This is a genomic window from Candidatus Delongbacteria bacterium, from assembly GCA_041675285.1.
Taxonomy (GTDB): domain Bacteria; phylum CAIWAD01; class CAIWAD01; order CAIWAD01; family CAIWAD01; genus CAIWAD01.
Genome location: JBAYTZ010000006.1, coordinates 173015 through 275480, shown reverse-complemented (window position 1 = coordinate 275480; position 102466 = coordinate 173015). Strand labels below are relative to the sequence as shown.

The 102466-nt window shown below is 63.8% G+C and carries 108 protein-coding genes and 1 tRNA gene (1 of these 109 only partly in view); 104 read left to right on the top strand and 5 right to left on the bottom strand.

Annotated features, from left to right (window positions below; all coding sequences use genetic code 11):
* The 12 genes from WC326_08540 to WC326_08485 form a co-directional block, all read left to right on the top strand.
* The coding region (locus WC326_08540) for a GPW/gp25 family protein (GenBank protein ID MFA7331106.1) at positions 1 to 469 on the top strand (469 nt) is incomplete at its 5' end.
* The gene (locus WC326_08535) at positions 466 to 1656 is read left to right on the top strand and encodes a baseplate J/gp47 family protein (GenBank protein ID MFA7331105.1); all 1191 of its coding nucleotides are present in this window, start codon (positions 466 to 468) and stop codon (positions 1654 to 1656) included. The genes WC326_08540 and WC326_08535, both read left to right, overlap by 4 nt.
* Positions 1656 to 2336 carry a hypothetical protein gene (locus WC326_08530; GenBank protein MFA7331104.1) on the top strand — a complete coding sequence of 227 codons (681 nt, stop codon included), beginning with the start codon at positions 1656 to 1658 and terminating at the stop codon, positions 2334 to 2336. Before WC326_08535 ends, WC326_08530 begins: the two co-directional genes overlap by 1 nt.
* 2 nt (positions 2337 to 2338) lie before the next feature.
* Complete coding sequence (locus WC326_08525) at positions 2339 to 4474, top strand: hypothetical protein (protein ID MFA7331103.1); 2136 nt, start codon at positions 2339 to 2341, stop codon at positions 4472 to 4474.
* Positions 4474 to 5091 carry a fibronectin type III domain-containing protein gene (locus tag WC326_08520; GenBank protein MFA7331102.1) on the top strand — a complete coding sequence of 206 codons (618 nt, stop codon included), beginning with the start codon at positions 4474 to 4476 and terminating at the stop codon, positions 5089 to 5091. Before WC326_08525 ends, WC326_08520 begins: the two co-directional genes overlap by 1 nt.
* Positions 5092 to 5099: 8 nt before the next feature.
* Positions 5100 to 7727, top strand: coding sequence for a hypothetical protein (locus WC326_08515; GenBank protein MFA7331101.1), 2628 nt, complete (start codon positions 5100 to 5102; stop codon positions 7725 to 7727).
* A 35-nt stretch (positions 7728 to 7762) separates the two neighbouring features.
* Positions 7763 to 8713 carry a hypothetical protein gene (locus WC326_08510; protein MFA7331100.1) on the top strand — a complete coding sequence of 317 codons (951 nt, stop codon included), beginning with the start codon at positions 7763 to 7765 and terminating at the stop codon, positions 8711 to 8713.
* A gap of 24 nt (positions 8714 to 8737) precedes the next feature.
* On the top strand, positions 8738 to 9175 hold the full coding sequence (locus WC326_08505; GenBank protein MFA7331099.1) for a hypothetical protein: 438 nt from the start codon (positions 8738 to 8740) through the stop codon (positions 9173 to 9175).
* Positions 9172 to 9918: a hypothetical protein gene (locus tag WC326_08500; protein ID MFA7331098.1), complete on the top strand. Its 747-nt coding sequence runs from the start codon at positions 9172 to 9174 to the stop codon at positions 9916 to 9918. The genes WC326_08505 and WC326_08500 overlap by 4 nt, the downstream gene beginning before the upstream one ends.
* A gap of 11 nt (positions 9919 to 9929) precedes the next feature.
* Entirely contained in the window at positions 9930 to 10145 is a 216-nt protein-coding gene (locus WC326_08495) for a DUF350 domain-containing protein (GenBank protein MFA7331097.1), read from the top strand.
* A 62-nt stretch (positions 10146 to 10207) separates the two neighbouring features.
* Positions 10208 to 10741, top strand: a complete 534-nt coding sequence (locus WC326_08490; GenBank protein ID MFA7331096.1) for a transglycosylase SLT domain-containing protein — start codon at positions 10208 to 10210, stop codon at positions 10739 to 10741.
* 403 nt (positions 10742 to 11144) lie between these two features.
* Positions 11145 to 12290, top strand: a complete 1146-nt coding sequence (locus WC326_08485; GenBank protein MFA7331095.1) for a tyrosine-type recombinase/integrase — start codon at positions 11145 to 11147, stop codon at positions 12288 to 12290.
* Positions 12291 to 12490: 200 nt separating this feature from the next.
* Here the strand turns inward: WC326_08485 and WC326_08480 are convergent, their stop codons facing one another.
* Positions 12491 to 15184, bottom strand: a complete 2694-nt coding sequence (locus WC326_08480; GenBank protein ID MFA7331094.1) for a choice-of-anchor D domain-containing protein — start codon at positions 15182 to 15184, stop codon at positions 12491 to 12493.
* 1004 nt (positions 15185 to 16188) lie between these two features.
* Here WC326_08480 and WC326_08475 point away from each other — a divergent pair.
* The 37 genes from WC326_08475 to WC326_08295 all read left to right on the top strand — a co-directional run bounded on the left by WC326_08475 (position 16189) and on the right by WC326_08295 (position 40989).
* Positions 16189 to 16890 carry a sigma-70 family RNA polymerase sigma factor gene (locus tag WC326_08475; protein MFA7331093.1) on the top strand — a complete coding sequence of 234 codons (702 nt, stop codon included), beginning with the start codon at positions 16189 to 16191 and terminating at the stop codon, positions 16888 to 16890.
* A gap of 63 nt (positions 16891 to 16953) precedes the next feature.
* Positions 16954 to 17250, top strand: coding sequence for a hypothetical protein (locus tag WC326_08470; GenBank protein MFA7331092.1), 297 nt, complete (start codon positions 16954 to 16956; stop codon positions 17248 to 17250).
* A 25-nt stretch (positions 17251 to 17275) separates the two neighbouring features.
* A complete protein-coding gene (locus WC326_08465) occupies positions 17276 to 18043 on the top strand; it encodes a hypothetical protein (GenBank protein ID MFA7331091.1) in 768 nt (255 codons plus the stop codon).
* A gap of 85 nt (positions 18044 to 18128) precedes the next feature.
* Positions 18129 to 20147 carry an ATP-dependent DNA helicase gene (locus WC326_08460; GenBank protein ID MFA7331090.1) on the top strand — a complete coding sequence of 673 codons (2019 nt, stop codon included), beginning with the start codon at positions 18129 to 18131 and terminating at the stop codon, positions 20145 to 20147.
* Positions 20144 to 20407: a hypothetical protein gene (locus WC326_08455; protein MFA7331089.1), complete on the top strand. Its 264-nt coding sequence runs from the start codon at positions 20144 to 20146 to the stop codon at positions 20405 to 20407. Before WC326_08460 ends, WC326_08455 begins: the two co-directional genes overlap by 4 nt.
* Entirely contained in the window at positions 20404 to 22458 is a 2055-nt protein-coding gene (locus WC326_08450; GenBank protein MFA7331088.1) for a DEAD/DEAH box helicase, read from the top strand. Before WC326_08455 ends, WC326_08450 begins: the two co-directional genes overlap by 4 nt.
* 10 nt (positions 22459 to 22468) lie before the next feature.
* Positions 22469 to 25351 (top strand): hypothetical protein, encoded by a 2883-nt coding sequence (locus WC326_08445; protein MFA7331087.1) that lies wholly within the window; start codon positions 22469 to 22471, stop codon positions 25349 to 25351.
* An 11-nt stretch (positions 25352 to 25362) separates the two neighbouring features.
* Positions 25363 to 25740, top strand: a complete 378-nt coding sequence (locus WC326_08440) for a hypothetical protein (GenBank protein MFA7331086.1) — start codon at positions 25363 to 25365, stop codon at positions 25738 to 25740.
* Positions 25733 to 27088: a hypothetical protein gene (locus WC326_08435; protein ID MFA7331085.1), complete on the top strand. Its 1356-nt coding sequence runs from the start codon at positions 25733 to 25735 to the stop codon at positions 27086 to 27088. Before WC326_08440 ends, WC326_08435 begins: the two co-directional genes overlap by 8 nt.
* Positions 27078 to 27704: a hypothetical protein gene (locus tag WC326_08430; GenBank protein ID MFA7331084.1), complete on the top strand. Its 627-nt coding sequence runs from the start codon at positions 27078 to 27080 to the stop codon at positions 27702 to 27704. Before WC326_08435 ends, WC326_08430 begins: the two co-directional genes overlap by 11 nt.
* 6 nt (positions 27705 to 27710) lie before the next feature.
* On the top strand, positions 27711 to 28196 hold the full coding sequence (locus WC326_08425; protein MFA7331083.1) for a hypothetical protein: 486 nt from the start codon (positions 27711 to 27713) through the stop codon (positions 28194 to 28196).
* A 142-nt stretch (positions 28197 to 28338) separates the two neighbouring features.
* Positions 28339 to 29496, top strand: a complete 1158-nt coding sequence (locus tag WC326_08420; protein ID MFA7331082.1) for a Fic family protein — start codon at positions 28339 to 28341, stop codon at positions 29494 to 29496.
* 374 nt (positions 29497 to 29870) lie between these two features.
* Positions 29871 to 30275: a DUF4406 domain-containing protein gene (locus WC326_08415; protein MFA7331081.1), complete on the top strand. Its 405-nt coding sequence runs from the start codon at positions 29871 to 29873 to the stop codon at positions 30273 to 30275.
* A complete protein-coding gene (locus WC326_08410) occupies positions 30272 to 30574 on the top strand; it encodes a helix-turn-helix domain-containing protein (GenBank protein ID MFA7331080.1) in 303 nt (100 codons plus the stop codon). The genes WC326_08415 and WC326_08410 overlap by 4 nt, the downstream gene beginning before the upstream one ends.
* A 35-nt stretch (positions 30575 to 30609) precedes the next feature.
* Positions 30610 to 31059, top strand: coding sequence for a hypothetical protein (locus tag WC326_08405; GenBank protein MFA7331079.1), 450 nt, complete (start codon positions 30610 to 30612; stop codon positions 31057 to 31059).
* 32 nt (positions 31060 to 31091) lie between these two features.
* On the top strand, positions 31092 to 31787 hold the full coding sequence (locus WC326_08400; protein ID MFA7331078.1) for a hypothetical protein: 696 nt from the start codon (positions 31092 to 31094) through the stop codon (positions 31785 to 31787).
* 3 nt (positions 31788 to 31790) lie between these two features.
* On the top strand, positions 31791 to 32132 hold the full coding sequence (locus tag WC326_08395) for a hypothetical protein (protein MFA7331077.1): 342 nt from the start codon (positions 31791 to 31793) through the stop codon (positions 32130 to 32132).
* Positions 32123 to 32407: a helix-turn-helix domain-containing protein gene (locus tag WC326_08390; protein ID MFA7331076.1), complete on the top strand. Its 285-nt coding sequence runs from the start codon at positions 32123 to 32125 to the stop codon at positions 32405 to 32407. The genes WC326_08395 and WC326_08390 overlap by 10 nt, the downstream gene beginning before the upstream one ends.
* 2 nt (positions 32408 to 32409) lie before the next feature.
* The gene (locus WC326_08385; GenBank protein ID MFA7331075.1) at positions 32410 to 32694 is read left to right on the top strand and encodes a hypothetical protein; all 285 of its coding nucleotides are present in this window, start codon (positions 32410 to 32412) and stop codon (positions 32692 to 32694) included.
* A complete protein-coding gene (locus WC326_08380; GenBank protein MFA7331074.1) occupies positions 32687 to 33136 on the top strand; it encodes a hypothetical protein in 450 nt (149 codons plus the stop codon). The genes WC326_08385 and WC326_08380 overlap by 8 nt, the downstream gene beginning before the upstream one ends.
* Positions 33133 to 34041, top strand: coding sequence for a DNA cytosine methyltransferase (locus WC326_08375; protein ID MFA7331073.1), 909 nt, complete (start codon positions 33133 to 33135; stop codon positions 34039 to 34041). Before WC326_08380 ends, WC326_08375 begins: the two co-directional genes overlap by 4 nt.
* Positions 34038 to 34187: a hypothetical protein gene (locus tag WC326_08370; protein ID MFA7331072.1), complete on the top strand. Its 150-nt coding sequence runs from the start codon at positions 34038 to 34040 to the stop codon at positions 34185 to 34187. The genes WC326_08375 and WC326_08370 overlap by 4 nt, the downstream gene beginning before the upstream one ends.
* A complete protein-coding gene (locus WC326_08365) occupies positions 34184 to 34531 on the top strand; it encodes a hypothetical protein (GenBank protein ID MFA7331071.1) in 348 nt (115 codons plus the stop codon). The genes WC326_08370 and WC326_08365 overlap by 4 nt, the downstream gene beginning before the upstream one ends.
* The gene (locus tag WC326_08360; protein ID MFA7331070.1) at positions 34528 to 35958 is read left to right on the top strand and encodes a C10 family peptidase; all 1431 of its coding nucleotides are present in this window, start codon (positions 34528 to 34530) and stop codon (positions 35956 to 35958) included. The genes WC326_08365 and WC326_08360 overlap by 4 nt, the downstream gene beginning before the upstream one ends.
* Positions 35955 to 36449: a hypothetical protein gene (locus tag WC326_08355; GenBank protein MFA7331069.1), complete on the top strand. Its 495-nt coding sequence runs from the start codon at positions 35955 to 35957 to the stop codon at positions 36447 to 36449. Before WC326_08360 ends, WC326_08355 begins: the two co-directional genes overlap by 4 nt.
* A gap of 3 nt (positions 36450 to 36452) precedes the next feature.
* Complete coding sequence (locus WC326_08350) at positions 36453 to 36875, top strand: zinc-finger-containing protein (GenBank protein MFA7331068.1); 423 nt, start codon at positions 36453 to 36455, stop codon at positions 36873 to 36875.
* Positions 36872 to 37258, top strand: a complete 387-nt coding sequence (locus WC326_08345) for a hypothetical protein (GenBank protein MFA7331067.1) — start codon at positions 36872 to 36874, stop codon at positions 37256 to 37258. The genes WC326_08350 and WC326_08345 overlap by 4 nt, the downstream gene beginning before the upstream one ends.
* Positions 37255 to 37584 (top strand): hypothetical protein, encoded by a 330-nt coding sequence (locus WC326_08340; GenBank protein ID MFA7331066.1) that lies wholly within the window; start codon positions 37255 to 37257, stop codon positions 37582 to 37584. The genes WC326_08345 and WC326_08340 overlap by 4 nt, the downstream gene beginning before the upstream one ends.
* Entirely contained in the window at positions 37581 to 37766 is a 186-nt protein-coding gene (locus WC326_08335) for a hypothetical protein (protein MFA7331065.1), read from the top strand. Before WC326_08340 ends, WC326_08335 begins: the two co-directional genes overlap by 4 nt.
* Entirely contained in the window at positions 37759 to 38562 is an 804-nt protein-coding gene (locus tag WC326_08330; GenBank protein MFA7331064.1) for a hypothetical protein, read from the top strand. The genes WC326_08335 and WC326_08330 overlap by 8 nt, the downstream gene beginning before the upstream one ends.
* Positions 38555 to 38959, top strand: a complete 405-nt coding sequence (locus tag WC326_08325) for a hypothetical protein (GenBank protein ID MFA7331063.1) — start codon at positions 38555 to 38557, stop codon at positions 38957 to 38959. Before WC326_08330 ends, WC326_08325 begins: the two co-directional genes overlap by 8 nt.
* The gene (locus WC326_08320; protein MFA7331062.1) at positions 38956 to 39162 is read left to right on the top strand and encodes a hypothetical protein; all 207 of its coding nucleotides are present in this window, start codon (positions 38956 to 38958) and stop codon (positions 39160 to 39162) included. The genes WC326_08325 and WC326_08320 overlap by 4 nt, the downstream gene beginning before the upstream one ends.
* On the top strand, positions 39159 to 39368 hold the full coding sequence (locus WC326_08315; GenBank protein MFA7331061.1) for a hypothetical protein: 210 nt from the start codon (positions 39159 to 39161) through the stop codon (positions 39366 to 39368). The genes WC326_08320 and WC326_08315 overlap by 4 nt, the downstream gene beginning before the upstream one ends.
* Entirely contained in the window at positions 39365 to 39733 is a 369-nt protein-coding gene (locus WC326_08310) for a hypothetical protein (GenBank protein ID MFA7331060.1), read from the top strand. Before WC326_08315 ends, WC326_08310 begins: the two co-directional genes overlap by 4 nt.
* A gap of 97 nt (positions 39734 to 39830) precedes the next feature.
* Positions 39831 to 40133 (top strand): hypothetical protein, encoded by a 303-nt coding sequence (locus WC326_08305; protein ID MFA7331059.1) that lies wholly within the window; start codon positions 39831 to 39833, stop codon positions 40131 to 40133.
* Positions 40130 to 40384: a hypothetical protein gene (locus WC326_08300; protein ID MFA7331058.1), complete on the top strand. Its 255-nt coding sequence runs from the start codon at positions 40130 to 40132 to the stop codon at positions 40382 to 40384. Before WC326_08305 ends, WC326_08300 begins: the two co-directional genes overlap by 4 nt.
* The gene (locus WC326_08295; protein MFA7331057.1) at positions 40366 to 40989 is read left to right on the top strand and encodes a 3'-5' exonuclease; all 624 of its coding nucleotides are present in this window, start codon (positions 40366 to 40368) and stop codon (positions 40987 to 40989) included. The genes WC326_08300 and WC326_08295 overlap by 19 nt, the downstream gene beginning before the upstream one ends.
* Here WC326_08295 and WC326_08290 read toward each other — a convergent pair.
* The gene (locus WC326_08290; protein ID MFA7331056.1) at positions 40951 to 44268 is read right to left on the bottom strand and encodes a PAS domain S-box protein; all 3318 of its coding nucleotides are present in this window, start codon (positions 44266 to 44268) and stop codon (positions 40951 to 40953) included. The genes WC326_08295 and WC326_08290 overlap by 39 nt on opposite strands.
* A gap of 453 nt (positions 44269 to 44721) precedes the next feature.
* Between WC326_08290 and WC326_08285 the strand changes: the two genes are divergently transcribed.
* The 17 genes from WC326_08285 to WC326_08205 all read left to right on the top strand — a co-directional run bounded on the left by WC326_08285 (position 44722) and on the right by WC326_08205 (position 58283).
* Positions 44722 to 45159 (top strand): helix-turn-helix domain-containing protein, encoded by a 438-nt coding sequence (locus tag WC326_08285; GenBank protein MFA7331055.1) that lies wholly within the window; start codon positions 44722 to 44724, stop codon positions 45157 to 45159.
* Positions 45160 to 45744: 585 nt separating this feature from the next.
* Entirely contained in the window at positions 45745 to 47112 is a 1368-nt protein-coding gene (locus WC326_08280) for a PD-(D/E)XK nuclease family protein (GenBank protein MFA7331054.1), read from the top strand.
* 173 nt (positions 47113 to 47285) lie between these two features.
* A complete protein-coding gene (locus WC326_08275) occupies positions 47286 to 47996 on the top strand; it encodes a hypothetical protein (protein ID MFA7331053.1) in 711 nt (236 codons plus the stop codon).
* Between the two features lie 879 nt (positions 47997 to 48875).
* Positions 48876 to 49124 carry a hypothetical protein gene (locus WC326_08270; GenBank protein ID MFA7331052.1) on the top strand — a complete coding sequence of 83 codons (249 nt, stop codon included), beginning with the start codon at positions 48876 to 48878 and terminating at the stop codon, positions 49122 to 49124.
* Positions 49125 to 49516: 392 nt separating this feature from the next.
* Positions 49517 to 49825, top strand: coding sequence for a hypothetical protein (locus tag WC326_08265; protein ID MFA7331051.1), 309 nt, complete (start codon positions 49517 to 49519; stop codon positions 49823 to 49825).
* A gap of 70 nt (positions 49826 to 49895) precedes the next feature.
* A complete protein-coding gene (locus WC326_08260) occupies positions 49896 to 50639 on the top strand; it encodes an abortive infection family protein (GenBank protein MFA7331050.1) in 744 nt (247 codons plus the stop codon).
* A 282-nt stretch (positions 50640 to 50921) separates the two neighbouring features.
* Positions 50922 to 51236 (top strand): HNH endonuclease, encoded by a 315-nt coding sequence (locus tag WC326_08255; protein ID MFA7331049.1) that lies wholly within the window; start codon positions 50922 to 50924, stop codon positions 51234 to 51236.
* Positions 51233 to 51556, top strand: coding sequence for a hypothetical protein (locus WC326_08250; GenBank protein ID MFA7331048.1), 324 nt, complete (start codon positions 51233 to 51235; stop codon positions 51554 to 51556). The genes WC326_08255 and WC326_08250 overlap by 4 nt, the downstream gene beginning before the upstream one ends.
* An 88-nt stretch (positions 51557 to 51644) precedes the next feature.
* Positions 51645 to 52868, top strand: coding sequence for a hypothetical protein (locus WC326_08245; GenBank protein ID MFA7331047.1), 1224 nt, complete (start codon positions 51645 to 51647; stop codon positions 52866 to 52868).
* A 375-nt stretch (positions 52869 to 53243) separates the two neighbouring features.
* Positions 53244 to 53426, top strand: coding sequence for a DUF2188 domain-containing protein (locus tag WC326_08240; protein ID MFA7331046.1), 183 nt, complete (start codon positions 53244 to 53246; stop codon positions 53424 to 53426).
* Positions 53427 to 53521: 95 nt separating this feature from the next.
* Positions 53522 to 54034 (top strand): hypothetical protein, encoded by a 513-nt coding sequence (locus tag WC326_08235; GenBank protein ID MFA7331045.1) that lies wholly within the window; start codon positions 53522 to 53524, stop codon positions 54032 to 54034.
* Complete coding sequence (locus tag WC326_08230) at positions 54018 to 54497, top strand: helix-turn-helix transcriptional regulator (protein ID MFA7331044.1); 480 nt, start codon at positions 54018 to 54020, stop codon at positions 54495 to 54497. The genes WC326_08235 and WC326_08230 overlap by 17 nt, the downstream gene beginning before the upstream one ends.
* Complete coding sequence (locus WC326_08225; GenBank protein MFA7331043.1) at positions 54494 to 54910, top strand: hypothetical protein; 417 nt, start codon at positions 54494 to 54496, stop codon at positions 54908 to 54910. The genes WC326_08230 and WC326_08225 overlap by 4 nt, the downstream gene beginning before the upstream one ends.
* A gap of 244 nt (positions 54911 to 55154) precedes the next feature.
* On the top strand, positions 55155 to 55457 hold the full coding sequence (locus tag WC326_08220; protein ID MFA7331042.1) for a hypothetical protein: 303 nt from the start codon (positions 55155 to 55157) through the stop codon (positions 55455 to 55457).
* A 19-nt stretch (positions 55458 to 55476) separates the two neighbouring features.
* Positions 55477 to 55779, top strand: coding sequence for a hypothetical protein (locus tag WC326_08215; protein ID MFA7331041.1), 303 nt, complete (start codon positions 55477 to 55479; stop codon positions 55777 to 55779).
* A 590-nt stretch (positions 55780 to 56369) separates the two neighbouring features.
* Positions 56370 to 57329: a DUF4062 domain-containing protein gene (locus WC326_08210; protein MFA7331040.1), complete on the top strand. Its 960-nt coding sequence runs from the start codon at positions 56370 to 56372 to the stop codon at positions 57327 to 57329.
* A 135-nt stretch (positions 57330 to 57464) separates the two neighbouring features.
* The gene (locus WC326_08205; protein ID MFA7331039.1) at positions 57465 to 58283 is read left to right on the top strand and encodes a DUF2971 domain-containing protein; all 819 of its coding nucleotides are present in this window, start codon (positions 57465 to 57467) and stop codon (positions 58281 to 58283) included.
* 486 nt (positions 58284 to 58769) lie between these two features.
* On the opposite strand, the gene WC326_08200 is transcribed toward WC326_08205, so the two are convergent.
* The gene (locus tag WC326_08200; protein ID MFA7331038.1) at positions 58770 to 59618 is read right to left on the bottom strand and encodes a tyrosine-type recombinase/integrase; all 849 of its coding nucleotides are present in this window, start codon (positions 59616 to 59618) and stop codon (positions 58770 to 58772) included.
* Between the two features lie 118 nt (positions 59619 to 59736).
* Between WC326_08200 and WC326_08195 the strand changes: the two genes are divergently transcribed.
* The 34 genes from WC326_08195 to WC326_08030 all read left to right on the top strand — a co-directional run bounded on the left by WC326_08195 (position 59737) and on the right by WC326_08030 (position 93466).
* A complete protein-coding gene (locus WC326_08195) occupies positions 59737 to 61323 on the top strand; it encodes a hypothetical protein (GenBank protein ID MFA7331037.1) in 1587 nt (528 codons plus the stop codon).
* Positions 61324 to 61332: 9 nt separating this feature from the next.
* A complete protein-coding gene (locus tag WC326_08190; GenBank protein MFA7331036.1) occupies positions 61333 to 62862 on the top strand; it encodes a hypothetical protein in 1530 nt (509 codons plus the stop codon).
* Between the two features lie 395 nt (positions 62863 to 63257).
* Positions 63258 to 67244: a phage minor head protein gene (locus WC326_08185; GenBank protein MFA7331035.1), complete on the top strand. Its 3987-nt coding sequence runs from the start codon at positions 63258 to 63260 to the stop codon at positions 67242 to 67244.
* On the top strand, positions 67244 to 67744 hold the full coding sequence (locus tag WC326_08180) for a hypothetical protein (GenBank protein ID MFA7331034.1): 501 nt from the start codon (positions 67244 to 67246) through the stop codon (positions 67742 to 67744). Before WC326_08185 ends, WC326_08180 begins: the two co-directional genes overlap by 1 nt.
* On the top strand, positions 67741 to 68058 hold the full coding sequence (locus WC326_08175) for a hypothetical protein (GenBank protein MFA7331033.1): 318 nt from the start codon (positions 67741 to 67743) through the stop codon (positions 68056 to 68058). The genes WC326_08180 and WC326_08175 overlap by 4 nt, the downstream gene beginning before the upstream one ends.
* A gap of 80 nt (positions 68059 to 68138) precedes the next feature.
* On the top strand, positions 68139 to 70664 hold the full coding sequence (locus WC326_08170; GenBank protein ID MFA7331032.1) for a DNA adenine methylase: 2526 nt from the start codon (positions 68139 to 68141) through the stop codon (positions 70662 to 70664).
* A gap of 54 nt (positions 70665 to 70718) precedes the next feature.
* Positions 70719 to 71117, top strand: a complete 399-nt coding sequence (locus WC326_08165; GenBank protein MFA7331031.1) for a hypothetical protein — start codon at positions 70719 to 70721, stop codon at positions 71115 to 71117.
* Positions 71118 to 71147: 30 nt separating this feature from the next.
* Positions 71148 to 72011: an HK97-fold major capsid protein gene (locus WC326_08160; GenBank protein MFA7331030.1), complete on the top strand. Its 864-nt coding sequence runs from the start codon at positions 71148 to 71150 to the stop codon at positions 72009 to 72011.
* Positions 72012 to 72075: 64 nt separating this feature from the next.
* Entirely contained in the window at positions 72076 to 72732 is a 657-nt protein-coding gene (locus tag WC326_08155; GenBank protein MFA7331029.1) for a hypothetical protein, read from the top strand.
* Between the two features lie 6 nt (positions 72733 to 72738).
* Positions 72739 to 73188, top strand: a complete 450-nt coding sequence (locus tag WC326_08150; protein ID MFA7331028.1) for a hypothetical protein — start codon at positions 72739 to 72741, stop codon at positions 73186 to 73188.
* Positions 73185 to 73559, top strand: coding sequence for a hypothetical protein (locus WC326_08145; protein MFA7331027.1), 375 nt, complete (start codon positions 73185 to 73187; stop codon positions 73557 to 73559). Before WC326_08150 ends, WC326_08145 begins: the two co-directional genes overlap by 4 nt.
* Positions 73559 to 74053, top strand: coding sequence for an HK97 gp10 family phage protein (locus tag WC326_08140; GenBank protein ID MFA7331026.1), 495 nt, complete (start codon positions 73559 to 73561; stop codon positions 74051 to 74053). The genes WC326_08145 and WC326_08140 overlap by 1 nt, the downstream gene beginning before the upstream one ends.
* Complete coding sequence (locus tag WC326_08135) at positions 74050 to 74601, top strand: hypothetical protein (protein MFA7331025.1); 552 nt, start codon at positions 74050 to 74052, stop codon at positions 74599 to 74601. Before WC326_08140 ends, WC326_08135 begins: the two co-directional genes overlap by 4 nt.
* A 10-nt stretch (positions 74602 to 74611) precedes the next feature.
* Entirely contained in the window at positions 74612 to 74848 is a 237-nt protein-coding gene (locus WC326_08130; protein ID MFA7331024.1) for a hypothetical protein, read from the top strand.
* Positions 74849 to 74857: 9 nt separating this feature from the next.
* Positions 74858 to 76252, top strand: a complete 1395-nt coding sequence (locus WC326_08125) for a DUF2586 family protein (protein MFA7331023.1) — start codon at positions 74858 to 74860, stop codon at positions 76250 to 76252.
* A 30-nt stretch (positions 76253 to 76282) separates the two neighbouring features.
* Positions 76283 to 76747 (top strand): hypothetical protein, encoded by a 465-nt coding sequence (locus WC326_08120; protein ID MFA7331022.1) that lies wholly within the window; start codon positions 76283 to 76285, stop codon positions 76745 to 76747.
* Between the two features lie 97 nt (positions 76748 to 76844).
* The gene (locus tag WC326_08115) at positions 76845 to 77183 is read left to right on the top strand and encodes a hypothetical protein (GenBank protein ID MFA7331021.1); all 339 of its coding nucleotides are present in this window, start codon (positions 76845 to 76847) and stop codon (positions 77181 to 77183) included.
* A 50-nt stretch (positions 77184 to 77233) separates the two neighbouring features.
* Positions 77234 to 77386 carry a hypothetical protein gene (locus WC326_08110; GenBank protein MFA7331020.1) on the top strand — a complete coding sequence of 51 codons (153 nt, stop codon included), beginning with the start codon at positions 77234 to 77236 and terminating at the stop codon, positions 77384 to 77386.
* Positions 77387 to 77398: 12 nt separating this feature from the next.
* Positions 77399 to 79969 (top strand): phage tail tape measure protein, encoded by a 2571-nt coding sequence (locus WC326_08105; GenBank protein ID MFA7331019.1) that lies wholly within the window; start codon positions 77399 to 77401, stop codon positions 79967 to 79969.
* Between the two features lie 157 nt (positions 79970 to 80126).
* Positions 80127 to 80681 carry a hypothetical protein gene (locus WC326_08100; GenBank protein ID MFA7331018.1) on the top strand — a complete coding sequence of 185 codons (555 nt, stop codon included), beginning with the start codon at positions 80127 to 80129 and terminating at the stop codon, positions 80679 to 80681.
* The gene (locus WC326_08095; protein MFA7331017.1) at positions 80681 to 81442 is read left to right on the top strand and encodes a hypothetical protein; all 762 of its coding nucleotides are present in this window, start codon (positions 80681 to 80683) and stop codon (positions 81440 to 81442) included. Before WC326_08100 ends, WC326_08095 begins: the two co-directional genes overlap by 1 nt.
* Positions 81436 to 82002 (top strand): phage baseplate assembly protein V, encoded by a 567-nt coding sequence (locus tag WC326_08090; GenBank protein MFA7331016.1) that lies wholly within the window; start codon positions 81436 to 81438, stop codon positions 82000 to 82002. Before WC326_08095 ends, WC326_08090 begins: the two co-directional genes overlap by 7 nt.
* Before the next feature lie 8 nt (positions 82003 to 82010).
* Positions 82011 to 82259: a hypothetical protein gene (locus WC326_08085; GenBank protein ID MFA7331015.1), complete on the top strand. Its 249-nt coding sequence runs from the start codon at positions 82011 to 82013 to the stop codon at positions 82257 to 82259.
* Positions 82256 to 82684: a GPW/gp25 family protein gene (locus WC326_08080; protein MFA7331014.1), complete on the top strand. Its 429-nt coding sequence runs from the start codon at positions 82256 to 82258 to the stop codon at positions 82682 to 82684. The genes WC326_08085 and WC326_08080 overlap by 4 nt, the downstream gene beginning before the upstream one ends.
* Positions 82681 to 83871: a baseplate J/gp47 family protein gene (locus tag WC326_08075; protein ID MFA7331013.1), complete on the top strand. Its 1191-nt coding sequence runs from the start codon at positions 82681 to 82683 to the stop codon at positions 83869 to 83871. The genes WC326_08080 and WC326_08075 overlap by 4 nt, the downstream gene beginning before the upstream one ends.
* Positions 83871 to 84551 (top strand): hypothetical protein, encoded by a 681-nt coding sequence (locus WC326_08070; GenBank protein MFA7331012.1) that lies wholly within the window; start codon positions 83871 to 83873, stop codon positions 84549 to 84551. Before WC326_08075 ends, WC326_08070 begins: the two co-directional genes overlap by 1 nt.
* Before the next feature lie 2 nt (positions 84552 to 84553).
* Entirely contained in the window at positions 84554 to 86686 is a 2133-nt protein-coding gene (locus tag WC326_08065) for a hypothetical protein (GenBank protein ID MFA7331011.1), read from the top strand.
* Positions 86686 to 87816, top strand: coding sequence for a fibronectin type III domain-containing protein (locus WC326_08060; protein MFA7331010.1), 1131 nt, complete (start codon positions 86686 to 86688; stop codon positions 87814 to 87816). The genes WC326_08065 and WC326_08060 overlap by 1 nt, the downstream gene beginning before the upstream one ends.
* Positions 87817 to 87894: 78 nt before the next feature.
* Positions 87895 to 88269 (top strand): hypothetical protein, encoded by a 375-nt coding sequence (locus WC326_08055; GenBank protein MFA7331009.1) that lies wholly within the window; start codon positions 87895 to 87897, stop codon positions 88267 to 88269.
* Positions 88270 to 88279: 10 nt separating this feature from the next.
* Complete coding sequence (locus WC326_08050) at positions 88280 to 90064, top strand: hypothetical protein (GenBank protein MFA7331008.1); 1785 nt, start codon at positions 88280 to 88282, stop codon at positions 90062 to 90064.
* Positions 90061 to 90810 (top strand): hypothetical protein, encoded by a 750-nt coding sequence (locus WC326_08045; protein ID MFA7331007.1) that lies wholly within the window; start codon positions 90061 to 90063, stop codon positions 90808 to 90810. Before WC326_08050 ends, WC326_08045 begins: the two co-directional genes overlap by 4 nt.
* Positions 90747 to 92657 (top strand): hypothetical protein, encoded by a 1911-nt coding sequence (locus tag WC326_08040; GenBank protein MFA7331006.1) that lies wholly within the window; start codon positions 90747 to 90749, stop codon positions 92655 to 92657. Before WC326_08045 ends, WC326_08040 begins: the two co-directional genes overlap by 64 nt.
* Before the next feature lie 12 nt (positions 92658 to 92669).
* The gene (locus WC326_08035; protein MFA7331005.1) at positions 92670 to 92885 is read left to right on the top strand and encodes a hypothetical protein; all 216 of its coding nucleotides are present in this window, start codon (positions 92670 to 92672) and stop codon (positions 92883 to 92885) included.
* A gap of 14 nt (positions 92886 to 92899) precedes the next feature.
* The gene (locus WC326_08030) at positions 92900 to 93466 is read left to right on the top strand and encodes a transglycosylase SLT domain-containing protein (protein MFA7331004.1); all 567 of its coding nucleotides are present in this window, start codon (positions 92900 to 92902) and stop codon (positions 93464 to 93466) included.
* 154 nt (positions 93467 to 93620) lie between these two features.
* On the opposite strand, the gene WC326_08025 is transcribed toward WC326_08030, so the two are convergent.
* A tRNA-Arg gene (locus tag WC326_08025) sits at positions 93621 to 93694 on the bottom strand.
* A gap of 361 nt (positions 93695 to 94055) precedes the next feature.
* On the opposite strand from WC326_08025, the gene WC326_08020 reads away from it, so the two are divergent.
* Together WC326_08020 and WC326_08015 are read left to right on the top strand one after the other, a co-directional pair.
* Positions 94056 to 95771 (top strand): lamin tail domain-containing protein, encoded by a 1716-nt coding sequence (locus WC326_08020; protein ID MFA7331003.1) that lies wholly within the window; start codon positions 94056 to 94058, stop codon positions 95769 to 95771.
* A gap of 168 nt (positions 95772 to 95939) precedes the next feature.
* The gene (locus tag WC326_08015; protein MFA7331002.1) at positions 95940 to 97646 is read left to right on the top strand and encodes a cation:proton antiporter; all 1707 of its coding nucleotides are present in this window, start codon (positions 95940 to 95942) and stop codon (positions 97644 to 97646) included.
* 105 nt (positions 97647 to 97751) lie between these two features.
* On the opposite strand, the gene WC326_08010 is transcribed toward WC326_08015, so the two are convergent.
* On the bottom strand, positions 97752 to 101501 hold the full coding sequence (locus WC326_08010; GenBank protein MFA7331001.1) for a FlgD immunoglobulin-like domain containing protein: 3750 nt from the start codon (positions 101499 to 101501) through the stop codon (positions 97752 to 97754).
* 333 nt (positions 101502 to 101834) lie between these two features.
* Between WC326_08010 and WC326_08005 the strand changes: the two genes are divergently transcribed.
* Together WC326_08005 and rpmF are read left to right on the top strand one after the other, a co-directional pair.
* Entirely contained in the window at positions 101835 to 102338 is a 504-nt protein-coding gene (locus WC326_08005; GenBank protein ID MFA7331000.1) for a DUF177 domain-containing protein, read from the top strand.
* Between the two features lie 21 nt (positions 102339 to 102359).
* Positions 102360 to 102466: the 5' portion of a 50S ribosomal protein L32 gene (rpmF, locus tag WC326_08000; protein ID MFA7330999.1), read on the top strand. The gene runs 70 nt beyond the window's last position; the window shows 107 of its 177 coding nt (coding positions 1-107); it begins with the start codon at positions 102360 to 102362; its stop codon lies off the right edge, out of view.

Genomic DNA, 102466 nt, shown 5'->3' with positions numbered 1-102466 from the left:
GTGCCCAGACGGGCGCCACGACGGGGCCGGGGGCCATCCTATGAGCACGTTCCTAGCCCGCGACATCGCCTTTGCGGCGGACGGCGACCTCCTGGTGGCGCCAACGGGCGACCTGCAGATCGCGCATGACGAGGACGTGCTGCGTCAGGACATCCTCGACCGCCTGGCCACGCTGCCGGGCGAGCTGCCGGCCCATCCTACCTGGGGCTGCCGCATCAAGAGCCTCCTGGGTGCGCCCGACACGCCCAGGACACGCATGCTGGCCAAGCGCTACCTGCGCGAGGCGCTGGAGGACGAACCGCGCGTCGAGGACGCGAGCATCCTCGTGCAGCAGGTCGGCTTCACGGCCGAGGAGAAGGTCTTCCGCATCCGCTTCTCCCTGGCCGGGCAGGACCGGCTGCAAGAGCTGGTGTGGGGCCTAGGCCTGAAGGGACCCTTCGTGGTCCGCCAGGGGGAGATCCAGGCATGAGATCCTTCGACGAGATTCTGGCCGATCTGCTCTCGGCCGTCCTGGCCAAGACGCCCTTCACCAACCTGAACCCAGGCGCGGCCCTGCGCGGCATCCTGGAAGCCCTGGCCAGCGGCCTGGCCGGTCTTTACCAGCTGGTGCGGACGGTCAGCGGCGCGCTCTTCATCCAGACCGCCACGGGATCCTGGCTCGACCTGAAGGCCCGCGAGGTGGGTGTGCGGCGCCTAGTGGCCAAGCAGGCGCAAATCCGCCTCACCTTCGGCCGCGGCGCGCCGGCCACCCAGGACACGCTGATCCCGGCTGGCACCATCGTGCGGAGCAGGAAGGACGCGGCGGGGAGGAGCACACGCTTCCTGACGGACAATGACGTCTCCCTGCAGACGGGCCAGTCAGCCACCTACGTGACCGCCACGGCCGAGGCCGCGGGCGCGACCGGCAACGTAGGCCCGGCCACGGTCACGCTGATTGTCACGCCCATCTCCGGCATCGAGACGGTCACGAACGTGGACCGGGAGGGCATCCCCTACCTGGCCCAGGAGGGCGCGGACGCCGAGAGTGACCGGGCCTTCCGCGAGCGCGCTATTGGCAAATGGGAGACCCTCGGTGTGGGTGGCACGCGCGGCGCCTACCATGCCTGGGCCCTCTCCGTGCCGGGCGTACAGGCGGCCATGGTGCTGGACGACGCGCCCTACGGGCCCGGCACGGTGGGCGTGGTGGTGCTGGGCACGAACGGCGCACCTACGCCCCAGCTCCTGGACGATGTGAAGGCCTTCATCCGCCCCCGCCAACCCCTGACCGCCCAGCTCGTGGTCTCCAGCGCGACCATCACGCCCGTCGCCCTGGGCCTGACCATCTGGCGCCTGGCCACGGCGGACCAGGCTGCGGTGGACACGGCCATCCGAATCGCCCTGGCGGGCTTTTCGGATGGCTTGCAGCTGGGCGAGGGCCTCATCCGCGCGCGCCTGGTGGCAGCCGTCATGGCCGTGGATGGCGTCTACAACGTGACCGTGGACGCGCCTAACGCGGATGTGCCGGCCACGCCGGCCGAGTTTTTGGACGTGGACGCCCAGACGGCGACCCTCGTCCACCGCGTGAAGGGCCGCATCTACCAGGACCGCGTGCAGGCGCCGGCTGGCGAGGTCGTGCCGATGATTGAACCGATCGACAAGACGGTGTGGGACTTCTGATGGACAGCCGCCTGGGTCCGTACCTGCTGGGCCTCCTGCCCAAGGTGCGCCGGCGCGTGGACGACAGTGTCCTCTCGCGCCTGCTGGATTCCTTCGGTCTCTCCCTGGACGCAGCCAAGGCGGCCATCTACCGGCTGCGCCGGCGCGGCTTCCTGTGGACCCTGGGCGATGGAACGCATCCCTACTACTCGGACCCCGAGCGCACGACCGACCTGGAACGGCACGCGGTGGACCGTGGGACGAGAAGGCTTGCTGGTGAAACGAACGCCCAGTTGGAGGCGCGCCTGGCCATCCTGCCGGCGACGCGCCAGTTCGCCGGCAGCGCCATGGGGATGAAATACCTGGTCGAGGACGTGCTGGGCCACGCCTTGAGCGCCCTGACCGTCTACGCGGATGACCCGGAGGCGCGCATCGTGCGGAACGTGGCGGATCAGGCGGCGCAGGTGGAGGCAGAGCGCAGCCACCTCTTCAGCGCGGCGGACCAGGCGGACCCGGCCAATGTTGGCCTGCGCCAGACGCGCCTCTTCAGCCAGGCCGACCTGGACATGCGCTTCACGTTTTGGATGAGCATCACGCCTGCCGCGGCCCTGGACGACGAAGAGACGCTGCGCGTGACCGAGCTCGTGATGGCCGAGAAACCCGCGCACGCGGCGTGCGTGCTGACCTTCGTGGAGGCTTGATCGTGGACCGCTACCTGTTCTTCTCGGGCGACAAGCCCACGCTGGAGGACGAGAACTTCAGTCGGGACGCCCTCCTGCAGGCCATCCTGGACCGGACGGACGACCTCTTCTCGGAAGGCGTCATTCACGGCTTCGACGTCAGCCAGAATGGCAGCGACCTAGTGCTGGCGCCAGGCGTGGCCTATGCCGGCGGCGAGCGCATCATCAGTCTCCTGGGCCTCTTCGAGCCCTGGCCGACGTCGACCAGCTACGTCTTTGCCGGCTACACCCTGACGGAGGCCGCTCCCAAGACCCACTTCGTGACGGGCCAGACCCACCAGACGCGCCAGATTCACGGCTTCGCCCTGCGTCTCTCGGCCTTCCCGGTCAAGGGTGCGCAGGAAGTGGTGGTGGCCCGCGTCCATGCGGATGGGACGGTGGAGGACTTGCGCGCCTTCTCCCAGGTCGTCAGCGACCCACGCATCCACCAGCCGAACACGGACACGCACACGACGGCGGCGGGTTTCCAGGTCGGCTACCAGGACGAGCAGAACCCGGGCAGTGAGGTCCTGACCGTCCTGAACGCCCTGGCCCTGCACCCGGAGCTGGCCCTGCTCTTCAGGAGCGGCATTCTCAACCTGCAGGACGGGCACGGCGACCGCGTGATCGAGACGCGCAAGGTCCCGTCCCAGCCCGGCACGCCCGTGCTCTTGGAAGCGAACCTGGCCCTGCAGATCCACGCGGACGCGCCGGACCGCACGGCGGCCCTGAAGAGCGCCCTGGACACCTACACGGCCGCGCGCGTCAGCGTGGAGGCCCTGTCGGCCCACGTGGGCGAGCTGGACGGCTACCGGGCCCTGATCAACGCCAAGCGCCTGGCCGGCTACACGCTGGGCCAGATCCGGGGAACCGAGAACGTGGGCGGCAGTGCCGACCTGGACGTCCTGCACGCCAAGCAGCAGGCCATCGTCTCGGGCGCCGCAGGCGTCAGCCGCGAGCAAGGCACGCTGTCGATCGTCACGGGATCGGCGACGGTGACGGGCGCCGGGACGGACCTGAGTTCCAGTTTGGAGGGGCAGACGATTCTGCTCCACGCGGACGGGCTCTTGAAGGAAGTGACGGTCCTCTCCGTCAACGTGGCCCAGCAGACCCTGGTGCTGACGGCGGCGGCCGACGAGACCGAGGGCGCGGCCTACTTCCACCTCGCCAAAGCAACGTCCCTAGGCTACGGCAGCGACGTGGCTTCGGCCTCCGAGATGCTGGCGGCCGTCGACGCCACCAAGACGGCCAGGAGCGCCACGCGGACCGAAGTCCTGCAGGCCAAGGCCGCCCATGCGAACACGGTGCTGGAGCTCTTCAAGGACGACCAGGGCGGATCCGGCGACAGCGAGGCCTATGCTCTGCGCCTTGCCTGGGACAAGCCGGCCCTGGTGGACCAGGAGGAGATTCGCGGCTACCGCGTACGCGTCTACGAGCTCAAGCACACGCGCACGCGCCTGCCCGTGGGCGTGTCCAAGGCGGTGCTGGAAAGCGCCCACGTCGACCTGATCCATCGCACGTACGAGTCTTCGACGATTCCGCGCCAGAAGCGCGAGGCCGTCCAGGCCAGCGACCTGGTCGGCTCTGGCTCCACCACCAGCCTCGTGAAGGTGGCGGGCACGGCGGTCTTCCAGCCGGGCACGCGCGTGGAAGTAGCCGGCATCTCGCGCATCGTCAAGGCCTTCAACTCCAGCAGCCGCACGATCGAGCTCCTGACGCCCCTCCCGGCGCCGCCGGCCATGGGGCAGGTCCTGACGGGCTACCAGCTCGCCTGGGAGGGCGATGTCTGGACCGAGCGTCTGCAGTGGCCCATCCGCGGCGGGCAGCATCTGGTCATCTACGCGCAGGCCGTCACCGAGTACGACGTCGGCGGCGACTGGTCGGCCGGACTGGAGGTGCTGACGGATGCGCTGGAGAACGCCGACGGCCAGACCCTGGCCGAGATCCTGGCCCTTAGGCGCAGCCAGGAGCGGACTCGCTTCGAAGTCGAGCGCGACCGCCTGGCCACGGACCTGGAGGAGCAGGTCTTTCAGCTGCAGCGGGCCCTGGCCGAGGCGCCCACCCAGGAGCAGTTCACCACGGTGGTGCGGACGCTGGAAACGCTGCAGGCCGGTGTCTGATGGCCACGCTGACGCAAAGCGGGCTGCCGCCCGGCGCCGTCTACGTCCTGCAGGACAACCTCTGCGAGGTGGAGCGCGGCGGGCAGCGGCACGGCCTGCTGGTGCGCACGGGCGTCATTCCAGAAACCGGCGTGCTAAGCCTGACGGGCCTGCGCGACTCGAACTACGCCCTGCTCTTCCGCCCGTTGGCGTTGGTGGCGCGGTCCCGGCTCTCCCTCGACGTGGGGGATCGGGCGGCCTTCCGGCGCCGGCTGGAGCACGTCGTGCCGCCGCCCGTGGTCCTGCTCTCCGCCTTGACCACGGACCTGTCCGTGGAACTCGCCTGGACCCACCCAGCGGATGGATTCCAGGCGGAGCGCGTGGTGGCGCAGGCGCAGGCGGCGGGGAGTCCCGCTTGGAAAGACGTGGCCGAAACGCGCGACCGGCAGGCCCGCACGCTGATCGTGACGGACCTGCAGTCCACGACCACCTACGCCTTCCGCATGCGGCAGGAAACAAGTGAAGGGCGCTATCGCGGCACCAGCCGCACGATTAGCGCCACGACGGGGGATGGTCCTGAGCAGGATGGCTCCACCAACCTGCAGCGGGGCGGGTCATTCGAACAGGAAGCCTGGTAGGAGGAATCATGTCGGTACTCATCACGCGGTCCACGGACTGCTCGGTCTTCGGCGGCTACTCGATGAAGATCCAGGCCGAGGGCGGACCGTCCGCCACCAGCCTGGCTAAGGTCAACTTCATCGACCTGCGCGGCCTGTCGAAGGTCTGCATCTCGACCTACATCCGCATGCACCTGCGGAACGCCGGCACCTTCTACGCCCGAATCACGCCTTTCTACGAAGACCACATGCCCATGACGCCCATCGACTGGACGGTGCTCACGCAGTCGGGCGAGACCCAGTTCACGCGCTATTGGCGCTCTTTCGACATGTCGAAGCTCGGCGACGCGGGCGAGCTGCCCCTGGGCACGGTCTTCATCAAGCTCTCCTTCGGCTGGGACGGGGCACTGGCGTCGGGCACGGCCTACGTGGATGGGGTCAAGGTCGAGCAGGGCTCCTTTCCCACCCACTGGACTCCCTACGGCCTGAAGGAGCAGGACTCGCTGGACTTGGTCTCGGATGGCGAGACTTACCGGCGCGTGAAGGAGGTGAACCCCTCGGGCGAGATCACGCCCGGCTCCATCCAGGACGGGGCCGTGCTCCAGCCCAAGCTGGCCGATGGCGCGGTGGGCACAACTAAGATCGCCGACGGCTCCGTGAACCTGGTCACCAAGGTGACGGGCGAGCTGCCCAACACCAACCTGGCGCGCATCGACCTGCCGTCGAAGATCGCCGACGGCATCCTGCCCGAGACCAAGCTGGACGCCAGCGCCCAGGGCAAGCTCGCGGCTCTTCGCACGGACGGCCGGGTGAAGGGAAACCTGGTCCAGGAGGACATCCACGCGCCTGGTGGCATCCGTACGCTGATCGACACGACCACGGGGCAGGTGACCGCCGACCTGAAAGCAACGGATGGCACGGTGGTCGACACGGCGGTGCAGAACGCCGCGGCTCTCCATGCCCGAGCCATCGCCGAGCCCCATGAGGACAATAGCGTGCCGGTGGGCAGCATCCACGCTGCCGGCGGGGGCGTCTTCACCTATCGCCTAGCCTACCAGGCGGCGGGCGCGGCCATCAACATCGGCGAGACGGGCGATTCGCTGGCCGGTCTCTTCGACCTGCTGAACTCCGCCGGCGGCGACCTCCTGGATGCCGGAGGCAACCCGGTCACAGTGACGGGCATCTGCCTCAACCAGAACGGCACGTCCGTCGTCACTCCCGGCGACGTGCAGTCGGGCTCAGGGCTTGGGGCCGGCTGGTGGCTCAACGATGGCGGCGCCGTGCCGCTCTCCACGGTCTTCATCAAGCTCTCGGCCCTGCCGGTGGGGACGGTGACCCACTTCGACGCCCTCTACAGCCGGCGCAACACGGTTGGGGCGCTGGGCCGAAACGCCCTGGTCAAGAAGGCCGTCGTCTCGGGCGAGGCCGACCCCAACCTGACGGCGACCATCCTCGACCTGAAGGGCACAGGGGACTGGAACACGCCCGTGGCGCCGGGCCGGAAGCTCATCGATCTGACGGACGCCAGCGCGAACATCGCGCCTGCGAAAGTCGTGCAGGCCTCGATCGCCGATGGAGCGGTGGGTTCCGCCAAGATCGCTGCGGGCGCGGTGGGCGCGACGCAGTTGGCTGCGGGCGCGGTGGGGTCCACGCAGCTCGGCACGAATGCCGTCATCGACACGAAAATCTCGGCCGGCGCGGTCACGGAGACCAAGCTCGCCGATGGCGCCGTCACCACGAACAAGCTGGGGGCGGCGGCCGTCACCACGGCGAAGATCGCCGATGCCGCCATCGCCACGGCCAAGCTCGCCACGAACGCCGTGGACAACACGCGCCTGGCGGCCGACACGGCCTCGCTGGGGAAGGTGACCTCCAACGCCCTGCAGCGCCAGGCGGACGGCTCCATCGCCCTGGGCAGTGGCACACCGCTGATCCACCTGGCCGATGGCTCCACCGTCGTGACGAGTGCCGGCCTCATCGGCGCGGCCAAAGTGGCCGAGGGCGCCCTGCAGGACGCGGCGGTGACGGGCAACAAGCTGGCGGCTGGGGCCGTGACGGGCACCAAGCTCGCCGACGGGTCCGTCTCAGCGGCCAAGATCGTCGACGGGGCGGTGGGCGCCTCAAAGATCGCCACGGGCGCGGTCACCAGCGGCAAGATCGCGGCGGGCGTTGTGGGCTCCACCGAGCTGGGCGCCAGTGCCGTCACCAACGCCAAGCTGGCGGACGGGGCGGTGACGACGGCCAAGCTCGGCGCGGCGGCCGTGGGCTCCAGCAACCTGGCCGACGCGTCGGTCGGCACCACCAAGCTCGCCGACGCGGCCGTCACCCAGGCCAAGATGGGCAGCGCGGCCGTTGGCAGCACGCAGCTGATCGACGCTGCCGTCTCCACGGCCAAGATCGCGGCTGGCGCCGTGGCCACGGACCGCCTGGCGGACGGGGCGGTCAGCGGCACGAAGATCGCCGCCGGCGCCGTCGGCGCCACTCACGTGGGAACCGGGGCCATTGGCGCTGCGCAGTTGGCGACGGACGCCGTGACGGCAGTCAAGCTAGCGGCTGGCGCCGTCACGCGCGAGAAGGTGGACGCCGGCGTCTTCTCGGAGCTCTCCACCGTCAACCTGATCATCAATGGCAGCTTCGAAACGGCGGCCTGGATCTAATGCCAACCGGAACAATCACCCGGTCCACGGAGCGCGTGTTCCTGGGCGGCTACACCATGCGCATCGAGGCAGTGGGCGTCGACCTGTGGAGCGGCTGGTCGAATGCCATCGACTTCTCGCGCTTCACGGGCTCCCTGATGCTCTCCTGCTGGATCTCCGGCGAGATCTTTGCCGGGACGTCCAGCCTGAAGGCCGAGGCGCACTTCTTCAACGCCGCTGGCACGGACCTGGGATCGGCTGTCGTCTGGGCAGATCACGTCGACACGGTGACAACCTTCACGCAATACATCGCGCAGGTGAAGCGCGCGGATCTTCCGGCCGGGACGAGCCATGTGAAGCTCCGTTTCGGCATTGCGGATGGCACGGGGACCGGTATCGGCATCGGCTTCGTGGACGCCGTGCAGGCCGTCCCGGGCGAGTGGGTGCCTGCCTGGACGCCCAGCATCCTGACGGAGCTCAGCACGCTGGACAACGTCTCCGACGGGACCATTTACGGGCGTGTGAAGGTCGGGAACCTGCTGAACGGCGACATCAACCTGGCGTCTGCCTCCATCAAGAACCGGGGCGCGCTGGCCATCCTGGACGCCGTCACTTCCAAGGAGATCGCCAAGGATGCCGTCACGAACAACGGCCTCGCAGACGGATCAGTGTCGACCACCAAGATCGCCTCAAGCGCGGTCGGGGCCACCCAGCTCGCCACCAGCGCCGTCACCGACACGAAGATCGCCAGCAGCGCCGCCAGCCTGACCAAGGTCTCGGGCGGCATTCTGACAGGCTCGGGATCCACGGCTACCCTTCCCACCGGCAAGATCTTCAACGCCACGGCTGGCAAAGTCCGGCTGCGGTCTTTCACCTCGATGCCCACCCAACTGCAGGTGGACGACGGCGAGTGGTTCGCGGTGACGGCGGGCGCGAACAAAGGCATCTACGTGCGCAACGGTGCCGTGGCGATGAATGGGGCGGGAACGGAAGTGACCCTCGCTTGACGGGTTTGGTGGAAGGAGTCGCGCATGCTAGGCGAAAGCGGACTGGCGACCTGGGGTGGCTGGCTGTTCGGGGCTGTCACCCTCATCGTAACCATCATCCTGGCCTACATCATCAAGCCCATCAGCGACCGCGGGATCCGCAACGAGCGCGAGCTGACCGCCCTGCGCGAGGACCACGCCCACCGCCTCGGTGAGTTGCGCAAGGAGCAAGAAGGGCGCATGGAGATGCTGCGGGATGACCAGCAGCAGCGCCTGGACGACCTACGCATGAAGCAGGTGGAGACCGAGACGACCCTGCGCATTTACGTGGAAACCCAGGCCAAGATCCAGCAGAGCCTGGGCCGCATCGAGGGCAGTTTGGCACAGGTGGCGGGCACTCAGGCCGCCCAGGCGGGATCCCTGGCACGGCTGGAGAGCGAGGTCGGCGAGATTCGGCGCCTGCACATGAAGGGTGCTGCGTGAATCGGTTCTGGGCACTCCTCGTGGCGGTCCTGCTGGCCCTCGCCGGCTGGCAGGAGTGGCGCGTGCGCCAGGCCCAGTCGAGTGCGGTGGACGCCCTACGCGCCGCGGCCGCGGCTGAGCAGCCTATCCAGGTGGACGACTCCACGACCGTGACGCGGGGCCTGGAGGGCGTGTTGCTGGAAAGGGACGCGTCCATCCAGCGCCTGACCCGGGCCTTGAAGGCTGCCACCTGGGCCCAGGTGGACCTGCGCCTGCGGCTGGACCTGGCCGGCGAGGACCTCCCGAACGTCCAGGTCCTGGTGGATAGCGCGCGCCAGACGCCGGCCGCCGGCGGGCTCATCCACTACGACGTGCCTTTCACACTGGTGGACGGGGACAGCCTGGACGGGGTCCACGTAGCGGGAACTGTGGGCCTGGACCAGCCCGGGCCAGACTGGCTGCCCAGCCTAGCCGTGCACCTGGACCGTCTTCAGGTTCACGCCGGCGTGGCCATTGACCTGGTTGAGGGCGCGGACGGCTGGCGGGCGATCACGCGGACATCCAGTCCATTCCTGTCCGCCGGCGTCACCCTGGCCGTGCAACCGCGCGAGCACACGTGGAGGGACCGCTTCCACCCACTGGTTGGCCTGGGCGTCCGGGATGGCCACCCGGAGGTGCTGGCCGGCGCCAGGCTCGACCCCTGGGGCGCAGCCGTGTCCGCCTGCGCCGGGGCCGTGGGCGTCTTCGTCTTCAAGGCATTCTGAGGAGGGAACCCATGTTCGACCAGCTCATCCGCGCTGCCACAATCAACCTGGCCTACACAGGCCTGACCGTGCTCCTGGCCACCAGCCTCTGGAAGGCGGCCGACCGCTGGCTCTTCCCGGGCATCGACTTCATCCCCGAGATCAAGAAGGGCAACGTGGCCGCAGCCATCCTGGCGGGCGTGCTGCTTCTCTTCTGCGCCCATCTGGTATCAGCAGGCCTGAACTAATGGGAACGGGGCACACGGGCCGGCTGTGGCCAACACACCGGGCCTTGGTCGCCTTGGTCGCCGTGCTCGTTCTGGTCGCCGTGGCCGGGGCCTGGACCAGCCGCTTCGACCCCCACTTCCAGAAGTACTCCAAGCGCTACTTCGGGGTGGACTTCGACTGGCGCTGGTGGAAGGCGCAAGCCATCGCGGAGAGCGCCCTGGACTCGACGGCCCAGAGCTGGTGCGGGGCCAGGGGCGTCATGCAGGTCATGCCGGGGACGTGGAAGGACATGGCGCCCAAACTCGGCCTGACCAACCCCTGGGAGGTGCGGCAGTCCATCCAGGCCGGCATCTACTATGACGCCCGCATGTGGGCGATCTGGAAAGCACCCAGGCCGCTGGTGGAGAGGATGGCCTTCACGCTGGCCAGCTACAATGCCGGTGCGGGCAACATCCTGAAAGCCCAGCGCCTGGTGGCGGTCAACCTGAACGCGAATGAATGGACCCCGGTGGCAGTGCGGCTGCACCTTGTGACTGGCAAGAACGCCGACGAGACGCGCGGCTATGTGACGCGCATCCGGCGGCTCTTCCCGACCCTCTCCAAGCACCCACCGTAACGCCAAACTGTTGCTGCCCAGATGGTTGAATTCCAGCGCCCCTCCGCCTCCAAGCGGTGGGGCGTTTTCTTCAGTGGAGTAGACAGGGAGTAGACGGGGCAAAAAGAAAGGGTCCCGCGAGGCGGAACCCTTTGACTGTCAGTGCACCCAGGAGGAGTCGAACCCCCAACCTTCTGATCCGTAGTTGGGTTTACTAGTTTCTCAAGACGTGATGGGGAGTTATCGAGTCATGGTAAAAGCGCCGACAGTCAATGCCTTTTGTCGAAATTCAGCTTTGAAAATTTGCCCGCCTTTCCCCTGTTTTCCCCTACATTCCTGGCGAAACCATGGGACCGGCATGGGACCGGGAAGCCAATCAGAGGGATAGGATATGGCGCGACGGATACGATTCACTCAGCAGGTCTTGAACGATCTCGTGGCCATCAAGAGCCGTGAATGGGTGTACGACGAGCAAGTCCCGCCACTGGCCATCATGGTAACAGCAAAGGGATCCAAGTCCTTCTACGTCGTAAAGTTGGTGGGAGGCAAGAAAGAGGAGATCCGGATTGGGAGCTACCCCCAGGTGTCCATCCCCCTGGCGCGGCGAATGGCAGCGGAGATCCTTTTGCGAGTGGTCAAAGGGGAAACGGTGGGGACGGAGCGACGCCGCCTAGATCGTGCCGCCCAGATCACGCTGCAGGTCGCATTTGACGAGTACCGCCAGTACCTGGACCGGCACCGGAAGCCCAGGACCATCTACGACTATCAGTCGCAGTGGGAGAAGTATTTGGCGGCCTGGGCCACGCGCCCCATGAAGTCCATCCGTCGGCGCGAAGTGGTCGCCCTCCACCAGACGATCGGCGACAATCACGGCCATCATCAAGCCAACCGCGTGGTGGCCCTGTTGCGGGCTGTCATCAATCGCGCCATCCGCGAGCACGAGCTGGAGATGCCCAATCCGGGCAACGCCATCACGTTCTACCGCGAGGAGGCCCGCACACGCAGGCTGTCCCAGGACGAGTTGCCGGCATTCTTCAAGGCTGTGTTTGAGGAGCCCAACGCGGACATCCGCGACTTCGTGCTTCTCGCCCTGTTCACAGGCGCGCGCAAGGGCAACCTGTTGGCTATGCGCTGGGCAGATGTTGTGCTAGAGCCCGGGCTGTGGATCGTCCCCGCTGCATCATCTAAGACCAGCAGGCAGCTCAACGTGGTGCTCTCAACTGCTGCCGTAGGCATTCTGCAGGCGCGCCAGGCAACCAAAAGCGGCGAATACGTGTTCCCAGGCCGCGAAGGCCGCGACAACGAGCACATGGTGGATCCCAAGTTCGGCTGGTTGCGTGTTTGCAAGCGCGCGGGGCTGAAGGACCTCCACATCCATGACCTGCGCCGCAGCTTGGCGTCATTCCAAATCGACACGGGCGCTCCGCTTGAAGTTATCCAGAAAACCCTGGGTCATGAGTCCAAGGTGACGACTGAAGTTTACGCCAGGCTGGCGTTGGAACCGGTGCGGGAAAGCGTGGAGCGTGCGACATCGGAGATGTTGAAGGCCGTTGTCGTGAATGTTGGATGAAAGATCAGGGACACAAGATGAGTTGAGAGGAACCAAGCCAGAGAACTTGCCAACGCCTGATTAGATATAAAATGCCACAAAGCGAATTTCAGTGGCAGACAATAAAAAGGTGAGATAAGCGAAAAAGCATGATACAAACAGGAGGCCAGCGACGTACTGGCCTCCTGTTCTTGCTGTATCAAAAGTGCTTCAACTGTGCATTACTTGATGTAGACGACTGATTTAACTTGCTGCCCTTCCCGCCCACTAGCAACAACAAAATAGGTTCCACTGGCCGTGTTCACTGGCTGCCAACTGAAGTAGTGCAAACCTGCTGCGAGCGGACCAGAGTAGATCACATCAACCAAGCGGCCCTGCAAGTCCATTACCCTCAATGTAACATCGTCAGGCGCTGGGATTGCCAACTGTAGGCGTGTGCTGGGGTTGAAGGGGTTTGGCGCTGGCTCGGCAAGGGAGAAAACCGTAGGCATTTCGTGCTCGGTTACGCCCACAAAGTTGAGATCCCAGAAGCAGATAGAACCATTGGTGTTCCATGTGTTGACGCCGTCACTTACTCTAAAGTAAAGTCCAACGTTCTGGTTCAGATAGGGTGACAGAAAGCTAGTAGCTGGGCGCCAAGACATAATGGCTGGGCTCGTGTTGACGCTCGAGCCATTCACGAAGATCGAGACTGTCACGCCTGTAGCAGGTTCCGGGGAGAAATTCAATCCAATCAGACCACTGTTCCAGTCAGGGACGAATCCAACTGTGGCGCCAGTATCATGTCCCAGCACATTAACAATGCCGCAATCAGAGCTTGGTCCAGTTACGACTGCAATACTAAGCGCCACGCCAGTCATCGCCACGTTACTGCAGTCGCCACCCGTGTCCAACGTGCAGGCGTAGGTACCGGCCACTGCGCTCTGGAACTGCACCGTGATGGTTTGGCTCTGGCCAGCACCGAGGTTATAATTGCCGCCGCTGGTGATGGAATAGGCTGCGCAAGTCTCGCTGACCGTGCCGCTCAAGGTGCCGCCACCAGTGTTGGTGATAGTAAAGGTGCGTGTCACGACTGTGCCCGGCAGAACTGTGCCGAAGTCTAGAGACGTCGGTGTAACAGAGCATTCTGGGGAGATTTCAACAGTTCCCGCACACATCACGTCTGCGCATGAGCCGCCGGTGTCCAGCGTGCAGGGGAAGGACCCTGAAGATGATGATTGAAGTGTCACTGTGAATGTATGGCTTTGTCCGGCCGAAAGACTGTAGGTTGCAGGTGCTGTTATGATGTAAGCGCTACACGATTCTGTAACTGTGCCACTAAGCGTGCCCCCGCCTGTGTTTGAGATTGTAAATGTCCGAGTCACTGGTGTATTCGGTTGAACAGTTCCAAAGGAAAGGGAGAGTGGATCCACTGAGCAGATAGGTAGCTGATTAACTGTGCCCGAACATGAGACATCAGGGCACGAGCCTCCTGTATCAACTGTGCAGTTATAGGTTCCTGGAGTTGCACTTAGAAGCTGAACAGTAACCGTCTGACTTTGGCCTGCATTCAGACTATAATTGCCACCAGAGATAATACTATATACAGTACAGTTTTCAGTGACTGAGCCGCTTAGAGTGCCACCACCTATGTTCGTAATCACGAAATCTCGAGTGACTGGCACATTTTGGTCAGTACTCTCAAAACTAATATTGCTTACATTGACGGAGCACTCCGGAACAGTATTAATGCAAAAGTTGGTGCTTGAATCATTGACAATTCCTCCTGGCATTGAAGTCCCTTGAGATGCATTTGAGCCGCGTATTTGAAAATTGCAACCCGGAACAGATCCCCCAGCAATATTATTTGGTACCGTAAATGTATACGAGTTGTCTGAAACTGGTCTATCAGCAGTTACGTCATTGCAAAATGACCCATTTTGATACCAATCCAATTGAATGTTCTCATTCCAGCCTCCGTATGGCAATCCTGATATACCACCATTGACACTCCAGTTAACAGTTGCACTTTGCCCAACGGTCATTGGATTAGGGCTTACTGAAACATCAAGAGTCGGCAAGTTGCCTGCATAGAAACGATTCGATTCACACCAATGAATACTCTGATTACCCTGAGGACAAACAAAGAATCTGTGCAAATTCCCAACAGTCAAGTCATTTCCTGGATAATAAGCAAACGAAAATTGTGTTTCGTTATGATTGCCTGATACTTGCACAGTGTGCCCATCACCTCCATCTTCGAAGACAACAGCATAGTTTCCTTGAAAACCGCTAATACTAAGCGTAATTATATAATCGACATCATTGCTTCTCCACATATGCCATCCTTCAGAAAGGAGCATACTTGGGCCCCCATTTGTTGTAATTGTCCAATTGCATGAAACAAGATTCGGTTCTTCTTGGTAAACAAAACCAGCATCAAATGTACTAATTGGATATGTGTGAGTTCTTACTCCATAAAATCCATCACAGTACATTTCAGTTACAGTAACCTGATTGCCGCTAATTCCGGTCACCCATGCAACGTGTCCTAATGAAGATAGGGTTGTACTACAGGCAATAGTATTAATTGCTGGAATATTACTAACATAAAATCCATTGTTCTCCAAATCAGTGGCCCATTCCCTTGCGTTATGCCAAGGTTGTGGCAGTGCTATACCCCAAATGCAGCAAGCAGCTTCCCAAGCCCACCAAGTACAATTCCCATCACCGGAGCAACAACCATAAGGATTGTTTAAACCGCATAAGCAATCGTCATGCTGATCCGCACACTCATACACCGAAAGCGGTGAGCTTTCACTGCTTTCTTGTAATGCTTCCGTGGAGACCAGGTTTGAACCAATTGCTGCTGATGCAGTAGTCGTGAGCAACACCAGCACAATTAGTGCGAAAGAGCAATGGCTTGTCATCGTCATTAGAATTCTCCTTTAATCAGAATAATGATGCAAAAGCAATTTGAGGTTAAGCCCCAACAATTAGAGAGTTGATCAAATCAGCTCAAAAATTGTAAGTGTTAATAGAACTTTGATGATGGCCCCCTTTCAACCGTCGCGGAAGAGTACCGGAAGAAGCTCAAAAACATCATTGTCCACTTGAACCCAACCGGGGCTTTTTCCACTCGCCCGTTGTTGAGATTCATCAACACGACCTTTGTGTAGGCCATCATGAACTCCTGCGCTGTGTGTGATTCGGTGGGGGGTGGTAGTCAGAATGTCTTGCACCTTGGGCCGGAAAAAAAGAGGAAAAGCCCACACTCAGAGAAAACTCTCCCCAGCTTTTGAATGGGGAATTCTTCAGCTTGACTTTCTCACCAGCTTCAAACAGCTTGCCTCCGTGTTCCTGGCGGACATTCCCACCAGGTACCTCACGACCCCCTCTTTTCGTTAATTTCCCGCGCGAGACACGCGCCGTTTTCAGCTCGTGTCACGACTGAATTACCGAAACCGAGTCGCGGGTACCCGTGAGGGCCCGGGTGTTCGCCAGCTGGAACACTGTCACGACTCGGTTTCGCATTAGGTCAAAATCAGGGAGCCAGCGCCATCTGACAGTGGTTCTGGATTCCGCACCCTATCTCAGCTGGAGCATCCATGACCCCCACGACTCCCACCCGCGCCGCACTTCGGCCGATCTTCTCACTTTCCATTTCCAGATCCAATCCGACCCTGCGCGCATAGCCAGGGCTGACAGTTCGCCTGCCGGTTGATCCCCGGTAGAGCCCGCGGACCGTCCAGCCTAGGGCCGTTGTGTGCCCAAGAAACCCGTGCAGGCACGGGTCAGGGGAGCTCTGTGTCCAGGTCCCCCTGGGTGGACTCTGTCCAAACCTACACCTGTCGGCTCCGGCGCGCACACCCTTGCGCCCGGGCCCTGATCCTGCCTTCCGGCGTTGCCGCGCCGGCGCTGACCCAGCGCTGGAGCGGCCATGCTGCCCACCAAACGAGCCCAAGCCTACACGCCCGAGTCCATTGCCCATTACCAGGCCTTGGCGACGGAGGAGGCCGCGCTGCCGGCCACTATGGAGGCGTTCCTGGCACTACTGGGCCCCGAGGGAAAAGGCCGACATGATGAACGGCGGGCCGCCCTGGCCGCCGTCATCCAGCGCTTGCAGGCGGGACACCCCACAAGCGCCAGCATCCAGCTCTGGCTGCTGGTCAGCTACAACCCGCCATTGCACAGCCTAGTCGGGCGCTATGGCAGCCATGGCCGCGACAGCCAAGCCGACTTGGAGAGCGCCGTGGTGCTGGCGTTCCTGGAGGTGCTGCAGACCCTATCGACCGAGCGCCTGGCGGACCCCTACCTGGAGAAGAGGATTATGGACGACGCCCGCAGGCGCCTAATGGTCCTGTTGGGAATCCGGGACTACCAGCAAGCAGATCGTGTTGAAACTGTAGCCGACGAGTCCGTCCAAGACGACCGCGCCGCGGACGAGCGGGAAGATGGATACGAGTCGCTGCTAGTTCAGATCAATGACCTGCCCATCACGGATGGCGACCGCGATTTGCTCGTCGGCATCTACGTCTACGGTTACAACATGGCCGAGCTGGCCGAGCAGTGGCACATCCCCCACGACACAATCAAAAAGCGCTATCAGCGCCTGCTGGGCCGATTGAAGAAAAATATGTGACCCCCCTGTCCCCTTTGGCCTGTTTTCCCGCGCCCTTGTAAGGAAACGACCAAGGAGACCCGGATGAGCATGCCCGATGCGACCCCCGCCACGACTGACCCCACGACTGCCGATGAGGTCGCCGGCCGCGTCAAGGCCGCTTTTTTGATCCTGGCGCTGGAGTTCGGTGGCGTTGCGGCCGAGGCCAACATCAGCACCACCGTGGCCGAGCGTCTTTCGGCCTCCATCGAGACCGCCTTTCGGGCCTGTCTTGAACCACTGGAAAGCCTGCGCGCCAAACCCGTGGTGGGGGCCAATCTCAACCTGCGCCCCTACCCCGCCATCGCCCAACTCCTGGGCACCATTTCCAACACGCACTAACCCCAACCATAACGGAGGTCCCACCATGGGCCGGTTTGACAGCATGAACGAGCGCTACGAGCAGCACACGGTCGAGACGGGGCGCTACATCAAGTTCGACGATGGCGACAAGCACCTGCTCGTCTTCCTGGGCAACCCACACATCCGCGAGGTGTACTGGGACGGCACCACCTACCACGACTGGAAGGAAGGCTGCGGCAAAGAGAAGAGCCTGAAGACCTCGATGAACGTGGCCATCATCGAGCTGGTGGACAAGACCTACGTCTTCCGGGCCCTGAAGGTCTTCGAGAATTCGAAAACCTTCTTCAAGCAGGTGTCGAAGATGGACGCCAAGTACAACATCGACACCCAGATCTTCGAGGTCGAGCGCACGGGCCAGAAGGCCAAGGACACGACCTATACCATCCTGCCCGAAGCCCCGATCACCCCCGAGCTGCGTGCCCAGCTGGCGGCCCAGGAGCTCTACGACCTCACCAAGGACCGCGACGACGACGATCAGAAGGGCGGCAGCAGCGGCAGCACCAAACAGCCCGATCCCCCCGCCATCATCACCCAGGACGAAGGAAGCGCCCTCATCGAGCGGCTCAAGGCCTTGAAGGCGGCGTTGGGCGACGCCCAGGGCGCCCAGATGATGGCCGACTTTCTGGCGCGCTTCGCGATCAAGCAGATCCGCCAGCTCCCGGCGGCGCGGCTCACCGAAGCCCTGAACTGGGTGTCTGGTGAGGAGGAGAACCTGCGTCATGCCAAGAACGACGGCGGCGCGGGTACGGGCGAGGCCGACCCCTTCGATTGATCCGGACGCTCCCCCCAAGCCCGGCCAGCTGGTTCCCCTGCCAATGGCCGGGCCGCTTTTTTCACCCTTAGCGGAGCGCCGCCCGATGCCCCACACCGATCCCGCGACTTGGCCCATTTTGCCAGAGGACCTTCTCTCCCTGCCCGGCGACCCGCTGCCCCCGGTTCCCCTGTTCACGGCGGAGGAAGTCTTCGGCCCCGGCGGGCTGCTAGCCCAAAAGCTGCCTGGCTTCGTGCTCCGCGAAAGCCAGCGCGTCATGGCCAGCGAGGTCGAGGCCGCCCTGGCGGACGGTCGCAGCATCATGATCGAAGCGCCCTGCGGAGTTGGAAAGTCGCTTGCCTACTCCGTGCCCGCCATCCAGCACGCCCTGGCCACTGGGCAGCGCGTGCTCATTGCGACAGCCAACATTGCCCTGCAGGAGCAGCTGGTGCAGAAGGACTTGCCCTTTCTGCAGGGTGTGCTGCCCGTGCCGTTCACGTTCGCCCTGCTCAAGGGCCGCTCGAACTTTTTGTGCGCCGACCGCCTCATGGAGCAGCGTAGCATTCTCTTTGCCGGCGTCGCGGATGGCGACCAAGTAGAGTTCGACCGCGTGCTGGACTGGGCGAACCATACCAGCACGGGCGATGCCAGCGAGCTGCCCTTCAAGGTGACGTCACGCGTGTGGCGCCACTTCGCAATTGGTGACACGAGTGAGTGCGCGGGCTGCACGCTGACCTGCTACCACAAGGCAGCCGTGGAAGAGGCCAAAGAAGCCCACGTGGTGGTCTGCAATTACCACCTGCTCTTCGCCCACCTAAAGGTCCAGGCCGCCACGGGCGGCATGGCCAGCATCCTGCCCGAGTTCGACGTGCTGATCTGCGACGAAGCCCACGAGATGCCCGACATCGGCAGCGATTTCGCGGGCGAAGAGATCGGCCGTTGGAGTTTTCGCGGATTCAAGCGCCACTTGTCCCGGGCGGGCTACGAGGCCCTGGACCATGCGGCGGAGAACCTGTCCCGGGCCATCAAGCTGATGAGCTTCAAGCACGCGGCCCAGGGCTCGAACCGCATCAAGCTCCCCGGGCTCATCGATGAGGATCCCATCCTGGAGGCCCTGCGCCATGCCTATCAGGAGCTGCGCGCCCAGCAGGCCCAGTACGAGGCGGAGAGCAAGGAGCACGCCCAGCTGGAGCGCCAGAAGGAGCAGTGCAGCCAACTGGCCAAACGCGTGAAGGCCCTTGTCTGGCAGGAGCACGCCGAGTGGGTGTACTGGGTGGAGCGCCAGGACGGGGCATCGGGCGAGAGTTGGAAGCTCAAGGGCAAGCCGGTCTCCATCGCGCCCTTCCTGCAACTGGCCCTGCTCCCCTGGAAGCCCGTGATCGCCACCAGCGCGACGCTGACCACTACGCGCGAGAACTTCAGCTTCATCCGCGAGCGCATTGGGCTGGACGCTTGCACACGCCAGCTCGTGCTGCCCAGCCCGTTCGACTTCGGGCGAGCGGCCCTCCTAGTGGTGCCGGATGGACTGCCTGAGCCCACGGACCCGGCCCACCGCGAGTACGTGCATGACCATCTCTACGTGGCCGTCCAGGCCAGCGGCGGCCGGGCCCTCCTGCTTTTCACGTCCAGCCAGGCATTGAAGACCGCCCACCAGCTGCTGGCTTCGGAGTTCACGCGGATGGGCTACCGGTGCCACTGCCAGGGGGATGCCCCCTCCACCCAGCTCATGGCTCGCTTCAAGGAAGACGTGTCCAGCGTGCTCTTCGCCACACGGACCTTCTTCCAGGGCGTGGACGTGCCGGGGGAGAGCTTGTCCCTGGTCGCCTTGGACCGCCTGCCCTTTCCATCTCCCACGGATCCCGTGATGGACTACATCGCCGAGCAAGACCCCAAGGGCTGGTTCCACAAGCACAGCCTGCCCACGGCCCTCATCACTTGGCGGCAAATCTTTGGCCGGCTGATCCGCCGGCATGACGACCGCGGTGTGGTGCTGCTGCTGGACGGTCGGGTGAGCACCAAGGCCTACGGCAAGCAGTTCCTGAAGGCCATCCCGGGCGGCATGCTCTCGCGCGAGGTAGCGGCCATTGGGTCCTTCTTAGCCGACCCGGAGGACCCCTTCGCATGAGCATGAACAAGCCCTTGGATCTAGCCCTGACAGCCGAGCACATGATCGATCTCGCCGCCTATCTGGACGGCATCGGCCGGTCGCGGATGGCCGGGCATGCGCGCGATGCGCTCACTGCGCTGGAGACAATGCGGCCCGTGGTGGAGGCAGCGTGCTCCCTTGTGGCCACCGTCAAGGTCGGTGTCGATTTCAGTGGCGGGCGCAAACTTGCAGACGCTGTCAGCGCCTACCAAGCCGCCACAGAAGGGCCCGAAACATGAGCGCGCCCATCCTGGTGGACAGCCTGATCCGAATCCCGCTCCGGGACCTGCCCCCGCGCGTGCGCGAGCTCCTGGAGCAGGCCTTGTCGTATCCGAACCCCGCCTTTCAGAAGGCCAAGGCCCGGGGCGTGCAAACCCCGCGCGAGCGGGTGGAAGGCGTCTGGCGCCTGATCCCCAAGCGCCTGGACGGTTTCCACGTGGATGAGCGCGGCCGGTGGTGCATGCCCCGCGGCGCCGTGGGCCTTTTGCGCGAACACGTGTTGCCCTGGCCGGGCATCGAGGATCGGCGCAGCCGGGTCCCCCTGGCGCCCAGCACGCTGCCGGCGATGCGCGTTGAGCTGCGCCCCTATCAGCTGGCCGCCAAGGAGGCCATGGTTACCCGAACCCAGGGTGTGGTGGTGATCCCCGCCGGCGGCGGGAAGACCCTCACGGCCCTGGCCGCTCTGGTGGAGATCGGACAGCGCACGCTGGTCCTCGTCCACACGCTGGACTTGAAGGAGCAGTGGGAAGAGGAGCTGGACGAGCACCTAGGCGTGGCGCCCGGAAAGACCGCGCCCATTCAAGTGGCCACGGTCCAAACCCTGGCCAAGATGCCCGCGGACGCGCTTGCGCGGCACCTGGCCGGTTTCGGCTGCCTGATCCTGGATGAAGGCCACCACTGCCCGGCCAGCACGTTTGACCGCGTGGTGAACGCCAGCCCGGCTGCTTGGCGCTTGGCGCTGACCGCCACACCCGACCGGGAAGACGGGCTGACGCCCAAGCTCCTGCACACCTTCGGTCCCATCCTGCATGAGACCCGCCAGGAGGACCTGCTCGCCGCCGGCTACCTGGTGCCGGCCGTCGTGCACGAGGTCCACACGAGCTTCACGTTCCCCTACCAGGGCGCCGAGGATTACCAGGCCCTGGCGGAAGCCCTGGCCCGGGACGCGGACCGCAACACGCTCCTGCTGGAGACGCTGGAGGCCCTGTACCAGGACGAGGAGCGCGTAATCCTGGTGCTGTCCACGCGCGTGGAAGACCATCTCTTACCGCTCTTCGAAGCCGCCAAGGCTCGGGGAATCCAGGGCGAACTCCTGGCCGGCAAGGTCAAGAAGGACGCCCGGCGGCTCATCCGGCGCGCCGTGCGTGAAGGCCACGTGCGCGTACTCTTCGCCTCTACGGTCGCCGACGAAGGCCTCAACATCCCTGAGCTCAACACCCTGCTCCTCACCTTCCCGGCCAAGGCTGAAGGGCGTGTGGAGCAGCGCGTGGGGCGCGTCATGCGCGCAGCGCCAGGCAAGACCCGGGGCGACGTCTACGACTTCATCGACAGCGCCGTCACGAACGTGGCCACCGATGCCAAGCCGTTTCTGCGCCAGTACGCCAAGCGCCGGGCCGCCTACAAGAAGCTGCGGGCCACCATCGTGAAGGCCACGCCAGCGGCCCAGGCCGCCCACAGCGCGCCGGACGCCGGGCTACTGCCCCCCGTGTCCGCCCCGGCGATTCGGGTGCCCCACTCGAGCCGGCGGATCGTGGTGGGCATGGACCCCTCTTTCACCCACTTCGCCCTAGTGGCCGTCGATGTCGACCTCTGGTGGCCCGTGGCCATGACCACGCTCTGCACGTCGCCCAGTGACAAGAAGCTGGGCATTCGCAAGGCGGACGACGATGGCCAGCGGCTAGAGATCCTGGCCACTGGGATCCGCGACTTCCTGGCCCGGTTCCGCCCGAGCCTACTCTGCTGCGAGACCCCGTCCAGCGGAGCCCAGAGCGCCGCGGCCTTGAAGGGCCTGGCCTATGCCAAGGCCCTCCTTGTGACGGCCAAGGTCTACCACGAGGCGCCCACCATCTGGCTCTTGCCCGGGGACATCAAAGAGCGCGTGGGCGGTGGCCTCATCGCCACGAAGGCGCGCGTGGCGCAGGGCGTGCAGGCCTGCCGCGCCCGCGATGGGCGGCCGTGGACCGAGGCGGGCTGGGATCCCACCAAGGACCGCAGCGAGCACCAGTTCGACGCTGCAGCGGCCATTCTGGCCAGCCTGAACGAAGACCTCTTCCAAGCCGTGATCCGATAGGAGCGAGCCCGTGGGGCATTACCAGGACTTGGTTGAGCGCTTGAAGCGCGAGCTGACGATGGACGAGCTGGTCCCGCACCACACGGGGCGCAAGCCCATCCGCTGCCCGCTGCCCGGCCACGAGGACAAGGACGGGTCCTTCTTGGTCTATGCGGAGACCAACTCCTGGTGGTGCCCGAGCCACCCCCACACGCGTTGCGGGGGAAGCCCCCTCGACTTCATCATGCTGGCCGAGAACCTGGACTTCAAGGGGGCCGTGCGGTTTGCGGCCGACCTGAAGGGCTGGGACCTAGCCCCACCGACGGACGAGGAGCGCGCAGCCGAGGCGGCCCGCCACAAGCGCGAAGAGACCCTGAGTGCAATGGTTCGCTATGCCCATGGCCAGCTCTTCGCCGACACGGACGTGGCGCGCGAGGCGCGCGACTATCTGGCCGGTCGAGGCTTCCACGAGCGGCTGCTGAAAGACCACCAGGTGGGGCTGCTGAATCTGGAGAAGCTCTATCAAGTGCGTGGGAGCCACCCGCTCTTGGCCGACTACAACCAGGCGGACTTCGATGCATCCGGGCTGCGAAATGCCGAGGGTCGGCTGCTCTTCCGGGACACGCGCATCGCCTTCCCGCTGCTGGTTCGCCAGCGCGCCGTGGGCGCGACATTCCGCGCCCTGCCAGGCTCGGCCGACAAACGAAAATTCGTCCACCTAGCTGGACAGGCCGCCCAGCTCTGGAACCAGGACGCCCTGTTTAGCAAGAACCGCGACGTGGTGGTGGGCGAGGGTGTCCCGGATGCCGCCACGCTGGCTGGGTGGGAAATCCCGGCCGTGGGCAATCTGGGCCTGGAGATCGCGCTCAACGCCCACCTCTTTGCCCACCAGAACGTGGTGACCCTCGTCTGGGACAATGACAAGGCAGGCCGTGGGCGTGTCGTGCCTGCGGGCCGGGCCATCCAATCCGCCCTGCGCAATGGCGAGGTGCGGATCCTCCACATGCCCGGGGAGAAGGACATCAACGACTGGGCGCGCGCCGGCGGAACGCGTGACGAGTTCCTGGCCCTGCTGAAGTCCGCCCCTGATCTCCTGACTTACCAAGTCCAGCTGCTGCCGGACGTGAAGGCCGGCGAGCGCATGACGCGCGAGGCCCAGGCCATGCTGCACGAGCTTTTGGCCGACCTCGTGGACCTGGACGGGAACCTCCAGGACACCTACCTGGCCACCATCGCCAAGCGCGTGGGGTCCACGCCCAAGTCGCTGCGCGACATGCTCAAGGCCCAGGCTAAGAAGTCGCCCCCGGCTGCAGCGGCCACCACAACGAACGCACTACCAGAACCGCAGTCGCCCTCACTTGGCGCCGTGTTCAAGGACGAGGTTCCCTATCGGGCGGCATTGGGGTTCAGCTTCCATGGGCCTCCGACCGCCAACATCGGCGTCTGGCTCCGCCCCAGGGAAGATGAGGAGCACGCCCCCTTCATCATCGAGTCTGTCATCCAGGACGAGAAGCCGTCCGTTTCGCTTGTCCCCTACGCAGACCGCAGCACGAAGTCCAAAGGCAAGATCCGCTTTTCGAATGAGGACCTGCCGCGATGGACAAAGGGGGAGGTGCCCTACAGCATGGCAAGCCTGCTCGCAGATCCGAAGGCCAACACGCCCAATGCGGCCCAGGTCTTCACGCGGATGCGTGGCCTGATCAAGCGGTTCATCTGGTACCCGGCTGACCATGAGTACGACATCGTGACCCTTTGGATCATGATGACCTATTTCTTTCCGGTTTTCGGCCGCGTGGGATACTTGCACTTCAATGGCGGGTCCGGTTCGGGGAAGAGCCTGAGCCTTCGTTTCATCGAAGCCCTGGCCTTCAACGCCCTCAAAACGTCCAACATCTCAGACGCAGCCCTCTACCGCACGGTAGACGGGTCCCGGTCCACCTTGCTCATGGACGAAGCTGAGAAGCTGTCCTTTCCAAAAGCTGGCACCATCGAAGCCGCCACACGCTCCCTCTTCCTGGACTCCTACGCAGACGGGGCTCTGGTGTACCGGATGAACACGGAGACCAATCAAGTCGAGGGGTTCGACGCGTTCAGCCCCAAGTGCCTGGGAAGCATCAACAAGATCGACCCGGTCTTCGCCAATCGATGTGTCGCCATCCACTGTCTTCGAAAGGAGAAGGGCGTCAACCTGGTCCACCATGCGCAGAAGGTGGAAGAGGTTGCCCGCCTGTCTGCAGAGCTGCGGAACATGATGCACTGCATGGTGTTGACCCGGTTTCATGAGGTCTGGCGGATCTACACGGTGGACCTGATGGGCGCCTACACGGAGATCGAGAATCGAGAGTACGAGATCTGGATCTCCCTGATTGCCATGGCGCGGTTGGTTGACCAAGACGCAGACTGGGATGAGACCAAGTCGCTGGTTGACATCATCCTGAAGGCGCAGCGGGAGAAGGAAGCCGAACGCGAAGAGGAAGCCCGCCGCGAGAGTGTCGACATCCTGATCCTACAGACGGCACTCAACCTGATCACGGGCGACAACCAGCGCGACTACGAAGTGTTTGGAGAGGCGTGGAAGTTCGTGGGCAAAGGACTTGCCAAGGCCATCCAGGCAGAACTGGATGAAGACGGCGCATGGCCATTCGAAAAAGACTTGACCAGTAACCGCCTGACCAACCTACTCAAGACCCAGCACGTCATCGAAGAGGCTGACATCACCAGAATCACAGTGGGTGGTGCCCGCAAGCGAATTCTCAAGATCCGCCCCGATAGCCTGCGCCAGGCCCTGCAGCGCATGCACGGCCTCGACGCGGAAGAAGAGGCCGCGCTACCTGCGCAAGACGCACCTCCACCGCCAGCCCCCGCTGCGGCCGTGCCCGCCACGAATCCACCCCAAGACGATCTCCCATTCTGAAAGGACGAACCATGTGGATCCACACCACGCTCGGCTACTACAGCATTACCCAAAGCCCGCTCCAATTGGGCAAGTTCCAGATCCGAGCCCGCACGCGCGCCCATCTGGAAAACCTGGCCAGACACTTGGATGAGCAGATAGGTCCCAAGTGCTATTTGGGCGGTATCCTGGAGACCCCGCGGGCGGACTATCGCTGGCGCGTTGTGATCAACTTCGCGCGGCTGCAGACGGTGATGGGCGTGCTCATGGAGCGGGTGGACTACTCCAACTTCAAGGCTGCCGCCCAGCGAGCCCTGCCGGAAGACCACGCCTACCATGAAACACTCCATCGCACCTGGTCCACCATGGCCCACCTGCAGGACCTGGAGAAGGAGGTGGCCGGTGGCTGAGAAGAAACCCCACGTGATTGCCGACAGCTACCGCATCATCGGACTGGCGGCCGAGAACTTCCTGCGCCTGAAGGCCGTGCGCCTGGCCATTGATCCCGCGGCCCACGCCCTGGAGATTTCGGGCGAAAACGGGGAGGGCAAGTCCAGCGTCATCAAGGCCATCTGGACGGCCCTGGGCGGCGCCAAGGCCCTGCATCAGAACGACGAGCCCGTGCACGACGACGCGGACAAGGCCGTCATCACGCTGGACATGGCGCCGGCGGACGACGCCCGGGCGAACAGCCCGCGGCGGATCCGTGTGACACGCACTATCTCGGCGGAGGGCGGCTGGGGCCTGAGAATCTGGACCCCGGACAAAGGCACGTTCCCCAGTCCCCAAGCCATCCTGGACGGCTTCTTCAACACTCTGTGCTTCGACCCCAGCGAGTTCCTTCGCATGAAGCCCGAGGCGCAGGCCAAGGTGATGGTGGACCTGGCTGGCGTGCGGGCACCCATCGATGCGCTGAAAGCCAAGCGCCAGGTCTTCTATGACGAGCGCACGGACGTGAACCGCGACCAACGGAAGGCCGAAGTGCGCCTGGAAGCCTTGGTTCCGCCCGAGGCTACGGTGCGGGCGGAAGTCAGCCTGACCGAGCTGAACCGCCAGATCGAGGCGGCGCGCCAGGTGCAAGTGGCGAACGACAAGGTGCGCCAGGAGCTGCAGGCCCTCTACGACGACCATGCCAAAGCCAAGGCCGACGTGAAGCGCTTGGAGGGCGAGTTGGAGGCGGCGCGGGCCCGCGTAGAGGATCTGGTGACGCAGGGCAAGGACAAGCGGACGGCCGTGGCCGAGCTGCCGGACCCAGGCCTGCAGGCCCTGATGTACAAGCTGGAAACGGCCGAGTCCGACAACGCCCTCGCCCAGGCGGCCAAGCGGTACCGCGAGGAAGAGGCGGAAGTGGACCGCCTGCAGAAGAAGAGCGAAGCCCTGACCCGGAACTACGACGCGGTCAACGACGAGATCGCCGCCGTGCTGCTGGCCGCCAAGCTGCCTATCGAAGGCCTGGCCATTACGGAAGACGGGACCATCCGCTACCGGAACCGGCCCTTTGCCCAGGCGTCCGACGCCGAACGCCTGGAGGTGTCGCTGGCCATGGGCGCGGCCATGCACCCGCGGCTGAAGTTCCTGGCGCTGCGCGAAGCGTCCATGATGACTGAGCGGACGCGCGAACGCGTGAAGGCCTGGGCGGCCGAGCACGACGTCCTGGTCCTGTTCGAGCTGGCCACCAGCGAGGAGATTGGGATCCACATCGTGGACGGCGAAGTCCTGCAGCGGGACCTGCAACTGGAGGCCGGCCATGCCCAGTGATGGAGGAGAGGGCCGGCTGGCCGGGCCCAGCAGGGTTTACCTGGAGACGCCAGCGGTGTGGGAGATCCTGGCCATCCTGGACCGCGAGGCGCTGCCCATGGAGACCGTGCTCGAGCACCTGGCGGGCTTCCGATGGGAGGACCTGCAGTCCGCCTACTGGCTGACGCGCCGGCGCGCGGACCTGCAGCGCCGCCAGGTCCTGGTGGACGGTGACGACGTCGGGCGGGCCGCGCGGATCCGTGCGCGCAACTACCTGACCCGGGCCGTGCAGCAGACCCTGATGGTAGAGCGCTCCCGCATGCTGGAGGAGGAGGCCGCGGCCATCGTGGCCCTGGTCCGGGGCAGCCCGCCGCCCCACATCGGCGCGCACCTGCGCTCTGTCATCCAGGTCCTGGTCCTAGCCGGGTCCCCGCAGCCGCTCACCGTGCGGCTGCGCCGGCTCTTGGCCGTGACACCCCAGAGGCTCGAGGAGGCGCTGCAGCGCCTGCTTGCGCTTCCGGCCCATGCCCAGCTGCGCAGGGCCTGGCCCAGCCGGCTGGAGCGCCCGCTCATGGCCTGGGTGCTGGAGCAGGCCATTCACCTGCAGCGAGAACTGCTGGCAGATCGAAACCAGTGAGGGCCCATGTCGACGCCCAGGAAGAAGCGTGTCGCCACAACGCCCAAGCGCGAGAACCGTAACACGGATCCGCATTGGACCAACTGGGAGTACCTAGCCGCTTTCGGTGAAGATGATCTGGGCTACACGTACCTCGATGCCGTCAAGCAGTTCTGCAGCCAGCCCAGCGAAGAGGAGAGGTGGTTGGATGAGCTGGTCCGCCAAGCCCGTATCGCACATGACCGTGCCGGCCTGCGCCGCTCAGGGCGCCATGCCGCATGGAGCGTCTTTCGTCGGGCTGGCATGATCCTCTTGCATAATGAGATGCACGAGATGAAAGTGAAAGGGAAGCATGGACCCCGGGCCGTTTTCCTTTGGCCAGCAACAGCTTTAATGGTTGTCGTTGGGACAAACTGGCAGGTGCTTTACCCAAAGCACCCCTCAGTGGTTCGCGCCTCTGGTGGCGGTCGGTCCATTTCAAAGGGACAGCTGTCTGAACGAGTCTCGATTTGAAACAAAGTCAGAAAGGAACAGAATGACTTGACATTGCAATGATCAAACAAGATAAATTCAATGTGCCTGCAACCCGATGAGCAAGAATCGGTGAAACAATTTGATTGACAATGATTTACATGAGCAATCCGTGAGGCAAGCTATGAGACACGAGACAACACACCCTTGGATTAACTTCAGTATCAATATGCAGGATGCTGATCCGAGGCTATGGTTGATGCTGGGCGAATGTAAATCAAAGATTGAACATATTGCAAATGTCCCGTTGTGGCCTGCAACAGCCAAAGAATTGTATAAGTTGTATCTGGCCAAAGGCGTCCTTGCTACTACCGCCATAGAGGGAAACACTCTGTCTGAACAAGAAGTGAGAGATCATCTAGATGGCAAACTTAAAGTCCCTCCATCAAGGGAGTATCTTAAGACTGAAATTGAGAACATAATAGAGATATGTACAAGGATAGATAAGGGCGTTATAGATGGAGTTGTTCCGTTATTGAGTTATGATTACGTGTGCGACATTAATAGAGACATTTTACAGGAACTTGAGCTTGATGAGGGAGTCATCCCCGGTGAAATTAGAAAGCATAGCGTTGTAGTAGGCGCTTATAGAGGAGCCCCATATGAGGAGTGCGAATATTTATTGAGAAAACTCATGGAGTGGCTGAATAGTGATGATTTTGAATGTGACAACAATGACAGAATAGTTTATTCGATTTTAAAAGCAATCATATCACATGTCTACATTGCGTGGATACATCCGTTTGGAGATGGAAATGGAAGAACTGCGCGTATCATTGAACATACAATTTTAACCGCAGCTGGAGTTCCTGCAGTCTCTACTCATTTATTAAGTAATCATTACAATATGACAAGGTCCGATTATTATCGAAAGCTGGACCATGCCAGTAAAACGAGAAATGGATTAATGAATTTCATTAGATACGCAGTTCTTGGATTATTGGATGAGCTGAAATCTCAGATTGATTTGATTTGGAATCAGCAATGGGAAATGGCGTGGAGAAATTATGTTCATAGTCATTTCAGCGATAAAAACTCCTTTGCTGACGTTAGACGGCGACGATTGGCTCTCGACATTTCAAGCACAGAAAAGGGATGTAAACAAAGTGAGATTCCAGCAATCTCAGGTCGAATGGCAGAGTATTACCTTAATATAGACGGTAGAACCCTGACGAGAGATCTAAGAGTGCTTGTGGAGAGCGGCTTAATTAATCTAGACGCTGGTGTATATCGTGCAAAGAAGGAAACTATTCTTGCGTTTAGAGCGCCATCAATGACGTAAAATAAGTGAGATTTGACCAAGAAGAATGAAATGCTAAGCTGGTCTCAAGAAAGGCTATCTTGCTAAGAGGTAGCGTTGATTCAGATTTTCCCAACCACTCCACTTGACAAATGTCAATCCGAACTGTACTCTCTTCCGCCTTCAACGCGAACACGCACTCTCCACCATAGGCACTGTGCGTTAGGGCGACTCGCCGCAACCCCCCCGCTGCGAGTCGTCACAGAGAGGCCCCGCCGAACCTGGACGGGGCCTTTTCTGTTTTAGAACTGCGCAATCGCCGACCACAACTTCCCTGCACTTTTTCCGCACCCCCTGTCCCCTTTGGCCTGTTTTCCCGCGCCCTTGTAAGGAAACGACCAAGGAGACGGCGACCCATGTCCATGCCTATCCATCGCCCCCCGCGCCTCTACATCGCCCACCCGTACCGGGCCACTACCCGGGGCATCATGGATCTCAACATCCAGGCCGCGCGCCTGGCCGGCGTGGCGGCCGCGCGGGCCGGCTGGTACCCGGTCATGCCGACCGTGAACACGGCCGGGTTTGATCTGCTCCTGCAGGATATCCCCGAGAGCTTCTGGCTGGCGGGCACGATGGGCCTCCTGGCCACGTGCGATGCCGTGCTCATGGCCGGCAACTGGTGGGACAGCGAAGGTTGCCGCGCGGAGTACGACGAAGCCCTTGGGCTGGGCCTGCCTATTTACCTGCCCAACACCTTGCCCAACCAGGACGGGAAAAAGCTCCAGGCGGATCCCACCCGGCCCGAGGATTACCTCGCATGAAGGCCAAGCCATTTGTCATGCCCACGCCCGTGGACGAGAAGGCGCTGGCCCTGGAGTCCCAGATACTGGCCCTGGTCCACGACATCCACCTGCAGCTGGGACACGACACCACGCACCCGCCGGCCCTGCTGACCGAGGCAGAGGCCGCCCTGGTTCTCCACCAGCAACCCAAAACGCTCCAGTCCTGGCGCTACGCCCAAAGCAAGAGCCTGCCCGCGCGCAAGATCTGCAGCACCGTCCTCTACCTGCCCCGGGACCTAGCGGCCTTCATCCTGAGCTGCAAAGGAGACGCCCAGTGATCACCCTTTCCACGTCTACCGTCGTCACTGCCTGCGTGTTCACGCCCCTGTTCGTCGGTGCGCTGACCACTGTCCTGGCCCGCCGCGCGGCCCGTGCTGCCGTCAAGGAGGACCGCACCGCCTGGCGCGCCAACCTCAACAGAGGACTACTGGACGCATCTCAGGCCACGGCCCAAACGTCTGAGGCGGCCGCGGCTGCCCTGAAGCTGGTGGCCGAAGCCATCCAGGGCACGGGCGAGATGGGCGTGCTGGAGTCCAGCGTCCTGGCCGAGCGAGTGGCCGAAGGGGCCAGCCTGGACGCACGGGCAGCCCGGGCCCCCGGTATCGCGCGGGCCATGATCATGCTGCAGGAGATCGCTGCTGCGCGCGAGCTCATCCGCGTAATGGATCCGGCCGGCGCACGGGATGCCTCGCTCCAGGACGACGCCGTCCAGCACCTCGACAACGCCACCCAGGCGTGCCTGGGTGCGCCCAAGACCACTTGATCCACCAATCCAACAAGCCAAGAGGAGGCTACATGCGACCGAGGAAGGCCCGCGAAGAGCACGTGGTGCCCCTGCACCCGAGCCCCGACACTCCGACCACACAGAGCCAAGAACCCGCGCCCAAGCCTGCCGGCAAGGAGAAGGGCAACAAGCTGACGGACACCGACTGCAAGGCCTATGACCACCTGTCCCTCGAAGTGCACCAGCTGCAGGAACTCACTGCCTGCGCCGGCTGGGGGCGCTTCTTCGGCAGTCTCATGCGCGAGGCGGATGAGGCCCGCACACAGCTGGAGTTCGCCGAGAAGCCGCGCGACGTGGTCAAGCTGCAGGCCACCATTGCTTTGGTGAAGAGCCAGCTGAAGAAGCTGCACCAGCCCGTGGAGGACCTGAACGGCATGCGCACTCGGTGGCCGCTGTTCATGAGCGAGCTGCCCTGGCGCGGGGACTTTGACGAGCTCACCGGGCGGGTGACCCTGATCTGGGCCGGCCTGGGCGAAGCCCCCGGCGACTTCCACCAGTCGCTGATCAAGTCGGGCGCCAGCACCGGTGCGCGCCCGGATCCCAGCAAACCCGCCGAACCCGCCGACCCGGTTGTCCTACCGGCCACGCCCGCCGCTACGGTGCCTGGCGACACCGTGGACGAGGACCCGGAAGAGGACCTGGACGACGACGAGAACCTGGACCCCGCCGGCGGAGACCCCGAACCCGACGACCCCTTCGGAGAATGATCCATGGTCGCCCAAGACGTCATCAACCGCATGCGCGCCTACCACGGCTACACGGCCAAGGACGCGGATCGAGCCGTCCGCGACGTCTTCGACGTGGTCCGCGAGCTGCTGGACGAGCTGGATGCAGACGAGGCCCTGACACTGCCCAACCTGGGCCGCTGGTTGTGCCGCGTGAAGGCCAAGCCGCATGGTGCCCATGGTCTGGAAATCGTCTGGAACGGCTGTCGGCCGCTGAACCAAGGCAAGGCGGCGCGCACTCTTCCCGCTGACGACCCCAGGGTGATCAAGGCGCTGAAGAAGAAGCGCCGGCCCTGGCCCAATTGGAGACCTGACGAATGCCTTTGAAGTACCGCAAGCGCACCATGTCCACGGCCAATCAAGACCTCCACCACTCGGTAAGGGTCAACCTGCGCCAGTTGATGAGCGAGTACCAGCTCCCCACGAAGTCGGGGAAGGGAATTGGCATCTGCACTACGGCCAAGCTGTCCGGCATCGGGGTGGGCAGTGTGCAATCCATCCTGAAGGACAGCGGGCACAGCCCCAGTCTGCGCGTCCTCTTCGAGCTGGCCCAGTTCTTTGGTGTCCCGGTGACACGTCTTCTGCAAGCGCAGGAGTCCTGACCATGCGTGCGGGATGGCCGGCCTTCCTTCCCGTTGACGACCTGCCCCGGGACCCAATGGTCCTGGGGCAGGCTGTCGCCCCGACCCCACGTCCAGCGGCCCAGCGCATACCTCAGGTGGAGGAGCTGGAGAAGCGCGTGCTCGACCTGGAGTCACGCCTTCAAACCCTGCAGGCAATGGCGAGCAACGATCCAGGCAGAGACCAGCTGCAGCGGGACCTGACGCGCGAGGTCCTTCTCCTGCACTTCCAGGTGGGTGGGCTGAAGCAAGAGCTGCTCCATGGCTGAGCCCACACTCCTCACGGCCGACGAGGCCCTGGCGGCCGTCCTGGACGCCCTGCATGCCCCGCACGACACGCCATGGGGCGAGCTGCCTGCCTTGGTGGCGCTGCGCTGCCGGCCCATGGACCGCCAGCGTCTCGATCGCCTGGTCGCCGGCGGGCTCAAGTGCGCCATCGACACCCACGGACCCATCAGCCACGAGCAGCGTGTCAGCGCGGCCAAACGCATCGCCGGCCAAATCCATGCCGTCCTCCGCGCCCAACACCTGGGGCTGGAAGACCCTGGGCAGGGCGTGCCCCGGACGCGCAGGGAGCGCACCAGCCACCCCCTGGGGGACGTGGGCTCGGCCTGCCGCGTCTGTGGCTGCACAGAGGACCGCGCCTGCCCTGGTGGCTGCTGGTGGGTGGAGCCTGACCTCTGCAGTGCGTGCGCGGAGACCGCGGCATGAACGCCATTGACCTCTTCGCCGGCGCTGGCGGCTTCAGCCAGGGTGCCAAGCTGGCTGGCATCGACGTGCTGTGGGCGGCGAATCACTGGCCCGCGGCCGTCGCCATCCACCAGCTCAACCACCCGGACACGCAGCAACTGTGTCAGGACCTCCACCAGGCGGATTGGACCCAGGTGCCGGCCCACGACATCCTGCTCGCCAGCCCGGCCTGCCAGGGCCACAGCCGCGCCCGCGGAAAGGACCGGCCCCACCACGACGCGGCGCGCTCATCGGCCTGGGCTGTCGTCTCCGCCGCGGAGTGTCACCGGCCCGCCGTCGTGCTGGTGGAGAACGTGCCGGAGTTCCAGGCCTGGGCGCTGTTCCCGGCCTGGTGCCAGGCCCTGCAAGCCTTGGGCTACGCGCTGGCCCCGCACCTGGTGGACGCCGCCGACCACGGCGTGCCGCAGCACCGCCGCCGGCTGTTCTTGGTGGCCACCAGGAGCCGCAGCCCGCTCCAGCTGGACCTGCCAGCCCGGCAGCACGTCCCGGCCGAGTCCTTCGTGGACATTGGCGCCGGCAGCTGGAATCTGGTGGACCGCCCCGGCCGGGCCGCTGCCACTCTGGCGCGCATCGAGCGCGGGCGCCGCGAGCTGGGCCGCCGGTTCCTCATGGGCTACTACGGGAGCTGGAAGACCGGCCGCAGCCTGTCCAAGCCTATCGGCACGCTCACCACGCTGGACCGCTGGGCCCTGGTGGACGACGACCGCATGCGCATGTTGACGCCGGATGAGATCCGCGCGGGCATGGGCTTCCCCTCCGACTACCAACTGCCGGCCCAGCGCCGGCTGGCCATCCACTTGCTCGGAAACGCCGTGTGCCCGCCTGTGGCCGCGGACCTGCTGCGCGAGATCGTGAAGGCTGCATGAAGAAGAAGTGGGATGGGGTTGAGCGTCGAAAGACCTCTCCGGTGAGGCGCCGCGACGGTGACGTGTATCGCCCGGGGCGTTTCAAAATCGACGGTTGGTTCTGGCGCGAAGACCGCCGCAAGAAGGCCAAGCAGGGGGCTGCATGACCAACATGCCAACGGCCCACCCGCAGCCGTCCGCCCACGATTGCTGCCTCGTCATCCGCTGGCAAATCCCACACCCGGTTCGCCGGCTGAAGGGCCTGCGGCGCGACCACGCTGAACGCCTCCTGGAGGACTTGGTCGACATCCTCCGCCCCTTCGTGAACGAACTGCAGGTGGTAGAGCAACAGCCGGACGGCAGCACGGGAGCTGTCTTGCGTAGCTGGACCACTCTCGCCAGCCCTTTGCCACCTGTGCCGGAGGATGCGCCACCCCACGGCGCGGCTTGGTTTGTGGCCACGGCTGCCTCTTTCAATCCGCCCACGCCTGATGAAAGGAATCCCACATGAGCTTTGAACCTGTCACCCAGGACATGGCCCTGCAGGCCGCACGCACTTGGCTGGGCCGCGTGTCGGACCCGGCCGCCGCCGCCGGCCGCATGGGCGTCGTCATCCGAGAGGCCCTGGAGCTGGACGACGGCTACCCGGGCCTGTTCGTTATCAGTGACGGCGCCGGCGTCGCCCTGGTCGCTGGCGACATGCAGGCGCAGCCCATCCTGGGCTGGACCACGCGCGGCGACTTCCACGAGATGGCCGACGCCCCGCCAGGACTGGCCGAGCTGGTGTCGGCCTGGGGCCGGCAGATCCTCCTCACCCGCCAGGCCCCGCCGGAGCGCGCGGCCGCGGCCAACCCCAACCGGGACGCCTGGATGCAGCTCCTGGACGAAAGCGCGCGCGCCCAGGATGAGGAGCCGGTCAAAGAGATAGCCCCGCTGCTTTCTGCGCGCTGGGGCCAGGGCGCCGGCTGGAACGCCGACTGCCCCATCGATGCGGCCGGCCCCGGGGGCCGGGCCTACGCCGGCTGCGTGGCCACGGCCATGGGCCAGGTCCTGCACTTCCACCAGCACCCCTGGCGTGGCCAGCACGTCCAGGGCTACGACCATGACGTCTACGGACCGATCGACTTGGACATGCTGGAGGAGGCGCCCGAGTGGAAGGCCATGCTGGACGCCGGTGCCACGTCCGCCGCGGCGCGCCTGCTCTACATGGCTGGCGTGGCCGTGCGCATGAACTACGGGCCCCGGACGTCCACGGCCTCTTCGGGCAACATCGTGACAGCCCTCAAGAGCTTCCTGCGCTACCAGGACGCGGCCCGCTTGGTGTGGCGCGCCAGCACGCCGGCGGAGGAATGGGAGGCCCTGATCCAGGAGGAGTTGGCGGCCGGCCGGCCCATTATCCACCGCGGCCAGGGCGCCCAGGGCGGCCACGCGTTCAACCTGGACGGCTGGCGCAGCGATGGGTTCAAGCACTTGAACTTCGGCTGGAACGGGACCTACAACGGCTGGTACACGCTGGACTCCATCACCCCCGGCTACATGGACTTCTCCGGAACCCAGGGCATGGTGGTGGGCATTGCGCCCCGGCTGGAGGACCTGCTCAATCCACCCGATGGCCAGCACAACGTGTCGCCTGACGCCGTGTCCCTGCGTTGGCGCCCGCGTGACGGCATGGCGCGCATTGAGCTGGAGGTCGCGCTCAACGCGCTCTTCATGCCCACGGTTCGGCGCGTCGTGCTCACCAGCGGGCTGGTCCAGCACACGCTCACGCGCCTGGCCCCCAACACGCGCCACTTCTGGCGCCTGACCTTCATCGACAAGACAGGCCGGCGCATCGCCCTGGCCGCCTGCAGCTTCGTCACCGGGCCCAGCCTGACCACGACCCCGGGCAAGAAGCCGGGCACGATGGTGAACCCGGGCACGCCGGAGGCCATCGCATGACGCGCTTTGCGGCTGACACCACGGTCCCGGCGGAACGGAGCCGGGCCGAGATCGAGCAGATCCTCACCCGCTACGGGGCCAGCGAGTACATGTACGGCTGGCGGGAAGAGAATGCCGTCGTGCAGTTCCACATGGCCGGCCGGCACATCCGCTTCGTGCTGCCGCTGCCCAGCAAGCAGGACCCGGCCTACACGCGGACTCCGGCCCGGGGCAAGCAGCGGGATCCGGAGGCCGCCGAAAGGGCCTGGGAGCAAGCCACGCGCCAGCGCTGGCGGGCCCTGGCCCTGGTCATCAAGGCCAAACTGGAAGCCGTCGACTCCGGCATCACCACCACCGAGCAAGAGTTCCTGGCGCACACGGTTCTGCCCGACGGATGCACCGTGGGCGAGCACTCCCTGCCCATGATCCGGCGCGCCTACGAGACCTGCACGATGGTCGAAATCCTGCCCATGCTGCTTCCGGCCTCTGGCGGCCAGCCGAGGAGGAGCTAGTCCATGAGCCAGGAACCGCGTAGCGCAGCGGCCGCCCATGGTATCCCCATCACCAACCGCCCGGCATGCCCGCGCTGCCTGGAGCCCATGGTCCTCAAGTTCACGCGGAACGGTCTGTTCTGGGGGTGCGCGCGCTACCCCGAGTGCGCGGGCTACCTGCGCGCCCAAGCCAACGGCCAGCCCATTCCGTTCGCGCCAACCCCGCCCGAACTGAAGCCCTGGCGCTTGGCCGCCCACCGCGTCTTCGACCTCCTCTGGTGCCAGGCGCCGGAGGAGGAGCGCGACAAGGCCCGGGACGACGCCTACAGGTGGCTGGCCCAGGTCCTGCGCTGCGAGCCGGAAGCGGCCCACATCGGACTCTGCAGCCGGCGCCAGTGCCTGCGGATCCTGATCGCTTGCGCGATCAAACTGGGAGCCCGCCCATGACTTTCAAGCGCAGCACCGACCCCTTGCGGGGCGGCATCTTCGGCCCTTGCCGTAGCCCGCGCCTGGCGTCCGGCAGCGATACCTACTCATCGCGCGATGCCGTCCGGCCCGGGCACAATCCCGCCATCCAACCCGGCTGCGTGGTGCGCTTCGCAGGCTGGCCAATGTCCGAGAGCAACCCGCCGCGTCGCGTGGATCATCTGACCGCGCGCAACTGCTGCGTGCTCGAGCCTGTGCCTGGCTGGCGGACCTACGCCCGCACGATGGACCTGGCCCTGGTGACGTCGGACGAGCTGTGCGTGTACCTGGCTGACGGCGGGCGCATGCTTGGCTGCCCGGGCTTCGCCGGCGAGCCCCAACTCCAAACAGAGGACGAAGCATGAAGCACCCTGGCCTACCCACGTGCCGAGGCCTGACCCTGCAGCAGGCCCTGGCGTACGGCTACTGCATCACGAGCCGGCGGTACCGCCACGCCACAAGGCTGGACCGCGCCGACTGGCGCGAGGTCATGGCCAAGGGCCATGTCAGCGGAATGCCCTGGGTGATGATCCTGGGCACGCAGGCCGCTGACTACTACCGCCGCTGCCACAGCCGGCACAAGCTGATAGTCCCGGCGATTTGGCTCCCCCTGATGCCGAACTCAAACAATGGGCCAACCGAGTTTCTGCCCAGGCCTGAGAAGCCCGCCAGGAAGGATGTCCCCGCATGAAGCCCACCTACGTCTTGACCATCACCGTCGGCGGTACCGCCGTCACGCGCGGCGACCTGGAGAATGCCATCGCCAAGCTGAAGTCCCGCTGGGGAGAGTCCACGGTCATCGACGCCACCATCCACAAGGCCCGGGCACGGAGCAAGGGCGCGGCCGCGCATAAAGGAGAGGAAAATGCCTGACCCCGTCTTCTACGCCGGCGATCTCGTCCACTACCACCCCGTCATCGGCGGGCCCCACACCGGCCTTGTCTACCGCGTGAAGTCCACAAGTGAGCTGTTTGACGGACAGAAGGCGGCTTGGCTGATCAGCAAGACCGGCTGCGTGTCCTTCGACGCCCTCAGTCTGGTCAGGCGTGCCACGCCTGACGACCGCTTCTCCGCCTGGCTGAACATGATGCGGATCCGAAGCGCCAACCCGTCCCAGCGCGCCCATTTCGACGCCTGGGAGCGCCTGCAGGATCTGGCGGCCGACCAGGCCGAGCTGATTGCCGGCCAAGCCAAGGCTCTGGAGTCCGCCCAGACCCCGGGCGAAAGCCTGCAGGCCCGCGTGCTTCCCTGGGTCCTGGAAGCCTTCGGCCCCGACGTCCTGGCTGACAAGACCGAGCGCGGCGACCGCCTGCTGGAAGAGGTGCTGGAACTGCTGCAGTCGGGCCACTACGACTCCACGCGGGTCCGCCACATCGTGCACCACGTCTACAGCCGGCGCGAAGGCGAACCCGCGCAAGAGGTCGGCGGCGTCATGGTCACGCTGGCCGCCTACTGCCTGGCCCATGGCCTGGACATGCACGCCACCGGCGAGACGGAGCTGGCGCGCATTTGGACGTGCATCGAGCAGATCCGTGTGAAGCAGGCCACGGTCAAGGCTGGCATCGTGCCGGTGCCGATCGAAGCACCGCCCTTTGAGCTCACTCCTCCGCCGCCGGGACCTGCCCCTGAGATTGGCCTGGACGCAAACGAGGAGGCCGACCGTGGATGACCTGAAAGAACTCCGCCGCCAGGTCAGCTTCCTGGACGAGTCAGTCCGCACGCTGCAGGTTCTCTTGGATCCCGGCTATGGCGGCACGGCCAGCGAGCTGGTGCGCCTGCTACAGGAGCTGGAGACCCGGGACGCGACTGCGGCCACACGGCTGGCCCAGCTGGAGGAGGAGTCCCTGCGCTGGTACCAGCCCGATGGCAGCTACGACGTGCTGGCCTGCCAGGAGGAGGTGGTCGCGCGCCGGAAAGCCGCTGCCAAGAACACGGCGGACCTCATCGTCATGCTGCGCCGCGCCCTGCGCCAGATCGAGCCCAACAGCGAGACAGCCCTCGAAGTCCGGAAGGACGGCATCCAGCTCTTAAACACCATCGGCGCAGCCCAGGGACCGCGGCCATGACACGTGAATCCAACCTCCGCCGCGCCAAGCGCCGCCGGCGTGAGACCCTGCGCGGCCAGAGTCACCAGATGCAGGACCCGGGCAATCTGGCCACGCACCGGGCGCGCGAACGCTGGGATGCCGCCCAGGAAGCCAAGGAGCGGCTGCAGCGGAAGCTCGACGCCTTTGCCCGTCTGGCCGCGATCCGGGGAGGCCGGCTGTGATCCCGCGCGTGGAGTACGTCAAGGGCCGCGGCCTGGTGCTGGCCAGTGAGCCAGAAGTCCTGCTGATCGAGCTGGTGGCCCACCATTGCACCAGGAGCTTCCTGCACCGCGCCGGCAAAGAGCTGGCCAACAAGCTCAACACCATCCGTCAGGGCGAAGAAGCCGCGGCCGCGGCGAAGGACCGGCGGGAAAGGCGGCCAGCGTGAGCGCGTGTACCTGTGGCACCTGCTGCCACTTCAATCCGGCCACCAATCCTGACACCAGCCGCGCGCTGCCCTCTAAGCTGGGCGAATGCTTGTGGGTGCCCTTTGCCGAGCATCCCGTTCCCATGGTCTACCTGGACCATTTCGGACGCCCTGTGGGCACCGTGGGCGGGGCGCTCCACGCGCTTGGCATCCACCGCAACCGGCAAACGGCGACCCCGTCCACCGCTTCGGCCGAGCTGTGCGGCTGCTATGAAGAGCGCCAAACCGTCGCGCGGAAGCGCACCACACAGGAGCGGGCCAACGCCAGGAAACGCGCGCGGATGTCCCAACTGGCCATTGCCATCGGAAAGGAGAACCAAGAATGAGGGTGTCCAAGCCAAGCCCCGCGCCCACCTGGTGCCGCAAGCGCCTGGGCCGGGTCTCCCACAGCGTCGTGCAAACCAAGAGCGGCATAAAGCCCAGGTGCGGACGGTGCACGTCGGGGCCCAAACACTGTGGGTACCCGAACGAATCGAGGAGCAGCGCTGCCGCTTCTGCCTGGAGATTGAAGGTGGCCTGGCCACGCCGGCGGGCAACCTGCGCCATGGGCGACGGCGAGTCATCCATGCCCACATCCCCAGAGGTGGTGGCGCGTTCCCAGACATCTTCTTCTGGGATACCATGGCAGATGGCACCAAGGAGCTCACCTTCGGTGCATCCCTCCTCCACGATCCCACGCGCAATTCCCACCGCGTGCGCATCACCATTGAAGAGGTGCCGGAATGAGACACCTCATCTTCCGCAGCCAGGCGGCCAAGGTTCACCTCTGCGTGGTGGACGCCCGGGACCGGCGCCATGCCTTGAAGGTCGCCCGGCGCACGTTCAAGCTGGACAAAACGGCCTACGCCATCCGCGAGGACGGGGTCTTCGAGCACGAGCCCTACACGCCCACCAGCGGCTACTGCGTCCGGGCGCCCAACTCGTCAACACCCGCGACCACTGATCGAAAGGAGACCCCATGCCCCGTCACTACATGATCGACATCGAGACCTGGGACACGGCGCCATCGGCCGTCATCCGCGCCATTGCCATCGTGGGCTTCGACCTGAAGGACGGCACCTACACCCTCGACGCGACCCGCTCCAGCGTCACCGACTGCCGTCGCACCGTGGACGAACAGATCCAGGCCGGCCGTACGGTGTCCACCGAGACCGTGGCCTGGTGGGCCAGCCAGGAGAAATCCCTTGGGAACATGCTCGACAGCAGCCGGGAAGTCGCCCACATCGAGGTCTTCAAGCCCTACCGGCTCGCCGAGGTAGAGACGCACCTGCGGGACGAGCTGCACGGCCTCGTCACCGACCCGGGCGCCTGCATCTGGAGCCGCGGCCACTTCGACATCGCCATCCTGGAGCACCTGCTGCTGGCCGCCGGCTGCCCGGTCCCCTGGAGCCCCAAGCAAGTGCGTGACGTGCGCACACTGGACGAGATCACCCCGCCCATCGAATCCCAGATGCCCCACCATCCCCTGGCCGACTGCCTGGCGGAAATCCAGCAAGTGTGCGCGGCTCTGGGAACAGCGCACCGTGGGGTGTCCAGCAGGGCATCACTGCACGTCCAGGATGACCCGCAACTTCGTGGCTAGCTCCTGGCGCGTGAAGGGCTTGGCCAAGAAATGGACGCCTTCCTCAAGGATACTCCGGTGCGCAATGACGTTGCTCGTGTAGCCCGACATGTACAGGCACGGCAGGTCCGGCCGCTGCTTGAGAAGGGCGTTGTAGAGCTCGCGGCCGCTCATCTGGGGCATGATCACGTCGGTCAGCAGCAGGTGGATGGGTGCCGGGTACGCCTGGGCCAGTTCCAGGGCGCGCATGGGACTCTCAGCGGCAATCACCGTGTACCCCATGCTCTTCAGGAGCTGTTCGGCGAAGCGAAGCAGGGGCCGCTCGTCCTCCACCACCAGGATGGTCTCCGTGCCGTGGTAGATGGGGCCGGCAGGTTGTCCGGCAGTCTCTTCCACGATCCCGCCCTCGTGGATGGGCAGATAGATGCGGAAGGTCGTGCCCTGATTGGGCTCGCTGTAGACGTTGATGAACCCACCATTTTGCTTCACGACACCATAGACGGTGGCCAGGCCAAGGCCCGTGCCTTTGCCCAGGCCCTTCGTCGTGTAGAACGGTTCAAAGATCTTGGCCTTCACCAGTTCGTCCATGCCACAACCCGTGTCGCTCACAGCCAGCACGACGTAGCTGCCTGGAACCGCTCCTTCGTGGTGCCCGCAGTACTCCTCATCAAAGACGGCCGCATCGGTTTCGATGGTGATCGCACCTGTCCCTTCGATGGCGTCACGGGCATTGACCACCAGGTTCACCAAGACCTGGTTGATCTGTTCTGGGTCCATGCGAACGGGCTGCAGGTTGTTTGCGGGATGCCACTGCAGGTCAATCTCCTCAGCAATGAGGCGGCCCAAGAGCTTCAGCATTCCCACGATGGTGTCATTGAGATCCAACACGCGGGGCTGGATGTTCTGCTTGCGACTGAACGCCAGCAGCTGGCGTGTCAAGGCCGCGGCGCGGTGCGCGCCGTTCACGATCTCATCTGCAAACTCCGCCGCTTCGCTGTCCGCGGGCATCACCTCTTGCAGCATGTTGCCGTACCCAAGCAGGGCTTGCAGGATATTGTTGAAATCGTGGGCCACGCCGCCGGCCAGGCGGCCTACGGCTTCCATTTTCTGGGACTGCACCAGCTGGCCGCGCAGGGCTTCCTGCTCCCGCTCTGCCTCCTTTCGGGACGAGATGTCACGGGCAAAGGCAAAGTTGAACTCCTGACCATCAAACGACACGTAGGTAGCGTGGGCTTCCACAGGGTATGCATGGCCATCCTTGTGCCGATGCTGGGTCTCAAACAGGATCGACCCTTGCTCTCTCAGACCGTTGAAGTGCTTGGGCCAATCATCATGGCGCAGTTCTATGTCCAGGTCATAGATGGAAAGCGTAAGCAGCTCGTCTATCGGGTATCCGGTTTGGACTTCGGCCGCCTTGTTGGTGTAGAGAATCCTGCCATCTGGGGCAATCCAAAAGACCATGTCAGATGCGTTATCCACGCAGTATTTCATGCGCCGCAGGGCTTCCTTGGCCTGACGCTTGGTAGTGATGTCCTGCAGCACCGAGATGAAGTAGGCCGGCTCTCCGTTTGTATCACGGACCAGCGACACGGTCACGGTGGCCCAGAACAGGCTCCCATCCTTTCGCAGCAGCTGCTTTTCGCGCGACACCGAGGCCTCGGTTCCCGCCATCAGTTTGATCCGCGCGACCAGGTCTTCTGCAAACTCGTCCGGGTGGCTCACTTGGTGATACGTCATGCTGGCCAGTTCCGCTTGCGTGTAGCCCAGCATGCGGCATGTGGCCTCGTTGGCGCGCAGCACGCGGCCTTCGCTGTCCGTGTGGGCCATGCCAACGGCGGCCTGCTCAAACGTGGACCGGAAGCGACGCTCGCTTTGCTCCAGCGCGCCCTTGGCAATGCGTTCCTCCGTCTGATCACGGAAGACCAGCACCACGCCAGACAGGGTGCCATCGTCCTCTTCAATGGGTGCACCGCTGTCCGCGATGGGATGCCGGTCTCCTGCGCGGTTGATCAGCAGCGTGTGGTTGGCCAGGCCCACCACTTTGCGCTCCCGGATGACCCGCGACACGGGGCTTTCCACCGTGTCGCCCGTTTCCTCGTTGACGATCTGGAAGATCTCTTCCAGCGGCTTACCATGGGCCTGTTCAAGCGTCCAACCGGTCTGTCGCTCCGCTTCCGGATTCATCAAGTCAACCCGGCCTTCGGCGTCTGTTGCCATGACCGCGTCGCCAATGGACTGCAGCACGACCTGGTGATGGCGGGCCGCCCGTCCCAGCTCTCGCTCCTTCTGCAGAAGCACGTGAAGGTGGTGGCGCTCTTCACGCTGTCGCACCAAGGCCAACCCGATCCCGATGGCGAGCAGAAGAACGACCACCACGAGGATGACCAGGGTCGACTGGTGGCGCATGAAGGACAGGGCCTCTGCGGCATCCTCTTTGGAGACAATGGCCCACGGCGTGCCCTCCACGAACCGGGTCGCGGCCAAAACATCAACCCCACGGTAGTCCTTGCCATGGCGGACCGCATCGCCCTCCGTCACCGCCCACACCGCAGGCAGGTCGCTCTGGGTCAGTGGCAGGCGATACCGAAGCGCCGTGCCGGGCTTGTGGCGCAGATCGTTCAAGAAGACCACGCTGTCACCCACTTGGCGGACCAACACGGTTTCGGCCGTGCGGCTGCTTCGCGGCCACGACTGGATGAGGGGATAAAGGAAGTCTGCGGCATCGGCCATCAACACGACCACGCCGATCGCCGCGCCCTCTGGGGCCCGGACACTCCGCACGGGCGCGACCCAGCTCAAATGCGGGGTATTTCCGTTGGCGCACACGTGCAAGTCGACCAAGCGCGGTTGCCCATCCCGCATGGCCGCCAGGACCGCCTCCCGCTTATCTGGATCGAGCTCTTTGGCCAGGCCCGCGACGCTGACCACTACGCGGCCCTGGTGGTTCACCAGCTGGACTTCACGGAATCCATAGTGTGTTCGAATTCGCTCAAACGCGGATTTGACATACCGCTCGGACCGCGTGGCTTCGATTGGGTGGGTCGCTCTAGATGCGGCCACCAGCAGCTGGTCGACCTCGTCCGACAAGGACAGCGTGGCCCCCAGGATGGCAGCATCTCCCTGGCGCTCCAGGAACCAATTCGAGATCTGGCGTGCTTTGAATTCGGTGATCGTGCGCAGGTTGTCTTCGGCTTCCCGGCACAAGCGGTTTCGCTGGACGGCGTAGAACAGACCGCCGCCCGCCACCAGCACGACAAGGGCAAGGATCAAGATGTGCGTCCAGGTCTTCGAGTTGCCCATTCCATCCACCTCCAGTCGAAAGGAACCGTGACCAGGCGACTCAGCCACAAGGCGGGCCCCTGCTGGAATCCCTCGCGCAGGACCAACGCGGGGGACGCAACGAACCTGCGGGCACACCACGGCCATGTGAACATGAAGGGCGCCCCACATCGGCGCGGTATCACGATTGGGGCGCCCAGAACACCGTGGAAGCCCACGGTGGAACCGTCGCAATTACTCATGCCCGCCAGCCCCGTGTGCTGGTGGAAGGATGAGTGCGGGTGCCTGGCCAACACGCCCGGGGGGGGAGTGGGAATCTCGAATTGGCCAGACCATGTCGGGACTCATAAAGCGTAGCACTGAAGCTGTATCAATGGAAGGAAGAAACGTTCACATGAAGAACTCGACACCCATGCCATGCGCCCTGGGCACTGTGGCCCTGGTGGCCACCACATGCCCCAAAGGCCACGCCCAATGAACAAGGAGCTCAAGGCCATCCAAGACCGCCTCGACAAGGCCGCTCTCTTCATGCGCGAGATGGACAATCGCTTGCGCACCGTGGAACAGGTCCTGGGGGACCTCCACCGGGACTACACGGCGCGCATGGAACGGGAGGCGGAAGCCAACAGACCCCCAACGCCGCGCAAACCACGCGTCGTTCGCACGCCTGGCGGCAAGGTTCGGGACCCCCTCCTGTCCGCGCTGGCCGCACGCAAGGCCGACATCGGGCTAAACACCCGGCAGCTAGCCGGCCTGCTGGGCTACCCGCGCAAGACGGTCTCCAATTGGCTGAATCGGGACAGAGTGCCTAGGCACCCAGAGGATCGTGTGCGAATTCAAGAATGGATCGCCCTTGCGGATACTGTGCCGCCGCGCGTGCATCGGGAGTGGCGTGAGGAAACAGAGTCATGAGCGACCCGCATTGTCATGAATCTTTTCTGGCTCGGGATGAAGTGGGCCATTGGGCCGATTCTCAACAATCCGTGACACAAGTTAGGCGAGACTTGATGGCCCATTGGCCCACTTTGCATTGGGCCAGACCATATTCGGACAATCGATCATTAGCTTTGGAATTGCCCAAAGGCTGCCAAAAGTGTCTCCACAAGGGGTGTCACCCTACCCCACGCACTCGATTTTCCTGCCCAATGGCCTCTGCCCGCACGGACATAGATTTTTTGTTTTTTAAGAATAGAAATGAACATGCGGGCCGAGTCCAATGGGCAGACGACTTTTCGTTGCATGCCCCTAGGGAGACACCCCCTGGAAATCAGGTTTTGGTTGGCTTTGTCCCCTACCTGATGGTGGGAGTTTCCAAGGCCATGCGCCACGCAGTGCACGTTCCCCCCGTTCCCCCCGTGCGCCCTTTCCGGCCTGACCGTCATTCCCCCTCTGTTGCCCCGCCGCCCGCACGCCGCTGCCCCACGCCCGGCAGGCGGGCCACACAGCCCCACCACGCCCCTCAAACCACAACACCCGATCACCGGGAAGGAACCCCCCATGCTTAACCCCTGCAACCCCGACATGCCCCTCTTGGAAACCCGGATCCCCGAGAGCTTCCAGGTCCACAACGAGCATTGGTCGTTCTCACGACTCGATACCTACGCCCGCTGCCCACTTGCCTACAAGGCCCGCTACCTGGATCCCCAGATCTACGGTGCCGACCACGTCCTGCCCATCCCCGACGCCGGCGGACCGGCCGTCCTCGGCAAGCTCTGCCACCGCACGCTCGAGCTCGGCTGCCAGGCCCTCCAGCAAGCTCGGCACATGGGCCGCCTCTTCCGTCACCAGAAGCTCTTCCTCGACTGCCTGCACACCGCCTTCCAGGAGCCGGCAGAAAAGCGCGACGTGCTCCCCAACGGCCAAGTCCTGGCCGACGCCCAGGCCATCCTCATCGAGTACCTGAAAACCGGCGACTTCTACGCCGACCAGATCATCGGCCTCGAGTGGCCGTTCGAATTCGTCATCGAGGACCCCTTTGGCGACATCCGGCTCATCGGCTTCATCGATCGCCTGGAGATGACGCCCGAAGGCGTCGTGCGGATCAAGGACTACAAGACCAACCGCATGCTCTACACCAAGGACGAGCTCCGGCAGTCCCTGCAGGCGTCCATCTACGAGATCGCCGTGCGCGACTCCACGACCCTGGCCGTCACGCCCGACACGCCCGTCGACTTCGAGTTCGTCCTTCTCAGGCACGGCTTCTCCCAGCGCACCATCCGGTCCGAGTCGGACCTGCAGCTGGCCGTCCACCAGATCACCAGCCTGGTGCACCGCTGTGAAGGCTCCACGCACTTCGAACCCCAGCTCAACAAGTACTGCGCCTACTGCGATCACAAGCTCCGCTGTCCGCTCTGGCGCGAGGTGGTCGCACGTGGCCTGCCCCAGGCCCGCGTCAACCCCAATGACCTGTCTGCCATCGCCGTCGAATACGAACGCATGACCGACGCGGCCAAGATCCTCTACGCTCGGAAAGAGGAGCTGGCCGACTACATGAAGATCCACCTCATCGGCAACGACCAGATCGAGACGCCCACGCACCTCTTCCGCTCCACGGCCAACAACGAGACCACGTTCCTGGATCCATTCCTGGTGGCCAAGCTCATCGCCCAGGTCTACCGCCGGCCCACCAGCCACGTGCTGCGCCGGATCGGCAGGATCTCCAAGACCGAGTTCGACGCCGTCATGAAAGACGCTGAGCAGCGCGTGACGGCCACGGCACTGAAGGAGCTGAAGGAGGCCCTGGCGCCCCTGATCGAGACCATGCCCAATCCCAAGCTGCAGGCGTACAAGCGGCCGGTGGAAGAGAAGGGCCAGCCGGCCAAGCGCGTGAAACGGCCCCAGGTGAAGCGCAGGCTGAAGGTTTGAACAAACAATGGGTGTACTGAGATATGGCACTGACAAATTGACAAGTTGATGTCATACTGTCAGGGATGAGCGGGAGTTGGGGCCTGGAATTGTCAGGGATACCCCGCATGAGCCCACCCGCCCGAAATGCCCCAGCCGGCCGGGCCGGCCGGGGCGACCGAGAGGAGTCCAGAATGAAACCGGAACCAGGAAAAGTGGACACGGGGAAGCGCGGCGGCATCGCTGGGTCGCCCCGGTGCAAGCGCGAGCTGGCGGACGGGCGGCTCTGCCAGATGGCCGTGCCGATGACGGGCATGCGCTGCCATCTGCATCAGGCGCGGCCGGAGGACCTGGTGCCGGGCCCGGACTTGCCCGCGGGCGTGGTCGTGCCGGCCCTGTTCCAGGATCCGGCCTGGCAGCTGGCCCTGACCTGGTTCGTGGCGGAGGTCTACCGCGACTACGTCGGGCTGAACACGGGCGCGGACCTGCGCCAGATTGTGGCGGCCGGCGCGGCTCACGTGCGGCTGACCTACGGCATGGAGTCGTTGGACCCGAAGGACATCGAGCTCCTGTCCCGGGTCGTGGACCGGCACCTGCGCAACCTGCGGGCGACGCCAAAGGAACAGGAGGCCAAGGGTGGGAAGGGCGGCAAGGACGGTCCGGGCCTGCTGGCCACGGGCGTCCAGGTGGGCGCGCTGCTTGAACGCGTGCGCGGCGTCCTGACGCCGGCCCAGATGCGGGCCTTGTCCGGCGGCCGGCCCATCGCAGGCGGCGCCTCTCTCCAGGGCGGCGGGCTCGAGGTCCTGGGCGCGGGCGTGCCGGATGAGGACGACGACGACGACCAGGACGACGCCGGGCCTGGCGGCCTGGCGGATAATGACCTTCCGCCGGATCCGTTCGGCTGAAAACCCGAGAATAACGTCCGAGAACATGCCGCCCCGCTCTGGGGCGGCTATTGATTATCAAAGGGATCGCCCACCAGGCGCAAGCGGAAACGTCCGGGAATCGCTGTTCTCGGACGTTTTGAGCCTGGCAGCCGTGCCGTGGGCAGGGAGCGCAGCGGGCCCCGGGCTGGGCCGGAAACCCGGCTCGGGGCGAGATCGGGGCGCAACGGGCGCCCGTAGGCGCCGAGCGGGCACTTGCGCCCTGGTGGATGTCGCCGCGTCCGGCCTGTGCTGCGTTTTTGGCGCTTGGCCGGCGCGTACCAGGTCGCGGGCGCACTCCGGCGGCGCCGGCGGATCCGGCCCGAGCTGACCTGAATCTGGCAGGAGGGGGGGGTGGTATGGGGCAAAGCGGGTACCCCCTTGGGGGCACCACGGCCCAAAGGGGTGTCTGCGCGCGCGGGCTGTTACCTGGTAGATACGTCAGTTCACGTACTCAAAAACACCAATTTGCCAGTTGCTTTTTCTGAGTAGGTTCGTTCTCTTGGCCAGTGGCGCCCCCCGCCAATGCTTCCGAATACAAGAGCATGAGATGCGCTTGTAACACCGGCACACATGCAGCAATTCTTGCCCATACATCATCGCTGTCGATGCTTGCCGCCGGCTATGCACCCATTATGTCTCTTGCAGTCTGAAGGGATAGGAAACATTGATAGGGAAAAGGCAAGCGCCGCGCCAGGCGCGTCGCGATTGCTGCTCACGCTCTGCATCTGATTTCAAGAGTATCGATGGCGTTGAATGCGGTCTATATTGGATTTCTCCATCGGGCGACGCGCATTCCTGACTGACAGCGGACGGGATTGGCCCGTTTCGCGGATATCAACAAAACAGAGGGGACCGACCATGGCTTTTCACAATCTGACCCAAACCGAACTCGAATCTCTAAAAAGTGGCCTGGCCGTTGACCGCATTAACAAGATCTTCGACCAGATTGAAACCGAGGATGGAACGAAGAAGCTTCCAAAAGAATACTGCAAGAATTGGCCCTTGTTGAGGTTTGCGCTTACTGCCGCCAAGTTCTTCACCCCGGAGAGCGTGGACAAGAAGATTGATGAGATCATAGCAGCGGGCGACGCAGCCTGCACTATCTGACAAAGGATTAGCCCAACCTGAGTGTCAACACAGAGATTGGTAGCGCGGGGGACTCCCCTTCGCTACCAACTCTGGTTTCGTCCACCAGTAGCATGGAATCCCCCTGCGCAAGGACTGGCATTCGGTAGATTCGACCTGTCCGAGTACCCTGCAAATCATCGAATCTCTGGTTGCTTTTTCTGAGTAGGTTCCTTCTCTTGTCCAGTAGTCTCCCCCACACTGCGTTCTGGATTCATCAACATGGACATTCGCTCGTCGCAACTCCCATTCCCTCGGCATCGCTATCACACCGCAAGCCGTACGCGAGCGATAGAAGCTTTTTGTTGTGCAATGCAAGCGCCGCGCCAAGTGCATGCGGCTGAAGCCTCAGTTAGGCCTAAAGGAGCAAGTTCATGACTGATTTGTGGACATGGGGCGGCGAGTACATCGGCCGCCGGGAAGGGAACGATTTATGGTCGCATAACGGCAAACACATCGGACGCTTCTACGGAGATGAGGTCTATGGGCGTGATGGTCGTTATCTTGGAGAGATTCTTTCCCAGAGACACCTTATCACCAACCAATCCAAGAAGCATCTAAACCGTGGCTCTTTCACGCCGCACATGTCTCGGATCGGCTGGGTTCCATTCGTTCCGTATGTTGGCAACGTCATGTATGTCGGCTATGAAGACTTTCCTAGCCTTAACCAGCTTGAAGCCTAATAATTCATTCAGGCCAAACCCGCTTCGCAAGTTGGTTTAATATAAGCGTTAGGCCCAGTCGAAGACAACAATGAACCAATTGCTCGAACAAGCTGAGACACTACAAAACCTGCTCATCTCACACGCCACAGGTGGGTCTGAGAGCGATGCGCAGTACAGGCAGCTCCGTCAGGTCTTCCTTACTGGTCCGACGTACGAGAAAACACTCCCACAGTTTGTGAGAACTAATCGATCACTTGACCAATTCTGGCAGTTTATCAAGTATCGATACAAACACTACGCAGAGCGCAGGCAGTATATCTACGACGAATTTCAGCCCCTCATGCAGTTGTTAGAAAGTAACGCTCTCAATCCTTCAGATGATAATGTTAGTGCAGTCTTAGAGAAGTTTGATGCCACACATGTAAACGCTGCATGGTCAAAGGCGCTTGACCGTCGAACGGCTGATCCGGAGGGGGCGATCACTGCGGCAAGGACTCTTCTTGAGACCGTCTGCAAACATATTCTAGAGGATCTCGGCTCTGGTGCTGAAGATGGTGCTGACCTACCGAAGCTGTACCGATTGACGGCCGAAAAGCTGAAGCTTGCGCCAAGTCAGCACACCGAGCCTGTCTTCAAGCAAATTCTTGGTGGCTGCACAGCCGTAGTGGAAGGTCTAGGAGCTGTTAGAAACAGGTTGTCAGATGCGCACGGCAAGGGCCGCGCACCGGTCAAGCCCACGGCTCGGCACGCAGAACTTGCGGTGAACCTTGCTGGGGCGATGGCTGGCTTCTTGATCGCGACTTGGGAGGCATCTCGTGAAGTCCGGGCCTAACACATATGAGGTCTCCAGAGTCAAGGGGGCGCAGAGATCTCTTCCGAATAGTTTTCGGTTTTTGACGTGAAGGCGTTGGACGGATCCCGACTTGTTTTCGTAGACAGGTGCGGGACGAATCCTGCACTAGAGATTCTCGCTTTGAAGTTCCTGCTCCAGCTGTAATGCTGTTGCCCAATGAGTGAGCCGCACACTGTGAAACGCACGGCGACAACTCCGGGATTCATATAGGTGCGCCCTCTGCAGAGTCAGGGACCGACTGATAGGATAGGAGGAACTGCCGTGACTGTTGACCATAAACTCTGGCGCTTCGTCTTCGATCGCGACCGGGGGATCTGCCGGTACTGCGGCGTAGATCTGCTCGCCAGCTTCTCTGCCTACTGGTCTGCCACCGTTGATCATGTCCAAGCCCGATCCGCTAATGGCCCGGACGACCAAGACAACCTGGTCTGCAGCTGTCCGGCCTGCAATAGCATGCTCTCGCGCAGCAAGGAGCTCGTGACCTTCGAGACCCGCAAGGCCTATGTGGACAAGCGCAGGGCCGCTGAGATGGCCGGCTACGAGGTGTGGCGCGCTGAAATGCGGGGGGCAGAGTGAAAGCACACAGGTTGTTCGGGCTCATAGCGGGGCTGCTGGCCTTGGCCGGGGCGGTCTCTCTCTCGCAGGCCACCATGGGCGTCGGGTTGATCTGCCTGGGGTGCCTGGCCGCGATCTTCGGCCGTATTGAGCAGGCCTCCTTCCAACATGACGCCTTGCTTGAACGGCTGGGCGAAGTGAAGTCCCAGGCTTCCCAGACGCGAGCAGCTGCGGAGCGCATGGAGGCGATCCTGCGGCAGGTACATGGGATCCCCGATCCAGTAGAGGACGAACCCGTCGCGGAGCAGAAGAAGATCTGGGCGGAAGGGGCAGTCAGATAATGTATGCTGCAAGTCAATATTAACTGGCCTTCTAGTGGAACTACTGCTGATTACTGCTAAGTGCAAATGGCCAGCATAGAGGAGGAGCATGATTATGAAGTTGCACCTAAAGTGGGTTTTTAAGACGCGCATTTATAGAAGCGTGACGGATTGGTTAAAATTTAAGGACGTAGAAATTGATGCACCAAGAGGCTTGACTGATGTAGAGACAGCTTTTATAAATGATGTGGCGATAGAAAACTTAAATAATACTCGAGATGATAGAATTTTACTTCAATTGCTAGATACGTTTAAGAATATTGTGCAGCACGAATATGATAGAAGCAAAACAATAGACACTAAGGCTCAATCAATTTTCAGAATAATTGGGATTGTTAGCGCGGCTGCCGTTTTTGGCAGTGGAGTTTCCGGTGATGGTGGCATTATAATGTTGATTATAAGATTGATAATAATCCTCATGTTTATATTAACTCTCGCGCTTTGTACAGTGACTCAATACGGGAGAAATCATGGAGATTATGTTGACAAAGAGATATTTCAGAGCGTAACTGCAATTACCAATGAATGCGGATTCAAAAAATTTACTGAAGCCGACCAATACATTTGTTATCTGAAAGAGACAATCATCCAAACATGGCTGGTGGGTTATAATTGGAAAAACGTAAACGAGGTTAAGTATTTACAATTGAAAAGATCACAGAATTATGCGCTGGCGGCGTTAATGACGCTATTGATGTATTTGACATTTTCAGGAATTCCCATATGGAATAAGCCAGAAAATTATCAAGATTCGAAAACAGGCGCAAATAGCTTAAAAGGTGCAGATCGAATAGTGTCAGAGAATAGCTATAAAAGAAGCGCGTGGGTGTGGATTGACAAGTCCGACTTTCTTTTCTATAAAACTGGAGCCCAAAGTGAGCACAATCAATCACGTGGGGGGGGGAGGACAGTCCCCAAAGCGGCCCAAGGCCAAGCCCGCTGCGAAGCCTGCAGCGAAAAAGGTGGCGGCCCCCAAGGCCAAGCCCGCTGCGAAGCCCGCTGTGAAGAAGGTGGCGGCCCCCAAGGCCAAGCCCGCCGCGAAGCCCGCTGTGAAGAAAATGGCGGCCCCCAAGGCCAAGCCCGCCGCGAAGCCCACTGTGAAGAAAATGGCGGCCCCCAAGGCCAAACCCGCCGCGAAGCCCGCTGTGAAGAAGATGGCGGCCCCCAAGGCCAAACCCGCCGCGAAGCCCGCTGTGAAGAAGGTGGCGGCCCCCAAGGCCAAACCCGCCGCGAAGCCCGTTGTGAAGAAGGGGAAGTAGGGCTGACGACATGATGGGTTGACCATCGGTTTGCTTCCAAGTAGAGCAAGAGTGCCCCATTGCAATTGTTTGTGGTGGGGCGCTTCCAGTTTGTGTCGCAGTGGACAACTCGTGAGCGCCTGTGGACAAGGCCTGCACAACCCTGTGGACAGAGCCCAAATCGAGGCCAACCTCGAGTTCTCAGCAGCCTCGTTCCTTAGCTTTTGGGAAGTGTGACCACGTCCAAGCAGCATAACGCTGCGGTTGAGTAACGGGCATCTCGCTGTCATATTGTTGGCGGCAAGGATGCAACGAACTCCGAAGCTGGTGGATCCCAATTCTAAACGAGGTGCCAATTGACGAAGAGCAAACAGCATCACGTGGCGACCAACCCCGGCGGCGGTTGAGATGTGAAGAGGGCCGGTAGCGACCGGGCAAGCGTCCACACCGACACGAAGAAGGACGCCGTGGAGAAGGGTCGAGAGATTAGCAAGAACCAGGGCACTGAGCTGGTGATCCGTCGGAAGGACGGCACCATCGAGAAGTCCGACAGTCATGGGAACGACCCATGTCCGCCGAAGGATAAGAAATAGCTAAGAAGTTGAAGATGAACAGGATGCCAGAGTTTGTGTCCGGACAATTTTGCTAAGAATCTCTTGCGGCAATCATCAGAGGAGTTAACTTATAAGTGAAGCACATTTTGACGCAGAGCGAGTTGGCCGCTGCCGCCGGGAATGTGGCGTATGCGCTTGAGTGTGAGGCCCTTGGGGGACCATTTCTGAGCCGCGCGATCATGGCGGTTGAGGGTGATGCAATTGCAACGAAGCAACTCCAGGAAATTGTTCAGAAAATCATCCAGACTGCCAAGGATGGATTTCCAGATCGTTTGTACCGATACGAGGGAAGCCCTGGGGATCATCTTTGTGCTTTGCCTGAGAATCTCAAGTGGGGCTGTAGAGTTCGGCTCTTCTTGCTAAAACTGACCGATAACTGCATAGTCGTTGGCGGTGGAGGCTTGAAAGTCGGCATCAGAACTTATCAAGAGGATCCAACGCTAAACTGGCACGCTGAAGCTCTTCAGAAACTCAATTCTGAATTTGCGCGATTAAAGCGAATGAAACAATTCAGAATTGGAGTCGATGGCCGCATACAGGTGCAAGGGAACCTACAATTTGAGATTGAACATGAACAGCTTCCTTAAAGACTTCATCAATAGCACTCCTGCCTATATAGCTAGAAAGGTTGAGCATATGCTTAATCTATCTGTAGCTATTTCAGAGTGGATCGAAGTAAAAGGGATGAGTAAAAAGGCCCTTGCGAGTGATTTGGGTATGAAACAGTCTCAGCTGTCGAGAATTCTTTCAGCGAGTTCAAATGTCACGCTCGAAACGTTGGCTCGCATTGAGACAGCAATAGGACAAAACATAATTCAAATAAAAATTCCTTCAAGGGATCCGGATTATTATCTCCTTTTTAGAAAAACGAATCTCAGTGATATTAAACGAGTAGAATTTGATAATAGGGGCGTTCTTGACCAATATGTAATGACAACATATATGTACGTTAATAATAGCTGCAATATATCAAAGGTCGCGGAAGCGACACCTGGTTATGGCATGGAAAAAACTGAACCTGAGATACTTGGCTTTAGAGATGCCGCATGAATTCAGTTAAGCAAATTTCCTTCGGCATTGCTGGCGTGAGAATCAATGAGTTTGCGGAAAGAAGTGTGGCGCCAGGAGCAAAGGAGTGTTTAGTTGAGAATCAGATGAGGGCTGGAGTTAATAAGGACCAGAATCAGATAATAGTTGGCATGCGAACTAGATTTCTAGTGAATATTGATAATATTCAACACTGTTTGGCAGAGTTGGATATGGACGCATTCTTCAAGGTAGAAGAGTTTGACGAAATGGTGAAATTTGACGAGACCAATGTTCCAGTAGTGGATCCAAATTTGATGATATCTTTGGTTTCGATCACGTATTCTACCGCTAGGGGTATACTGATTGGAAAGAGTGTTCCTCATATGCTCCCAATTGTGGATCCCAAAAATCTGATGGTTACATCGGCTGGTTAAGTGCCATGACTAGATTAACTACACACTATGTCGGTTGGTAGACGATCCAAATTGGGATGGCATCTAGGAACCGAGTTCTTTGATGGAATGCCGCTCTCCTGGACAGTTTACCTCCCTCGCATGTCTGAGGATGGCGTGCCAATCTCTGGCCAAAAGCGCGAACGGATCAAACTCCCCTACCGAGACTTCACGAAGGCCCGATTTGAATCGGAAGCCTGCCAGCTCTACCGGCTGCGCAGGGACCATGGCGCAAAATCTGCGCGACTTACGCGGCGTGCTGGACCGGGTGGGTGCGGAGATCGGCGTGTTGATTTGCGTGAACGAGCCTACAGGCCCGACGCATAAAGAGGCGGCCACGGCCGGGTTCTACACGTCGCCGTGTGATGGAAAGCACCCGCGCCTGCAGGTGTTGACGGTTGCTGAGCTGATGGACGGTCGGCAGATTGACATGCCGCCGCTGCACCAAGTGAACAAGACGTTCAAGAAGGCTTCGAAGACCGTCGGTGACGCAAAAGCGAAAACCGGTAGATTGTTTGACGAAGAATAAAACAATGTCGGAGTGACGAATGCACATCATACAAGAGAGAATAGAGGAACTCAGAAAGCTTCCGATCAAAGAAGCGAGAGAGCGGTTGGCGCTCCATTGTGGAGACATAGACAGTCCAATGTACAATAAATGTTTGGCATTTATGAATACCAGAGAAGCCGAGATAAATGATCAAAATCAAGTTGAAGTTCTAAGCATCGCGAAGAGAGGTGTTGAGATTTCTGAAATGGCAACTCGTCAAGCTGTTACAGCAAATAAGATCGCACTTTTTGCTGTCTTGATTAGTGTAATTGCGGTTGTTGCAAGCGTTGTAGTGAGATGAATGTGCGGCCAGCCGCCCAAGAGAAGTCGGTAAGCCGCTGAGCCCGGACTGCACGAACACAGCAAGTGATTGGCAATGTCCTGGGGCCTGCTGCTAACGAGCACATGGTGTCCCGTAGAATTCGATTTGACCGTAGTGTTCCGTGTGGCCGAAGTGTACAATGGGCTCACGCAACATGGAATGGGGCAGGTGGTTGGATGGTGTCTCTTCACGTCGAGCGCCTTCTTCTTGCAGGACTCGATTGACTGTTTGACTCTGAACATCTGGCGTGTTACACTCTTCTGAGTATCTCTGCACAGCAAAGCGCGACGACCAGCCGTTCCCGTTTCATAGGCCAAGCGTTGCCAATGGTGGCATGGTGTTCCGTGTACGTCGCTGATGCTGCGTAATGCCACCCGTCGGATAATGTCTGGGGTCTTAGGCAGACCGTATGACAGCCGTGGCTGCGCCAGTCGACAGGGATCGTATTGGCTGGCAATGAGATACACAGGGATTCTAGCAAGCAAAACAGTTGGCGAAGCGTCTGCATATGGAGTCGGTGGATTATATGCGGACTGTCCAATTCTATATTAGCAGACAATGGAGGAAACATGGCAAAGCCGAGGGTCTTCATTAGTTCGACTTATTATGATATGCGTAATGTACGGGCAGACTTAGAGAGATTTATTAAAGAACAAGGATATGAGCCAGTCTTGTTTGAGAGAGGTCAGATTCCATACGGTGTCTCAGAAACTCTTGAAGAAGATTGCTATAGAGAGATATCAACTTGCGATATATTGATAAATCTAGTGGGCGGCAAATTTGGAACTGATTCTCAGGATACACGTTATTCGATATCACAGAATGAATTAAAGATTGCAGCCAAATTAGGAAAACAAATCTACATATTTGTTGAAAAATTGGTTTATTCCGAATATAGAACGTATCTTGCAAATAAGGATGTCGTTGGGTTCAAGCCCATTGCAGTAAATGATGTGAGAGTGTTTCAGTTTCTTGAAGAAATCTATGCATTATCTGGTCGCAATCCAATACATCAATTTGAAGTAACTGGCGATATAATTTCATTTCTTAGGGAGCAATGGGCCGGTTTAATGCAAATGCTGTTACAAGAGAATGCGCGCCAAAAAGAAATAAGAGCACTTGAAAAGATCGAATCAACAGCCATCATACTGAATCAGTTGGTAGACTTTCTAACAAGAGAGCGCAAGGAGGGCGACGCAACAATTAAGGAGATATTGTTGAGTAACCATCCGCTAATTACGACAATCAGAAAGATAATGGAAATACCTTATAGGGTTTTATTTGAAAACATAAGAGAGATGAACGCTTTATTGGGAGCAAGAAAAACTCTGCCAATAAAACGAAATTCACAGGATCCAGCATTGTATCTTGAATATAAAAGTGATTGGTTCAAGACTAAAAAAGTGTTAAAGGTTCAATCAGGCCTGTTTGATGAATTGGGAAACATGCGGTTTGTGAAGACAACGGAGTGGAAGGATGAGTTTGTGTTGTTAGAGGACTTTGCTGAGGATGATGACTTGCCATTTTAGTATCAGCTAACACTTGTTTGCAGCCGACTTTGCGCCTGTCACGGCGCTCGCATTCGGAATTGAGATCAACGTCGGTGGGAAACGGCAAGCGCCGCGCCAGACGGGTCGCGGCAGAAGCCATCATTAGGAGGACTCATGAAACTCTTTAAGTACATGGAATTCTATGGTTTCTTTGAGAATTTCATGTTGAGGTTTACTCAACCCAACGATTTAAATGATACTAGAGAATGTCGACCAATTATGAATATTACCGATCCAGAGAGATTTCTTGCAGAGCAAGAAATACGACTTTGCGGAAGATATAGAGATCAATTGAGGTCAATGTATCCTAATCAGTCTCCGCAAGAGATTGAATTAGCAATTGTGAGGGCGCTAGAGATACAGCGGGAAGATTACAGAATTAATCTTCCCGCGAAACTGGATAAATTCCGCAACATATTTTTGAGAAATGTAAATAGTTACGTTGGCATACTTTCATTAACTTCAAAAGATAATGATCTGAAAATGTGGTACGATTACGGTGGCAAGAATAAGGGATTTAGGATTGAATTCTCTGAGGATTCTTTATTTCTAAAGAAAAGCATCAAGGATAATCCAATGTGTGGCGAAGTGCTTCCGGTTCAGTATGATGATAATAGGCCTACAGTCAATGTCTATCCTGGGAGTCTTGATCTTCCAAGAGAATTATTCTGGTGGAAAACTCTCGAATGGAAAACAGAAAGTGAATATAGAATTGTCAGAAATTTATTGTCCGCAGATAAAGTGGAGAGCGACAGGTATTATCTTTGGCGCCTTTCTCCTGGGGACTTGAAATCTGTTGTGTTTGGTTATTTAGTTGATGAGACAAAAATTGCTGAGCTTAAAATCAAAATACGTTGCTTTGATAAGAATGTAGAAATAAAGCGCATAACTGTAGACGGCTCTGGCGATTTCATGCTCAGTGAGGTTGGATAGTATTTTTGTTGGCCTCCTAACACTTATGAGGTCTCCAGTGTCAAGGGGGCGCAGAGATTTCTTCCGAGTTGTTTTCGGTTATTTGCTGTGAAGGCGTTAGACGGATCCCAACTTGGTTTCATAGACAGGTGTGGGACGAATCCTGCATTAAACACTTATCGAAGTACTAAGCTGGCTGAGTGTGGCGGGATTTGGAGCGGCCAGCCGCCCTCGAGTGGACGGCCGGCCGTAGAATCGAGGCACAGAACGCGGCACAAGTATGGCAGAGTGAGGGGGCCAAGTGCAAGGCGCGCGGGCCCTTTTAATTTGGGCCAAGCGAAGGTCGTCTTGCGGGCTGGACATTGAGAAAGGCGGCCACCCCCGCACCTGGATTCAAGGGAGTGGCCGCTGGTGAAAGAAACTGTGGAAAGCTGAACGTAACGAAGGGCGTGAGGGTTCCTGTAGGATTGGATTTCGGGGTGCCAGTTGCTCCCGGTCCTCATTGCGTCAGTTGCCCTTTGTGCGCCGTTCGAGGGCGGTTTCCAGTTCGGCATTGGCCACGTGGGCGTAGATCGCCGTGGTCCTAGGGCTCTCGTGGTCCAGGGCCAGCTGCACCAAGCGTAGGTTGCCCGTCTGTTTCAACAGGCTGGTGGCGAAGGTGTGCCGCAGGATGTGTGGGTAGACGGGCCGGGTGATTCCAGCCAGGGCGGCCCAGTGGCTTAGCATGCGGCGTACCTGGCGATCACAGAGTGGCTGGTCTTTCTGGGAAAGGAAGACCGGCGCGCCTGCGGGCTGTCCCACCACCAGGCCGGCCAGTAGTTCCCGAGTTTCACTGGGCAGGAAGCGCGAGCGCTGCTTTCCGCCTTTGCCCACCAATCGCACGCGCTTCTCCGCCAGATCCACGTTTCCCACCTGGAGCTGGACGACTTCCCCCACACGCATTCCCGTGTCAAGCATGAGACTCAAGAGAGCCCGGTCACGGGCATGGTGGCGTTGATCCGTCCGGGCTTTCAACGTCCGGCGCAGCGCCCGCTCTTCCTCTTCGCCCAGGTACTCCGGGGCGGGAGCATGGGCGTGCGGCATGCGCAGCTGGGCAAAGTCCGCCGCCACGGGGTGCTTCCGCCAAGTCAGGAACTGCAGAATGGCGCTGCGTGCCCGCCGCGCGGTCCCTGTTGCTCTGCCCTCTCGGACGAGGTATTGTGTGACCTGCTGCAGGGAGAGCGTGTCCAAGGTTCCCCCTTCGTCTTCGATCAGCCTGGCCAGACCTTCGATCTCGCGCAGGTAGGGGGCCAGGGTGCCAGGTGCCAGGTGCCGGGCCTGCAGGTGTTCCGCGAAGGAGGGGATATGTGATCGCATGACGCTCTCCAGAATGGGTTGTGTGCCGGCTGGCCTAGGGTCAGCCGGTGCTCTCTGGACCAAAGCTTGCCGCTTCAATTGGGACAAGTCAAGCTCGAAAAGCTTGAGTATCAAGCCGATGGCACTGCGAAGACCACAGCAGCAGAAACTTTCCTCGGACGAAATGGCCTTCGCCCAGATCCTGCTGGATCCGGTCGCGTTCGCCGCGGCCTTCCTGACCCAGCTGGACGGGGAGACCGGTGGCCAACCCATGGCGCTGTGGACGCACCAGCAGGAAGACCTGCGGGACATGGATCCGCAGATCGTCCACCAGGACGGCCGCGCGGTGGGCAAGACGGTGGATATCGTCGTGCAGGTCCTGCACTACGGCGTGACTGCACAAAATGGGCGCATGCTCGTGACCACGCCCAACGACGGGCACGTAAACAAGATCATCGAGGAGGTCGAGGCCCATCTGCAGAACAGCGAGTTCCTGCTGGAGATGGTGGCCATCGATCCAAACGGCCGGCACCGGATCACGCGCAAGCCCTATTACCAGATCACGTTCAAGTCCGGGACGATCATCTACTTCCGGCCGGCTGGCCCCACGGGCAAGAGCGTGCGTGGCCTGCATTGCGACCGCGTGCTGGTGGACGAGGCGGCGTGGTACCCCGAGCCCGCCTGGCGCGCCCTGCGCCGCGTCATGAACCGCGGGGGCCGGATGCGCGCCTACTCCAACCCCAACGGACTGCGGGACACGACCTACTATAAAATCACGCAGAAAGGCAGTGGCTGGAAGGTCTACAAATGGCCCAGCTGGATCGTCCCGGGGAGCACAAACGAATACATCGAGGAGGAGGCCCGCTTCTACGGCGGACGCGATTCTGCGGGCTTCCAGCATGAGGTCGCCGGCGAGCATGGCGCGCCGAGCTACGCGGCCTTCAACATCCGCCAATTCCAGGCCTGTCAGCGCAAGCTGGAGAAGGCCTACCAGGTGATCCGCCTGGACGGCGAGGAATTCGAATCCATGCTGTCCGTGGACGAGGCCATCGACCGCATGTACGGCCTGCTTGACCAGCTGGAAGAGAACCGCGGCATCTACTGGCTGGGCGGCGACCTGGGCTACACAAACGACCCCAGCGAGCTGACGGTCTGGCTGGACGACGAACGCGGGCGGCTGGTGCCCGTTTTGCGCGTCCACAATGAGCGCCTGCCCTACACGTACCAGGCGGCGCTCATCGCCATCCTGGACGACCACTTCGACTTCGCCGGCCTGGGCCTGGATGCCGGCTCCAACGGCCTGGCCGTCGAACACATCCTCACCACCGAGGATCGCTACACGGGCCACCAGTTCACCTATCGCCTCGAGACCTACGACTTCGGCGGCAGCCTGACCACGGGCTACGACCCGCAAGGCCGGCCCAAAATGCAGCGCACCAAGGAGTACATGACCAGCCTGATCAACGGACGGCTGGCGGCCAGGACCCTCTTGTTTCCCGCAGTCGACGTGGATCCGGACTGGGACAACCAGTTCACCACCCAGACCTACTCGCAGAACCAGGGCGGCCGCCTGATCTACTCCAAGGGCAATGACCACATCATCGACTCGACACGCTGCGCCGTCCTGCGCAAGGAGCGCGAGCTCCTGAAGCAGCTGGTGGACGACGGATCCACCAGCGATGCCGAGTTCGTCATGCCGCTGGTCACGGACAACGTCTTCGTCTAGGAGGATCCCATGCTGTTCGGCTTCGGAACCCAGCGGGCCGTCCTGGCCACGGAGAGCGTCTACGAGGTGGGCAGCGAGCTGCGCAGCCAGGCCGCAACGCTGGATCCCTTCGGCAGTGAGACAGCCACGGAGGGCATCCCGACTCTCTGGAGCGAGCGCGGCGCGAAGGCCTGGGAGTACTACCAGCAGGAGCCCATCGTCAACAACTGCATCAACGCCTGGCGCACGCTGGCCCTGGGCGAGGACTTCACGCTGATCGCCAGCAGCCCCGCGCTGCAGAAGGACGTGGATGCCCTGAAAGAGCGACTGGGGCTCAAACGCTGGCTGAAGGACCAGCTCTTGCAGCTCTTGACGAAGGGCGAGGCGGCCGGCTTCAAGGAGTACGGGGGCAAGGAGCAAGGCAAGACCGAGGACGGGGAGACCCTCTACTCGGACTTTTCCCAGGTGAAAGCGCTGAACCCCTTGCTGCTCGAGACCACGGTCCTGGACGGCACGCTGACCCGGGTGCGCTCGTTCACGCTGGACATGTCCGGCAATCCGACCGGCCACCAGGACGTGGCCTTACCGCAATTCCGGCGCTGGATGTGGGACGCCCCGGGATTCGCCGAGCACGGCACCAGCATGGTGCTACCGGCCTTCGAGTCGGTGGAACTGTTGCGCGACTATCGGCGCGCCGAGCGTGCCATCGCCAAGCGCTGGGCCATGCCCATCCGTCTGATCAAAGTGGGCGGGCAGTTCGGCAAGACGGTCGTGATGCCCAAGGCCTCGATGCTGAAGGACATCAAGAAGGTCTTCGATTCGATGAGCGCCCGCCAGGGCGCCGTGGTGCCGTTCTACGTGACCATTGACACCTACGGCGCCGAGGGCGAGGCGCTGAAGGTGGAGGAGAAGGCCAAGGAGACCAAGGGCGACATCATCGTGGCCATGGGCTTCACGCGCGCGCTGGTGGGCGGGGACGGGGCCAACTTCTCCACCGCCAGCCTGGGCTTTGCCAAGATCCAGCTCATGCTCTCGGACATCCGCGACATGGCGCGCGAAATGCTGCGCTGGGTGCTGGACGACTACCTGGCCATGCGCGGCACCGAAGGTGAGAGCATCCACATCGCTTTCAATGAAATCGACCTCTCCGCCGGCGCCGACCAGCGCAAGGTCCTGGTGGACCTCTACGACCGCGGCCTGATCAGCGTGCGCAGCCTGCAGGCGCTGATGGGACTCTCCCCCAGCATCGAAGACGCGCAGATCGGGCGGGAGACCAAGCGCGTGATCGCGCCGCTCTCGCCGGGCGACATCGTAGGCCTGGCCCAGCAGGAGATGCTCACCAACGACCAGGTCTTCTACCTGCTCAACCTGGCCGAGCGGCTGAAGGGTTCGGACCAAGCGGCGCCGAAGCCGTCCACCGAGGAGGGCGCGCCTGCGCCCCAGACGGGAGACGTGGCCGGCCTCTACCAGCAGGTGGACCAGATCATCCGGACCCGGGCCCGCCTGGTGGTCCAGGAGCGTCTGGCCGAGCTGGGCCCTGAAGGGAACCAGGCCGCCTGATGCTGCGCGCTCTGTGCACGTGTGGCAGCCTGCATCCGCCGCTGCCGATGGGAGGACTCTACCTGGAGGTGGAGGCCCTCTTCCTCGTGCACGGCAGCCGGGCGCTGTCCGCCCATGCCCTGAGCCAGCAGGAGGCCATCGCCAAGGCCACGGCGGAGAGCCTGGCCAAGGCTGGCGCCTACGCGGATGAGGTCCTGGCGGGCAGCCTGAAATCCCTGGAGTGGGCGGCCAAGGACGTGAAGGCGCAGCTGCTGGCCCTGGGCGATCTGTCCCAGTTCGGCCCTGCCGCCCAGCCCGGCAAGGCCGTGCAGCTGGCAAGGCTGAAGGCGCTGGAGAAGAACCTGGGCCAGACGGCCGCGCGGCTGAAGCAGAACCTGACGCTGGTCTACCAGGGTGTGACCGAGGACTTGGCCAAGGTCGGCATCGAGGGCAAGCTCGCCCAACTGGGCGCCCTGAAGGTGGGCGGCTACCAGGCCCTGGACCAGGCGGGACGGGAGGCCCTGGCGGAAGCGGCCTTCTCCCTCGTCCCGACGGACGCCCTGGATTTCCTCTCGAACTACCAGCTGCAGCTCTTGGGCAAGCTCACAGACGACCTGGTGGCGGGGATCAAGAGCGCCGTGCAGGTGGGCATCGCCCAGGGCGAAGGCCCGGCCAAGATTGCCCGGCGCATCGGCGGCATCGTCAAGGATCCGGACGAGTTCCGCCAGGCCGGCAAGACGGTCTTCCGGAGCGTGCAGCAGCGCGCCGAGCTCATCGCACGCAGCGAGGTGATGCGCGCCTACAACCAGGGCGCGGTGAAGATCGAAGCCCAGGTGGGGATCACGCGCGTGCGCTGGCTGACCGCCGGCGACGAGCGCACGTGCCCCGATTGCGGCCCCCTGGATGGCAAGGAATACAACCTGGCGGACCTCCTCAGCCAGCCCTTGCACCCTGCTTGCCGCTGCACGCACGTGCCAGCGGACATTTCCCAGCTCATGACCAAGGAGGCCCTGGAAGCCCAGCTGGCGGGTCAGACGCTGGAGAATCCAGCCGTCAACCAAGCGCTGCAGAGTGGCGACTACAGCAAGTTGACCGTGGTGCAATTGCGCGAGGTGGCCAAGGGGAAAGGCATTTCCATTGCCCGCACGAAAGCCGATCGCATCACGCTCCTGGCGGAGGCCTCCAGTCAGGATCCCGCCTGGCTGGCCGGCCACACGCCGGCCGAGCTGGACGTCTGGCTCAAGAAGTACAAGATCGGGGCCCTGAAGTCGAAGGACGAGCTGATCCACGCCCTCCTGAAGGCCGTGAATGCGGACGAGGCCGCCAAGTGGGCGGCGACCAAAGCGGCGGAGAAAGCGGCACTGGCTGCCGCCAAGAAGGCTGAAGAGGTGGCCAAGGCCACAGAAGCCTTCCACCAGTTGAGGGACTCGGCGCTGGAGGTGGCCAACGCCTCCCAGGCGGACGAGTTCATGGCGTCCATCAAGGCCCTGCAAACCCACATCGATGACGTGATGGAGACAGTTGGCGCGGAAACGGCGGCGACCTGGTCAAGCGGCGTGGAGGCCCTGAAGACGGCGTTTGTCACGAGCCTGGAGCAGTCCCCGCTGACGGACCTGCGCAAGGTGCTGGCGACCCTGGGCGTCAAGCACACGTCCTCCTTCAGCAAGGTCCAGGCCGTGGACTACCTGCTGGATCCAGCGGGGCGACCGGCCCTCTTGGAGCAAATCGCGACCAAGGTGCAGGCAGCCAAGGAGGCCGCCAAGGTCAAGAAGGCCCAGAAGCCGGTTCCGCCGACATCCCCGATCAGCCCGGCCACGAGCCCGGCCGTGCAGGCGAAAACGGCGGACGAGGCCTGGGCCGAGCTGAAGGCCACGAACCCGTTCTCGTTCCACAGCGACGCCAGCGAGCTGGGTGGCGCGCACACGAAGTACTTCTACACGGACAAGGCCGGCGACAAGTGGCTGTTCAAGCCCATCAGCGAAGAGTTCCGCGCCTGGGGCGACGAAGTGGCCTATCTCCTGGCGCGCGAAGTGGATCCAGACACGATCGAGGTGCGCTTCATCCAGCTGAAGGACATGAACGGCCGGGTGCGCGCGGGGTCGATCCAAAAAATGAAGACCGGGCTGAAAAGGCCCAGCAGCTACGAGGGCGTGGATCTGGCGGCGCTCTCGCCGGACGAACTTGCTCAACTGCAGCGCGAGCACGTCGTGGACTGGATGATTTCCAACCACGACGGACACGTCGGGCAGTTCCTGCGAGCCGATGACGGCCACGTGTACGGCATCGACAAGGGCCAGCTCTACAAGTTCCTGGGCAAGGACAAGCTTGCCATTGACTACTACCCGAATAAACCCTTCAACGCGGGCGAGCCCATCTACAACACGCTGATGCGCTCCTACCTGGACGGGAAGCTGACGCTTGATTTGCAGGCAACCGCAGAGTGGATCCGGCGCGCCCAGGCGATTCCCGATGCGGCCTACCGCGAGATTCTCATGCCCTACGCCAGTCGGCGCTTCGCCGGCCAGCCGGGTGCGCTGGAGGATTTCCTTCGCACGGCACTGGCCAGGAAGAATAGCCTCCAGACCGATTTCGAGCGCTTCTACAGCGAAATCGAAACCGCCCGAATGGGGAAGACGGTGACCTTCCGGTTTGGTCAGGTGGACGTGGCCACCCCGGTGGAGGCAGGTGAGGCCTCCTGGGCGCGTGGCAGCCGGATCAATCTGGAAGAAGAGGTCAAGCGCATCCGCGAGTCGGGCTGGCAGGGGCGCTCGCTGCCCGTGGACAAAGGTGCCATTGAAGACCAGAATGTCCTGGTGCGTGAGCTCTTGACCCCAGACGGGGGCCGGCGCACGATCCTGCAGTTTAAACTGCGACCCGAAGCGGATCGCCAGTTGGTGTCGATCTTGAAGCCCCGCGTGTCGGGCATGGTGGCTGATTCCCTGTTTGAGGACCCGTACTGGGATCGCATCCTGGCGGCGGTGAAGACGACCAATCACCATCTCCAGGACAAGGGGTTCAATTTTGAGACACTGAAGGCTGCTCAGGGCCTGCGTCCTGAATTGCGGAAGCTTCTTGAAACCGGGAATCGCATCCAGCAGAAACTGGCGAAGCAGTACATGGCCGTGCTGGACGAAGTGGCGGAGTCCACGCAGCGTGCCATGGCGGATGGAGGCGCGTTGCCCGTCGGCAAGGTTACCCGCTTCACGCCCGATGCCGCGGACATCAAAGCCTTGCAAAAGGCCGCGACGCCCCCCACCGATGAGGCCTTCACCGTCCGCGCGCGCGACCGCTGGACGGAAGACATGACCCGCCAGAAGGGATCCCAGGTAGTGATCGAGCGCGAAAGCGTGCCTCTGTCCGAGCATGATGGTCGGCTGGCGGATCGTTTGATGGAGTTTGAGGTGGACCTGGGCCAGGGCGTGAAGGCGGTCTACAAGCCGTTCCAGCCAGGTGAGACCGCCTATGCTCTGCAGGGCCGGCTGACGGTGAAGGTCGATGGAGCTGTGTCGGAGACGTCCGTGGCCCGTGCCATGGAACGCTTGAAGGGCCTGGGGATCGAGGCCACGCCATCCAATGCGGTCGATGAAGAGCTGATGTACCTGCAAAAGGTGGCGACGGTGTCCAAAGTGGACAAATCGCCGGCCTTCCTTCAGGCGGCCGAGGACGCCGCCAAGGTGAGCCCGGAAGAGGCACTGCGGATTTGGCGCGAGGCCTGGGGGCACCAACTGGGCGTGAAGAACGTGACCAAGCTGTCCAGTTACAATCCTTCGGGCGTCCACCAGCTGTCAACGGCCACGGGCGAGGTGGGGGCGGCCGGCACGCGCATCCAGTACCGCTTTGATTTGGCCGAGAAAAAGTTCCAGAAGGACATGCAAGACTACGTCTTGACCCATCATATCTCCAACGGGAAGTCGATCGAGCAGTTCTTCAAAGAGGTGCTCCCGGGTAACCGGGCCTTTGTCCCGACGGCCGAGCGCTTCGGCACGGGCATCCCCATCGGTGGGATGAGCCCTGCTGAGGACCTGAATACAGGCGGCGCCAGCTACTTCTTTACGCGCATCGCCAAGAATGACCCCAAACTGCAGAACGTGATCACCCTGAAGGTTGACATGCTGCGCCGGGCTGACGCGATCAGCTATTCGAGCGACTACTTCGGCCGGGTGACCGGGAACCATGCGGCCGTGCACCGCTTCAGTGATGCCAAGGGGTGGAAGACCTGTGCCAGAAACGGGAGCAACGAGACGATCTTCAAAGGCCCCGTGCCCGTTCTTGAAAATCTGCAGGAAGTGATCGTGAATCACCAGGCGGAGCGGCAGCGCATCCTCAGCTTGTTCCGCGAGCAGGGAATCGAGATGTTGCCGGATGGTCGGAAAATCGAAGACGTGATTGTGGCGAGGTCGTGATGGACATCCGGGACACGGAAAAGCAGGCGTTTCAAGCGTTTCTGGACTCGCTACAGGGCGAGTTTGGCTGCATCTACCGGGTGACCTTCCCGGATGAGTTCTTTGTGCGCCGCTATCTGGCCGGCATGCGCGTGCTCGAAGCAACGCCGCTATTCGACCGAGCCACTGGGGAGGTCCAGTCGTGGCGCTACCTCATCTACTTCGCTGAAATGGCTCTGTTGGACACCACGGGGAGTGGTCACCCGGAACATGCATTTGAGTGCGAAGTGGAGTACCGCGATGCGGGGAACGTGACCTTTGCAGAGCAAGAAGCGGGGTATTCTATCCTGGTGTCGAAGAATGACCCGCATGAGTTTAGTGAGTCGCAGGCCGCTGTTTACCGGGACTGGGATGCCTCTGTGGAGCGCTTTGGCGGGAAGGAGAAGCTGCAAGCGGTGATCGATGCCCAGGCCGCGGCTTGGCTGGAGCGCGTGGTGGCCCTCCGGGAGGATGCCGCGTGAAGATCGCCTATTTCTACGTGTTCGCTATGGACGAAGAGCCGCCCCGCAAGGAGCCCATTGGCGTGTGGGTGTGGTGCGAGGGTGACCGGTTCGACATGGTGTTTGACGAGGCCTTTCCACTGGACGAGCAGCGCGCCAGCGACTGCTGCAATCGCCTGATCGAGTCGAACCTAGGCTTCACGCGCGAAGCCCTGGAGTACTGGCAAGAGCACGTCGGCTACGACCGGTGTGCCAGCGAGATTCACGAGGTGGCCGACGCCGCCTATGCTGAGGTCTTCCGGCGCTTCGTTGAGGAAGTCCACGCTCCGAAATAATTCGCCACTATTTTCTCCCGCCTCTTTGTTTCTCCTCTCGGAATGTGAATCGTGTGGCCCAAACCAATGGGTGTGGGCGCATGCACGATTTTCTGACTCTTGAAGCCGCTCTCTTTCCTGAGCTTGCCAGCCTGGCAGGCTCTTCGGCTGCGCCCACCCGGATCGTCCCCTACATCGGCACCAAGCGCAAGCTCCTGGCCTGGATCCGCGAGCAGATCCCCGAGGACGTGCACCACGTGGTGGACGCCTTCGCGGGGGGCTGCAGCGTCGCCTACATGCTGAAATCCGAAGGATTCCAGGTCACCACCAATGACAGCCTGCGCTGGTCGTGGCACGTGGCGCGCGCCGTGGTGGTCAACCAGCGCGCCCAGGTCACAGACGAGGAGATTGACGCCCTCCTGGTTCCCAACCCGGAGGCCGGGAGCTTCACGCAGGACACCTACTCCGGGAAGTTCTGGCGCGAGGGCGTGCACCAGGCCATTGACGAAGTGCGCGAGAACGTCGATGCCTTGAAGGGCTTCAAGCGGGACATCGCCCTGGCGGCGCTGGGTGCGGCCATGCTGATGGCAAAAGGGTGGTTCCAGCACTTCACGACCCAGAAAGTCTCGCCCACAGGCGACACGCCCGACGAGTTCCGGGCCCGGATTGGCGCGACCATCCGCCGGCTGAACCAGTTGGTGGTGGAAGGGGAAGCGTGCTCGGCCAAATGCCTGGACGTGCTGACGTTTCTCCCGAATGTCCAGGCCGATCTGGTGTATCTGGACCCCCCCTACGTGACCCCGGCCAGTTCCCACAACTACAGCGAGGACTACCACGCCATCGAGGCCGTGATGGTGAAGGGAAAGGGCCGGAATCCGGATTCCACGTCCGTCAATGCCCGGGAGAAGACGCAAGCGGACCAGAACGCCGACACCATTGCCCCCTTCCTGCAGGCCGTTCTGGGAAAGGCCGCCCACATCCCGGCCTGTCTGCTCTCCTACCGTGACCAGGCCGTGCCCAGCGAAGCGGAACTGCAGGAGATCCTGGAAGCCGCTGGGCGTCAGACCACCAAAACCGACACCGAACACGACTACCAGATGGCGGGCCCGAAGCGGGATGGAGGCTACTCCAAGGCCCGCGAGGTCCTGTTTCTGGGGCGACTCATGCCCGCCAGCGAAACCCCGGAGGAACTCCCTGTGAAGCCAAATCCGGATCCGAAGCACGACACGGCTACCCGGGCCGCCCTGACGGCCAGCCTGGAGGTGGGTCGACTGGTGGCCGTGGCCGAGGAGAAGCCCGAAGGCCAGGAGGACCACGAGATCGCCTTCGTGCTCTGCCATGCGGGCACCAACCGCAACCACGACCACTTCACGGTGGCCGAGCTCAAGAAGGCCGCAGCCAGCGCCGCCGGCGTGAAGATCAATCTGAAGCACGGCCAGAAGGCCCAGGACATCGTGGGCAAGACGGAGTCCGCGGTCTTCGAGGATGTGGACAGCGGCCGGGTCGTCTGCGCCGGAAAGCTCTTCACGGGCTCGGACGAGTTGGCGGCCAAGGCGCGCAAGCTCATCCACGAAAACCTGATCACCAAGGTCTCGATGGAGTGCTCCTACGAGAAGGGCGAGTGCTCTGTTTGTGGCCAGACCTTCACGGCCGCGGCGGACCGCTGCGAACATCTGAAGAAGCAGAAGGGCCAGAAGGTCGACGGCAAGGACTGCTTCGAGATCCTCCACGGAGTGACCTTCACGGGCGCCGGCCTCTTGGAGGGCTACGAGCCCGCCGACCCCAAGGCGGACATCACGTCCATGGCACAGGGCGAAGACGGTCGACTGCGTGCGTCCTCCTACTACGGCGACATGGGCGCCCGCCCCGAGAACGTCAAGCAGGTCCTCATCCAGCAGGAAATCCGGGAAGACCTGTGGCGGGCGCAGGATGCCTTCGGCACGGTCGTGAGCACGCTCGTGGGCGACTTCACCGCGAGCAAGGCCACGCTGGAAGACACCGGCACGAAGATTCGCCAGGCCGCCACCGACACGGCGGATCGCGTGATCCAGATCCTCACGAGCATCAGCAAGGAGACGGACGACATGAAGGACAAGAGCGCCCAGGCGGCCACGGACAAGCCGCTGAAGGACATGACGCAGGCCGAGCTCTTGGAGCACGCCGAGCAGCTGGCCGCCCAGAACGAGGAGCTGACCGGCCGGGTCCAGGCCGCCGAGGACGAGAAGGCCAAGAGCGCGGCCAAGGACGCCGCCGAGGCCCTCGTCGCACTGATGGAGAAGAAGGGCCGCGCGTTCGCCGACGCGGCCGCGCGCCAGGCGGAGGTGGAGCGCTTGGCCGGCCTGTCCGACGAGGCCCGCAAGGCCGTGGAGGACAGCTGGACGGGCATGGCCGACGCCGAGCCGGTGAAGGAGCCCACCGAGGAGGAGAAGGCGGCTGCGGCCGCGGCCGGAGAAGGTGCCCCCACCGCCGCCGCGGGCAACAAGGGCGCGCTGCGCGCCAATGCCAGTCTGGCCCCGCCCACGGGCAGCGACCCGGCTCCCAAGGATCTGACCCAGAAGCTGGGCGACGGCCTGGCCGCCCTGCACGAGCGCCGCCTGGCCCGCGAACGGGGCGACGTGGTCGAGTAGCATCACCCCCGACCCGGTGATGCCGGGGCGGACTTCAATCAGAAGGAGCGAACCATGTACAACAACTCCCACCCCGGCATCGAGTTCGGCGACGGTGTCCTGAAGGGGCCGGGCACGCCGGGCCAGGTGGTCAAGACCGTCGGCAACAACGAGTTCTCCGTGGTGGCCAACGCCGCGGACGTGCCGGCAGGCGTCCTCAAACGGGCGGACAAGGATTGCGCCACGCAGGGGGCCTCGGAGACCACGCCCTGCGTGGTGGACACGGGCGGCTTCGTCTTCCAGACGGACCAGTTCTCGGGCACGCCGGCGGCCGGGAACAACCTCACCTTCGATGCCACCACGGCCAAGCTGAAGGTGGCCACGACCGGCACGACGATCGTGGGCCGTGTGCTCTCCGTGGACGGCTCGGAGATCAGCGTCCTGTGGACCAACCACGGCCTGGTTTCCGCCTAGCCCTGGCAACCCCGAAGCAAGGAGATCCTGATGAAGACGAAAGCCGAGATGAGCGAGGCCGAGCTGCAGGCCCTGGCAAACCTGGTGCAGCAGTCCACGCGGACGGAGAACGGTCTTTACGCGCTGGCCGAGGCCGTGGGCGCGGTCATCCGCATGGAGATCGACCGCAAGAACATCGTCCCCCTGATCCTGACCGAGCACACGCTGCAGCCCGGACAGGAGGCCAAGCACTCCAAGCGCCGCGCCCTGCAGGCCCACTACATCGGTGTGGGCGGCCAGCCGCACCGCCAGGAGGTCAACAATGACCAGCAGGTCATCTTCCCGGTCTTCCGCGTCCACGCCAATCCCACGGTGGACGTGACCGACTTGGCCAGCGGCAATCTGGGCAAGATCGAGGAGATGCAGACCGACGCGGCCCAGGCCATCCGCAACAAGCTGAACGCCAAGCTGGTGGCCCTGCTGTCGGCCGCCGCGGCCCTGGCGCCCTCCACCAATGTGGTGACCGTTTCGGGTGGCAAGCTCACCGACACGGCCCTGGGCCAGATCATCAGCAAGATCAACGACCTGGAGCTGAACGCCCGCTACATCCTCCTGCGCGGCAGCCGCCTCATCGACCTGAAGGACTTCAACCTGGATCCCGAGTCCCGGCGCGAGTTCGTGGAGAAGGGCGTGCTGAACCGCTTCGGCGGGGCGGGCCTGGTCAACACGGCCTCGATGAATGCCAGCGAGGTCATCGTCATCCCCGACATGGAAGTCGGCAAGTATGACATCCGCACGGCCCTGAAGGTGGACCCGCAGAAGTCCGGCTTCAAGGTGGGCTTCCTGACCTACCACGAGTGCGCGATCGGCATCACGCGCCCCGACCTGGTTTTCAAGGTGGTCATCACCGCCTGATCCACCTGAGTGCTGCAGCTGCCGGCCGGGGGCGACTCCGGCCGGCCCTCTCCCCGGAGGACCTATGTTTCTCGTGACAGCCAAGACGACCACGGTGGTCATCGGCATGCGCGTGTTCAGCCCGGTTCTGGCCAGCCGGTTCGAAGACGAGCTGCCGCCCGACGTCGCGGGGCGCGACGACCTGCTCCTCATCGAGGAGATCCCGGATGAAGAGCCTGTGGTGGAGCCCGGTGGTCTCACGGCGACCGGCACGCTGGAGACGGACCCCGGTGGCGCCGGCGAGGGTGACACGGGCGCCGGTGGCGCGCCGGATGGCGCGGGCCTGGGTGAAGGCGCCGGCACGGCCGGCGAGGGCGACACGGGCGTCGGTGGCGCGCCGGACGGTGAAGGCCCGGGTGAAGGCGCCGGCACGGCCGGCGAGGGCGGCACGGGAGCCGGTGGCGCGCAGGATGGCCAAGGCCCGGAGACGGACCCGACCCTTCTGACGGACAAGGCCCTCACGGAGGGCGTCACGCTCTTGCGCGTGGGAGGTGACGACGACGACGACGACGGTCCGGGGGCGGATGCGGATCCGGATCCCTTCGCGGATACCACGGAAGGGCCGGGCACACCGGGCGCCGAGACCCCGGCTCCGGCTCAGGCGCCGCCTGCCTCGCCTCCGGCGCCTTCAGCGCCGGCCACGAGCAAGGGCGGCCGTGGCGGCCGAAACAGCCGGAAGTAGGGGCCCATGGCCACGACGATCACGGACCTGATCCAACACCTGCGGGGCGAGCTGGTCGCGGCGGATGAAACCGACCTGACGACCGACCAGCTGCGCGGCGCGCTTAAGCGGGGCCTGGCGGCCATGAACCGCGATTTCGAGCGCGCCTACGCCCTGCAGGTGGATCAGGAAACCATCCTGCCGGAGCTGTCCGGGGCCGACGAGGAGCTCCTCCTCCTGGCCGCCCTGCCCACCTGCTGTCGGATGGAGATCGCCAAGGCCACGCGGCGTCCGAGCTTCAAGGCCGGCGCCATCGAGATCGACAACACGCGCGCCGCGGGGGCGTGGCGCGATCTCCTGTCTCACGCACATGGCGAGTACCTGCGGCTGGTGGAGCTGGGCGTGGCCCAGGGCCTGCAGTCGCTGAAGCCCCTGCTCTTTGAACGCGGATCGGTGATCGCCGAGGAGAGCGTGTGAGCTACTTGACGGCATCCGAGGCCACCCTGGCCCTAAAGGATATGGCTCTCATGCTCGCCTCGACGGGAGATGTGATCCAGCTCCGGACGCGCCAGGCCCCCCAGGCCACGGGCTTCGCGGGGGACCCGGGCGAGAGCTTCGGGTCTCCCGTGGCCGTCCCGGCGGTCTTGTCAGCCAAGGCGCCGGAGGATCTGCTGCAAGTGGGCCACGAGGTGCTGGTCATCGTGGCGGCCGGGACGGTGGTGGTCGAGGGCGACGAGTTCACCCACGGCGCCGGCCGCTACCGGGTGGTGGACGTGGTGGAGCGGAACCTCTTCGGCACGGTGACGCACCTGGAGCTCTCCGCCAAGAAGCTGCACGGGAGCGCCTGATGCTCGACGGCGTCACCATGCTGCTGGACAAGAAGGCCCTGGAGAAGACCCAGAAGCTCCTGAAGGCCTTTCCCCAGGTGCTGGTCAAGAGCCTGTCCCTGGCCATCATGCAAATCGCCCTGGTCGTGCAGGCCCAGGCCAAGCAGAGCCTGACGGACGAGGGATCCATAGACCTGGGCGCCCTACGCGCATCGCTCCACATCGTCGTGGTGGGCCCGCTCACCGTCCTGGTGGGAACGCCCAGCGAGTACGCGGCCCCCGTGGAGTACGGCACGGTTGGGCACTGGGTGAAGGTGGACAACATCCCGGGCCTGCGCGAGTGGCTGGTGCGCCACAACATCCAGGACGGGGAGGAGCGGACCTACTTCTACGTGCATCCCAAGCCCCGGCCCTTCATGACGCCGGCCTGGATGATGGGCGTGGTGATGACGCCGAAGACGGTGGAAGCAGCGGTGGAACTGGCCTTCCAGCTGGTGGAGAAGCAGTTCACATGATCGTCCAGCGCGCCTTCGCGGCCCATGTGGCCAGTCTGGTGTCCGGCCTCTTTGTCTTCAAGGATGAGCTGGCCTGGGCGCAAGCCGGGGAGCCATGGCCCTTCCTGCTCGTGACCCGGGTGTCCCTGACGCCTGGATCGAAGGGCACGGGCACCTACGACAACCGCACGCTGGACGCCACGACGAGCGAGTACACCTACGAGAAGTTCCACGTAGAGCGCCAGGTCCTGCGCCTGACGATTCGAAGCGCGGCCGTGGGCGTGAAGAGTGGCGCGACCCTGGTGGATGAAGTGGCCCGGGGCATCCGCACGCTGCTGCGCGGGCACGCCCAGGGACAGCCCCTGGATCTGGTGGACGAGGAGTTGGGGACGAACGTGCACCTGGAGCGCCTGCGGCTGATCACCCAGAGTGACCAGAGCCCGATGCTGAGCCGGGTGCCGTTCGAAGCCCAGGTGACCCTGGACGTGGAGCTTTCCGCTGTCTGGCCCGTGGTGACGGCGGTGGCAAAGCCCTTCCTGGACGTGAATCTGACCGTGGACCTGACGTAAGGGAGACCTCATGATGAAGACCACCACCCAGCCCGAACAGCCGGGCAAGCCCGTCGAGACCGCGGCCCCCGCGGCCACGCCCAACGTGCTGCAGCGGGCGGAGACGGTGCTGAAGAAGCTGAAGCTGGCGCCGCCGGTGGCGGCCGGTGTCCTGGCTGCGCATGGGCTGACCCGGACGGCCCTGGTGGATCCGGAAGTGTTGCAGGCCCAGGTGACCGCGTGGCTCGCGGCCCCGGCGAAGAGGTAGGAGGGCATCGTGACCCGGATCATCAAGGACGTCTACACCGAGTACTTCTCGGGGCTGGCCGGCATGAGCCAGCTGCCGACGGCCATCGAGTGCGTGGCCGGCGCGGCGGGCGGGGGCGAGAAGCTGACCCGCTACATCATCAGCGACAAGCGCAGCGCGCTGGACCTGCTGAAGAGCGGGCCCCTGCTGCAGGCCATCCTGGAGCGCCTGGACGCGGGCTCCACGATCATCTACGCCCTGCGCCTGGCGGGCAGCGCCCTGGCCACGGCGACCATGGCCATCCCGGGCGCGACGGGCACGGCCTTCACGCTCAACGGCTACTACCCGGGCGCCTGGTGGAACGATGTCGAGATCGGCGTGACGGCGGACGGCGCCGACCGCACGGTGGAGATCCTCGATCCCGCCACGGACACGGTCTACTCCTTCACGGGCACGACCAACGCGGCCCTGGTGGCGGCCATCAACGCCGGTCAGTCCGTCGTGAAGGCCGTCATTGGCGCCGGCGGCCTGGCGGCGGCCAAGGCCACGGCCAACCTGGCCGGCGGCGACGACGGCCTGACCCTGGCCAACGGCGACTACACGGACGGCATCACGGCCAGCGAGGACTTCACGGACGTCAACTGGGTCCACTTCGTGGGTGCGGACACGCTGACCCTCTGGGCGGCCATCCTGACCAGCTGCAACACTATGGTGACGTCGAACCTGGGCGAGCGCTTCGCCTTCCTGGACGTGCCGCGCATGGTGGTGGCGAACCCGCTGGCGCCCACGGCCGCCGAGGTCTCCACCTATTTGGGCACGATCCAGACCCTCATCGCCAGCGTGGCGGACCAGAACGCGGTGATTGCCGTGGGCGAAGCCCAGTACACGGACATGGCCGGCACCGTCTACTGGAACCGCATCACGTCGACTGTCGCCGGCCGCTACGCGGCGCTGAAGGTCCAGGAGAGCCTCTTGGCCAAGTCGGCGCCCAACGTCTCCGCGCTCTGCCCCGAGTGGAACGTGGGCCAGCAGACCGTCCTGGTGACGGAGAACCTGATCCACATGCGCAATGAGCCCGGGCTGGGGCTGATCTTCGGCTGCAGCAACACGCGCTGCCCGACGGGCAGTGCCTACAACCGCGTCGAGAAGGTGCGGGCGGCGTACGCCTTCGGCAAGGCGATCCGGTTGGCGGCCCTGCCGCACCTGGGCAAGCCCAACGACGCCGAGGGCGAAGGCCTGAAGCTGATGGAAGCGGACCTGCGCCAGGTGGCCAACCTGATGATGCAGAAGGGCGAGATCGATGACTACGACCTGCAGCTGATCTCCACGGCCGAGATGCGCAACCTGGGCGAGGCGCAGGTCGTGGCCAGCGTCAACAGCATGAAGGCCTTCGAGATCATCCTGGAGAAGGTGTACCTGAGCTGACCCAGTCAGCCAAACTGAAGGAGAACTGCCATGCCGCCCACTCCGGGACTCGCGGACGGCGTCGCCGGGAACAGCGTCAAGCTGCTCATCAACGGCGTGCCCGTGCTCGGCCTGATCAATTTCAACTGGAAGCTGGCCCGGGACAAGAAGCCGGTCTTCGGCGCGGGGTTCAAGGACGCCCACGGGGTGGTCCGCTCGAACCACAAGACCTACGAGATCGACTTCGAGATCACCGAGCTCCTCGTGCCCATGACGGCGCTCCGGGCCGCCATGGCCGCCGGCAGCTTGCTCGCGGGCGAGCTCTACTTGGATCCCACCGACTTCCGCAACGGCACCATCGTGCTCTTCTACCCGGGTCTGGACGCGGCCATGTCCAAGACCTTCACGGGCGTCGAGATCACGGCCTGCGACGGCGGGATCTCGGACTCCGAGGACGCCGAGGCCATCAGCATCAAGTGCTCGGGCTTCGCCACGGGCATGCTGCCCTACGTCTGATCGAGCATCGTCCGGGGAGACGGGACGCGGACAAGCCAGGCCAGGCCCCGCGTCCTTCTCCCCGGTTCTCTCTCTACACCCCAACCCCGGAGGAATCATGCATCCGCAGACCATCACGCCGGAGATGATCGAGACGCTCCGCACCGCCTACCCCAACCAGAGCCTGTTCCAGCTGGAGACGCCCGAGGGCGACGTCTTCATCGTGCGCGGCTCCAGCTGGGACGAGTTCAGCCGCCTGGGCAAGGCCGCCAAGGGCAACGAGCAGCGCCTGGCCCTGGACATCGTCCGGACCTTCGTCGTGCACCCGGCCCTGGACGCCAAGGACCTGGAGTACAACACGTCCAAGACCTGGGAGCCCGGGCGCATCGCGGCCCTGTCCGAGAAGATCCAGGAGGTCCTGGGCTACTCGAAGGAGATCACGGTAAAAAAGCTCTAAGGGCGGCGCGCGCGGACCTGGAGGGCGCCTGGTATCTCCAGGCCCGCGCGGTGATCGCCCACCGATTCCCGGCCTACACGTTTGAGATCCTCGACCAGCTGCCTTTTGACCGGGTGTTCGAGCTCTGCGTGGCGGCCGAGTGGCTGGGCGAGCAGGAGTCCAAGGCCAGCAAGGCGCCCCGTAGCGCACGCCGGAAACGATAGGAGACGCGATCGATGTCGATGACCGGCTTCACCAGCGCGATCACCATCAGCGTCTTCGGCACGTCGAACCTGTCGGCCTTTAGCGCGGCCTCTAAGCGCCTGGACAAATTCGCCGGATCCTTCGAACAGACGGCCGAGCGCGTGAAGAAGGCGGGTCTGAAGACGGCCCTGGTGGGCCTGGGGATTGCAGCCAGCCTGGCCATGCCCATCCTGCAGGTGGGCAAGTTCCAGACGGAAGTGGCGCGCGTGGGCGGCATCGCCGAGGCTACGGCGGCCCAGGTTGTGCAGATCGGCGATGCGGCCAAGTACCTGGGCGCGCGCAGTTTGTTCACGGCCCAGCAAGTGGCCGAAGGCCAGGCCGAGCTGGCCTCCATGGGTCTCACCGCCACGCAGGTGTCGACCAAGACGGGCATCATGGCCGACACCATCGCGTTTGCCACGGGCCAGCAGGTGGCCATGGCCGATGCCGGCGCGCTCCTCGTTGGCACGCTGAACGCCTACCAGAAGCCGCTGTCCGAGGCGACGAACTTAAGCGACATGTTCACGGCGGCCATGAATAAGACCAACCTGAAGTTCGCCGACATGCAGGAGTCCATGGTCAACACGGCCTCCACGTCGGCCACCTTCGGGCAGTCGACGGAGACCAACCTGGCCCTCCTGGGCGTTCTGGCCAACCGAAACGAGGTAGGCGCCCGGGCCGGCACGCGCCTGGCCATGACGATGACCAAGCTCTACACCCAATCGGGCAAGCTGAAGAAGGGCCTGGGCGTGGAGGCCTACGACCAGGCCACAGGCAAGACCCGGGACTTCATCGAAGTCTTCAGCGAGATGAAGGCCAAGCTGGGCGGCCTGTCCGACGAGAAGAAGAATCTGCTCCTGACGGACATTTTCGGCGCCGAGGGCATCAAGGTCTTCAACCTGCTGCTCACCAGCTCGCGCGAAGAGCTGATGGGCCTGCGCACGTCCATCAGCCAGTCGTCGGGGGCGGCCCAGGAGTTCCAGCAGCGCATCCTGGACACGCCCATGGGTCACTGGAAGCTCATGAAGAGCGCCGTGGACGGCGTGTCCATGTCGATTGGCGGCAGCCTCATGCCGCTGGTGATCCCGCTGTTGGATGCCGTGAAGGGCGTGGCGGAGGCCATCCTGGGCTGGATGGAGGCCCACCCGGCGCTGACTAAGGTGGCCGTGGGATTCCTGGGCGTCCTGTCCGTGGGCCTCATCCTGGGCGGCATGCTGCTCTTCGTGGGAGGCGGCATGCTGCACCTGGCCGGCATGGCCATGCGCCTGCCGGCCAAGCTGGGCCAGGTCGCGCTGTCCATGGGGGTCACGAACTCGGCGGCCATCCCCCTGACCGCCAGCCTCAAGGCTCTGGCTCTGGGCGCGCTGAAGGTTGTGGCGCCCTTCGCCCTGGTGGGCCTGGCCATCTGGGGGCTCACCAAAGCTTGGGACACCAACTTCCTGGGTTTCCGTGACACGGTGGAAGAGGTCTGGTTTGCCATCAAGCCGGTGGCCCTCGCGATCTGGGGCGGGATGAAGGCCTTGGGCCAGGGCATCGCCACGGTCTTCGACGCCACCCTGGGCGCCTTCTGGCGCTTCCTGACCGGCTGGTACAAGGGCGCCATGAGCGGGATCTCGCCCATCCTCTTCTTTGCCGGCATGGTGGCCTGGGGCCTGGGGTTCCTGGTTGGCACCATCCTGCGCGCCTGGAACTGGATCCAGGACAACCCCATCGTCAGTGGACTCCTCTTCGTCTCCCTGGCCGCCTTTGCTTGGCCGTTAATCCTGAGCGCCGCCAAGGCCGTGTGGATGTTTGCCACCCAGACGGTGCTGGCCGGCGGGCGGGCTGCCGGCGGGTTCCTGGTGGCCCGTGTGGCGGCCCTGCGCGCAGCGGCGGCCACGCTGTGGGCCGGTCGCAGCTCGCTCCTCCTGCGGACCCAGATCGTGGCCGTGGCGGCCGCGACGAAGGCCTGGTCCGTCATCCAGTGGGCGTTCAACGCGGCCCTGTCCGCCAATCCCATCGGCATTGTGATTGGCATGGTTGCCATCCTGGCCGCTGGGTTCGTCTTCCTCTACACGAAGGTCGAGCCGGTGCGGACCTTCCTGGACGGGCTCTGGGACGGTTTCATGTCTGGGCTGAACTGGGTGTTGGGGAAGATCAACGGCTTCATCAAGACGGTGAACATGATCCCGGGCGTGGAGATCCCGCTCATCCCTACGCTGGACACAGGAAAGGCGACGGCGATCCCGCGCGCGGGAGCGGCCACGGGCGGGGCCGGTCTGGCGCAGGCCATGACCAGCGCGCCCAAGGGCGGCCGGCTCGCTGCGGCGCTTCAGGAGGGCGTGGCCGCCGCCCGCCCGGTGGACGTGCGCCCTGCCCGGGCCACGAGCGGCGCCCAGCCGGCCCGGGCCATTTCTCGCAACCAGCAGTCCACGACCATTGATCGGCGCATCCATGTGGCCAAGATCGAGGTCCAGGCGACCCAGGGCACGCCGGCCAAGAGCATCGTGGATCAGGTTCAAACTGGGCTGAGTCAGTACGCAGGGCAGGAAGAAGGCATCGACGGGGTGACGTATGCCTACTGAGCCCATGGGACCGCCGGCCCCGGCAGCACAGGCCGGGCCGCCCACCCAAGAGCAGGCGTTGGTTGAGCAGGCCCAGGCCGCCGGCTCGGTCACACGCAACCTAACCGAGATACACTTCAGTTTGGGCGGCATGGTCTTCCCTGTGCCCCCTCGGGCCATGCAGGTCAAACAGACCATCAAGATCGATGAAGTGAAGATCCCCAAGAAGAGCGGGACCCTTCGGCAGCCCACGGGCTACGAGTCGGCCGAGATCACGGTGGATCTGGAGCTGGTGCCGGAGGAGAGCCTGGACGGCACACTGATCACCTCACCCCTGGAGCGCTTGCGCCCTCTGCAGAAGCTCTTCCGCGACGGCCGGGCCAGCCTGCCCAAGCCCGTGGAGATCATCTCGCCCCTGACGGACCTGTTTGGCATCCGTCAAGTGCTGATCCAGGAGCTGACGGCGGACGAGGACGGGGAGTCAGACTGGATCCCCGTGCGGTTGGTACTGGTCGAGTACGAGTCCATCAAAACCCAGCTGGAGCATCAGGCCGCGGCCGCCGGGGCCGCGGACGACGCGGCCGCCGAGGGGGCGGAGGCCATCGAGGGGGACGAGAACCTGGACCGCAACCTGGGCTACGTGCGCGACCAGTTCAACGATGGCATGTCCGAAGGCAGTGGCGAGGCCCCAGCAGACGACCAGGACGACCCGGGCTACGAGGACGCCTACTGATGGGCGCCTGGACCCATCCCGTCTACGAGGTGGAGGTCGCCGGCCAGCGTCTGGACCCGGCCGTGGTCTCGTTCTGGGTGCAGGCGCAAGGCAGCGCGGCGGACAGTGGGCGCTTGGTGCTCGCTGACCCGGAGGAGACGCTGGCGCCGACCCTGGCCCGCGGGCAGAAAGCGGTGATCCGCTGGGGCTACCAGGACGACCCGGCCCTCACGACGATCTTCGAAGGCCTTGTGCGCGCCGTCCAGCCCGACGGCCTGCAGGTGGCTCTCGAGCTCATCGACTACCAGGCCGTCCTGCAGGCGCCCAGCCGGCGCATCACGCGCACGTGGGAACACGTGGCGCCCGCCGAGCTGGCCCAAGACCTCATTGCCGGCACGGGCCTGTCCCTGCAGGCGACGGTCCCGGGCACCCAGATCGGCCGCTTCCCCGTCCACCACCTGACGCCCAAGGAGGCCCTGCAGCAGCTCACGACCTGGCTCTCGCGCGAGACGGGCACCGAGCACCGCTTCCACGTGCGCGCCGGCCAGCTGGTGCTGGGCCCGCCGGACCCCGGCCAGGCGCCGGCCCTTAATCTCGAGACGGGCGTCACGTTGATCGATCGCCGGCCGGGCAAGTTGGGCATGACGCTGGTGGAGACGCTGGTGGCGCCCATCCAGCACGGCCAGGTGATGACCGTGGACGGCGTGCGCTTCTTCGTGGAGGAGGTGGTCTACCGCTGGCACGCCGGCGGCCGCACGCTCCTGCAGGTGGTGCCATGCTGAGCGAGATGAAGAAGCTGGTGGAGCAGGGCCGGCCGGACCTGTCTTCCTACATGCGCCTGCCCGTGCGCGGGAAGGTCACGGCCGTGGACGCGGGCGCTTACACGGTCAGCGTCCAGCCAGACGACGTGAAGCTGTCCCTTCTGCCCCGCTGTGAAATCCTGGCCGTCTGGTCCACCGCGTCCGCGCGCCTCGTCATCCTGCCCACGGTAGGCGACGCTGCCATGGTGGCCTTTGAGGGCGGGGATCCGAACCGGCCCTTCGTGGTCGGCTTCCTGACCAGCGCTGGTCCGGCGGACAAGGAGCTCGTGCTGGAGCAGGGCAAGTCGCGCGTGGTGATCCACGCGGATGGCCTGATCGAGATCGAGTCGGACGTGAAGGTCCACGTGAAGGCCCCGGTCGTCCACCTGGGCACGAGCGCGGCCGAGCAGGTCATTCTGGGCAACACGTTTCAGGCCCTGTTCAACGCACACCAGCACATCGGCAACAAAGGTCGTCCCACCTCGACGCCCATCGCGCCTTTGTCGGGCGTGGAGCTTTCAAACACCTCTCGGACGGAGTAGTCTAGGACATGGCACTGAACGCGCAGACCCTGGCCAGTTTGATCCAGTCCAAGACGGAGCAGCATCTGTCCGGGCTGAACCCTGCGCTGCCCGGCAACGCCGGCGCCATTGATGCGGCCCAGGCCCTGGCGCTGGCTGAGGCCATCATCGAGCACTTCCAGTCCGCGGCCCAGGTGCTGCCGGGCATCCCGGTGTCCACGACGGGCAGCCAAAGCGCGCAATCGGGCCAGACGACCGCGCCGGGGGTGATCCAGTGACCCAGTTCCAAGCCTTTGACCTCGCCTTCGACACCGACGGCGACCTGGTGGTGGCGCCGAACGGCGACGTGGCGGCCGCCCGGGACGGCGACGTGCTGGCGCGGGACATCCTCGACCGCCTGGCCTGCCTGCCGGGCGAGCTGCCGGCCCACCCAACCTGGGGCTGCCGGATCAAGAGCCTCCTGGGCGCGCCGGATTCCCCGCGCTCGCGCATGCTGGCCCAGCGCTACCTGCGCGAGGCCTTGGAAGACGAGCCGCGAGTGGAGGATGCCTCGATCAGCATCCAGCCGCTGGCCGCGGCGCCGGAGGAGAAGGTCTACCGGATCCGCTTTGCCGAGGTCGGCAATGACCGCCTGCAGGAGTGGGTCTGGGGCTTTGGGCTGGCGGGGAGCTTCACGGTCAGCCAGGGGGAGATCCAGGCATGAAGACCTTCGATGAGATCCTGGCCGACCTGCTGCAGGCGGTGGTGGCCAAGACGCCCTTCACGAATCTCAACGTGGGCGCCGGCCTGCGCGGTATCCTGGAAGCGGTCGCCTCCGGCATCGCCGGCCTCTACCAGCTCATCCGGACTGTCTCCGGCGCGCTCTTTGTGCAGACGGCCACGGGCACGTGGCTGGATCTGAAGGTCCGCGAGGTGGGCATTCGGCGCCTCTCTGCCAAGAAGGCCCGCGTGCGCCTGACCTTCGGCCGCAGCACGCCGGCCATCCAGGACACGCTCATCCCGGCCGGCACCTTTGTGCGTAGCCGCAAGGACGCCAGCGGGCGCAGCCAGCGCTTCCTGACCGACGTGGACGCCACCCTGGCGACCGGCCAGACGAGCGTGGTGGTGACGGCCACGGCCGAGGAGGCGGGCGCCATCGGCAACGTGGGCCCGGGCACCATCACGCTCATCGTGACGACGGTCTCGGGCATTGAGACCGTCATCAACCAGGACGTGGGCGCGCTCTCCTACCTAGTGGAGGAAGGCGCGGACGCGGAGTCCGACCGGGCCCTGCGCGAGCGCGCCATCCTCAAGTGGGACACCCTGGGCGTGGGCGGCACGCGGGGCGCCTACCAGGCCTGGGCTCTGTCCGTGACCGGCGTGAAAGCTGCCATGGTCCTGGACGACGCGCCCTACGGCCCGGGCACGGTAGGCGTGGTCGTGCTGGGCACGGACGGCGCACCGACGCCCGAGCTCCTGGAGGCGGTGAAGGACTACATCCGCCCGCGGCAGCCGCTGACCGCCCAGCTCGTGGTCTCCAGCGCGGAGATCACCGAGGTCGCCCTCTCCCTGACCGTCTGGCGCTTCGCCACAGCCGACCAGGCCACGGTGGACGCGGCGGTGCGCCTGGCCCTGCAGGGTTATTCGGACGCCCTGCAGCTGGGCGAGGGGCTGATCCGTGCGCGCCTGGTGGCGGCCGTCATGGCCGTGGACGGCGTCTACAACGTGACGGTGGATGTGCCCACGGCAGACGTGCCGGCGACGCCGGCCGAGTACCTGGACGTGGACGCCGCGGCGGCCACGCTCGTGCACCTCGTGAAGGGCCGCACCTATCAGGACCGCGCCGCGGACGTGGTGGGCGAGGGCCTGCCTGGAATCGACCCCATCGATAAGACCGAGTGGAGCTTCTGATGGAGAGCCGCCTGGGACCTTGGCTCCTGAGCATGCTGCCCAGCGTGCGCCGGAAGAAGGATGGCAGCATCCTCTCCGGCCTGCTGGACGCCTGGGGCCTGTCCCTGGACGCGGCCAAGGACTCCATCTATCGTCTGCGCCGGCGCGGCTTCCTGTGGACCCTGGGGGATGGGACGGATCCCTACTACGCAGACCCGGAGCGCACGGGGGATCTGGAACGCCACGCCTTGGACCGCGGGACGCGCCGGCTGGTGGGGGAAACGAACGCCCAGCTGGAGGCGCGCCTGGCCATCATGCCGGCCGCGCGCCAGTATGCCGGCAGCGCCATGGGCATGCGCTACCTGGTGGAGGACGTGCTGGGCCACACCCTGTCCGCCCTGACCGCCTACGCGGATGACCCGCAGAGTTGGGTGTGGCTCGTGTCGGAGGAGATGGCCCGGCACGCCGAGGCAGACCGCTCGCACCTCCTCAGCGCGGCGGACCAGGCGGACCCCGACCTGGATGACCTGCGCCAGACGCGGATCTTCAGCCAGGCCGACCTGGACACGCGCTTCACCTTCTGGCTCACCATCGAGCACGCGGCGCCGCTGGACGCCGAGGAGAAGGGGCGCATCACTGAGCTCATCATGGCCGAGAAGCCCGCCCACACGGCGGCCGTTGTGCATTTCGTGGAGGCCTGAACGTGAACCGCTACCTGCCCTTCTCCGGCGACAAGCCGACGCTCGAGGACCTGGAGTTCATCATCGATGTCCCGCTGCAGGCGATCCTGGAGCGCACGAGCGAGCTGTTCACCGATGGCGTCGTGACGGGTTTCGGGCTTTCCAAGGTGGGGCTGAACCTGCTGGTGGCCCCGGGCGTGGCCTACCGGGGCGGCGAGCGGATTGCCAGCACGGAGACCACGACGGTCAGCTACCCGGTGGCCGATTCGTGGGTCTTCGCGCGCTACACGCTGACTGAAGTCATGCCCAAGACGCACTACGTCACGGGCGTTACGCACAACACGCGCCGGATCCATGGCGGCGGCCTGCGGCTCTCCACCAGTTCGGCCACGCCACTGGACGATGAGGTGCTGCTGGGCCGGGCGCTGGCCGACGGGACCCTGGAGGACCTGCGAACCTTCGCCCAGGTGGTCAGTGACCCGCGCATGCACGCGCCCAACACGGACACGCACACCACGGCCGCAGACTTCCTGGTCGGCTACGAGAGCGAGGCCAGCCCGGGCAGCCAGGTGCTCACCATCGCCAACGCCTTGAGCAAGCATCCGGAGCTGCAGCTGCTGTTCCGCCATGCCATCGTCAACCTGCAGGACGGGCACGGGGACCAGATGCTGGAACTGCGAAAGATCCCGTCCACGCCCAACACGCCCACGATCCTGGCGGAGAACGCCACGCTCAAGATCCATGGCTTGCCGCCGGAGCGGGACGCCGAGCTGCGCGCCGCCCTGGACGCCCACGAGGCCGCGGCCGTCAGCGTGAATGCCCTGACCACGCACCTGACTGAGGTCGAGGGCTACCGCAGCTTGGTCAACGCCAAGCGCCTCCTGGGCTACACGCTGGACCAGGTGCGCGGCACGGCCAACGTGGGCGTGGCCCCGGACTTGGACGTCTTCCAGGCCAAGCAGGCGGCCATCGTGTCGGGGGCGGCCGGCGTTTCGCGCGAGCCGGGCTCCCTGGCCCTTCTCTCCGGCTTCACGCACGTGGTGGGCTCGGGGACCGGCCTGAGCGCCGGGCTGGTGGGCAAGACCCTGCTCTTCCAGGCGGACGGACTCCTGAAGGAGTACACGGTGGCCAGCGTCAACACGGGCGCCCAGACGCTGGAGCTGACCGTGGTGGCCGGCGAAACCGTGGACGCCGCCTGGTTCTACCTGGCGGACGCCGAGAGTCTGGGCTACGGGGCGGCCGTCACCACCACGGCCGAGATGCTGACGGCCATCGACGGCCACAAGGCGGACCAAACGGCCGCCCGGGCCGAGCTCGTTGCCGTGAAGGCCACGGCGGGCGACACGGTCCTCAAGGCCTTCACGACCCAGGACGCCGCGGCCGACGAGAGCTACAGCCTGCAGCTCACGTGGGACCGGCCGGCGCTGGTGGATCTGGAGGAGATCACGAGCTACCGCGTGCGCGTCTACGAGCTCAAGCACAACCGAACCAAGCTCCCGACGGCCATCACCAAGGGCACGCTGGACAGCACCTACGCTGATCTGATCCACAAGGTGGTGGAGATCGGATCCGCGCGGCGCCAGAAGAAAGAGGTCCTGCAGGCCAGCGACCTGACCACCACGGGCTCCACGGTCAGCCTCGTGAAGGTCGCGGGGCCGTCCGTCTTCCAGCCGGGCATGCGCGTGGTGGTGGGCACGGACTCCGGCGTCGTGAAGGGCTACGACCCGGCGTCCCGGACTGTTGAGCTGCTGGCGCCCCTGCCGGCGGCGCCGGCCTCGGGCGTGACCGTGACGAGCTTCCAGCTGGCCTGGGACGACGAAGTCTTCTGTGAGCGCGCCGAATTCCCCATCCGCGGCGCCCAGCACCTGGTGATCTACGTCCAGGCCATCACCGAGCACGACGTGGGCGGCGCCTGGTCCACGGGCCTGGTCGTCCTCACGGACGCGCTGGAGGATGCCGACGGCGTCACGCTGGCCGAGCGGATCCGCCGACTGCGCAACCTGGAGCAGGGGCGCTTCGGCGTGGAGCGCGACCGCCTGGTGGCGGAGGTCCAGGAGCAACTGGTGGCCGTCCAGCAGGCCCTGGCCTCCATGCCCACCCAGGACCAGATGGACGCCGTGGTGGACACGCTGGAAACCATCCAGGCGAGCCTGTAGTGGCGACACTCGTGCAGGCCGGGCTGCCGCCGGGGGCGGCCGTCCTGGTGCAGGACAACCTGCGCCAGCGGGCCGGGGGCGGCGCGCAGCGCCCCTTCGTGTCCCGCGCGGCCTCTGTGCCGGCTTCGGGCGTCCTAGTTGTGACGGACCTGCCGGACTCCAACTACAGCCTGTTTTTCACGCGCCCGGCCCTGCTGGGGCATTCCATCCCATCCATCGACGTGGGTGACCGGGCGGCGTACATCGCCGCGGGCCGCCGGCGCGTGCCGCCGCCCGTGGTGCTGGTCTCGGCGGGCGTGTACGGGCACTTGGTGTTCTTGGCTTGGCGTATCCGCGCCGGCGGCTGGAACGCTGCCCGCTATCTGGTGGAGGGGTCGACCAACGGGGGCTCCAGTTGGTTCGCCGTGGCGGATGTGGCCAACCCTGAGGCCCGGGACTTGACCCTGGACACCCTGACGAACAGCACCACGTACCTGCTGCGCGTGAAGGCCCTCAATGCCGACGGCCGCTGCATGGGGCCCTCCAACAGCCGGTCGGTGACCGTGGGCAAGGACCCAGCCATCCCGGCCACCCTGGACGCCATGGCGGACGGCACGACCTACGGTCGCGTGCGGAAGGCCGCGCTGGACGCCGCGGGGCTGATTGACCTGGCCGCTGCGGGCATCGTGAATCGAGGGGCCCTGGCCCTCCTGAACACGGTGAAGTCCTCGGACATCGCCAAGGACGCGGTGACATCGACGGCCATCCTGGACGGCGCCGTCGTCCAGGCGAAGATTGCCGCCCTGGCCGTGGGAACGTCGCAGCTGGCCAACACGTGCGTCACGGCGACCAAGATCGGCGCCAGCGCCGTCGGATCGGGTCAGCTGGCCAGCACGGCGGCCAGCCTGACCAAGGTTTCGGGCGGCATCCTGACGGGGTCCGGGTCCACGGCCACGCTGCCCAGCGGCAAGATCCTCGATGCCACCGCGGGCACGGCCAAGCTGAAGACCTTCACGGCCATGCCGACGGTGGGCGAAGTGGCCGACGGGGAGTGGTTTGCCGTGTCCGCCGGGGCCTCGAAGGGCATCTACGTGCGCTCTGGCACGGTGGCGTTCAACGGCGCCGGCATCGAGAGCAGCTTTAGTTCCTAAACCTGGAGGGCGCCGCACATGACGGTGGACTGGTTGGCCACATGGGGAGGCTGGCTGTTCGCGGGCGGGACGTTTCTGATGACCGTCCTCTTGGCCTACATCATCAAGCCCATCGGGGAACGTGGCCTGCGCAACGAGAGCCAGATCATGGCCCTGAAGGAGGACCATGTCAACCGGCTGGCCGAGCTCAGGCGCGAGCAGGAGGGGCGCATGGAAGTGCTGCGCGACGACCAGCAACAGCGCCTGGACGACCTGCGCATGAAGCAGGTGCAGACCGAGACGACGCTGCGCATTTACGTCGAGACCCAAACCAAGATCCAGCAGAGCCTGGGACGCATCGACGGCAACCTGTCCCAGGTCATCGGTGGGCAAAGCGCCCAGGCTGCTTCCCTGGCTCGACTGGAGAGTGAGGTGGGGGAGATCCGGCGCATCCACATGAAGACCAATCCCTAGGAGCGAGACAATGGCCATCATCACCATTGGAACGGGCGGGGACTTCCCCACCCTGACGGACGCCTGGAGTGCCGGCGCCAACAACCTGACCGATGACACCCTGCTTCTCCTGGAAGACATCGTGGATCCGGCCACGGCCGTCATGAACAACTACAGCTGGACGCGCCTCACCATCGACTTGGGCGGGCACACCCTGAGCTTCCCCAGCCTGCCGGCCAACGTCTACATCTTCAAGTTCAACACCGAGGCCACGTGGACGGTCAAGAACGGCCGCATCGTGTCCTCGGGCGCGGGCTTCACGGCCCCCGGAGCCTTTGCCCTGGTGCTGGAGAACCTCACCATCCGGCTCACGACGGCCACGGGCGGACTATGGGCCGTCATCCTCTCCCACAACGGGGCGTCCCTGACGGCAACGAACTGCCACTTCGAGTACGCGTCCGAGGCGATCGTGGGGATCAACCACGGGCTGATCAGCCGCTCCACGGGAACCGCGGCCGTCAGCCTGACTCGCTGTCGGCTGGCCACCTGTTACAACGGCCTCTACGGGGATGGCCTGGCCGACAACGTGCAGGTCCTCGACACGAGCTTCATCAACTGCGCGGGGAATGGAATCCAGCTGAAGGGCGGGGGCGAGCCGACCATCCAGGGCGGGGTCATCCGCTGCCGCAAGGGCTTCGCGGGCCAGCCCGACTCCAGCCGCATCGGCATCAGCTTCTCCACTCCGTTCGGCGTGTCCGCGGACGCCCTGATCGAGGGAGTGGGGTTTGCCACCAACGGCGGCTCCCAGATCTACTTCGGGCGCTCGGGCGACTTCGACCAGGGCACGGGCGGGACCATCCGGGGCTGTTCGTTCGGTTCGGACGAATGCACCTACGGCGTGGTGATCCAGGCCAATGGCGTGGTCGTGGAGGACAACGTCTGGCACGGGTCCTTGAGCCTGATCCACCACGCGCTGATGCTGGGAAACGACAGCGGCACGGACTTGGGCGAGGCCAACCGGGCCCGCGGCATCGTCGTGCGCCGGAACCTCTTCCGCAACGACGACCTGCCGGAGGTGGACGGGACCTACAACCACCACGACATCGTCGTGAAGGCCGACGCGGCCCTGATCCACGACAATACCTTCCAGTGGGCCAAGGCCCTGGATTTCGTCACGATCCCCAACTTCACCTTCGTCTACGTGAAGGGCGGCGCCGATTGCGCCGTCTACAACAACGACTTCCACTCCACATGGAATGGCCTGCGCCTCTTCCGCCTGGGGGCCACGAACGGCGTCAACACGACCAACCTGACCATCGCCAACAACAAGGCGACGGGCACCTACGAGCTGCACTTCTTCCTGAACGACGCCAACCAGGCGACAGGCCTGGCCGTCCACCAGAACCTGGTCGGGCTGAGCGCCTACGAGTACGGCGTCGGGAACTTCGACATCACCCAGGCGGCCTGGTTCGCGGGCAATTTCACCGACCCGAACGGCTGGCAGATGAGCTGGGGCGGCGATCCGTCCCTGGCCGGCATCGCGCTCAGCACCCAGGGCCTGGCGCCCGTGGGCCGGCACGACACGGCCCTGCCGGATCCGGTGATCGGCTCGGCCACCGCCGGCTGGGAGACGCCTGCCGCGGCCCTGGCCAACCTGACGGCCCTGAGCAGGACGGGCGTGACGCTGGTGATGGCGCGGCAGACGGCGGCGGACGAAGCCGCCCTGGACGATTGGATGCTGGCGGCCATTGCCGCTGGCCAGACCTGGGCCGCGGGCGCGGGCGCCATCCTGCAGATCGACGTGGTGGCGGCGTGACCTCGCCCCGCATCTGGGCCCTGGTGCTGGGTGTCGGCAGCCTGCTGGCCTGGCAGGAGTGGCGCGTGCGCCAGGCGGAGGCCACCGCCGGCGCTGCCCGGCGCGCAGCGGCCCAGGGGCAGCCCGTGGTCCAGGTGGACGACTCCACGACGGTCACGCGCGGCCTGGAGGGCGTGGCCCTGCCGCGCGAGGCCAGCATCCAGCGGCTGACGCGCGAGCTGCACGCGGCCACGCGCGCCCAGGTGGACCTGGCCCTGCGGCTGGACCTGGCCGGCCAAGACCTGGCGGCCGCCCGCTTGCAGCTGGATCAGGTGAAGCGCGCGCCGGCGGACTCGGGGCTGACGCGCTACGAGGTGCCCTTCGTGCTAGACCAGGGAGACAGCCTGGACGGTCTGCACGTGGCCGGCACCGTGGGCCTGGACCAGCCGGGCCCGGACTGGTTGCCCAGCCTAGCTATCCGGCTGGACGCGCTGCAGGCCCGGACGCACGTGGCCATCGACCTGGTGGAGGGCGAGGACGGATGGCGGGCCATCACCCGGACGGGCAGCCCGGCGCTGTCCGCCGGCGTGACCCTGACCGTCCAGCCGCGCCAGCCCACCTGGCGCGATCGCTTCCACCCGCTGGCCGGCCTGGGCGTGCGGGATGGCCACCCGGAGGTGCTCGCGGGCGTGCGGCTGGACCCGTGGGGCGCGGCTGTGTCCGCCGGCGCAGGGGCCGTGGGTGTTTTCGTGTTCAAGGCATTCTAAGGGGGGGCATCATGGACATCACGTTTGGAACCGGCAGCGGCCGAACCTTTGCGCAGGCAGTGGCCCTGGTCACCCAAGCGAACACGCGGCTGGTCCAGGTGGGGCCCTCAACGGACACGTTGGCAGCTTCTGCGCTGGTGAGCGCGAAGCCGGGTCTGTTCATCCAGGGGAACGGGGATCCCGTTGTCCTGCTCAATGCCAGTGCCGGCGTCACGCTCTACATCGTGGCGTGCGGTCAGGGCAATCGCATTGAAAACCTGAACCTGTTCGGTGCAATGCGCGTGAGCCAATCCTCCGTGCTGGTTCGTGGCTGCACGTTCACGCGGATCACGGGGGTGACGGAGCCGTCCGCCGGCTATCTGATCGTCCACACGGGCGCGGACACGAACGGCGAGTTCGTCGTGGAGTACCACGACACCCACATCATCGGGTCCGGCATCTACCTGAACCAGGCTGGCGTCCGTGTGGCCACGTTGCTCCGTTTCGCCAATGTCGAGGTGAAGGAAGGCAAGGTCTCCTTCAACCATGTGGATCGCCTGGACGTGGCCGGTTTGAAGATTTCCGACTGGAGCACGGTGGCGTCAACGGCCCTGTTTGGAAATCCCCGCGCCTGGATGATTCGAGACCTGGAGATTACCCATTCCGCCATCCCGGTCGGGGTGACGACCTACGGGCTTCGGCTGGAAGGCGCCACAACTCACGTGGCGGATCATGTGGCGGGGCCGGTCCTGGAGCGCATGGTCGTTCGGGACATCCAGGGCGGCATGCTCACGATTGCGGTTCAGATTCAGGCTGTCTGGGATAGTGGGCTGATCAAGGATTGCGAGATCCGGACGGGGTCGATCAAGTTCCGGGCGGTGTCGACAACGGAAAATGCGGCCAGCGGCTGGGAAGTTGTCGGAAACCGGATCCTCCACAACCCGGCGGCCAAGGAGCTTCACGGACTCCATGTTGCCCTTCGCCAAAGCCGGATCCACCACAACGAGATCCGGACCATGGGTCCGCACCTGCTCTTCGTGGGGGACGACAACTACACCACCTACTACCCGGCGGACGAAGAGTTCTTCGGGTTCGCCAATGAGTTCGACCACAACGTGTTGGAGAGCTATCGCAACACCAACACGGTGGCGGATCGCGAGGCATACGCCTTCCCTGACAAGGGGCGCGCGACCCACTTCCATGACAACCTGGTCATCCAGCACGGATCGGAGACCAGCGCCAGCCGCTGCTACAGCGCCACGGGCAAGAACGCCCTGGTCCACAACAACACGTTCATCAGTGAGCGGCCGACCTACGGCAGTCCGGGCCTGCATGCCTGGATCAACGACCTGGCCTGGGCCGGCGTGCAGGCCGCTGGGAACCGGTACTACAACAACTGCTTTCTGGGCATGGTCGACCACTTCGCCACCAGCTCGTCCGGGAATGGCACCGGCTGGAGCGAGGACCATAACCACATCGAGGTCGAGAACATCCTGGTGTCCTTCGACCAGGACAATCGGCTGGCCCTGCATGCCACTTCCTTTGGAATTGCCGCTGCCGCGGCCGAGCCCTGGCGCCTGGATTGGGGCGGGGATCCCGCGGGCACGGGCGTCACGCCGATCAGCGGATATGCCAACATCGGCCCGTTTGACCCCGAGCTCGCGGGAGCCTGCTGCGGCAGCGCGTGCCGGATTCTGACTCCGACCGCGCTCCTGGCGGCCGTGGACGCCGGCAAGTTGCCTGAGGGCGGGACGGCGGCCATCAACATCTCCAGCGAGGACGACCGGGCCCTGTTCGACACGTGGAACCTGGACGCCATTGAGACGCCAGCCAACCTGACCAAAGTCAACCTCATCGCCATCAGCTAGAAGGAGAGGACCATGCTGCAGCAACTCCTGCGCGCGGCCGCGGTGAACCTGGGCTACACGACCTTGACAATCTTACTGGCCGTGGGGCTGTGGAAGGCCGCCGACCGGTGGCTTTTCCCGGGCATCGACTTCATCCCGGAGGTGAAGAGGGGCAACGTGGCGGCGGCCATCCTGGCGGGCGTGCTGCTGCTCTTCTGCGCCCACCTGGTATCAGCGGGCCTGAACTGATGAGAGCGTCATTCGTGGCACATTGGACAAGGACGGCACTGCTTAGTGCCGCCCTTTGCACTACTCTGGCGGCAGCCAGCTGGACCACCCGATTTGACCCCCACTTCCAAAAGTACTCCAAGCGCTACTTCGGGGCAGACTTCGACTGGCGCTGGTGGAAGGCCCAGGCCATTGCCGAGAGCGCGCTGGACTCCACGGCGCGCAGCTGGTGCGGCGCCCAGGGCGTTATGCAGGTCATGCCCGGGACGTGGAGCGACCTGGCGCCCAAGCTCGGCCTAACCAATCCCTGGGAAGTGCGGCAGTCCATCCAGGCGGGCATCTACTACGACGCCCGGATGTGGGCAATCTGGAAGGCGCCCCGGCCGCTGGAGGAGAGGATCGCCTTCACGCTGGCCAGCTACAACGCCGGCGCCGGGCACATACTGAAAGCCCAGCGGCTGGTGCCGGCCGGCGGGAGCAACAACGAATGGACCCCGGTGGCAGCCAGGCTGCACCTTGTGACCGGCAAACACGCGGGCGAGACCCGCGGCTACGTGACGCGCATCCAGCGCCTGCACGTGCGGCTCAGCCACCCGCCGTAACGCGCCGATGTCTTTGCTTTCTCATTGAATGATGGGTCAGCGCCCTTTCCCGTTCGTTGGGGGAGGGCGCTTTTCATGTTGAAGTCGATGGGACCGGGATGGGACCGGGGGCAAAAAGAAAGGGTCCCGCGAGGCGGAACCCTTTGACTATCAGTGCACCCAAGAGGAGTCGAACCCCTAACCTTCTGATCCGTAGTCAGACGCTCTATCCAGTTGAGCTATGGGTGCAGGACCGAAACCACGGCTGAAAGGTCCACAAGGTAGGGCAGGAGCCGGGGGAAGTCAACGGTTGGCGGCGGGAATTGGCGGAATCCCCGCTGCATTGTCCTGACCAGGGGGGCTCAGGCTCGCCGGGAGACGCAACTTGGGGGATCTAAATCCTTTCTTTCACCTGACACGGCTCTAACACTTGCCCTTTAGCTTTGTTTTTGTCATTTCTCTGGCGACAGCGGTGCAAGCCGTTTCGTCAGCGGGCGGCCCTCAACCGCCTGTGCCCTTGCCTGAGCATGTGAACAACAGAGTTTGAATTGGACGCCGGTTGCCCTGCCGGCTCCATGGGGATGTTGCAACCAAAAGGAAGGATCACAGCATGAAGAACCGATTGATGGTATTGGCGCTGGTGGGACTGGCCGGGCAGACGATGGCCAGCGGCGTGTTCATCAGCGAGTACATCGAAGGCTCGAGCAACAACAAGGCCGTGGAAATCGCCAACGTGACCGGCGGGCCGGTCAGCTTGGCCAACTATCAGCTCTGGCGGGGCTGGAACGGTGGCGGCTGGACCAGCTTCACGACCCTGACCGGCACCCTGGCCAACAACGACGTCTACGTGTTGGCGAATCCCAGCGCCAATGCGGCGATCCTGGCCGTGGCCGACATCACCAACAGCAGCATCATCAACTGGAACGGCGACGACGCCGTGGGTCTGGCCGAGTGGGATGGCGCCGCCTTCGTCCTGGTGGACGTGATCGGCACGCCCAGCGTGGATCCCGGCACGGGCTGGATGGTCAACGGCACGACCACGGGCACCCTGGACCACACCATCATCCGCAACGCCAGCGTGTGTGACGGCGAGACGGATTGGGCCGTGGCCAACCTCGAGTACACGGTGCTGGCCAACGACACCTTCACTAATCTGGGCAGCCACGTGTCCGCCTGCGGCGCCGGCAATGTTCCCCCCGCGGTCAGCGGCATCAGTTATCTGCCGCAGCCGGTCCAGGCCGGCGACGGACTGGTGTTCACCGCCAACGCCAACGACAGCGACGGCACCGTCTCCATGGTCGTCCTCAATTACGGCCCCAGCGCGGGCAACCTGAGTTCCTCCATCTCCATGGATCCCTTGGGCGGCGGCGTGTACTCCAACAGCGCGCCCATCACGGCGCCCAATGCCTGCGAGCAGCTGTTCTACCAGGTGGTGGCCACGGATGACGATGGCGACACGGGCAGCTCGGCCGTCCTGTCGCTGACGGTCTTCTGCGAGCTGACCATTCCCCAGATCCAGGGCGGCGTCGCGGCCTCCCCGTACGTGGGCCAGGTCGTGACCACTGAGGGTCAGGTCTCCGTCGTGCAGTCCGCCACTTCCATGTTCATCCAGGACGACAACGGCCCCTGGCACGGGATCCAGGTCTTCGGCGCCCATCCGGGCGTGCTGGAAGGCGACCTCATCCGCGTGACGGGCACCATCCTCGAGTACAACGGCTTCACCGAGATCGCCGGCAGCCTGACCATCCAGGTGCTGGCCACGCCCGGCCCGCTGACCCTGGTGCCCCAGCTGCTCACGGTGGGCCAGGTTCTGGCCGAGGACTATGAAGGCGTGCTGGTGCGCGTGGAGAACACCACGTGCGTCGGCAGCGTCGACCCCAACACCTATTTGTATGACGGCATCGACCAGATCCTGGTCTACGCCCCGGGCTTCACGGGCGTCGAGGACGCGTGTTACAACGTGACGGGCGTGCGCTACGCCTATCAGGGCACCCCGGAGATCGCCATCCGCACCCTGGCCGACATCACCGAGTGCGGCGTGGTGGAAGGTCGTGACGAGCTGAAGACCTTCGCCCTGGGTCAGGCCTACCCGAACCCCTTCAATCCCAGCGCGCAGATCACCTTCAGCCTGGATGTGACGGCGGAAGCCCGCCTGAGCGTCTACAACGTGATCGGCCAGGAAGTGGCCGTGCTGGTGGACGGCCTGCTGGAGTCCGGCGCCCACGTGGTGACCTTCGACGCCGCCAACCTGCCCAGCGGCCTCTACTTCTACAACCTGCAGAGCGCGGGTCGCCAGCTGACCGGCAAGATGACCCTGGTCCGCTAAGCCCCTCGGCTGCCTGAATCTCAAAGCCCCCCGTGCCGCGTGCACGGGGGGCTTTCTCATGGAGTCTGTGTCGGTCAGGTTTCGGGAGCTATCTTGACCCCGCTTGTTCCCGTGACCAGTCCAGGTCATGACTGGTCGCTCCACCCAGATATCAGCAGCTGAGGCCCCGTGGAGACCCTGAACTCGCATCAGGTATTGGTCATGCTGCTCTCGTTCGGAGTGCTGCTGGGGTTGGCACGGGTGCTGGGCGAATTGGCACTCAAGCTGCACCAACCCGCCGTCTTGGGGGAACTGCTGGCTGGCGTGCTGCTGGGGCCCACGCTGCTGGGGGCGTTGGATCCGGGACTACAGACCTGGCTGTTTCCCGCCAGCGGACCCAACGCCTTGGCTCTGAGTGCAGTATCCACGTTGGCTATCGTCCTGTTTCTGTTGGTCGCGGGACTCGAAGTGGACCTGTCCATCCTGGCGCGCCAGGGACGTGTGGCCCCGCTGGTCGGACTGACCGGCATCGTGATTCCGTTCGGTTTGGGGCTGGGGTTGGCCGGTCTTTGGCCATCCTTGTTGACGTCGCCGATGGATCAGCCGCTCCTCACCGCCATGTTTTTTGCCACGGCCTTGTCCATTTCCGCGCTGCCGGTTATCGCCAAAACCCTGCTGGATCTTGGTTTGTATCGCAGCGATTTGGGCATGCTCTCCATCAGCGCCGCCATTCTCAACGACCTGGTGGGGTGGCTGCTCTTCGCTTTCATCCTGGGTTTGCTTCCTGGCGCGCATGCGCAGCAAGGCAGCATCTGGTCGACGGCCCTGTTGACGGTCTTGACCGTGGCCTTCATGCTCACCGCCGGTCGGTGGATGGTTCACCGCAGCCTGCCCTGGGTGCAGGCCTACAGTCGTTGGCCCGCGGGCGAGTTGAGTTTCGCGTTGATTCTGGCGTTGTTCGCCGGGGCCTTGACCGAATGGATCGGCGTCCACGCCATCTTCGGATCCTTCTTGGCCGGCGTGGCCATTGGGGACAGTTCCCATCTTCGCGAGCGCACCCGGGTCATCATCGACCAGTTCGTCAGTGTCATCTTCGCGCCCCTGTTCTTCGCCGGCATCGGGCTGATGGTGGACTTTGGAACTCAGTTCGATTTCAAGCTAACCGGAATCGTGCTGCTGGTGGCCTGCGTGGGCAAGTTGGCAGGAGGCTACCTGGGTTCGCGTTGGGGTGGCCTCCCCAGTCGGGATGCCTGGGCCGTTGGCTTCGCCCTCAATGCCCGCGGCGGGATGGTGATCATCCTGGGAGTCCCTGCCTTGCAGGCGGGGCTGATTGACGCCACGCTGTTCGTGGCGCTGGTGGTGACGGCATTGGTCACGTCGGCAATGAGCGGTCCTTTCATGCGTCTGCTCATCCGTCAGAGTCATGCGCCACGCTTGGCCGATCTGCTGGGCGCCCGCCACTTTCTGCCGAACATGGCTGCCACGACTCGTCAGGAAGGGATCGCGGAACTCTGCTCGGTCGCGGCCCGGGCGGCAGGCCTTGTTCAGGGCCAGTTGTGCGAAGTGGTTTGGTCCCGGGAGCAGTCCATGCCAACCGGATTGGGCAACCGAATTGCAGTACCCCATGCCCGCATGGAAGGGTTGTCTCGCCCGTTGGTGGTGCTGGGAAGGGCGCATCAAGGATTGGATTTCGATGCCCCGGACGGCAAACCGGCCCAGATCTTGATTCTCCTGCTGACCCCAAAAAATGATGCGGGAGTGCAGTTGTCCATCTTGTCGGAATTGGCGCATCTCTTTCACGGCGAGGAGCAGGTGGATCGGATGCTGAAGGCTCAGACCTACACGGAGGTCATCGCCTTGCTGAGGTCTCGCCCCCAACAAGCGGGATGGGTGTAACACGGCCACCCCGCAATTCTTGCTCTGACTTGGTCTGCGCCTCCGGCAAGAAAAAGGGCCCCCCGAATTGCGGGAGGCCCTGTCGTGGACGGATTCGGTCGGGCGTCAGCGCAGCAGCTGCATGGTGCGGGCCTGCTGGAAGCCCGGCGTGCTCAGGCGGTAGATGTAGACGCCCGAGGCCACCTGCTTGCCCTGGTTGTTGGTGCCGTCCCAGAGCAGCTGGTGCGGGCCCCAGGGCAGGGTCTGGCCGGAGAGCAGGGTGCGGACCAGCTGGCCGTTGATGTTGTAGACCTCCAGCGAGACCGGCAGCACTTCCGGCAGCACGAAGCGCAGGGTGGTGACCGGGTTGAAGGGGTTGGGCGTGTTGGTGCCCAGCGTGAAGCCGGTGGGCTTGCTCAGGCTGCTGACGTAGATGGACTCCGGATGGAACTCGCTGCTGCCGTCCAGATCCACCGCCTCCAGCCGGTAGCAGTAGACCACGCCCGGCTCGATGTTCGTGTCTTGCCAGCGGTAGTCCTTGCCCGCCGAGCTGTTCTCCTGGCCCAGCAGACCCTCGTCCTGATTCCAGTCCGCCAGGGGCGTGAAGGCCGTCAGGGCCGGGTGGATCCCCGCCTCGGGGGTCTCGGCGCGCCAGACCCGGAAGCCCAGGCTGTTCACTTCGGATTCCGTCCGCCAGACGAGTCCGTTCTGGCCGTAGCCGGCCGTGCCGGAGAAGACGCTGAACTCCACGGGCAGGGTCCAGTCGGCCGCGTTGCCCGGCTGGGGCCACGTGCCGCCGTGGCCCACCACGTCGTCCACGCCGTTCTGCAGGGTCACGGAGGACTCGCTGACCATCTCCATGCCCAGGTTCTGGGCCGTGGTGGCGCTGGCGCTGACGTCCACCGTCAGCAGCACGCGCACGGGGCTGCCGGCGGGCACCATCAGGCTCAGCCCGGTGAAGTTCGGGTTCACCGTGCCGGTCAGCGTGCTGCCCAACTGCGTGTCGGTGCCGGCGTCGTACTGGTCGTTGCCGTTGACGTCCAGCCACAGCTTGAAGGCCGAGATGTGCGTGGTGGTGGCGTTGGAGGAGGAGGTCTTGGTGAAGGCCAGGCGCGTCACCGTGATGGCGGCGCCGGCCATTTCAGCCGTCAGCTCCAGACTGGTCATCGTGTTGTTGGTGGTGTTGGGATGCAGGCCGCCGGCCCCCAGGTCGAAACCGCGCACGGTCAGCGTGGGGTTGACCACGTAGACCAGGCGGTTGCTGGAAATGGGCTTGCCGTCCGGCGTGTTGCCCTGGGAGTCCGTGCCGCCCACCCACCAGAACATGTAGTCATAGCCCGCGCCCTGGGCGTTGATGGTGGCGCCGTCGAGGTACTTCTGCAGGAGGCCGCCGCCCGTGGTCACGCTGGCGCTGTTCTGCACCGTGTAGCCCGAGTACTTGGTGGAGTCGTTGTCGAAGGCCCAGTAGACGGTCAGGGTCTCGCCGTTCTCGTCCACGGCCGCCTGCAGCATGTAGCCCGGGCTGTCCGCCTCGGCGTTGATGTGCGTGCGCCAAGCCGGCGTGGCGCTGCTCAGCGTGGGGGCGTTCACGATGATGTTCTTGACGCGCGTGCCCTGATTGGCGCCCAGGTCGCCGCCGATGTCGTAGGCGTCGGGCGTGGCCGTCAGCGTGATGCCCAGGGCCGTGAGGTTGCAGACGCCGCCCACGAAGTCCGTGGCCTCGTCCAGCACGGCGTCGCCGCGGGCGGTGATCAGGAAGCTGGTGACCACGCCGGCGCCCTGGGGGGTCACATCCAGGGTCAGGGGCTGGTCCGCCGCGTTGAACCAGGTGATCAGGTTCTGGTAGACGTCCTTGACGGAGACCGTGTTGGTGCCCGTCCAGGCCACGCCACTCTCTTGGCTGGCCGCCGCCAGACTGAAGTTCATCTGGTCCGGATCCAGCGCGTTGATCGTGATGTCGCTGGAGTTGGGATGATTGGCCACGCCCGTGGCCGTTGCGCTGATGGCGCCCGTGGTGCTGGCGTTGTAGAACTTGACCAGCAGGGCCGTGGTGTTCACGCCGTTCTCGAAGCTGACCGCCTTGGACGTGGTCCAGTTGGTCGTGTAGGCCGCGCCGCCCACCTTGATCTGCGGATTGTTGCCCGAAGGGCTGGCCACGGCGGTCTTGCCGAAGACCGTGCCCACGTTGTCCGTGTCGAAGTCGCAGAGGTAGTTGCTGGCGTCCACCACGTAGAGGTTGATGCCGAAGGCCGTGCCCGCATCGGTGGCCGTGGGCGTGCCCGTGATGCCCGTGCCGTCCACGAAACTCTGGCCCGGCATGGCCACCAGCACCTTGTTGGGGGCCCCGGTGACGATGGTCACGGCCAGGGTGTCGGCCAGCAGGCCGGCGGTGGCGGCCCGGACCTGATAAGCGCCCGGGGCCGAACCCGCGAGCCAGAAGGCGCCGCTGCTGGCGCTCTCGATGTCCAGGGTGGTGATGACGGGCGTGCCGTCGGCCTCGGAGGAGAAGGTGAGGGTGCCCGCGCCCGAAACCTTGCTCAGGCTGAGGGTGTGCGTGCCGCTCTCCGCGTTTCCGTAGGCGTCCGTGATGGTGGCCGTGGCCTGATCCTCGAAGGTGTTGACGGCTTCGCTGACGCTGCCGCTGAGCACCAGCCGCTGCTTGGCCTGGAAGTCCACGCTGGAGGACGAGGCGGCGGAATTGCTCAGGTCGTCGATGGCCAGCAAGCGGTAGTAATTGTACTGGGTGCCCACCGTCCAGGTGGCGCCGTAGGTTCCGTCCGTCACGTCGCTGTCCGTGGAGAGCGTGGTCCAGGAGGCGCCGTTGAGCGAGCCCTGGAGCGAGACGCCGGCCATAGAGGGATCGGTCGCGCTGGAGTTGGCCGAGCCGGTCCAGGCGATGCTGGCGCCGCTCAGGTCCGCCGTGGCCGAGGGATAGGTCATGGTCGGATTGGCCGGGGCGATCTTTTCCGTCGTGGCGGTCACATTGTGGCCGTCGGCCATCTCGTTGCCGGCCGCATCGCGCAACTCCGCGGCCGAGGCGTCGCGATCATAGGTCAGCGTGCCCTGCCAGTCGCGGTCGGGCAGCGAGGAGGCCAGGGTGAGCGTCCAGACAGTGGAGGAGGAGCTGGCCAGGCTGCTGCCGACGATGCTGCCGGCGATGCCGTCGCCCGTGACGCTGAAACTAGCGCCACAGTCGCCGCCCGACTCGCTCACGCTCTCCGCCACCTGGATGCGCAGGGTGGTCAGGCTGGTGGCGTAGCAGCCGGCCGTCACCAGAGTGGGGGGCGTGGAATCCGCCGCCATGTTGCCGAGGGTGAAGCCCGCGCCGGTCAGGGTCTCCGTGCCGGCGTGCATCACGTTGACCTCCGCCAATGAGACGTAGGTCTCGCTGACGGCGGCCTGGTGGATGCTCGTGCACTTGCCGTCCAGGTAGATGGTGAAGGTCAGGTCGCCCGCCTGCCACGTGCTGGGGGCGGCGACGTTGAAGGTCAGGCGCGACTTGCCGCTGCTGTTGACGCCGATGCTGATGACGGAGGCCTGGGAGTTGAGATAGCTGTAGTAGTTCTCCAGGTCCGCGCCCGCGGCGTCGGGGGGGTCGTTGGTGTTGGGGATGATGATGAATTCGTCGATGGGCGCCGTGGCGTTCCACGTGCCCCCGGACAGCACGGCCGTCACGGTCAGGGTTTCGTTGGGCGTGATGTCCTGATCCCCTGTGCCGCCCGAACCGTGGAAGAACAGACTGTCCAACGTGTACGTGGTCCGGAGAGGTTCGACTCCCCCCCCATCCTGGTCGCGGTCCGTCCCGATGCGCGCCCACGCGGCGGATGAAAGCAGGGACGTGCCGAACAGGATCAGGGCAAAGGCCAGTCGCTTCATGCTTCCCCCTTGGCCGTATCGAAAGTGTGTGATGCTCGAGTTCGTTTCGGAAAGCGCAGCTGTGGCGCTGACTTGGCTGGCAAAAATGTAGGACTCGGCGTCTCGGGGATCAAGGTTTGTGAAAACATCTGTGCCTGCTCCGGTGGGCGCCGAGTCGGGGGCCTTCGGCCCCACTCCGAAGAGCCCCCCTCGTCAGGGACTTATCGGCAGGCGCGGGCCGAACTTGATTCCCGCGCGCGCGGTCCGGGCGGGCGGAGGTCCAACGCGACCCGCGGGAAGGGAATCGCGTCCAGCATTGCGGTTGGCTCCTTCAGGGACTATATTTTGCGGCTCATGCGAATCGCGCTGATGGAACTGCGTCGCGGACTGGACGAGCTTGCGCTGGTCGGAACGCCTGACGAACTGAAGCTTCCCGGAGAGTGGTTCCGCCACCCCGTGGAAGCGCTTGTGCGTGCCCAGCCCCTGCTGGGCGGGTGGCGACTCAATCTGTCGCTGCAGACGCGCGTCCACCGGGTGTGCGACCGCTGCCTGGTGGAAGTGGAACAGTCCGTGAGCGAAGAGGACTCCTGTTTGATCCTGCCGGAATCCGAGCGGCCCAGCGAGGACGAGGAGGATCGGGTGCTGCTCTATGTGCCCGACCAGGAGTGGGTGGAAGTGGACCAGGTGGTGCGGGACGCCCTGCGGTTGTCCCAGCCTGAGTATTTCGTGTGCAGGCCGGAGTGCCGGGGCTTGTGCCCCGCGTGCGGCCAGGACTGGAACGAGGGGGAGTGCGGGTGCAGGCCCGCGGCTCCGGATTCCCCGTTCACCACCCTGGCCAACCTGCGCAAGCCGGTGTAACCAACCAGTCGGGAGTCGATCATGCCGTTGCCCAAGAAAAAGACCTCCAAGGCCCGTCGCGACCAGCGTCGTTCGCACCACGCCCTGACGCCGGTGGGGGTTTCCACCTGCCCGCAGTGCGGCCAGCC

Coding starts and splice junctions, on each gene's coding strand:
- WC326_08105 (MFA7331019.1), top strand. CDS start 77,399: ATGTCGATGACCGGCTTCACCAGCGCGATCACCATCAGCGTCTTCGGC.
- WC326_08480 (MFA7331094.1), bottom strand. CDS start 15,184: ATGACGATGACAAGCCATTGCTCTTTCGCACTAATTGTGCTGGTGTTG.
- WC326_08520 (MFA7331102.1), top strand. CDS start 4,474: ATGGCCACGCTGACGCAAAGCGGGCTGCCGCCCGGCGCCGTCTACGTC.
- WC326_08050 (MFA7331008.1), top strand. CDS start 88,280: ATGGCCATCATCACCATTGGAACGGGCGGGGACTTCCCCACCCTGACG.
- WC326_08380 (MFA7331074.1), top strand. CDS start 32,687: ATGGCTGAGCCCACACTCCTCACGGCCGACGAGGCCCTGGCGGCCGTC.
- WC326_08290 (MFA7331056.1), bottom strand. CDS start 44,268: ATGGGCAACTCGAAGACCTGGACGCACATCTTGATCCTTGCCCTTGTC.
- WC326_08375 (MFA7331073.1), top strand. CDS start 33,133: ATGAACGCCATTGACCTCTTCGCCGGCGCTGGCGGCTTCAGCCAGGGT.
- WC326_08455 (MFA7331089.1), top strand. CDS start 20,144: ATGAGCATGAACAAGCCCTTGGATCTAGCCCTGACAGCCGAGCACATG.
- WC326_08210 (MFA7331040.1), top strand. CDS start 56,370: ATGGCAAAGCCGAGGGTCTTCATTAGTTCGACTTATTATGATATGCGT.
- WC326_08450 (MFA7331088.1), top strand. CDS start 20,404: ATGAGCGCGCCCATCCTGGTGGACAGCCTGATCCGAATCCCGCTCCGG.
- WC326_08090 (MFA7331016.1), top strand. CDS start 81,436: ATGCTGAGCGAGATGAAGAAGCTGGTGGAGCAGGGCCGGCCGGACCTG.
- WC326_08220 (MFA7331042.1), top strand. CDS start 55,155: ATGGCGCAAAATCTGCGCGACTTACGCGGCGTGCTGGACCGGGTGGGT.
- WC326_08420 (MFA7331082.1), top strand. CDS start 28,339: ATGAGACACGAGACAACACACCCTTGGATTAACTTCAGTATCAATATG.
- WC326_08075 (MFA7331013.1), top strand. CDS start 82,681: ATGAAGACCTTCGATGAGATCCTGGCCGACCTGCTGCAGGCGGTGGTG.
- WC326_08360 (MFA7331070.1), top strand. CDS start 34,528: ATGAGCTTTGAACCTGTCACCCAGGACATGGCCCTGCAGGCCGCACGC.
- WC326_08190 (MFA7331036.1), top strand. CDS start 61,333: ATGCTGTTCGGCTTCGGAACCCAGCGGGCCGTCCTGGCCACGGAGAGC.
- WC326_08085 (MFA7331015.1), top strand. CDS start 82,011: ATGGCACTGAACGCGCAGACCCTGGCCAGTTTGATCCAGTCCAAGACG.
- WC326_08135 (MFA7331025.1), top strand. CDS start 74,050: ATGATCGTCCAGCGCGCCTTCGCGGCCCATGTGGCCAGTCTGGTGTCC.
- WC326_08470 (MFA7331092.1), top strand. CDS start 16,954: ATGAGCATGCCCGATGCGACCCCCGCCACGACTGACCCCACGACTGCC.
- WC326_08260 (MFA7331050.1), top strand. CDS start 49,896: ATGAACCAATTGCTCGAACAAGCTGAGACACTACAAAACCTGCTCATC.
- WC326_08170 (MFA7331032.1), top strand. CDS start 68,139: ATGCACGATTTTCTGACTCTTGAAGCCGCTCTCTTTCCTGAGCTTGCC.
- WC326_08400 (MFA7331078.1), top strand. CDS start 31,092: ATGCGACCGAGGAAGGCCCGCGAAGAGCACGTGGTGCCCCTGCACCCG.
- WC326_08285 (MFA7331055.1), top strand. CDS start 44,722: ATGAACAAGGAGCTCAAGGCCATCCAAGACCGCCTCGACAAGGCCGCT.
- WC326_08165 (MFA7331031.1), top strand. CDS start 70,719: ATGTACAACAACTCCCACCCCGGCATCGAGTTCGGCGACGGTGTCCTG.
- WC326_08215 (MFA7331041.1), top strand. CDS start 55,477: ATGCACATCATACAAGAGAGAATAGAGGAACTCAGAAAGCTTCCGATC.
- WC326_08425 (MFA7331083.1), top strand. CDS start 27,711: ATGTCGACGCCCAGGAAGAAGCGTGTCGCCACAACGCCCAAGCGCGAG.
- WC326_08195 (MFA7331037.1), top strand. CDS start 59,737: ATGGCACTGCGAAGACCACAGCAGCAGAAACTTTCCTCGGACGAAATG.
- WC326_08475 (MFA7331093.1), top strand. CDS start 16,189: ATGCTGCCCACCAAACGAGCCCAAGCCTACACGCCCGAGTCCATTGCC.
- WC326_08320 (MFA7331062.1), top strand. CDS start 38,956: ATGACACGTGAATCCAACCTCCGCCGCGCCAAGCGCCGCCGGCGTGAG.
- WC326_08005 (MFA7331000.1), top strand. CDS start 101,835: ATGCGAATCGCGCTGATGGAACTGCGTCGCGGACTGGACGAGCTTGCG.
- WC326_08370 (MFA7331072.1), top strand. CDS start 34,038: ATGAAGAAGAAGTGGGATGGGGTTGAGCGTCGAAAGACCTCTCCGGTG.
- WC326_08115 (MFA7331021.1), top strand. CDS start 76,845: ATGCATCCGCAGACCATCACGCCGGAGATGATCGAGACGCTCCGCACC.
- WC326_08295 (MFA7331057.1), top strand. CDS start 40,366: ATGCCCCGTCACTACATGATCGACATCGAGACCTGGGACACGGCGCCA.
- WC326_08180 (MFA7331034.1), top strand. CDS start 67,244: ATGGACATCCGGGACACGGAAAAGCAGGCGTTTCAAGCGTTTCTGGAC.
- WC326_08365 (MFA7331071.1), top strand. CDS start 34,184: ATGACCAACATGCCAACGGCCCACCCGCAGCCGTCCGCCCACGATTGC.
- WC326_08345 (MFA7331067.1), top strand. CDS start 36,872: ATGACTTTCAAGCGCAGCACCGACCCCTTGCGGGGCGGCATCTTCGGC.
- WC326_08160 (MFA7331030.1), top strand. CDS start 71,148: ATGAAGACGAAAGCCGAGATGAGCGAGGCCGAGCTGCAGGCCCTGGCA.
- WC326_08055 (MFA7331009.1), top strand. CDS start 87,895: ATGACCGTCCTCTTGGCCTACATCATCAAGCCCATCGGGGAACGTGGC.
- WC326_08515 (MFA7331101.1), top strand. CDS start 5,100: ATGTCGGTACTCATCACGCGGTCCACGGACTGCTCGGTCTTCGGCGGC.
- WC326_08140 (MFA7331026.1), top strand. CDS start 73,559: ATGCTCGACGGCGTCACCATGCTGCTGGACAAGAAGGCCCTGGAGAAG.
- WC326_08150 (MFA7331028.1), top strand. CDS start 72,739: ATGGCCACGACGATCACGGACCTGATCCAACACCTGCGGGGCGAGCTG.
- WC326_08245 (MFA7331047.1), top strand. CDS start 51,645: ATGATTATGAAGTTGCACCTAAAGTGGGTTTTTAAGACGCGCATTTAT.
- WC326_08535 (MFA7331105.1), top strand. CDS start 466: ATGAGATCCTTCGACGAGATTCTGGCCGATCTGCTCTCGGCCGTCCTG.
- WC326_08270 (MFA7331052.1), top strand. CDS start 48,876: ATGGCTTTTCACAATCTGACCCAAACCGAACTCGAATCTCTAAAAAGT.
- WC326_08130 (MFA7331024.1), top strand. CDS start 74,612: ATGATGAAGACCACCACCCAGCCCGAACAGCCGGGCAAGCCCGTCGAG.
- WC326_08020 (MFA7331003.1), top strand. CDS start 94,056: ATGAAGAACCGATTGATGGTATTGGCGCTGGTGGGACTGGCCGGGCAG.
- WC326_08275 (MFA7331053.1), top strand. CDS start 47,286: ATGAAACCGGAACCAGGAAAAGTGGACACGGGGAAGCGCGGCGGCATC.
- WC326_08355 (MFA7331069.1), top strand. CDS start 35,955: ATGACGCGCTTTGCGGCTGACACCACGGTCCCGGCGGAACGGAGCCGG.
- WC326_08265 (MFA7331051.1), top strand. CDS start 49,517: ATGACTGATTTGTGGACATGGGGCGGCGAGTACATCGGCCGCCGGGAA.
- WC326_08440 (MFA7331086.1), top strand. CDS start 25,363: ATGTGGATCCACACCACGCTCGGCTACTACAGCATTACCCAAAGCCCG.
- WC326_08410 (MFA7331080.1), top strand. CDS start 30,272: ATGAAGGCCAAGCCATTTGTCATGCCCACGCCCGTGGACGAGAAGGCG.
- WC326_08200 (MFA7331038.1), bottom strand. CDS start 59,618: ATGCGATCACATATCCCCTCCTTCGCGGAACACCTGCAGGCCCGGCAC.
- WC326_08495 (MFA7331097.1), top strand. CDS start 9,930: ATGTTCGACCAGCTCATCCGCGCTGCCACAATCAACCTGGCCTACACA.
- WC326_08385 (MFA7331075.1), top strand. CDS start 32,410: ATGCGTGCGGGATGGCCGGCCTTCCTTCCCGTTGACGACCTGCCCCGG.
- WC326_08010 (MFA7331001.1), bottom strand. CDS start 101,501: ATGAAGCGACTGGCCTTTGCCCTGATCCTGTTCGGCACGTCCCTGCTT.
- WC326_08390 (MFA7331076.1), top strand. CDS start 32,123: ATGCCTTTGAAGTACCGCAAGCGCACCATGTCCACGGCCAATCAAGAC.
- WC326_08335 (MFA7331065.1), top strand. CDS start 37,581: ATGAAGCCCACCTACGTCTTGACCATCACCGTCGGCGGTACCGCCGTC.
- WC326_08530 (MFA7331104.1), top strand. CDS start 1,656: ATGGACAGCCGCCTGGGTCCGTACCTGCTGGGCCTCCTGCCCAAGGTG.
- WC326_08460 (MFA7331090.1), top strand. CDS start 18,129: ATGCCCCACACCGATCCCGCGACTTGGCCCATTTTGCCAGAGGACCTT.
- WC326_08035 (MFA7331005.1), top strand. CDS start 92,670: ATGCTGCAGCAACTCCTGCGCGCGGCCGCGGTGAACCTGGGCTACACG.
- WC326_08100 (MFA7331018.1), top strand. CDS start 80,127: ATGCAGGTCAAACAGACCATCAAGATCGATGAAGTGAAGATCCCCAAG.
- WC326_08070 (MFA7331012.1), top strand. CDS start 83,871: ATGGAGAGCCGCCTGGGACCTTGGCTCCTGAGCATGCTGCCCAGCGTG.
- WC326_08415 (MFA7331081.1), top strand. CDS start 29,871: ATGTCCATGCCTATCCATCGCCCCCCGCGCCTCTACATCGCCCACCCG.
- WC326_08340 (MFA7331066.1), top strand. CDS start 37,255: ATGAAGCACCCTGGCCTACCCACGTGCCGAGGCCTGACCCTGCAGCAG.
- WC326_08395 (MFA7331077.1), top strand. CDS start 31,791: ATGGTCGCCCAAGACGTCATCAACCGCATGCGCGCCTACCACGGCTAC.
- WC326_08465 (MFA7331091.1), top strand. CDS start 17,276: ATGGGCCGGTTTGACAGCATGAACGAGCGCTACGAGCAGCACACGGTC.
- WC326_08300 (MFA7331058.1), top strand. CDS start 40,130: ATGAGACACCTCATCTTCCGCAGCCAGGCGGCCAAGGTTCACCTCTGC.
- WC326_08330 (MFA7331064.1), top strand. CDS start 37,759: ATGCCTGACCCCGTCTTCTACGCCGGCGATCTCGTCCACTACCACCCC.
- WC326_08205 (MFA7331039.1), top strand. CDS start 57,465: ATGAAACTCTTTAAGTACATGGAATTCTATGGTTTCTTTGAGAATTTC.
- WC326_08280 (MFA7331054.1), top strand. CDS start 45,745: ATGCTTAACCCCTGCAACCCCGACATGCCCCTCTTGGAAACCCGGATC.
- WC326_08095 (MFA7331017.1), top strand. CDS start 80,681: ATGGGCGCCTGGACCCATCCCGTCTACGAGGTGGAGGTCGCCGGCCAG.
- WC326_08430 (MFA7331084.1), top strand. CDS start 27,078: ATGCCCAGTGATGGAGGAGAGGGCCGGCTGGCCGGGCCCAGCAGGGTT.
- WC326_08230 (MFA7331044.1), top strand. CDS start 54,018: ATGAACAGCTTCCTTAAAGACTTCATCAATAGCACTCCTGCCTATATA.
- WC326_08120 (MFA7331022.1), top strand. CDS start 76,283: ATGCCGCCCACTCCGGGACTCGCGGACGGCGTCGCCGGGAACAGCGTC.
- WC326_08505 (MFA7331099.1), top strand. CDS start 8,738: ATGCTAGGCGAAAGCGGACTGGCGACCTGGGGTGGCTGGCTGTTCGGG.
- WC326_08155 (MFA7331029.1), top strand. CDS start 72,076: ATGTTTCTCGTGACAGCCAAGACGACCACGGTGGTCATCGGCATGCGC.
- WC326_08350 (MFA7331068.1), top strand. CDS start 36,453: ATGAGCCAGGAACCGCGTAGCGCAGCGGCCGCCCATGGTATCCCCATC.
- WC326_08225 (MFA7331043.1), top strand. CDS start 54,494: ATGAATTCAGTTAAGCAAATTTCCTTCGGCATTGCTGGCGTGAGAATC.